At 70.2% G+C, this 114298-nt stretch carries 98 protein-coding genes, 2 tRNA genes and 4 pseudogenes (1 of these 104 cut by a window edge); 61 read left to right on the top strand and 43 right to left on the bottom strand.

The genetic code is table 11. The features are described from left to right. Nucleotides 1-1208 carry the beginning of a SpoIIE family protein phosphatase gene (locus tag ACTWQI_RS22730; RefSeq protein WP_443273197.1) on the bottom strand. Its footprint begins 1591 nt before the window's first position, so the window shows 1208 of its 2799 coding nt (coding positions 1-1208); its start codon is at nucleotides 1206-1208; its stop codon lies beyond the left edge, outside the window. A gap of 1189 nt (nucleotides 1209-2397) precedes the next feature. Here ACTWQI_RS22730 and ACTWQI_RS22725 point away from each other — a divergent pair. The 3 genes from ACTWQI_RS22725 (at nucleotide 2398) to ACTWQI_RS22715 (ending at nucleotide 6363) form a co-directional block, all read left to right on the top strand. Further along, the gene (locus ACTWQI_RS22725; RefSeq protein WP_443273195.1) at nucleotides 2398-3888 is read left to right on the top strand and encodes a serine hydrolase domain-containing protein; all 1491 of its coding nucleotides are present in this window, start codon (nucleotides 2398-2400) and stop codon (nucleotides 3886-3888) included. 233 nt (nucleotides 3889-4121) lie between these two features. Next, nucleotides 4122-5288 (top strand): DUF2235 domain-containing protein, encoded by a 1167-nt coding sequence (locus ACTWQI_RS22720; RefSeq protein WP_443273194.1) that lies wholly within the window; start codon nucleotides 4122-4124, stop codon nucleotides 5286-5288. A gap of 148 nt (nucleotides 5289-5436) precedes the next feature. Continuing rightward, on the top strand, nucleotides 5437-6363 hold the full coding sequence (locus tag ACTWQI_RS22715; RefSeq protein WP_443273192.1) for a LysR family transcriptional regulator: 927 nt from the start codon (nucleotides 5437-5439) through the stop codon (nucleotides 6361-6363). Nucleotides 6364-6461: 98 nt separating this feature from the next. Here the strand turns inward: ACTWQI_RS22715 and ACTWQI_RS22710 are convergent, their stop codons facing one another. The 4 genes from ACTWQI_RS22710 to ACTWQI_RS22695 all read right to left on the bottom strand — a co-directional run bounded on the left by ACTWQI_RS22710 (nucleotide 6462) and on the right by ACTWQI_RS22695 (nucleotide 10781). Next, nucleotides 6462-7361 carry an SDR family NAD(P)-dependent oxidoreductase gene (locus ACTWQI_RS22710; RefSeq protein ID WP_443273191.1) on the bottom strand — a complete coding sequence of 300 codons (900 nt, stop codon included), beginning with the start codon at nucleotides 7359-7361 and terminating at the stop codon, nucleotides 6462-6464. 46 nt (nucleotides 7362-7407) lie between these two features. Next, nucleotides 7408-8418: an alcohol dehydrogenase catalytic domain-containing protein gene (locus tag ACTWQI_RS22705; protein WP_443273189.1), complete on the bottom strand. Its 1011-nt coding sequence runs from the start codon at nucleotides 8416-8418 to the stop codon at nucleotides 7408-7410. A 337-nt stretch (nucleotides 8419-8755) separates the two neighbouring features. Beyond that, the gene (locus ACTWQI_RS22700) at nucleotides 8756-9514 is read right to left on the bottom strand and encodes a GntR family transcriptional regulator (protein ID WP_443273187.1); all 759 of its coding nucleotides are present in this window, start codon (nucleotides 9512-9514) and stop codon (nucleotides 8756-8758) included. Between the two features lie 10 nt (nucleotides 9515-9524). Next, entirely contained in the window at nucleotides 9525-10781 is a 1257-nt protein-coding gene (locus ACTWQI_RS22695; RefSeq protein ID WP_443273185.1) for a family 16 glycosylhydrolase, read from the bottom strand. 722 nt (nucleotides 10782-11503) lie between these two features. Here ACTWQI_RS22695 and ACTWQI_RS22690 point away from each other — a divergent pair. Then, complete coding sequence (locus ACTWQI_RS22690) at nucleotides 11504-12700, top strand: glycoside hydrolase family 64 protein (protein WP_443273184.1); 1197 nt, start codon at nucleotides 11504-11506, stop codon at nucleotides 12698-12700. A gap of 47 nt (nucleotides 12701-12747) precedes the next feature. On the opposite strand, the gene ACTWQI_RS22685 is transcribed toward ACTWQI_RS22690, so the two are convergent. Together ACTWQI_RS22685 and ACTWQI_RS22680 are read right to left on the bottom strand one after the other, a co-directional pair. Continuing rightward, nucleotides 12748-12933, bottom strand: a complete 186-nt coding sequence (locus tag ACTWQI_RS22685; RefSeq protein ID WP_443273183.1) for a hypothetical protein — start codon at nucleotides 12931-12933, stop codon at nucleotides 12748-12750. Nucleotides 12934-13171: 238 nt separating this feature from the next. Further along, complete coding sequence (locus ACTWQI_RS22680; RefSeq protein ID WP_443273181.1) at nucleotides 13172-14383, bottom strand: erythromycin esterase family protein; 1212 nt, start codon at nucleotides 14381-14383, stop codon at nucleotides 13172-13174. 58 nt (nucleotides 14384-14441) lie between these two features. Here ACTWQI_RS22680 and ACTWQI_RS22675 point away from each other — a divergent pair, with 58 nt between their 5' ends. From ACTWQI_RS22675 to ACTWQI_RS22660, 4 genes are all read left to right on the top strand, one after another. Further along, a complete protein-coding gene (locus ACTWQI_RS22675; RefSeq protein ID WP_443273180.1) occupies nucleotides 14442-15173 on the top strand; it encodes a TioE family transcriptional regulator in 732 nt (243 codons plus the stop codon). Nucleotides 15174-15510: 337 nt separating this feature from the next. After that, nucleotides 15511-17010 (top strand): FAD-dependent oxidoreductase, encoded by a 1500-nt coding sequence (locus tag ACTWQI_RS22670; RefSeq protein WP_443273178.1) that lies wholly within the window; start codon nucleotides 15511-15513, stop codon nucleotides 17008-17010. Between the two features lie 113 nt (nucleotides 17011-17123). Further along, complete coding sequence (locus ACTWQI_RS22665; protein ID WP_443273177.1) at nucleotides 17124-18131, top strand: hypothetical protein; 1008 nt, start codon at nucleotides 17124-17126, stop codon at nucleotides 18129-18131. A 28-nt stretch (nucleotides 18132-18159) separates the two neighbouring features. Next, entirely contained in the window at nucleotides 18160-18759 is a 600-nt protein-coding gene (locus ACTWQI_RS22660; protein WP_443273175.1) for a TetR/AcrR family transcriptional regulator, read from the top strand. On the opposite strand, the gene ACTWQI_RS22655 is transcribed toward ACTWQI_RS22660, so the two are convergent. After that, nucleotides 18712-19272, bottom strand: coding sequence for a hypothetical protein (locus ACTWQI_RS22655; RefSeq protein ID WP_443273173.1), 561 nt, complete (start codon nucleotides 19270-19272; stop codon nucleotides 18712-18714). The genes ACTWQI_RS22660 and ACTWQI_RS22655 overlap by 48 nt on opposite strands. Nucleotides 19273-19924: 652 nt before the next feature. Here ACTWQI_RS22655 and ACTWQI_RS22650 point away from each other — a divergent pair. Both ACTWQI_RS22650 and ACTWQI_RS22645 read left to right on the top strand, forming a co-directional pair. Continuing rightward, a complete protein-coding gene (locus ACTWQI_RS22650; RefSeq protein ID WP_443273172.1) occupies nucleotides 19925-20812 on the top strand; it encodes a GNAT family N-acetyltransferase in 888 nt (295 codons plus the stop codon). A 234-nt stretch (nucleotides 20813-21046) separates the two neighbouring features. Then, nucleotides 21047-21358, top strand: coding sequence for a hypothetical protein (locus ACTWQI_RS22645; protein WP_443273170.1), 312 nt, complete (start codon nucleotides 21047-21049; stop codon nucleotides 21356-21358). Nucleotides 21359-21522: 164 nt separating this feature from the next. Here the strand turns inward: ACTWQI_RS22645 and ACTWQI_RS22640 are convergent, their stop codons facing one another. Then, complete coding sequence (locus tag ACTWQI_RS22640) at nucleotides 21523-21732, bottom strand: hypothetical protein (protein WP_443273169.1); 210 nt, start codon at nucleotides 21730-21732, stop codon at nucleotides 21523-21525. Nucleotides 21733-22730: 998 nt separating this feature from the next. Here ACTWQI_RS22640 and ACTWQI_RS22635 point away from each other — a divergent pair. Beyond that, on the top strand, nucleotides 22731-23399 hold the full coding sequence (locus tag ACTWQI_RS22635) for a hypothetical protein (RefSeq protein WP_443273167.1): 669 nt from the start codon (nucleotides 22731-22733) through the stop codon (nucleotides 23397-23399). Nucleotides 23400-23462: 63 nt separating this feature from the next. On the opposite strand, the gene ACTWQI_RS22630 is transcribed toward ACTWQI_RS22635, so the two are convergent. Then, nucleotides 23463-23657 carry a hypothetical protein gene (locus tag ACTWQI_RS22630; protein ID WP_443273165.1) on the bottom strand — a complete coding sequence of 65 codons (195 nt, stop codon included), beginning with the start codon at nucleotides 23655-23657 and terminating at the stop codon, nucleotides 23463-23465. Between the two features lie 1128 nt (nucleotides 23658-24785). On the opposite strand from ACTWQI_RS22630, the pseudogene ACTWQI_RS22625 reads away from it, so the two are divergent. Both ACTWQI_RS22625 and ACTWQI_RS22620 read left to right on the top strand, forming a co-directional pair. Next, a pseudogene (locus ACTWQI_RS22625) lies at nucleotides 24786-25232 on the top strand (HU family DNA-binding protein); the annotation flags it as partial. 26 nt (nucleotides 25233-25258) lie between these two features. Further along, a complete protein-coding gene (locus ACTWQI_RS22620) occupies nucleotides 25259-25693 on the top strand; it encodes a hypothetical protein (protein WP_443273163.1) in 435 nt (144 codons plus the stop codon). A gap of 43 nt (nucleotides 25694-25736) precedes the next feature. On the opposite strand, the gene ACTWQI_RS22615 is transcribed toward ACTWQI_RS22620, so the two are convergent. Continuing rightward, on the bottom strand, nucleotides 25737-26861 hold the full coding sequence (locus ACTWQI_RS22615) for a tyrosine-type recombinase/integrase (RefSeq protein ID WP_443273162.1): 1125 nt from the start codon (nucleotides 26859-26861) through the stop codon (nucleotides 25737-25739). A gap of 158 nt (nucleotides 26862-27019) precedes the next feature. Between ACTWQI_RS22615 and ACTWQI_RS22610 the strand changes: the two genes are divergently transcribed. Genes ACTWQI_RS22610 through ACTWQI_RS22595 form a run of 4 tightly spaced genes read left to right on the top strand, consistent with a single transcriptional unit; the run spans nucleotide 27020 to nucleotide 28654 of the window. Then, a complete protein-coding gene (locus ACTWQI_RS22610) occupies nucleotides 27020-27763 on the top strand; it encodes a hypothetical protein (RefSeq protein WP_443273160.1) in 744 nt (247 codons plus the stop codon). Continuing rightward, the gene (locus tag ACTWQI_RS22605) at nucleotides 27760-28032 is read left to right on the top strand and encodes a hypothetical protein (protein ID WP_443273158.1); all 273 of its coding nucleotides are present in this window, start codon (nucleotides 27760-27762) and stop codon (nucleotides 28030-28032) included. Before ACTWQI_RS22610 ends, ACTWQI_RS22605 begins: the two co-directional genes overlap by 4 nt. Next, nucleotides 28026-28505 carry a hypothetical protein gene (locus ACTWQI_RS22600; protein WP_443273156.1) on the top strand — a complete coding sequence of 160 codons (480 nt, stop codon included), beginning with the start codon at nucleotides 28026-28028 and terminating at the stop codon, nucleotides 28503-28505. Before ACTWQI_RS22605 ends, ACTWQI_RS22600 begins: the two co-directional genes overlap by 7 nt. Further along, a complete protein-coding gene (locus ACTWQI_RS22595; protein WP_443273154.1) occupies nucleotides 28481-28654 on the top strand; it encodes a hydrophobic protein in 174 nt (57 codons plus the stop codon). The genes ACTWQI_RS22600 and ACTWQI_RS22595 overlap by 25 nt, the downstream gene beginning before the upstream one ends. A 97-nt stretch (nucleotides 28655-28751) precedes the next feature. Here ACTWQI_RS22595 and ACTWQI_RS22590 read toward each other — a convergent pair. From ACTWQI_RS22590 to ACTWQI_RS22560, 7 genes and pseudogenes are all read right to left on the bottom strand, one after another. Beyond that, nucleotides 28752-29256: pseudogene (locus ACTWQI_RS22590) on the bottom strand (SDR family oxidoreductase); the annotation flags it as partial. 522 nt (nucleotides 29257-29778) lie between these two features. Further along, a complete protein-coding gene (locus ACTWQI_RS22585) occupies nucleotides 29779-30330 on the bottom strand; it encodes a hypothetical protein (protein ID WP_443273152.1) in 552 nt (183 codons plus the stop codon). A gap of 977 nt (nucleotides 30331-31307) precedes the next feature. After that, the gene (locus ACTWQI_RS22580) at nucleotides 31308-31727 is read right to left on the bottom strand and encodes an SPW repeat protein (protein WP_443273305.1); all 420 of its coding nucleotides are present in this window, start codon (nucleotides 31725-31727) and stop codon (nucleotides 31308-31310) included. 331 nt (nucleotides 31728-32058) lie between these two features. Then, nucleotides 32059-32865, bottom strand: a complete 807-nt coding sequence (locus ACTWQI_RS22575) for a SigB/SigF/SigG family RNA polymerase sigma factor (protein ID WP_443273303.1) — start codon at nucleotides 32863-32865, stop codon at nucleotides 32059-32061. Between the two features lie 574 nt (nucleotides 32866-33439). Then, the gene (locus ACTWQI_RS22570; RefSeq protein ID WP_443273302.1) at nucleotides 33440-33727 is read right to left on the bottom strand and encodes a gas vesicle protein K; all 288 of its coding nucleotides are present in this window, start codon (nucleotides 33725-33727) and stop codon (nucleotides 33440-33442) included. Between the two features lie 7 nt (nucleotides 33728-33734). Next, complete coding sequence (locus ACTWQI_RS22565) at nucleotides 33735-33881, bottom strand: LPFR motif small protein (RefSeq protein WP_443273150.1); 147 nt, start codon at nucleotides 33879-33881, stop codon at nucleotides 33735-33737. A gap of 354 nt (nucleotides 33882-34235) precedes the next feature. Continuing rightward, nucleotides 34236-34308, bottom strand: a tRNA-Arg gene (locus ACTWQI_RS22560). Between the two features lie 297 nt (nucleotides 34309-34605). Between ACTWQI_RS22560 and ACTWQI_RS22555 the strand changes: the two genes are divergently transcribed. Then, nucleotides 34606-35847, top strand: coding sequence for an alpha/beta hydrolase (locus tag ACTWQI_RS22555; protein WP_443273148.1), 1242 nt, complete (start codon nucleotides 34606-34608; stop codon nucleotides 35845-35847). On the opposite strand, the gene ACTWQI_RS22550 is transcribed toward ACTWQI_RS22555, so the two are convergent. Then, nucleotides 35820-37253, bottom strand: coding sequence for a M6 family metalloprotease domain-containing protein (locus ACTWQI_RS22550; RefSeq protein ID WP_443273146.1), 1434 nt, complete (start codon nucleotides 37251-37253; stop codon nucleotides 35820-35822). The genes ACTWQI_RS22555 and ACTWQI_RS22550 overlap by 28 nt on opposite strands. Nucleotides 37254-37622: 369 nt before the next feature. Between ACTWQI_RS22550 and ACTWQI_RS22545 the strand changes: the two genes are divergently transcribed. Both ACTWQI_RS22545 and ACTWQI_RS22540 read left to right on the top strand, forming a co-directional pair. Beyond that, entirely contained in the window at nucleotides 37623-38414 is a 792-nt protein-coding gene (locus tag ACTWQI_RS22545; protein ID WP_443273144.1) for a TetR/AcrR family transcriptional regulator, read from the top strand. Nucleotides 38415-38530: 116 nt separating this feature from the next. After that, entirely contained in the window at nucleotides 38531-40099 is a 1569-nt protein-coding gene (locus ACTWQI_RS22540) for an MFS transporter (protein ID WP_443273142.1), read from the top strand. A 226-nt stretch (nucleotides 40100-40325) separates the two neighbouring features. Here ACTWQI_RS22540 and ACTWQI_RS22535 read toward each other — a convergent pair whose 3' ends face one another. Next, nucleotides 40326-40898 (bottom strand): GNAT family N-acetyltransferase, encoded by a 573-nt coding sequence (locus ACTWQI_RS22535; RefSeq protein ID WP_443273300.1) that lies wholly within the window; start codon nucleotides 40896-40898, stop codon nucleotides 40326-40328. Nucleotides 40899-41078: 180 nt separating this feature from the next. On the opposite strand from ACTWQI_RS22535, the gene ACTWQI_RS22530 reads away from it, so the two are divergent. Further along, entirely contained in the window at nucleotides 41079-42083 is a 1005-nt protein-coding gene (locus tag ACTWQI_RS22530) for a sigma-70 family RNA polymerase sigma factor (RefSeq protein WP_443273140.1), read from the top strand. Between the two features lie 66 nt (nucleotides 42084-42149). Here the strand turns inward: ACTWQI_RS22530 and ACTWQI_RS22525 are convergent, their stop codons facing one another. Continuing rightward, nucleotides 42150-43328: a low temperature requirement protein A gene (locus ACTWQI_RS22525; protein ID WP_443273298.1), complete on the bottom strand. Its 1179-nt coding sequence runs from the start codon at nucleotides 43326-43328 to the stop codon at nucleotides 42150-42152. A gap of 402 nt (nucleotides 43329-43730) precedes the next feature. Between ACTWQI_RS22525 and ACTWQI_RS22520 the strand changes: the two genes are divergently transcribed. Beyond that, nucleotides 43731-43919, top strand: coding sequence for a hypothetical protein (locus ACTWQI_RS22520; protein ID WP_443273139.1), 189 nt, complete (start codon nucleotides 43731-43733; stop codon nucleotides 43917-43919). 157 nt (nucleotides 43920-44076) lie between these two features. Here ACTWQI_RS22520 and mscL read toward each other — a convergent pair whose 3' ends face one another. From mscL to ACTWQI_RS22495, 5 genes are all read right to left on the bottom strand, one after another. After that, nucleotides 44077-44568: a large conductance mechanosensitive channel protein MscL gene (gene mscL / locus ACTWQI_RS22515; protein ID WP_443273137.1), complete on the bottom strand. Its 492-nt coding sequence runs from the start codon at nucleotides 44566-44568 to the stop codon at nucleotides 44077-44079. Between the two features lie 603 nt (nucleotides 44569-45171). Then, complete coding sequence (locus tag ACTWQI_RS22510; RefSeq protein ID WP_443273135.1) at nucleotides 45172-46020, bottom strand: S-methyl-5'-thioadenosine phosphorylase; 849 nt, start codon at nucleotides 46018-46020, stop codon at nucleotides 45172-45174. Between the two features lie 93 nt (nucleotides 46021-46113). Continuing rightward, nucleotides 46114-46467 (bottom strand): FmdB family zinc ribbon protein, encoded by a 354-nt coding sequence (locus tag ACTWQI_RS22505; protein ID WP_443273134.1) that lies wholly within the window; start codon nucleotides 46465-46467, stop codon nucleotides 46114-46116. Between the two features lie 66 nt (nucleotides 46468-46533). Continuing rightward, nucleotides 46534-47862, bottom strand: a complete 1329-nt coding sequence (locus ACTWQI_RS22500) for an MFS transporter (protein ID WP_443273132.1) — start codon at nucleotides 47860-47862, stop codon at nucleotides 46534-46536. Nucleotides 47863-48114: 252 nt separating this feature from the next. Then, a complete protein-coding gene (locus ACTWQI_RS22495) occupies nucleotides 48115-49689 on the bottom strand; it encodes a potassium/proton antiporter (RefSeq protein ID WP_443273130.1) in 1575 nt (524 codons plus the stop codon). Nucleotides 49690-49830: 141 nt separating this feature from the next. Here ACTWQI_RS22495 and ACTWQI_RS22490 point away from each other — a divergent pair, with 141 nt between their 5' ends. Then, nucleotides 49831-52563 carry a penicillin acylase family protein gene (locus ACTWQI_RS22490; RefSeq protein ID WP_443273128.1) on the top strand — a complete coding sequence of 911 codons (2733 nt, stop codon included), beginning with the start codon at nucleotides 49831-49833 and terminating at the stop codon, nucleotides 52561-52563. Nucleotides 52564-52767: 204 nt separating this feature from the next. Here ACTWQI_RS22490 and ACTWQI_RS22485 read toward each other — a convergent pair whose 3' ends face one another. After that, nucleotides 52768-53421, bottom strand: coding sequence for a 5-formyltetrahydrofolate cyclo-ligase (locus ACTWQI_RS22485; protein ID WP_443273126.1), 654 nt, complete (start codon nucleotides 53419-53421; stop codon nucleotides 52768-52770). A 34-nt stretch (nucleotides 53422-53455) separates the two neighbouring features. Here ACTWQI_RS22485 and galU point away from each other — a divergent pair, with 34 nt between their 5' ends. The 9 genes from galU (at nucleotide 53456) to ACTWQI_RS22440 (ending at nucleotide 60397) form a co-directional block, all read left to right on the top strand. Beyond that, nucleotides 53456-54379 (top strand): UTP--glucose-1-phosphate uridylyltransferase GalU, encoded by a 924-nt coding sequence (gene galU, locus ACTWQI_RS22480; protein ID WP_443273124.1) that lies wholly within the window; start codon nucleotides 53456-53458, stop codon nucleotides 54377-54379. Then, the gene (glp, locus tag ACTWQI_RS22475; RefSeq protein WP_443273122.1) at nucleotides 54363-55874 is read left to right on the top strand and encodes a molybdotransferase-like divisome protein Glp; all 1512 of its coding nucleotides are present in this window, start codon (nucleotides 54363-54365) and stop codon (nucleotides 55872-55874) included. The genes galU and glp overlap by 17 nt, the downstream gene beginning before the upstream one ends. Nucleotides 55875-55927: 53 nt before the next feature. Then, nucleotides 55928-56455, top strand: coding sequence for a cyclic pyranopterin monophosphate synthase MoaC (gene moaC, locus ACTWQI_RS22470; RefSeq protein WP_443273120.1), 528 nt, complete (start codon nucleotides 55928-55930; stop codon nucleotides 56453-56455). Continuing rightward, complete coding sequence (locus ACTWQI_RS22465; protein ID WP_443273118.1) at nucleotides 56452-56967, top strand: MogA/MoaB family molybdenum cofactor biosynthesis protein; 516 nt, start codon at nucleotides 56452-56454, stop codon at nucleotides 56965-56967. Before moaC ends, ACTWQI_RS22465 begins: the two co-directional genes overlap by 4 nt. After that, a complete protein-coding gene (locus tag ACTWQI_RS22460) occupies nucleotides 56964-57587 on the top strand; it encodes a GNAT family N-acetyltransferase (RefSeq protein ID WP_443273296.1) in 624 nt (207 codons plus the stop codon). Before ACTWQI_RS22465 ends, ACTWQI_RS22460 begins: the two co-directional genes overlap by 4 nt. Before the next feature lie 151 nt (nucleotides 57588-57738). Continuing rightward, nucleotides 57739-58944, top strand: coding sequence for a divisome protein SepX/GlpR (gene sepX / locus ACTWQI_RS22455; RefSeq protein ID WP_443273116.1), 1206 nt, complete (start codon nucleotides 57739-57741; stop codon nucleotides 58942-58944). A 71-nt stretch (nucleotides 58945-59015) separates the two neighbouring features. Continuing rightward, a tRNA-Ala gene (locus ACTWQI_RS22450) sits at nucleotides 59016-59089 on the top strand. Nucleotides 59090-59324: 235 nt separating this feature from the next. Next, nucleotides 59325-59921 (top strand): DUF998 domain-containing protein, encoded by a 597-nt coding sequence (locus ACTWQI_RS22445; RefSeq protein ID WP_443273114.1) that lies wholly within the window; start codon nucleotides 59325-59327, stop codon nucleotides 59919-59921. 56 nt (nucleotides 59922-59977) lie between these two features. Next, a complete protein-coding gene (locus ACTWQI_RS22440; RefSeq protein ID WP_443273112.1) occupies nucleotides 59978-60397 on the top strand; it encodes a TOBE domain-containing protein in 420 nt (139 codons plus the stop codon). 212 nt (nucleotides 60398-60609) lie between these two features. On the opposite strand, the gene ACTWQI_RS22435 is transcribed toward ACTWQI_RS22440, so the two are convergent. Then, complete coding sequence (locus ACTWQI_RS22435; RefSeq protein WP_443273110.1) at nucleotides 60610-61026, bottom strand: Ohr family peroxiredoxin; 417 nt, start codon at nucleotides 61024-61026, stop codon at nucleotides 60610-60612. Nucleotides 61027-61198: 172 nt separating this feature from the next. Here ACTWQI_RS22435 and ACTWQI_RS22430 point away from each other — a divergent pair, with 172 nt between their 5' ends. Beyond that, complete coding sequence (locus ACTWQI_RS22430; protein ID WP_443273108.1) at nucleotides 61199-61699, top strand: MarR family winged helix-turn-helix transcriptional regulator; 501 nt, start codon at nucleotides 61199-61201, stop codon at nucleotides 61697-61699. 102 nt (nucleotides 61700-61801) lie between these two features. On the opposite strand, the gene trxA is transcribed toward ACTWQI_RS22430, so the two are convergent. Together trxA and ACTWQI_RS22420 are read right to left on the bottom strand one after the other, a co-directional pair. After that, nucleotides 61802-62194, bottom strand: a complete 393-nt coding sequence (gene trxA, locus ACTWQI_RS22425) for a thioredoxin (protein WP_443273105.1) — start codon at nucleotides 62192-62194, stop codon at nucleotides 61802-61804. 113 nt (nucleotides 62195-62307) lie between these two features. After that, complete coding sequence (locus ACTWQI_RS22420; RefSeq protein ID WP_443273103.1) at nucleotides 62308-62781, bottom strand: GNAT family N-acetyltransferase; 474 nt, start codon at nucleotides 62779-62781, stop codon at nucleotides 62308-62310. 72 nt (nucleotides 62782-62853) lie between these two features. Between ACTWQI_RS22420 and ACTWQI_RS22415 the strand changes: the two genes are divergently transcribed. Then, a complete protein-coding gene (locus ACTWQI_RS22415; protein ID WP_443273101.1) occupies nucleotides 62854-63657 on the top strand; it encodes an exodeoxyribonuclease III in 804 nt (267 codons plus the stop codon). Nucleotides 63658-63763: 106 nt separating this feature from the next. Next, nucleotides 63764-64237, top strand: a complete 474-nt coding sequence (locus ACTWQI_RS22410) for a DUF309 domain-containing protein (RefSeq protein ID WP_443273294.1) — start codon at nucleotides 63764-63766, stop codon at nucleotides 64235-64237. A gap of 90 nt (nucleotides 64238-64327) precedes the next feature. Here ACTWQI_RS22410 and ACTWQI_RS22405 read toward each other — a convergent pair whose 3' ends face one another. Continuing rightward, the gene (locus ACTWQI_RS22405; RefSeq protein ID WP_443273099.1) at nucleotides 64328-64567 is read right to left on the bottom strand and encodes a DUF2277 domain-containing protein; all 240 of its coding nucleotides are present in this window, start codon (nucleotides 64565-64567) and stop codon (nucleotides 64328-64330) included. A gap of 100 nt (nucleotides 64568-64667) precedes the next feature. Continuing rightward, nucleotides 64668-65387 carry a MerR family transcriptional regulator gene (locus tag ACTWQI_RS22400; RefSeq protein WP_443273293.1) on the bottom strand — a complete coding sequence of 240 codons (720 nt, stop codon included), beginning with the start codon at nucleotides 65385-65387 and terminating at the stop codon, nucleotides 64668-64670. Nucleotides 65388-65608: 221 nt separating this feature from the next. On the opposite strand from ACTWQI_RS22400, the gene ACTWQI_RS22395 reads away from it, so the two are divergent. The 4 genes from ACTWQI_RS22395 to ACTWQI_RS22380 all read left to right on the top strand — a co-directional run bounded on the left by ACTWQI_RS22395 (nucleotide 65609) and on the right by ACTWQI_RS22380 (nucleotide 69357). Further along, nucleotides 65609-67132 (top strand): flavin-containing monooxygenase, encoded by a 1524-nt coding sequence (locus ACTWQI_RS22395; RefSeq protein WP_443273097.1) that lies wholly within the window; start codon nucleotides 65609-65611, stop codon nucleotides 67130-67132. Beyond that, complete coding sequence (locus ACTWQI_RS22390) at nucleotides 67129-68103, top strand: alpha/beta fold hydrolase (RefSeq protein ID WP_443273095.1); 975 nt, start codon at nucleotides 67129-67131, stop codon at nucleotides 68101-68103. The genes ACTWQI_RS22395 and ACTWQI_RS22390 overlap by 4 nt, the downstream gene beginning before the upstream one ends. Continuing rightward, a complete protein-coding gene (locus tag ACTWQI_RS22385) occupies nucleotides 68100-68996 on the top strand; it encodes an SDR family oxidoreductase (protein WP_443273093.1) in 897 nt (298 codons plus the stop codon). The genes ACTWQI_RS22390 and ACTWQI_RS22385 overlap by 4 nt, the downstream gene beginning before the upstream one ends. Nucleotides 68997-69132: 136 nt before the next feature. Then, complete coding sequence (locus ACTWQI_RS22380; RefSeq protein ID WP_443273091.1) at nucleotides 69133-69357, top strand: hypothetical protein; 225 nt, start codon at nucleotides 69133-69135, stop codon at nucleotides 69355-69357. 102 nt (nucleotides 69358-69459) lie between these two features. Here the strand turns inward: ACTWQI_RS22380 and ACTWQI_RS22375 are convergent, their stop codons facing one another. Both ACTWQI_RS22375 and ACTWQI_RS22370 read right to left on the bottom strand, forming a co-directional pair. Continuing rightward, complete coding sequence (locus tag ACTWQI_RS22375; RefSeq protein ID WP_443273089.1) at nucleotides 69460-72834, bottom strand: S41 family peptidase; 3375 nt, start codon at nucleotides 72832-72834, stop codon at nucleotides 69460-69462. Nucleotides 72835-72956: 122 nt separating this feature from the next. Further along, nucleotides 72957-75005: pseudogene (locus tag ACTWQI_RS22370) on the bottom strand (MDR family MFS transporter); the annotation flags it as partial. 283 nt (nucleotides 75006-75288) lie between these two features. Here ACTWQI_RS22370 and ACTWQI_RS22365 point away from each other — a divergent pair. The 5 genes and pseudogenes from ACTWQI_RS22365 to ACTWQI_RS22345 all read left to right on the top strand — a co-directional run bounded on the left by ACTWQI_RS22365 (nucleotide 75289) and on the right by ACTWQI_RS22345 (nucleotide 80034). Continuing rightward, nucleotides 75289-76499 (top strand): annotated as a pseudogene (locus ACTWQI_RS22365) (energy-coupling factor ABC transporter permease). Between the two features lie 3 nt (nucleotides 76500-76502). Next, complete coding sequence (gene cbiQ / locus ACTWQI_RS22360) at nucleotides 76503-77264, top strand: cobalt ECF transporter T component CbiQ (RefSeq protein WP_443273087.1); 762 nt, start codon at nucleotides 76503-76505, stop codon at nucleotides 77262-77264. Next, the gene (locus ACTWQI_RS22355; RefSeq protein WP_443273291.1) at nucleotides 77261-78145 is read left to right on the top strand and encodes an energy-coupling factor ABC transporter ATP-binding protein; all 885 of its coding nucleotides are present in this window, start codon (nucleotides 77261-77263) and stop codon (nucleotides 78143-78145) included. Before cbiQ ends, ACTWQI_RS22355 begins: the two co-directional genes overlap by 4 nt. Nucleotides 78146-78271: 126 nt before the next feature. Continuing rightward, entirely contained in the window at nucleotides 78272-78718 is a 447-nt protein-coding gene (locus ACTWQI_RS22350) for an organic hydroperoxide resistance protein (RefSeq protein WP_443273085.1), read from the top strand. A 101-nt stretch (nucleotides 78719-78819) separates the two neighbouring features. Further along, on the top strand, nucleotides 78820-80034 hold the full coding sequence (locus ACTWQI_RS22345) for a serine hydrolase domain-containing protein (RefSeq protein WP_443273083.1): 1215 nt from the start codon (nucleotides 78820-78822) through the stop codon (nucleotides 80032-80034). 57 nt (nucleotides 80035-80091) lie between these two features. On the opposite strand, the gene ACTWQI_RS22340 is transcribed toward ACTWQI_RS22345, so the two are convergent. The 4 genes from ACTWQI_RS22340 to ACTWQI_RS22325 form a co-directional block, all read right to left on the bottom strand. Continuing rightward, complete coding sequence (locus ACTWQI_RS22340) at nucleotides 80092-80943, bottom strand: EamA family transporter (protein WP_443273081.1); 852 nt, start codon at nucleotides 80941-80943, stop codon at nucleotides 80092-80094. After that, nucleotides 80940-81113, bottom strand: a complete 174-nt coding sequence (locus tag ACTWQI_RS22335) for a hypothetical protein (RefSeq protein ID WP_443273079.1) — start codon at nucleotides 81111-81113, stop codon at nucleotides 80940-80942. Before ACTWQI_RS22335 ends, ACTWQI_RS22340 begins: the two co-directional genes overlap by 4 nt. 78 nt (nucleotides 81114-81191) lie before the next feature. Continuing rightward, entirely contained in the window at nucleotides 81192-81881 is a 690-nt protein-coding gene (locus ACTWQI_RS22330; protein ID WP_443273077.1) for a response regulator, read from the bottom strand. Then, nucleotides 81878-85684, bottom strand: coding sequence for a HAMP domain-containing protein (locus ACTWQI_RS22325; RefSeq protein WP_443273075.1), 3807 nt, complete (start codon nucleotides 85682-85684; stop codon nucleotides 81878-81880). Before ACTWQI_RS22325 ends, ACTWQI_RS22330 begins: the two co-directional genes overlap by 4 nt. Before the next feature lie 97 nt (nucleotides 85685-85781). On the opposite strand from ACTWQI_RS22325, the gene ACTWQI_RS22320 reads away from it, so the two are divergent. Beyond that, on the top strand, nucleotides 85782-87599 hold the full coding sequence (locus ACTWQI_RS22320) for a SpoIIE family protein phosphatase (protein ID WP_443273073.1): 1818 nt from the start codon (nucleotides 85782-85784) through the stop codon (nucleotides 87597-87599). 98 nt (nucleotides 87600-87697) lie between these two features. Here ACTWQI_RS22320 and ACTWQI_RS22315 read toward each other — a convergent pair whose 3' ends face one another. Continuing rightward, nucleotides 87698-89362: a penicillin-binding transpeptidase domain-containing protein gene (locus ACTWQI_RS22315; protein WP_443273071.1), complete on the bottom strand. Its 1665-nt coding sequence runs from the start codon at nucleotides 89360-89362 to the stop codon at nucleotides 87698-87700. 185 nt (nucleotides 89363-89547) lie between these two features. Further along, nucleotides 89548-91377: a dolichyl-phosphate-mannose--protein mannosyltransferase gene (locus ACTWQI_RS22310; RefSeq protein ID WP_443273069.1), complete on the bottom strand. Its 1830-nt coding sequence runs from the start codon at nucleotides 91375-91377 to the stop codon at nucleotides 89548-89550. 647 nt (nucleotides 91378-92024) lie between these two features. Between ACTWQI_RS22310 and rsmI the strand changes: the two genes are divergently transcribed. The 13 genes from rsmI (at nucleotide 92025) to ACTWQI_RS22245 (ending at nucleotide 107606) form a co-directional block, all read left to right on the top strand. After that, nucleotides 92025-92873 carry a 16S rRNA (cytidine(1402)-2'-O)-methyltransferase gene (gene rsmI, locus ACTWQI_RS22305; protein WP_443273067.1) on the top strand — a complete coding sequence of 283 codons (849 nt, stop codon included), beginning with the start codon at nucleotides 92025-92027 and terminating at the stop codon, nucleotides 92871-92873. A gap of 230 nt (nucleotides 92874-93103) precedes the next feature. Further along, nucleotides 93104-93607, top strand: coding sequence for a hypothetical protein (locus ACTWQI_RS22300; RefSeq protein WP_443273065.1), 504 nt, complete (start codon nucleotides 93104-93106; stop codon nucleotides 93605-93607). A 60-nt stretch (nucleotides 93608-93667) separates the two neighbouring features. Further along, nucleotides 93668-94672 (top strand): TatD family hydrolase, encoded by a 1005-nt coding sequence (locus ACTWQI_RS22295; protein WP_443273063.1) that lies wholly within the window; start codon nucleotides 93668-93670, stop codon nucleotides 94670-94672. Nucleotides 94673-94828: 156 nt separating this feature from the next. Beyond that, the gene (locus ACTWQI_RS22290) at nucleotides 94829-96271 is read left to right on the top strand and encodes a ubiquitin-like domain-containing protein (protein WP_443273061.1); all 1443 of its coding nucleotides are present in this window, start codon (nucleotides 94829-94831) and stop codon (nucleotides 96269-96271) included. Continuing rightward, entirely contained in the window at nucleotides 96268-97194 is a 927-nt protein-coding gene (rsmA, locus tag ACTWQI_RS22285; protein WP_443273059.1) for a 16S rRNA (adenine(1518)-N(6)/adenine(1519)-N(6))-dimethyltransferase RsmA, read from the top strand. The genes ACTWQI_RS22290 and rsmA overlap by 4 nt, the downstream gene beginning before the upstream one ends. Continuing rightward, a complete protein-coding gene (locus ACTWQI_RS22280; RefSeq protein ID WP_443273057.1) occupies nucleotides 97191-98126 on the top strand; it encodes a 4-(cytidine 5'-diphospho)-2-C-methyl-D-erythritol kinase in 936 nt (311 codons plus the stop codon). Before rsmA ends, ACTWQI_RS22280 begins: the two co-directional genes overlap by 4 nt. 251 nt (nucleotides 98127-98377) lie before the next feature. Next, entirely contained in the window at nucleotides 98378-100180 is a 1803-nt protein-coding gene (locus ACTWQI_RS22275) for an ABC-F family ATP-binding cassette domain-containing protein (RefSeq protein WP_443273055.1), read from the top strand. A 213-nt stretch (nucleotides 100181-100393) separates the two neighbouring features. Then, nucleotides 100394-102139 carry a hypothetical protein gene (locus ACTWQI_RS22270; protein WP_443273053.1) on the top strand — a complete coding sequence of 582 codons (1746 nt, stop codon included), beginning with the start codon at nucleotides 100394-100396 and terminating at the stop codon, nucleotides 102137-102139. Between the two features lie 227 nt (nucleotides 102140-102366). Then, nucleotides 102367-103038 (top strand): response regulator transcription factor, encoded by a 672-nt coding sequence (locus ACTWQI_RS22265; protein WP_443273051.1) that lies wholly within the window; start codon nucleotides 102367-102369, stop codon nucleotides 103036-103038. 303 nt (nucleotides 103039-103341) lie between these two features. After that, nucleotides 103342-104403 (top strand): galactose-1-phosphate uridylyltransferase, encoded by a 1062-nt coding sequence (gene galT, locus ACTWQI_RS22260; protein ID WP_443273049.1) that lies wholly within the window; start codon nucleotides 103342-103344, stop codon nucleotides 104401-104403. After that, nucleotides 104400-105377, top strand: coding sequence for a UDP-glucose 4-epimerase GalE (gene galE, locus ACTWQI_RS22255; RefSeq protein ID WP_443273047.1), 978 nt, complete (start codon nucleotides 104400-104402; stop codon nucleotides 105375-105377). The genes galT and galE overlap by 4 nt, the downstream gene beginning before the upstream one ends. Next, nucleotides 105374-106552: a galactokinase gene (gene galK / locus ACTWQI_RS22250; protein WP_443273045.1), complete on the top strand. Its 1179-nt coding sequence runs from the start codon at nucleotides 105374-105376 to the stop codon at nucleotides 106550-106552. The genes galE and galK overlap by 4 nt, the downstream gene beginning before the upstream one ends. A gap of 295 nt (nucleotides 106553-106847) precedes the next feature. Further along, a complete protein-coding gene (locus ACTWQI_RS22245; RefSeq protein ID WP_443273043.1) occupies nucleotides 106848-107606 on the top strand; it encodes a helix-turn-helix transcriptional regulator in 759 nt (252 codons plus the stop codon). Here the strand turns inward: ACTWQI_RS22245 and ACTWQI_RS22240 are convergent. Then, nucleotides 107565-108062 carry a MarR family winged helix-turn-helix transcriptional regulator gene (locus tag ACTWQI_RS22240; protein ID WP_443273041.1) on the bottom strand — a complete coding sequence of 166 codons (498 nt, stop codon included), beginning with the start codon at nucleotides 108060-108062 and terminating at the stop codon, nucleotides 107565-107567. The two genes, ACTWQI_RS22245 and ACTWQI_RS22240, sit on opposite strands and share 42 nt — an antisense overlap. Nucleotides 108063-108197: 135 nt before the next feature. On the opposite strand from ACTWQI_RS22240, the gene ACTWQI_RS22235 reads away from it, so the two are divergent. Together ACTWQI_RS22235 and ACTWQI_RS22230 are read left to right on the top strand one after the other, a co-directional pair. Further along, entirely contained in the window at nucleotides 108198-109013 is an 816-nt protein-coding gene (locus ACTWQI_RS22235) for a trans-aconitate 2-methyltransferase (protein ID WP_443273039.1), read from the top strand. Continuing rightward, nucleotides 109013-109405, top strand: coding sequence for a VOC family protein (locus tag ACTWQI_RS22230; protein ID WP_443273037.1), 393 nt, complete (start codon nucleotides 109013-109015; stop codon nucleotides 109403-109405). The genes ACTWQI_RS22235 and ACTWQI_RS22230 overlap by 1 nt, the downstream gene beginning before the upstream one ends. 17 nt (nucleotides 109406-109422) lie before the next feature. On the opposite strand, the gene ACTWQI_RS22225 is transcribed toward ACTWQI_RS22230, so the two are convergent. Together ACTWQI_RS22225 and ACTWQI_RS22220 are read right to left on the bottom strand one after the other, a co-directional pair. Then, entirely contained in the window at nucleotides 109423-110109 is a 687-nt protein-coding gene (locus ACTWQI_RS22225; RefSeq protein ID WP_443273035.1) for a TetR family transcriptional regulator, read from the bottom strand. Next, on the bottom strand, nucleotides 110106-111095 hold the full coding sequence (locus ACTWQI_RS22220) for an acyl-CoA desaturase (RefSeq protein ID WP_443273033.1): 990 nt from the start codon (nucleotides 111093-111095) through the stop codon (nucleotides 110106-110108). Before ACTWQI_RS22220 ends, ACTWQI_RS22225 begins: the two co-directional genes overlap by 4 nt. Before the next feature lie 188 nt (nucleotides 111096-111283). Between ACTWQI_RS22220 and ppc the strand changes: the two genes are divergently transcribed. Further along, the gene (gene ppc / locus ACTWQI_RS22215; protein WP_443273031.1) at nucleotides 111284-114022 is read left to right on the top strand and encodes a phosphoenolpyruvate carboxylase; all 2739 of its coding nucleotides are present in this window, start codon (nucleotides 111284-111286) and stop codon (nucleotides 114020-114022) included. Nucleotides 114023-114298: the final 276 nt, after the last annotated feature.

Genomic DNA, 114298 nt, shown 5'->3' with positions numbered 1-114298 from the left:
GCGGTACGTGTCACGTCCAGGGTGGTGCCGATGCGTGCGCCGACCTCGGTCAGCAGCTCCAAGCGGCGTCGTGCCGCGACGGCGAACTTGCCCACGCCCGGCTCGCCGATCATCAGTGGCCAGCCCCGCAGGCGTGGTTCGGCGATCTCCGCGTGCGCCCCGGTGTGCGCCTCCGGTGCGGGCTGGCTCGGCACGTTCTGCGGGTAGTGGTTCACGTTCTGCCGGAGCAGGTCCACGCCCTGCAGGAAGCGGTCCGCTTTCCTGGCTGCGGCTGCGGCTGCGGTGGGGGGCGGCTGCGGCGCGGTCTCGGGATGGTCCGTCGATGGTGTGACGACGGTGAGGCGGCTCTGCAGTGAGCCTTCGGAAAGGAGTACCTCGACGACGACGCCCTCCATGGCCTCGGCCACCGATCTGGCCAGGAGCGTGGCCACCCGTCCGCGGGAAAGCGGCACCTCGACGGTGGCCGCACCGCCCGAGGCGATCAGTGCGGCGGCCGACTCCTGCAGGATGAGCTGGTCCTCGCGCCCCAACATGCCGCCGGGCAGGACGTCGAGGTCGGCAGCGTCCGTCGGCAGGGGGACGTCGGGCAGCCGCGCACGGTGTCCGGCCTGCAGATATGCCCTCAACAGGGCACGCTCGTGCTCTGAGCTCTGCTCCAGCAGCCGCTCCTCGACAGCAAGGGCTGCCTTGTACATGAGGGCATCCGGCCCCTGGCTGACATCCGCGGCCGGGTAGGCGGCGTTGAGGACGCCGACGATGCGTCCGTTGAGCGGGGCGCGCACGGGGACGGCCAGACAGTCCGCCGTCTGCAGGCGCTGATCGAAGTGTTCCGGGCCGTAGACGCGGCAGGGGCGCCGTTCCCTGAGCGCCAGGTTGATGGCGTTCGTACCGGCGAATGATTCGGTGAGGCAGAAACCGGGGAAGCCGTGGGTCGAGTCGCATACCCTGGCCATCTCGGGTTCCCCGACGCGGCGTTCGAGGATCCAGCCCCGCGTGTCGGTGAGGATCACGCCCACGGGGGTGCCGGTGATCAGAGTTTGCAGCCGGTCGAGCACGGGCCCGGCCGCGCGGACGAGGTCACTGTCCTGGTCGAAAGCATCTCGGTAAGGAACATCGATGTGTTCTGGCTGGAGGCCCAACGATTGGCAGCGCTGCCACGAGGACAAGATCAGATCTCGCACGCTCCCCGCGACCGGGTCACCTGCCATAAACCGATCACGGCCGCGTGCAATGAGTTCTTTCCTATGCTGAGCGTCCGCCATACGCATCGTTCCCCTCACCCGGATCGCGCCTGCGGCCAACAGCTCTTTCCAAGGCTACGCAAAACAGGGTAATACTCAGCCAGCATGACAGAAGCCGTCTCCGGCGGCCTTCACGTGCCGCGACCGGACGGGCGGTCGATTCCAGCCTGCCGTAAGCGGCCTGTTTTCGCGCGTCGCCGCAGTTCACGCAGCGGGCGTCCATTCCCCCGTACCGGGCAGCGCCCGATCAGCCCCATCCCGCGTAGCCGCCGAGAAGTCGCCCTATTACACAGAGTCATTTCCCTGGTGGGCGGGACAGCGCCGCATTCCCGCGCAAAATCTTGCCATTTCGCGAGCGCAGCGTATCCTCTGCGGCTCGTCCGGCTCTTCATCGGCGCGTGGGCCGCTTCCCGTCTTTGCGTGAAACCACATGGCCTGATGGTTGAGGCCAACACAGGCCGTAGAGGAGCATGAACGAATGGGTCACGGATTACGTCGCTTTGCCGGTGCGGTAGTTGTGCTCGCGGGGATCGCCTTCGCGTCGTGGTTGGTCTTCGGCTCTCCACATGAGTTGGAGGGTGACCTGAGGCTTGTGCGCGTTGCTCTCGGCCTCGTTTCTCTGGGAACGATCGGCGGTGGGGCTCGGCTCATGTTTCCCTGGCAAAGCCTCGACGAATACCAGCAGTAGCCCGCCTGCAGCAGCCAGGAGACGATCGCCGAGGTGCCCTGCGGGGTGTGCTGCTGGAAGTGGCGCTCCGGCGCAGCCGGGAACACAACTGAGGAGACCGGCATGTACCTCGTCACCGTCGACCCCCCACCGACCGGCGACGGATACGGCCACCTCGTCATGCCGGTGCGCCTGTCTCAGTAACCCGCCTGGTGGGGGGCGAGAGGCGCCCTCTCGCCCCCCACGTACCAGCCGCGCCCAGCCCTCAGAGGACAGGTGCAGCACCACCCGGACGGACTCCAGCGACTACGGTCGGCCCGCCTCATGGCCGGAGAGTGAGAGGCGGCAACCGGAACCGGCGCTACCGCTAACCACTGGTCCGTTGTTCCAACCGCTGCTCTCCTGTGCCTGGTGTCCGACGAAGCGTCACCGGCTCCGGGTGCGCACTATGGGATGAGGTGCGCGATCCCATCCAGCGAGAGGCGAGTGATGACGAGTCCAGATTCACCCGGCACACCTACCCCTGCCGGTGCGCGGCACCGCAGCGGGCCTGATCTCGACCCCGCCTACTGGCAGCGGAGGCTGGAGGAGCTGATCACCCTTCACCAGGTGCCGGGCGCGGCCCTGGGCGTGCTCCGCGCCGGCCGGATCACCCCCGTGGGCGTCGGGGTGCTCAACGAGGCTGCCGGCGTCGAGGTGACTCCTGACTCGCTCTTCCAGATCGGCTCCATCACCAAGGCGTGGACGGCCACCCTGATCATGCAGCTCGCCGACGAGGGGCTGCTCCGCCTGGACACGCCCGTCGCCGAGCTGCTTCCGGACTTCCAGGTTGCCGACCCTCAGGTGACCCGGGTTCTGACCATCCGGCAGTTGCTCAACCACACCAGCGGCATGGACGGCGATGTCTTCATCGACACCGGCCGCGGCGACGAGTGCCTGGCGGCCTATGTGGCCCGGATGGCGGAGGTCAACCAGAACCACCCGATCGGCGCCACCTGGTCGTACTGCAACGCCGGATACATCCTGCTCGGCCGGATCGTCGAGTACCTCACCGGGTCGACCTGGGACGCCGCACTCACCGAGCGGCTGATCGAGCCCCTGGGGCTGCGTGCCACCGTGACCCTGCCGGAACAGGCCCTTCTGCACCGCGCGGCCGTGGGCCACTTCTGCGCCCCCGGAGCCGACCCCGAGCCGGCCTCCCAGTGGATGCTGCCGCGCTGCCTGGGCCCGGCCGGTCTGATCACCTCCTCGGTGCACGACCTCCTCGCCTTCGTCCGGATGCATCTGAGCCACGGCACCGCGCCGGACGGCAGCCGGGTGCTGTCCGCGGACGCCACCGCCGCGATGGCCGCCGAGGAGGTCCTCCTGCCGCACCCGTACGGGATCGGCGACTCTTGGGGTCTGGGCTGGATCCGGCACGGCTGGGACGGACACCGCCTCATCGGTCACGACGGGACGACCCTCGGCCAGACCGCCTATCTGCGCGTACTGTCCGAGGCGGACCTCGCTGTCGCGCTGCTCACCAACGGCAACCGGACCCAGGACCTGTTCCAGGACGTGTTCCGGGAGATCTTCGCCGACCTGGCGGGGGTCACCATGCCGGCTGGGATCGCCCCGCCCGCCGAACCGGTGCCCGTCGACCCCGGTGCGTATCTGGGGGTGTACGAGCGCACCAGCGTGCGCACCGAGGTGTTCGAGCGCGATGGGAAACTGATCCTCCGGTCGGTCACGAGCGGCGCGGCGGCCGCCTTCGCCCCCACCATGGAGCATGTGCTGGTGCCGGTCCGCCAGGACCTGTTTGCCCTGCGCGTCCCGGAGACCCAGACCTGGTCCCCGGTGTACTTCCACACCTTGGACGACGGCAGCCGCTATGTCAGCTACGGCGCCCGTGCCAACCCGCGGGTAGAGCCTGCGCTCCCGGCGAGCACACACGGTCACCAACAGGCTGGATTCCACGAAGAACTGGCCACAGTTGAGTAGGCGAGCACCAGTACCGAGGCCGTGGGAGCCACGGCAGCCGGCGGCCGCCGCTGGGGCCCGGGTGCCGGCGCCGCTCGGCTGCGGCGAATGGCGAGGCCGGCGGAGCGGTGCGACCATCGAATCAGTTCTGCCGGCCGGTAGGCCTCGGCGCGCGGAGTGAGACGCCGCGAGACCGGCCGGGGCGATGACATCGATGATGTGCGGGCTGGAATTTCTCCCCGGAAGGGGATGCCATGGCCAAACGTCTGATCGTCTGCTGTGACGGCACGTGGAACCTCGCCGACCAGCCAAGCAAGACGAACGTCACCAAGGTAGCCCTGTCCGTCCGGCCGCGAGCCGCCGGCGTGGAGCAGCGCGTGTACTACCGCAGCGGTGTCGGTACACGCCGATGGGAGCGCCTGCGCGGCGGCGCGTTCGGCATGGGGCTGTCCGGCAACATCATGGACGCCTACCGCTTCCTCGTCGACGCCTACGAGCCCGGTGACGTGCTGTACCTGTTCGGCTTCAGCCGGGGGGCGTTCACCGCCCGCAGCCTGGCCGGCCTGGTGCGCAACTGCGGCATCCTGCGCCGGGAGAACGCCGACCGGATCATGGAGGCGTGGGCCCTGTACCGCGACCGGATCGAGAAGCCGACCGGCACGGCCTCCACCCTGTTCCGCCGGGCGTACGCACACGAGACGGGGATCCACTTCATCGGAGTGTGGGACACGGTCGGTACCCTCGGCATCCCGGATCCGGGTCCCCGGTGGCTCAAGCCGGTCGTGAGCCTGGCCAACCGTCGGTGGGCGTTCCATAACACCGAGCTGAGCAGCTGGGTGAAGGGAGCCTTCCACGCGCTGGCCATCGACGAGCAGCGCACACCGTTCACCCCGACGCTGTGGCACCAGCAGCCCGGTGCCACCGACAACGGCCAGGAACTGAAGCAGGTGTGGTTCGCCGGAGTACACAGCGACATCGGCGGCGGCTACCCGAAGACGGCGCTGTCCGACATCACCCTGCTGTGGATGGTCCACCAGGCCCGCAGATACGGGCTGGAGTTCGACACCGAGGCCCTCAGCGAGGCCGGGCCGCGCGACATGACCCCGGACAGGAGCATCGACTTCCGGGTGCGGCCCGACAGCATGGGTACGGTGCACGACTCACGCACCGGCCTGTACCGACTGGCCCGACCGTGGCACCGGCCCATCGGACAGGCCGCGGACGACCGGGGTCGTCTCGACGGATGCGAATACCTCTCGGAATCCGCCGAGAAACGCCACGACAAGGACGCGTCCTACCGACCGCCCGAGCTCAACCGCCATCTTGCTCAGGGACGGGTACGCCTCGAACCGGTGCCCCTGTCCGCCCCTGGCGCGCACCTGCCGCTCACCAGCACGGAACAGACACCTCCTGACCCTTAGGAGGCGCAGACCAGCCCAGTCGGCGACCTCCTCGCGTTGTGACCTCAACTGACCGGACCATGGTCCGCGTCACCCCCGCGGCGTGCGACGGGTTGCCATGGCGTGCTGCCGTGACACTCCGGGCTCCCCGCGGGCGATCGATATCCTCGTGGCATCGATCGACGTCATGGTGGCGGGAGACATCGGCGAGATGGATCTGGACCTGCGCAGGCTGCGTTCCTTCGTCGCGGTGGCCGAGCGACTGCACTTCGGTCAGGCGGCCGTCGCCCTGCACATCACCCAGCCCGCGCTCTCGCGGCAGATCCGCCAGCTCGAACAGGACCTCGGTGTGGAACTCTTCGCACGTACCAGCCGGGAGGTTGCCCTGACGCCCGCAGGCGAGCAGCTCCTCCAGGACGCGGAGCGGCTGCTCGCCGCGAGCCAGGCGGCCCTGGAGCGCGTACGGCGTGCCGACGCCGGTGGCCGTTCGCTGACCGTCGGGTTCATGCTCGGTGTCGACATCGCTCCGGTCGTGCGAGCCTTCTCCGAGCGCCACCCCGGCGTGGAGGTCGGGCTTGAACGTCTGCGCTGGTGGAACCATGGCCAGGCGGTGCTCGAGGGCCGCGTCGACGTCGGCGTCGTCCGGCTGCCCATCGCGTCCGAGGGCCTGACCCTGCTGCCCCTCTACACGGAGCCGGTGCGGGTGACCCTGCCCACTGAGCACCCGCTCGCCGGGCAGGCCGCCGTGTCTGTCGCAGACCTCGCGGACGAGCCGGTCTTTGGTTACGCGGAGGCCAGCCCCGCCTGGAACGCCTTCTGGAGCATCGACCCGCGGCCGGACGGGACCCGGCCCAGGCAGGGGCCGCTCGTCCACGATATGGAAGAGATCGTGGAGTACGTCCGGGGAGGGCGCGGTGTGGCGTTCCTGCCGGCCACGGTCACCGCCGCCTTCCCTCGGGACGATGTCACCTACGTCCCGGTCATTGACGCCCCGCTCGGCCAGATCGTCCTCGCCTGGCAGGCCGGTCGGCAGTCGCCGCTGATCACTGATCTCGCCGACGTCGCCCGGCGGACTCTGCCCGGCGAGAACGCCTGACCGCCGGACGCGGCCCCCGGCGTGTCATCCGGAGCATGGGAACCTCTGCCGTGTCGTCGGAGTGCCGCTGCTGGGCGGGCTCATGTAGGCCCCAGGGCTCAGCCGGTGTAGGTGTGGGGGGTCAGGAGGTCGTCGAGGCCGATGCGGGTGAGGAACTCCGCGCGGATGCGGTCGGCGACGTCGCTGACTTCTTGCGAGCCGTCGTTCGCCGGGTCGATGTGGACGCGGAACGGGCGTGTGCCGTGCGGGGTGTCGACGACCTTGACGATGGCGTCGGCGACCTGCGAGACGTCGGCGTCGGCAGGCGCGAGGGCAGCGAGACGCCGGGAGACCTGCTCCATCATGCCGGCGTAGCGCTCCTCGTAGGCCTTGACGACTTCCCGCTCGGCCGGGTGCCCGCCGGTGACGAAGTGGTTGGTGCCGGTGGTGAACGAGCCCGGAACGACGATCGTGGTCTCGATGTTGTACCGGGCGAGCTCGCCGGCGTAGCTGACGGCGAGGGAGTCCATCGCTGCCTTGGCGGCGAAGTAGGGGGCGAGGTAGGGCGGGGTGCCGCCCTTGGTGCTGGTGGAGCCGATCCAGACGAGCAGACCGTGCTCCTGGGCGCGCAAGTGGGGGAGGGCGGCCCGGTTGACGCGCTGGGTGCCGAGGACGTTGGTGTCGTAGACGGCGCTGAGCTCTTCGGGGGTGAACCCTTCGGTGGGGCCGGTCACCATGTGGCCGGCGTTGTGGATGACGACGTCCAGGGCGGGCTGCTCGGTGAGGATGGTGGCGATGGCCGCGTCGGCGGATTCCTGGGAGAGGACGTCGAGTTCGACGGTGCGCAGGTCCACGCCGTGCTCGGCGGCGTAGGAGGCGGCCTCGGCGACGCGGGAGGCGTTGCGACCGGTGGTGTCGCGCATCGCGGCGTAGACGGTGTGGCCCGCCCTGGCCAGAGCCCGCGCGGACAGGGCGCCGAAGCCGGAACCCGCACCTGTGATGACGATGGTCTTACCCATGACAGAACTCCTCGGCAAGGAATGAAGGGGCGATCGGAGAGCTGTGTCAGCGGAACGTGATGACGCTGCGGCCGCCACCACCGCCCGAGCCCATGGCGTCCAAGGTGGCCGGGGCCTGGTCGAGGGTGATCGGGTTGACCTGGGGAAGGATGTTGTGGGCGGCGGAGAAGGCGAGGGTGTCGCGCAGGTCGTGGGGTGACCCGGACGGGGAGGCCATGACTCGCAGCCGGTTGAGGACCATCGGCTGGGTGGGCAGGACGAGCGGGTCGGAGCCGTAGCCGCACAGGACGAGGGTGCCGTCGGGGGCGAGGCCTCCCAGGGTGGCCGCGGCGGCCGCGGTCGACGGGGCCGCGTTGAGGACGACGTTCGCGCCGCCGTCCCAAGCCTTCAGGGCCGGGGCCGGGTCGGTGTCCTCGGAGGCGATGAACAGTTCTGCGCCCAGTTCCCTGGCCGCGTCCTCGCCCCGCCGGGAGCGGCCGATCACGGCGACGCGCGCGCCCATGGCGGCCGCGTAGCGGATGGCGAGGGCTCCGACACCGCCGGCGCCGATGACCGCGACACGGGAGCCGGCGGTCGCGCCGCCCTGGCGCAGGCCGTTGAACGCGGTGATGCCGGCGCACATCAGCGGCGCGGCGGCGACCGGGTCGAGCCCGGTCGGCAGCGGGGTCACGAAGCCGGCCTTGAACACGGCGTACTCGGCGTAGCCGCCGTCGGCGACGATCCCGGTGATCCGCTTGGCGGTGCACAGGATCTGCTCACCGCGGGCGCAGTAGTCGCAGTGCCCGCAGGAGTCGTACAGGAACTGGGCGCCGACGGGAGTGCCGACGCCGGGCCAGGAGACACCCGGGCCGACGTCGGCGATCACTCCGGTGATCTCGTGGCCGGGGACGACCGGGAAGCGGGCGAAGGGGTAGTGACCGCGCATCAGATTCAGGTCCGAGAAGCAGACCCCGCACGCGGTGATCTTGATCAGGACCTCACCAGGGCCGGGCCGCGGAATCTCCAGCTCGGTCAGGGACAGCGGGGTCTCCACCGCAGTGGCAACGGCAGCACGCATCACATTCTCCAGGGAACGAGGATCGGGTCGGGTCGGGGATTCGCACGGCGTGTGCTCCCCGCTGGTCATACAGGGCCGCCGGACCAGGTGCCACGAGTCTTGCGCTGGTGTCCCGCCCGCGTCCAAGGCCGATTCCAGCGCGATCGATACCGCTCGGACATCGATGCACCACGGGCATGCCATGGGGAGTCGTGGGCGGCCGGGCGGGGAAACGGATCGGAGGCTTCGTCCTTGTGGCCGAGCGGCTCTGGGCTTGCCGAAGGAGAACATCGCAGCTCTCCGCACCATCCGTTGGACGGTCTTCACCACGCGTTTCGGAACCCCGCGGCGCAGTGGTTCAGAGCGTCGGCGTCACCCGGGGGGCCGCCTCGTCGGGCGGGCCGACCAGGGTCAGGTGGGAGACGAGCCGGTAGCGGTCGCCCCGGTAGACGGCCCGGGTGTATTCGAAGAGCCTGCCGTGCTGGTCGCGCGTGACCCGCTCCAGGGACAGCACCGGAGCTCCCTCGCCGATGCCGAGCAGGGACGCCTGGACGGCGTCGGCCGCGGTGGCCTCGTGCGTCTGCTCCGCGGCCGTCGGCACCAGGTCGTAGCGCTCGCGCAGCAGGGAGTAGAAGGAGCCGCTCTCGACGTCACCCGCGCTGGCGCCTGGTACCAGGTCGCTCAGTACATGGATGGTCTCCAGAGCCATGGGTTCGTCGTCGACGAGGCGTTGGCGGGCGATGCGCAGGACGGGGGTCGCGGCCTCGACGCGCAGCCTGCTGCCGATGCTCATTCCGGCCGGGACGATCGAGTGGTCGATCACCCTGCTCGTCCACTTGCCGGGTGCCGGAGGGTAACCGGTCTGGTTCGAGGCCAGGCCGGTCACGATCTCCTGTGCGATCTTCGGAGTCCCCACGAACACGCCGCGGCCGTGTTCGCGTACCAGCCAGCCGTCCCTGACCAATTCGTCGACGACAGCGCGCAGCGTCGGCCTGGAGGTCTCCAACTCCACGCAGAGCTGCCGCTCGGCCGGGATGGCCTGTCCGACGGCGCGTGCTTTGATCAGGGCGATCAGATGCTCGCGGATCCGATCGCGCTTTCTGAGGCTGGCTGTCACCGACCGCTTCCTATCCCTGGGTGTACACGCGAACGTAGTCGACCAGCAGGGTCGCGGGGAATTTCGTCGTCGAGTCCGGCGGACCCGGCCACACCCCGCCCACCGCGAGGTTCACCAGCAGGTAGAAGGGGTGGTCGAACACCCAGCCTGCCCCGCTGGGCAGTTCGCTCTTCTTCGACGTGAAGTAGGTGCGCCCGTCGAGCTGCCAGGTCACCTGCTCCGGCGACCATTCCACCGAGAACACATGGAAGGCGTCGGAGAATTTGGCGCCCCCGGGCAGGGTCGTCTTACCGCCGATTCCCTCTGCGGGGAAGCCCGGGCCGTGCATGGTGCCGTACAGCGTGCCGGGTTCTTTGCCGACGACCTCCATGACGTCGATTTCGCCGTTGTTCGGCCAGCCGACATCGTCGATGTCCTTGCCCATCATCCAGAACGCGGGCCACATGCCCTGCCCGGACGGGACCTTGATGTTGGCCTCGAAACGCCCGTACGCCTGGTCGAACTTGCCCTTGGTGGTGATCCGGCCGGAGGTGATGTCACAGCTGCCGACCTGGCAGTCCTCCATTCCGGGCAGCTGCTCGCGCCGGGCGGTGATGGCGAGATTGCCGGCGCCGTCCTGGGACACGTTCTGCGTACGGTTGGCGTAGTACTGCCACTCCTCGTTGCCCCACTGCGGCTCGCCGCCCAGGTCGTAGACCCACTTGGCCGGATCGGGCCGGGTGCCCTGGGCGTCGTTGAACTCGTCCTGCCAGGAGACCTGCCAGCCGCCGGCGGCCGGCGGCGAACCGTAGACCTGGAACTCCCACAGGGAGTAGCCCCAGGCGGTGGCGCGCTGGGTGCCCTGGACGCGTATGTACCGGGCGCTGTCGGAGACGGTGAGATCGTCGGTCCCACCGTCGCCTGTCGTGGTGGTGTAGGCGGTCCGCCAGGTGCTCGCGTTGTCGGACACTTGGATCCGGTAGCCGCGGGCGTACGCGGCCTCCCAGTTCAGGACGATGCGGGAGATCTTGGCGGACGCGCCGAGGTCGACCGTGATCCATTCGGAGTCGCGGCCCTCGGCGCTGGCCCAGCGGGTGGTGGTGTCGCCGTCCACGGCCTTGGCTGCGCTGTAGGCGGCGGCCTCGACCGACGAGACGGTGACGGGCTTGCCCTTCGACAACAGGACGTCGGCGGCCTGTGCGGAGGTTGCTGAGTCGGCAAGCATGCCGCCGGCGCCGGCCATGAGTGCCGCAAGTACGGCGGCGGTGCGGCGAGTTAGTCGCTTCACTCTTCCTCCCAGGAATCTGGTGGTGCCCGGCACTGTGGCATAGTGGTAAAGAAGTGGTCAATGCTTGAGTGGACTACGGACCTCTCTTTCGCGGGCCCCCTCAACCCAGCGCCCCTCCCGTCCCGCCTCATGTGAAGGCCGCGCGCAGCCGTTCCGCAGTCCATTCGGTACGGCCCCGGGGGCGGCGAGCGCGACCAGTCCCGCGCCGAGCGGCGGGTGCGGCGTCACCGCCAGCGGCCGGGGCGGAGCCAGTCGTTGACGGCGTATCCGGTCTTCCGGCCGATGTTGCGGGTGATGATGTGCTCGATCCCTCTGAAGACAAGGGGCGAGATCACGGTCGCCGGCAACCGGCCGCGGGCACGCCCTGGACCCAGGGCCGGCGGCAGTGTCAGGGCCAGTACCCGGGCCGGGTTCGGGCCGTTGTCCGCCTGCCCGACGGGGCGTTGTCGGTGGCTCGGGCGTTCTGAGCCGGCCACCTGGTGTCGTCAGGCAAATCGCGTCAGGTTCATTGACACTCCTCGTTCGTGGCCTCGATTCTGAGAGCGCTCTCGAACAAGGGCCTGTAGGGCCTTCCTTCCTTGCCAAGCGTGGTCGCCGACCGTCGGTGCGTGCCTGCCCGGCGTGCAACCAGAGTCCGACGACCGGGTCTAAACCCCTTCCCCTACAGGCGTGGCAGGTGCTTCATCCACTCCAACGGGATCCAGCTGACGAGGAGAAACAGCATGCATGCCAAATGGAAGGTGCTGGCGTTACTGGTCGCCTCGGTGATCTTCGCAACGGGACATGCGGCCGCCGGCCCCTCGTCCCCCGCCGAGGCCGCGGTACCCGCGACCATCCCGCTCAAGATCTCGAACAACTCCGGGCGCGGCGACCAGATCTACATCTACAACCTCGGGACTCTGCTCTCGACGGGTCAGCAGGGCTGGGCCGACGCGAATGGTACGTTCCACCCCTGGCCCGCCGGGGGCAACCCGCCGACCCCGGCGCCTGACGCCTCGATCGTCGGCCCTGCCAACGGCCAGTCCAAGACGATCCAGATGCCGAAGTTCTCCGGTCGGGTGTACTTCTCCTACGGCCAGAAGCTCGTCTTCAAGCTGACCACCGGCGGTCTCGTGCAGCCCGCGGTGCAGAACCCGAGCGACCCGAACAGAAACATCCTGTTCAACTGGTCCGAGTACACGCTCAACGACGCCGGGCTGTGGATCAACAGCACGCAGGTCGACATGTTCTCGGCGCCGTACGCCGTCGGCGTCAAGCTCGCCAACGGCACGACCAAGAGCACCGGTCACCTGAAGCCGGGTGGTTACAACGGCTTCTACAACGCCCTCAAGGGGCAGCCGGGCGGCTGGGCCAATCTGATCCAGACCCGCTCCGACGGCACCATCCTGCGCGCCCTCGCTCCCGGCCACGGCATCGAGGCCGGCGCCTTCCCGGGCACAGTCATGGACGACTACGTCAACCGGGTGTGGAGCAAGTACTCCTCCTCGACGCTGACCGTGACGCCGTTCGCGGACCAGCCGAACACCAAGTACTACGGCAGGGTCTCCGGTGGCGTCATGAACTTCACGAACAGCTCCGGAGCGGTCGTCACTTCGTTCCAGAAGCCCGATTCCGACAGCGTCTTCGGCTGCTACAAGCGGCTGGACGCGCCGAACGACCTGGTGCGCGGCCCGATCTCCCGCACACTGTGCGCGGGGTTCAATCGTTCCACGCTCCTGATCAACCCCAACCAGCCCGACACGAGCTCGGCGAACTTCTACAAGGACGCGGTGACCAACCACTACGCCCGGAAGATCCACGCGCAGATGGTGGACGGCAAGGCCTACGCCTTCGCCTTCGACGACGTCGGCAACTACGAGTCGCTGGTGCACGACGGCAACCCGCAGATGGCGTACATCACGCTCGACCCGTTCAACTAGGTGATCGATTCCAAGAGGTCCGGGGTGGGGGCCAGAGGTCAGAGGTCTTAGGCGGTCAGTGATCGCAGGATCGGCTGTCTGGTGTGGTCGCGCAGAATCCGCAGCAGGTGCAGCACCGTGGGCTGCGCTGAGCCGTGCCCCTGGTCGGCCAGGGCCGCCGCCCGCGGCGTCGCCTGACGTTGATCCGCCTCGGACGGCCCGTAGACGGCCCCGACCCTCACGCGATCATTCATCACCCGATGAGGATCGCGAGCCGCGCTGGTTGCGCTTCGCGCTGTAGGCGAGCGCCTCGAGTGCGAAGACGAGCACCGCTCCGATGCCTCGCAGAACACGCCTCGCTATCGATCCCGCTCCATGATTCACGGCGCCAGTAGATCACTCCAGAAACCGTACGCATAGGTCGGCGGAGTCTCCCTCCGCCATGCCGCACCGCTGGGCCTTGCGTCGGCCATGCGGTCCGGCGTTCGCCCCTCAGAAGCCGAAGATCTGTGGGACGTCCTTGACGAACACGATCCCGTCGTTTCCGGCCAGGTGTGCCGGGTCGAGCGGGGAGTAGCCGTAATACGGGGACACGCGGGGGGCGGGCCGCGTGTCCCCGAGGGTGGTGGCCAGCCGGGGGGCGTCGATGACGCAGCGGTCCTCCGGGAGCGCGTACAGGAGTCCTTCGACGGTGTCCGGTGGCGGGATGTCCACTCCCTGGTGCCGGATCGTGCCGAGGGCCGTGGCCAGGAAGGCATACCGCTCGCCCAGGTGGGCGCTCACGATCGCGCCGGCGCTCCACCACTCCAGCGGCAGGTCGCCCATCCGCATCGTGCTCTTGTCCCGCTGGAGATGGCCGTTGTGGGCGTGGATGAGTGCCGGGCCCCGTTCCGCGAGGGCGAGGATGTTGTGGGCCATCATCTGGTCCCGCAGGCCCACCAGCCGCGTCATGCGGCTCGGTGAGGTGTCGGCCATCCAGTAGTGGTAGCGCAGCAGGCCGGTGGCGGTGCGCCCGTACAGGCGCGCCCGGTCCCAGTCGTCCCGCGAGGTCGCCGTGATCAGGTGCGGCGTCTGCGCGTCGAGCAGCGCCACCAGATCGTCGGCGAGCAGCCGCAGCTGACTGGCCTCGGCCGACTGCCCCACGGACTGGGCCGGGTCCATCATCGCGGCGGGATTGGTCCACCGGTCGTCGGTGCCGAGCAGGCGGTCGAGTGTCTCCGCGGTGCAGGGGAGCAGGTCCGCGTCCACCCGGGCCGCGAGGTAGCCGTGGAGTGCGGTGAGGGCGTGCCGGGGGCTCGCGGCGCCGGTGATCTCCAGCGGGCCGTCGAAGCCGGCGAAGCGGAGCCGCTCGGACGCGGGCCGGCCGTCGTTGTAGGCGCGCATCCAGCGCACGAGCTCGCGGTTGGCCGCGGAGGTGCCCCAGCCGTGGCTGAATCCGTGCTCCATGACTTCGTCGAGGGTGCCCGTGCCCGAGGTGACGTAGTCGTCCACGACCAGGCCCATCATGCAGTCGCTCTCGATCGCGATCGTCCGGTAGCCCTCCTGCTCGACGAGCTGTCGGAAGAGGTTGTTGCGCAGGTCGAGCAGAGTGTCCTCGCCGTGGGTGGGCTCGCCCAGGGCGAGCAGCCGAGGCCGGGCCGGGAGCAGCCTCATGATGGCGGCGGCCTCGACGGCATGGGCGGTGTTCTTGATGTCAGTAGCCATGCCTTCAACGGTATCGTTGAACCTTCGATTGAAACTTTCCCGCGATATCGGCAGGTTCATGGGATCAAACCTTCAAAACGGCGAGCGACTCAGGCCGGTTGATCTGGCACGCGGGCACGGTCTGTCCACGCAGGCGATCAGGAACTACGAGGAGGCGGGCATCCTTCCGGCCGCCGGTCGCACACCCCACGGCTACCGCACCTACACCCCGCTGCACGCGCGGGCCCTGCGCGCGTTCCTCGCCCTGGTGCCCGGCCACGGCCACCAGACGGCGACGTCGATCATGCGGGCGGTGAACCAGGGCGCGGTCGATGAGGCGTTGGGCCTCATCGACGAGAGCCACGCCCAGCTCCTCGACGACCGGCGGACCCTCCAGGCCGTGGAGCGCGCCCTCCGCGGCCTGGAGCCCACTGCGGCGTCCGAGCCCAACGCAGTGTCTGGGCCTGCCAGCAGGTTCATCGGGCCGCTGGCAGGGGAGCTCGGCATCCGGCCCGCGACGCTACGCAAGTGGGAGCGCGCCGGGCTGGTGCGCCCGCGCCGCGACCCGCGGACCGGGTACCGCGTCTACGACGAGGCCGACGTACGGGACGCCCGGCTGGCCCATCAGCTCAGGCGGGGCGGCTACCTGCTGGAGCAGATCGCCCCGCTGATCGCCCAGGTGCGGGCGGCAGGCGGGCCGGAGCCGCTGGAGGCCACCCTGCGCGACTGGCACGGCCGGCTGTCCGCCCGCGGGCGCGCGATGCTGGCCGGGGCCGCCGAGCTGGAGGCGTACCTCCGCGAGCGCGGATGAGATTTCGGCCGTCAGCCGAAGAGAGACTCCCAGGACAGATACACCCGGGCGCGCGACGGGCGCCCCCACCCGGTGACCCTCAGAGATCCCAACTACCGCTCCCGGGTTCCAACTACGTCTCACATCCACAGGGGCCGGGCAACGTCACCCTGACGAGCCAAAGTCGGTAAAGGGGGGATCCACACGGCCCGTCGCCGGTCGACCGGGGCCGGGCCGGCCAGTGGGTCGCTGCTGCAATCCGCCGCACCAGCACTCGAGATGGGTGTCTTGACACGCACCTGACATCATTCATACATTCGTCGTCACTTTGTATGAATGGCGTGGGGAGTTGATCCGCATGCGGCTCGGCAATACCGCTGTCGTCCTCGGTGGCAGCGCCGCCGGTCTGTGCACCGCGGGCGCGCTCGCCCCGCATTTCGACCTGGTGCTGGTGCTGGAACGCGATGAGCTTCCGGCGGAGGCCGAGCACCGGCGTGGCGTGCCGCAGAGCAAGCACCCGCACTTCCTGCTGAACTCGGGCCGTCGCGCGATCGGGGCGCTGTTCCCCGGTTTCGAGGACGAACTCATCGCCGCTGGTGGGCTGCATCTGATGCCGTCCATGGACGCCGCCTACCTCGATGGGGAGGGCTGGGCGGCACGCAAGCGCGGCACGATGACGATGATCTACAGTTCGCGGATCCTCATCGAGCGCGTGCTGCGGGACAAGGTGCGGGATCTGGCCAACGTGGTCGTCCGCGAAGGTGTCACGGTGAACGGCCTGACCATGCGGGGTGGCGGCACCCGCGACGGAGAGGTCACCGGGGTCGACATCTCCACGTCCACCGGCGACGAGCACGTCGACGCCGACTTCGTGGTGGACGCGATGGGCCGCGGCTCCTCGGTCGGCAGCTGGCTGGTGGCGGCGGGTTGGCCCGAACCCGAGGTGCGGACCCTCGACGCCAAGGTCACTTACACCTCGCGCTGGTACGACCTGCCCTCACCTGCGGAGCGACCCCCGTCCTGGTGGTGGCGGCACCTGGTGATCATGCCGACCCAGGACGAGGGCGAGCACCCTGCCGAGCACGAGTTCCTGGTGAACTTCTTCCCGATCGAGGGGAACCGCGTCATCGCGTGCATGGGCTCATGGGGGATCGAGATGCCTCGCACCACCGACGCGTTCGTCGAGTCGGCCCGCCGGGTGCGGACGCCGTTGTTCGCGGACGCGATGGACCAGTGCTCCCCCACCTCGGAGGTCCACCTGACCCGGTCGACCGGCAACAGGTGGCGACGCTACGACCGCCTGCGCACACCGCCGAAGGGTCTGGTGTTCATCGGCGACTCGATCTGCGCGTTCAACCCGTTCTACGCACAGGGCATCAGTTCCGCGTCAGGTTCGGCGCTGCTGCTGCGCGAGCACCTCTCCCGCGCCGAGCATCTCGACGCGAGGTTCTTCTCACGGTTCCTCGCAGAGCAACGCAAGCTGCTCGGCGTGCCGTGGCGCCTGGCGATGGCCAGGGACCAGGGCTACGAGTGTGCGGTGGGTACCGAGAAGTTGCGCGAGTGGAGACGTCGCATCGTCGCGGCCGTGTCCGGCCCGGCGTTCAGTCTCATCGTCGGTGCCGCCCGTGAGGACGCGGTGGTCGATGAGCACTTCGCCAAGGTGTTCAATCTGGACGAGTCGCTCGGTGACATGCTGCGGAACCCGCGTGTGATCGCGGGGCTCGTGCGCTACCGGGTCCGTGCCGCGTTGGGCCGGCACCGGGTTCCCTTCGGGTTCGATCCTCAGGCCGAGCCACCGGCCACGGACTACTCACCGGACGGCACCGAAAGTGCCGCGGCACCGGCGGCCGCACGATGAGCGCCGGGTGCGGACCGGAGGCGGAGGCCGTCACCCGCGACCTCGGTTTCGACTGCCACGACGTCTCCCCGGTGGTCTCGCTCCGCTTCCCCTGGGATCTCGCTCAACCGACGATGCCGCTGCTCGAGGTGCTCATCATCGGCGGCGCCGTTTTCGCCCTGGTGCACGCCGTCCGCCGCCACCGCCAGGGCGATCCGATCAACCTGGCATTGTGGTGCGCCTCGCTGGTCTATCTCCTCGTGACCGAACCGCCGCTGTACTTCCCGGAGTGGTTCGGTCTCGAGAAGCAGTACGGCTTCATCTTCGCCCACAACCAGTTCACCGTGCAGTTCATGTGGGACCGGTTGCCGCTCTACATCGTGGCGTTCTACCCGGTGATCAGTCAGGTCGCCTACGAGCTCGTGCGGTCGCTCGGGATCTTCCGGCGCCGTGGCGCGCTGACCGGGTCGGTGGCCGTTACCTTCGCCTGCCAGGTGTTCTACGAGGTCTTCGATCACCTTGGCCCGCAGCTGAAGTGGTGGGCCTGGAATATGGACAACCACATCGTCAACCACCCTGCGATGGCGTCGGTGCCCATGAACAGCATGCTGCTGTTCGCCTCCGTCTCGATGGGAGGCATGACCTACCTCGTCGTGCGCCTGGCCGGTAGCCCGGCCGCGGACGGCGGCCCGCGACGCGGGCGGTCACTTGTGTTGCGCGTCCTGGTAGCCGGCATCCTCACCCCGCCGACCATGGCGATCGCCGGCATCCCGTCGAGCTTCTTCGGCGGGAACGATCCCAACACCGCCGCGCAGGCCTGGATTCTCGGCATCGAGCTGGCCCTGGTGTGGCTGGCCGGCGCCTGGATCGTCGTCTCGCATCTGAGGTCTCCGGATCGCGGACCGGACGAACCCTTGTCCGCCTTCGCCCGGTTCTATCCCGCCATCTACCTGGGTGGGATGGCCGCGTTCTGGATCAGTGCCCTACCGGCATACCTCGCCGCGGATGACGGCATCACCAGCGACGGCACCCCGATCGGAAGCGGACCCTACGCGCTCGCCTGCTTCATGGGGGCCGGTCTGTTGCTGGCCGCGATGTATCGGCAGGGCCTCGCGCGCCGCAAGGCACCTGCCAGCATCTGAGGTATCCCCCTCGGGGAAGATAGAGCGCATGGGGCACCACGGATGGCAGGGCAACCCACCCGGTACCGAGGACGAGGCACGCCGCCGGATCGTCGAGGCGGCGACGGCATGCATCGACCGTGTCGGGCTCGCCAAGACCAGCCTCTCCGATGTCGCCGCCGAAGCCGGAGTGACCCGGCAGACCGTCTACCGCTACTTCCCGAGCCTGGCAGACATCCTCCGCGCCGTTGCCCTGGCCGGCGTCGAGGAGTTCGCCGGGCGGATGGAACGCCACCTGGCCTCGTCCGGCAGCGCCGCCGAGGCTGCCGTGGAATCCGTGGTGTTCGCCGTCCGAACGGTCCCCAACGAGCCCTACCTGGGCCTGCTCTTGCAGGCGGGCGAAGCCGACGTCTTCACCATCGAGGTCACCTCTCCCCTGGCCTTCTCCCTTGGCGCGCGGATCCTCCGCAACGTGCCGGTCGACTGGCCCGCCGTCGGCGTCACCACCGACGACGACTTCCAGGGGCTCGCCGAGATCCTGATGCGACTCTTCCTGTCGTTTCTGCAGTACCCCTCGACGCCGGCTCTCACCGACGAGGGACTACGGACTCTCGTCCGCCGCTGGATCGGACCGGCCCTCCGCGGATAACCGCAACGGAGAGATCGTGTCCCAGTTATCGAGGGCCGCGACGTTCGTGGAGACATAGCCCCAGCGAAGGCCTCGATCGAGGGCGGGCCGCAGGGCGAAGTGAATCTTGCGGATGGAGTTCGCTTCGAGCTTCTTGCAGACGTGCTTCTTCTGCGTCTTCGGGTCGGTCTTCCCGTTGCGTCGGCCGTCGCACTGTTCCCGACACCGCCGCAGTCGTGCGTAGAACAACTCCAGCATCTCGGCGGTCAGCTTGCCGGCCTTCATGTCGCCGAAGATGGGCTTGAGGTAGTTGCGGATGATGCCCTCGGCGCGCTCGTACGACGTCTCATCCAGTCCGGCCACCCCGAGCCACCGGTCGAGCAAGAAGGCCATGGTGACCTGAGTCTTGGGGTGGTGCTGCGCGTCGACATGGTGGAGGAGCTTGGTGCGGGCCTTCTCGGCTTCGGCGAGTGTCGCGGCCTGCTCGTAGACGTAGATCTTCTTCTTCGTGAGCGGATCGCGCCCTACATACACGCTGGCCTGGTAGCCAGAACCGTTGCGGCGGATTCGGCCTCGCTGAGTACTCCTGGACTGGGTGTTCGCCATGGCATGGAACCTAACGACGGCTAATGCCACGGCTACGACGAACAGCGCGCCCGCCCCGGAAGGGCGAACGCGCTGGTCAGACACTGTGCCCCCGGCAGGATTCGAACCTGCGACACCCGCTCTAGGAGCGAGGTGGGGCGATCCGGCGCGTGTCCTGCTGAATCCTTACCTTGGACGCAGTCCGGCCGCTGTGCCGTTGTGCACCCCGATTCCCCGTGACTTCCCGTCCGTTCTGGCACGAGAGTGGCACGGCCATTCGTGGTCTCGTGGGCCGCCATGCTCCGGGTCAAGACTCGGCCGCATGGATGGGGAGACCAAGGTCAAGACGAGGGGTGGTTGTGAGCGCTGTGGAGCTGGCTGCCGGACTGAGGAGCCTGTGTATGGCTGGGTCTGTGCTCGCTGTGCTCGTGAACTCGACAACTACTACTTGATGCTTGTCGGCATGAGGGGCGGAGATCCAATACAGCTCTACTTGGCTGATCGGAAGGGGACGCGTGCCGCCTCGTACGTGAGTAGGTGTTTTGATCCTTGGCCGTGCAAGTGCTCCCCCCGAGTCGAGTTACAGCAGGGATCATGAAGCATGCGCCCGGATGACTGGCACCTCACCGAAGACATCGACGACTTCCTCGCCCGAGCCGGAGACTTCCTGCGCTCGCGCCCAGCCCTGCACAACACGCCGCTGACGGACATCGAAAAACTGCGAACACGCGGGGCGGACGCACACGGCCCCGAAGCCACCGTCTTCGGCCGACTGGAGTCAGGAGGCGAGGTTCGCGCCATCTTTTACCGCACTCCGCGCGGCCGCCTGACCCTCACCCCCCTCTCTACCGAGCAGGCCGACACCTTCGCCGCTCACCTGGCTGGCCTCGGCCACTCCCCCACCGACGTCATCGCGGACCACGACACCGCCACCGCTTTCGCCGAGACATGGCAGCGGCACACGGGCGCAGCGCCGGTGCCCTTCTGGCGGACTCGTCTCTACCGTCTCGGCACGCTCACCCCACCGCGGCCGCGCCCAGAGGGCCGGGGCCGCGTCGCGGGCGAGCAGGACCATGAGCAAGTCGTGCGCTGGTGCCGTGAGTTCTGTGCCGACGTCGGAGAGAAGGTCTCCATAGACGCCATTGATGCCGGCTCCTGGGCCGACACACGATTCGCGGACAAGCACTTCACCTTCTGGGAGACCGCGGACGGAATTCCCGTCTCCATGGCGGGCTCGACGTCGATGGTCGACGGCATGGTCCGGGTGGACCCCGTCTCCACCCCGGCCCCCCTCCGGGGCCGCGGCTACGCGGGCGCCGTGACGGTCGAGGTGAGCAGAGCCGCGCTGACATCAGGCGCGACGGACGTCGTCCTGTTCGCGGACCCGGCCAACCCCACCAGCAACGCCCTCTACCAGCGCATCGGATACGTCCCGGTCACCGACTTCACCGGGTACAAGCTCTCCCACGACGCATCAAAAGCTGTTTAGGAACACGGCCGACACAAAACGCGCCTGCCACCAGAAAGCTGATCCGCCAACACCGCGCTGCCGGGCACAGCAGGAAGGAAGAAAAACACCTACTGAGGTCGGCGGAACGGCTTTGGCCGGTGCCCTGCCCGGTTTGGGGTCCAGCATGATCAGGGGGCCGTACGCTTGCTGGCTACTCGGGCAGGTTTCACCCCTGCCCGCCCGGTGGCCTTTCCGACCGAACTTCTACAGGACGTGGAACGGCACCTCGACGACTTCGCCGGTCCCGGCCGTGATGGTCACGTGTTCCTTGGCCCTCAGGACGGGCAGCTCTGTCGGAGTAACTTTCGTGACGACTGGATCAAGGCACGGACCAAAGTTCTTCGGCACACGGGGAACACCCTCGCTGCCTCCGGCGCGAGCCTGCGTGAGCTGATGACCAGGATGGGCCACAGCACGCCCCGCGCCGCGCTGATCTATCAGCACATGGTCAACGGCCGTGACCGGGAGATCGCCGATCGGCTCGGCTCGATGATCCGCAAGACGCAGGGAGATGTGGACTCTTAGACTGAGCCCGCGTCGCCAGCCCTCATCACAGGTCACCCCGTAAGGAGGACTGGCCGACTCGGGACCCACTCAGCGCTTCGCTGCCCGCGGCTCCCCGCGACCGCCTGCTCGGCTATCGCGGAATGGCGCCCTGTCAGTTTGCGGGGAGGATATCGGAGAGGCGGTCAGACGGATGGGAGATGCCAGGCGCACTCCAGGACGGCGTTGTAACTAGGCACACCGCTGTCCTGGAGTACCTCCATGCACCTGTTGTATCCCTCCGAGTCGGTCGGTGCCGACGCTGAGGTGGTGTGCGCCGAGGCGGGTAGTGCTGCCCCACTGAGTGCGGCGGCAGTGGCAAGGGCGATGGCGGCGAACGCCGTCCGAACGCGCATGTCTCTCTCCCATCGGTGAAGAATCAGAAATCTCATGGTTCGGGTGACCGCTAAAGCCTTGCCCCGACCATCGGCCAGACCAGCCAAGAAGTAGCGGAATACCCCCGTAGGGGCGGCGACTGATTCGGTGGTCCGGCCGAGGGCGGGGAGGCCGATGTCGGCGGCCGTTGTTCACAGGTTTGGGAGGCGCTAGGTCTAGTGGGTGGGGTCGCTAGGTCTAGCAGTGCCGCTAGCGGCTGACTGCGGGGCGACCAACAGCCGTCTGCCGTGAACGGTCAGCCGGGCATTACGGCGGTCTATCGGAACGCGTTAGCGGACTTTGTGGCACGTGTGTGGCACGGTCGCGATCATGCGAAAGGACCAGTTCGAAGGAATCACCCCTCTGAACTGGCCCTTCGTCGTGTGCCCCCGGCAGGATTCGAACCTGCGACACCCGCTTTAGGAGGGCAACTTGATCTGTAGCCCGTGGCTCCTACCTGCTTCTTTCATCTTCAGGATGGCATCCGTGGCGTCTGGGTGTGCAGGTTTCGTCTGTGGTTCACGGCTAGAAGCACGGCTAGACGAACCTTGCGACTGGGTGATGGGAGCACGGGTATGGCTTCAGGAGCTCGGTACGTCCGTCGAGAAGGCCCGGACCTTCGGGTGCCGGATGCGCTGGGCGGGGTCGTGCTCCTCGATGAGCCAAGAAGTCGCCTGCAAGCAGATACTTCGGTAAGTGATTCAGCCGTGCCGGAAGAACCAGACCCGACGCACCCTGCGCAGTCCCCGAAGATCCCGGAGGGACAAGCAGGAAGCTAAATGTCAGTGCCCCGCCGTACCGTCACCCGAATGCCCGGAATTTCGTCGGTGGCCCTTGGCAGCTCGGGGGCCCGCCTCATCCCTGTCTGGAGCCTGGATAAGCTCCCCATGTCCGGAGCCCAGGATGACAGGAGGAACTGTCATATGCCGTGTTGACAGGAACACTTGTCACGGCGTCAGGTGACAGGGAAACTTGTCACATGATCCTGCCGACGACGGACCACCCCGACTTCTACACCCAGCTGCTGACCCTGCGCGAGCCGGCCTGGCGCGAGCCGACCGAGGACGAGCTGATCGCCCTGGAGGACGACATCTTCGAGGCGGTGCACGAGATGGCCTCCGCGATCTCCCTGCGTGACCAGAGCTACCGCGACGCCGGACAGCCCGTGCCCCCCGGGAACGTCAGCGCCCCGGACTACCAGCTCGCTGCCCTGCACGCGCTCCGCCAGGCCCAAAGCGCCGTCGACCGACTGGCGGCCGCCGCCGCCCGCACCGCCGGGCACACCGGCGCCAGCTACGCCAAGTTGGGTGCCGCCTGGGGCATCACCCGCCAGTCCGCCCGGCTCCGCTGGCCCGACGCCGTCCCGCCCAGGGGCGAGGCCCGGCCCGTCGAGCTGGAACTGGCCGGAGGCCACGCCACCATCACCCAATTCCCCGACGACGACGGGTACGTATGGGAGGCCACCGCCGAGGACGGCACCACCGCGCAGGGCGAGGAACCGTACGGCAGCACCGCCGAGGCCGCCGCCCACGCCGGCGCCTTCCTGCAGCGGCACGCCCACGACCCCGACGCCGCCCACGCAGACTGCATCGAGCCCCACCGCGACGCCGACGGCGAATACGCCGACTGCGGCGGCACGCCGCTGTAGCCCACACGCCACGAGCCCCCGGAATTGGAGCTGCCTCCGGGGGCTCCGCCGTACCGTACGCCGTTAGCGGTCGGCCTCCCGGTCCTCCCCGGTGGGTGGGTACAGCTTGTCCCACGCCATTTCGACGGCCTTGCCTGCGTCGCGTGCCGCATCGAGCGCCCCGTAGCCGAGCAGTCTTGCAGCCAGCACGAAGCCGGGGATGGTGATGAATGCCTGCAGGTAGAGAGCCAGGGCAATGGCCTTCCCGAGGTAGATCACACGCCTGTACGACGGCCTTGGATGAGGTGATCTTGCGCCGCCCGGGCCAGCTCTTCTGTTCGCCCTGGCCCCGGCTCGATCTTGCGCCCGCCATGTATCCCACTCATGGATGTGACGATGGATCAGTAGCGAGTACCTCCTGGGCCCCTCTTGCGAAGGCCTCATAGGCATGGTCAAAGGCGTCGTTCCGTGCCTTGCCGCTTCCAGTCATTCTGAACAGGCTGATTCCGCAATTGCCCAAGTGCACCGCTCGGCGGCCCATCTCCTCCGGACCGACGATCCTCACTCGCGTCACAGCTCGACGGGCCGCTTCAGTGGCTGTATCGATCGGCTCCGGTTTCCCTGGGCGGAAGACTCTCCATTTGATGACAGAAACCACTCTGTTCAGTCGGCTTCCGTATGTGTATTCGACCAATTCGGAAGCTGCTGCCTTGAGCTGATCAGCAGCACTCAGCATCTCGGCGTATGCCGACTGTCGCTGCTCCCTGATCCAATGTCCATGCTCGATACTGGCCCGCTCCCTGGTCTGCTTACGCGACGTGCGAGATCCCGCGAAGGCGCCTCCGATTGTCCCAAGCAAGGTGTCGGCTACTCCAATAGCGCTCGCCCACACTGCTGCGTCACCCTGGTCCACGTTTTCATCGTGTCTTTGGTCTGCGGCTACCGCGTGCCACGCTGCCTTGTGCCGTGACGGTTGTCCTTCGATTCACCCATCTGTCCGACATGTAGCGCGGTCAAGTCTGCAGAGAAGCAAGCGACTCGTCGACACGGTCTCAGGCGGCCCGAGTGGTCAGTTCGCGGCCGAGATTGGTTTCATAGCGCTGGCCATGGTGGCGGCGAGGTCGTAGCCGGGGCTGTCGTCGAGGAGGTTCTTGCGTCGGTTGTACCGCCCCGTGGTGCGGGAGTCCTTGTGGTCGGCCCACTCCTGGACCTTGTCGATCCGCGCGTTCGGCCTCGCCAGGGCAGGGGTGATGGCGGTGTGCCGGATCCCGGATAAGCTCCCCGTCTCCGGATTCCATGGCGTGGGCCGTCGGTGGGAACTACAGCGTTCGCGCTTGTGGCCCCCGTAGGAACGGTGGGACGTGGTTACCGTCGATCCTTCCCCAGCTTCCAAGCCCTCGGATCGACATGAACAAGGCGCAGCTCGTAGAAGCTCTTGCTGACAAGCTCGGCGGGCGGCAGCAGGCCGCCGATGCTGTCGACGCGGTACTGGACGCCATCGTGCGAGCGACCGTCACCGGCGACAGGGTATCGGTCACCGGCTTCGGATCGTTCGAGAAGGTGGACCGCCCAGCCCGGTACGCCCGTAACCCGCAGACCGGAGAGCGCGCGAGGGTCAAGAAGTCCTCCGTGCCCCGCTTCCGCGCTGCACAGGGCTTCAAGGACCTCGTGGCCGGCACCAAGAAGCTGCCGAAGGCCGGCGAGGTGTCCGTGAAGAAGGCGCCCAAGGGCAGCCGCCAGGCGGCGGCGAAGAAGGCTGCGACGGCTAAGAAGACCACTACCAAAAAGCCCACAGCAAAGGCCGCAGCGAGATCAGGCGGAGGGACAGGCCCAAGGCGGCAGTCGACAGGAAAGAATGAATAAGGAGCAGGACCGACGCCGTGCAACTCAACGAGGGACGCGAGGCTTACTACACCTCGAGCAAGACAGTCAGTGAGATCACTCGTCAGTTGGCGCTTGCTGGGGTCGCCGTTGTCTGGCTCCTCTCCGGTGGACTACAGGCTTCGGAGATCAACCTCACCAGCGTGCAACTTGCGGCCGGTGCGTTTCTCGCTAGTGCAGTCCTCTTCGACCTCATCCAATACGTCTGGACTACCGGAAACTTCGCGGTTTGGGTGTGGTGGAAGGAAAAGAAACTAAGGGAAAAGGGGGATAACCATAACCCGTCAGTGGACGTTGACCAGGAGAAGATTGGGGACGTCCCAGCCCACGTGCTTCCCGTGATGTGGGTGTTCTTTTACGCGAAGGTAGTTGCGATTTGCGTGGCCTATGGATTCATCTTCGGTGACCTCTTCGGACGCATCAAGCTCCCGTAAGGCTCGCTCCGGCCGCCATCGTGGTTGTCGGGGGCGGCGCGTATTACGCCCTGGTCGTGGCCTGTTCGAGGGCCCCGGCCATGGACGCGGCCAGGTCGTAGCCGGGGGAGTCGTCGAGCAGGCCACGGCGCCGGTTGTACCGCCCGGTGGTCCGGCTGTCTTTGTGGTCGGCCCACTCCTGGACGCGGTCGATCCGGGCATTCGGCTTGGCCAGCGCGTGGGTGATGGCGTTGTGCTTCATCACGTGGGGGTGGATGGAGTCGGCCTGGGGCAGTCCGGCTCGCCTGGCGAGGGAGCGGATGAGCCGCCACACCGAGGGTTCGTCCAGCGGCCCGCCGCTCGCCGTCTGGAACAGGAACTCCTCCGTGCGGCCGTCCAGGTGGGTCATCAGCGCGTCCCAGGCGTGTGGCGGGATGGCCTTCTTCTTCCGGGCGCCGCCCTTGATGCGGGCGTTGATGACGTGGTGGCCCTTGTCGTAGCCGAGGTCCTCCACCCGGGCCGCGAGCGCGGAGTCGATGCGCAGGCAGACGGTGTAGAGCATCAGCAGCAGCGCGTAGGCCCGCGGCCGGTAGGCGGCCGGCTGGTGGTGGTCGCGGGCGGTGAGCAGCAGCAGGGCGGTCTGCTCCTCGGTGAGCCCCTCGGTGGGGGAGTAGTCGGGGTCGATGGCCGGCCGGAGCACCCCGGCGAACGGGTTGCTGCGCACCGCGGTGTCGTCGACCTTGTCGAGGTAGTCGAAGAACGAGCTGGCCGCGGACAGCGCGTTGGCCCGGGAGGCGTCTGAGTACGGCGGCCCGGTCCGGGCCATCTCGCCCTTGGCTCCTCCCTTGGCCCGTACCCAGGTGGGGGCGGTCTCCAGGTACGTGGAGAAGGTGTCGGCGAGCATGAACGTGGTCTGCAGCGGGTTCACGCCGTGCTCCCGGACGTACTCCTCGAAGACGCGGAAGCCCCGGGCGTAGGTCTTCTGCGTGTTGGTGCTGCGCTGGTGGGCGATCCAGCCCGCCGCCAGGGTGGGCAGCGGGTCCTCCTCGCCGTAGAGGGCGACGAGGTGGTGGTACAGCCTCCGCGCATGTTCGGGCCACTGCTCGCGCGGATCGCGGTGCAGTCGCGCCAGGGCGGCCCGGGGTGAGCGCGCAAGGACCGTTCCCGGCATGTCTGGCGATTCACCCATATCGCTTGCATTCTGAGTGCGCGTCAGCATGGGCACAGGATAACGGTCATTATCCTGTGCTCTCCTTCCGGCCGCCCGTACGGCGGAATCCGGCCGCTCCTCGGCCAATCGTCAGGAGAACCCTGACGATTGAGAGCCGTCAGGACTAGCCTGACGGCATGACTAAGGACCATGACGTAACCGGAGGGTGCCGCCCGCGGGCACTCACCCCGCTGGACGAGGCGTACGTCGCCCACGCCGACGCGCTCAGCGAACTCGCCCACGCGATCCTGCAGAACTTCCCGCTCCAGCCCCGGACCCGCCAGCCCAAGGGCGAGGTCCTGGAGGACGCGCTGGAGCTGCGCCGGCTCGCCGACCAGATCGTGGAGAAGGCCGTGGTCGTGGAGAACGAGCGCGGCGCCAGCTGGACCAAGATCGGCGCGGCCGCCAGCATCACCAAGCAGTCCGCCCACGAGAAGTGGGGCACCGTCGTCCTCGACTGGACACTCATCAAGCAGCGCCGCGCCTCGCCCAACCGCTCCGCCGCCGAGATCGCCCGCACCCTCGACACCTGGTACGCGGAGCTGTATCCGAGCGAGCCGTACGCCATCACGGCCGGTCTCGCGGCGACCGACCCGCGCAATGTCGTCGAGCAGCAGGCCGCCAACGCCAACCGGGCCGCCGCCAAACGCCTGTACGCGCGGCTGGGCGAACTGCGCGCCGAGGACACCGCCGCGTACAACGCCGCCGTGGAGGCCGTGGGCAGCAAGGCCCACGCCGCCGCCCGGACCGCCATGGCCGAGGTCTACGACCAGCTTGCCGTCGCCGAGCCGACCATCGCCGACGACCACCGCCAGGACGCCGCCAAGCAACGCGCACTGGCCGCCGACATCGCCAACCCGCCGAAGGACAACGACGCATGACCAGCCGCAGCACGCAAGCGCGCCGACTCGGGCTGGAGCTGACCGAGACCACCGGGGTTCGCGTTGAACTTCGCTACGACTCCGGCACCCGGTGGTTCGCCGAGTGGACCGACGGGCCAACCAAGGAGCAGATGCGCGAGCTGCTGGCCGCCGCCCTGGCCGGCCCCTGCTACCCGGACCTGCGCGACCGGACGCTCACCACCACCCGCCACCACTCCGCCGCGCCTGGGCCGCCCGCGCCATCCACGCCCGCCGGGACGGCGTGCTAGCCCGCGAGATCGCCGAGGGGGCCGCCTGGCGGCGAGCGAACCTGCCGCAGCGGCGCCCGTACAACACCACCAGCGACCTCACCCCCGAACACCACGCGCTGCTGGCCCACGTCGAGCAGCTCATCCGCACCACTCCGTACCCCGACCGGGCCACCGCCCCCGAGGACGAGCCCGACATCGAGCAACTGCTGAACGTCGGTGCGAACAGCGCCGACGTCACCAGCGAGTACACGATGGCCCGCATCCTGCTCAACGCCGACCGGGCCCCCGCCGGAGACCAGCCCGCGAAGCTCCGGTCCGAGTGGTGGTGCCCACCCGTGCCGCCGCGGCTCAATGGCTGGGGTTTCAGGGGCTGTTCGGTAGCCAGCCGCGTTGCCTTCTACGAACTCCCCCTCCCGGGCATGGATCCGGGCAGCCGGGGCACTCGGGCTGCGGAGGTCGATACACCATGGTTCCGCTCTTGCTCGTTCTGATTCTGGCCGTACTCCTCTTCGGCGCGGGCTTCGCGCTCGAGGCGCTGTGGTGGATCGCGGCCATCGTTCTGGTGCTGTGGCTGCTGGGCTTTGTGATCCACCCGACCGCCGCACCCGGCGCCCGCAGGAGTCGCTGGTACCGCTGGTAGGCCGTGCCGCCCGCAGGCCCCTCATTCAAACGGCTCACCGGTCGACGGAATCGGCCGTCGACCCGTGAGCCGTCTCCATCGGGTGCGAATTCGCTTCTTACGGAAGGGGTGATCCGCCGGTGGCGTTGAGGATCTCGGCCGTGATGTAGCTCGCCTCCTCGGAGGCGAGGAATACGTACGCCGGTGCCATCTCGGCCGGCTGTGCCGGCGTTGGAGCGGGGACTTCTTCTTTCCGAACTCCGCGGGGTCCGGCATGGTGGGGGGATGAGCGGGGTCCAGACCGGTCCGGGCGCGACGGCGTTGACGCGAATGCCGCGCGGAGCGAGTTCCATGGCGAGACCTTGGGTGAAGGTCACGATCCCGCCCTAGGGCTTGGGCTGGTAGGCCTGTATCGACGTGCTGTTGATGATGCTGCCGCCCTATGGGATGTGCGGCAGGGACATCTTGCAGAGCCAGAACATGCCGTAGAGATTGGTCCGCATCACCCGGTCGAACTGCTCGGTGGTGATGGCTTCGATGCCTTCGGTCCGGGCCATCTGATAGGCCGCGTTGTTGACCAGGACGTCGATCCGGCCGAATTCCTCCACGGCGCGGTCGACGAGGCAGCCACTGGTCCTCCAGCCCTTGCTTGTGGCTGGCGAACAGTGTGGCCAGTGACTGCATGGCCTCGGCGACCAGGGCGTCCGCTGCATGAACGGCTTGCCTCGGATCATCGACGAAGCCGCTCTGGATCTCTTGCCATCTGGAGCGGAACTTTTCCTCCTCCGAGCCGAGGAGCGGCGTGGTCGCTGCGACTGCCTCCTCCGTTTCTGGCGTCACGGCAGCCTCTGCGGTACCGGCTTCTGCCCGGCCCTCGGTGATTTCTCGTGGCCCGGCCGCCGACGGCTCAGTGGCCGTGGCCTCGCCCGGCATCACGGGTGCCTGCTCGGCCGGCGCCGTTGATTGGAACTCGGTCGTCTCCTGGGGGCGGGCGATGTCCTCGGTGGACAGGCCTTCGTCGCGCCCCGGTTCGTTGTCGCGCTGCATGTCTTTCATCTCCGTCCCGGCTGCGCGACCGGTGGGCGGCGGGACGCATCACGTCTGCGCCCCCGGCGCGCAGCGGAGACCGGCGGTCCGGTGGATTCTCACGCGGCCGTTCGGCCGCCTCTGTCTTCCAGCAGCTCGTCGAAGAGCGCGCGGTAGTGCACCATCGCACCCCGCAGCTCCTCGGTGGTCGCCTCCTGGCGGCCGCTTCTCAGACTGACCTCGTGTGCCGCCCGGTAGTGCTCGAGTGTTCGGCCGTGCTCGACCGAGAGGTCCTTCACCTGTTGTTCGAACCCTTCGGTCGGATAGCCGCGGTCGCTCATGAGCGCGGTCACCAGTCGGTCCGCTTCCTCCACGGCGTCGCTCGGCCTGTCGACGAACATCTCCTGCACTCTGCTCCAGTCCTGGGTGTACCGGTCTTGGACGCTGCTGGGCAGCGGTTTGATGTCGAGGGCGTCGTGGCGTTCCTCGCGTTCCTGCAGCTCGCGCTCGGCCGCCAGGCGGCTGTCCTCGGCTTCGACCGTCCGCTCGTACTCCGGCCCGAAGCGCTCCTCCAGGTGACGGCGGCGGAGGTAGATCCGCAGGGCCACGGCGAGGATGGCGAGCACGACCACAGTGGGGATGATGATGGCGATGAGGGTCCCTGCTGACATTGGGTCCTCCCTACCCGGTGTGCCCGCCGACTTCCCGTGAAGGAAGTTTCGAAACACCACCGTTCCGGGCCCAGCTTGAGTCACACGCCGCGCAGGCTCGTCAGCCGGCACCCACGGCATCGGGTGAGATGCGCTCGAGGGGTCCGGCCCGGTGGAGGTCGACCACCGGAGCCATCAGATCGGCTGTCGCAGGAAGGGCTCCGGGTGCCGATCGTCCTCACTGGGCGCCGTGAGGCGGCGGAACTCGATGGGGGCGCCGGCCCGTGCTCGCTGCCGGTCAGCGCCATCGCTCTCGCCTCCTCCCGCGGGCCAGGTCGCCCCGAGGCGCAGAGAAGGGAGAGTCGCGAGCCGACCCGCCCGGAAGAAGTGGGGACGGGTACGGGCCGGGCTCGGCCCGGTCCTCGGGGTGGCGGCCGGGCTTGGCGTGCTGGGCATGGTTCAGGCACCAGTGCTGCTGATCGTGGGCGGCCAGGACACCGAGGTGCTGGCGATGACCCGGGAAGTGGCCAAGCAGCTACGTACGCCCCCCACCGGGTTCAGGTGGTTCCGGGAGCCACGCACCTGTTCGAGGAGCCGGGTGCTTTGGACGAGGTCGCCGAGGCGGCCCGTGAGTGGTTCCTACGTCCGTGGGACCACGCGCAGGAGTGGCAGTGAGATGTCGGTACGAGCTGGAGTGCACACGCTGCTGGTCCACCTGCGGTGCCAAGTGGAGCAGCCTGCCCGGCTGGACGCTGCACGCCAGCTTGGCGGAGTGCACGGCGCGGCAGAACACGGAGGTGCCGGCGGGCGCTGAGCGGTACTACCGGGAGATGGTGCGCGGTGGGCCGCAGTCGTGGAACGCTCGTTTCGATCGTGCCTTCCATAGAGGTGCCGGGACACGCGGCGGGCGTCGGTATCCCGCTGCGTGTCCGATCGATTCCTCGGGAGGCCTGCCCCGGGCTCTTCTTCGCGGGATCTTCGCTCGGGGTGTTGCCCCGTCAGATACGTCGGCGCGGTGCCCCCATTCCTGCCGTGGCGAGAGCCAGCAGGACGGCGACAATGCCGGTGAGGACATTGCTGACGATCGTGGAGGTGGTGGAGACGTCTCCTGCCACCATCCCAGGGGCGATGATCGTCCATACGCCGATCCCTGCTGCTGCCCAGCTCATGCCGTGAGTCCGCTCGTAGGCGTTTCCCAGACCCATCGCCAGATACGCGAAGGCCAGACCGGCGATGAGGTTGTTCACCGCCAGCGTGGTCAGGCCGTTGAAGCCCACGATCCACGGTGATGCGGCCAGATACAGGCCGGTCAGCAGACTGAGGCACTCCACGGCCTGGCCTGTCGGGGTCGCTGCCGCACGCTCCGACTGGGCGCGCAGGGCCACGAGGTCCGGGTGCTGATCGATAACGGGTGACATCGGTGCGGTCACCGAAAGCCACCTCCTTCGTCGGTGGAGATATGCCGTGATGGCCGCGTAGCCGACATGAAGGGATTGAAACTCGAACCACAGCAAGAGACTTGACCGAAAGCCGCGCCCCCATGGCCATGGATCGCACAAGCGGGCACGAAGCGCAGGAGCCCTGCGCGTGAAGCATCATGCTCGGGGAGTTGCGGTAGGCATCCCTTCGTGCCGCATCGCCCGGTTCGGCGCTGTTCTCCTTGCGTGACCCACTCACGGCGCGCCTTTCAGCGACGGCCATCGCTCACGCTGCGGCGGCTGCCCACGCAAGGAGTTGCGGCCGGCTACGTCAGGCCACCTCGTCACCCTGTTCGCCGAGCGACGCGCAGGTCCGGCTGATCAGCCGGGACACGTGCATTTGGGAGATGCCAAGCTGCTCGGCGATGCGGCTCTGCGTCATGCTGCGGAAGAAGCGCAGATACAGGATCTGCCGCTCCCGCTCCGGGAGCCGCCTGAGCTTCGGCTTGATCGTCTCTCGATCGACCACCCGGTCATAGCCGGACTCCTCATCGCCCACGGCGTCGGCCAAGGAGAAGCCGCTTTCCATCCCCGGCAGTTGCGCGTCGAGCGAGAGTGGAGTGTAGGTGTCCAGGGCCTCAAAGCCGATGAGGACTTCCCGCTCGGTCAGGCCGGTGTGGTCGGCGACCTCCTGGACGCTGGCACCGTGGCCGTCGAGCGAGTGGGACAGTTCGTGGTGAGCGGCGCGTACACGGTTGCGCAATTCCTGGACCCGGCGGGGGACATGGACGCCCCACAGGTTGTCGCGGAAGTGGCGCTTGACCTCCCCGACGATCGTCGGCACCGCGAAGCTCTCGAAGGCTGTGCCCCGTTCGGGGTCGTAGCGGCTGACGGCCTTCACCAGGCCCAGAGCGGCGACCTGCTCCAGGTCCTCCAGGGGCTCTCCGCGGTTGCGGAACTGGCGCGCCAGCCGATGGGCCATGGGCATCCATGCTTCGACGACCTGTCGGCGCAGGGCCTGTTTCGCTGGCCCGTCGGGCAGATATGTCATCTCGCGCAGTTCAGCGGTGGTGTTGGGGGCGTCGTCGTGCGGGTGCTTGACGGAAGATCGTTTGACCCGATGGGGTTTGGTTTGCATGGATACGGTCGTCACGAGAGACACCTCCTCGTACAGCGGACGGTCCACGCGGGATGGTGGACGGTTCACCGCAGGGGTGCTCACCTCGGCCAGGCACGCCCGGGCAGGAAGGAGCTCTCCTGCGGGGCGTGCCTCCGGTCCGAAGCACGTCAGTCCGCCTGCCCGACCGACTGCGCGGCAAACACGCCGCCGACGGGCGCGCGACCGTTGCGGGGCGACCCACCGCGCACGGCTCTCGGACAACCTCATTCCGACGCCGTAGCCGCGCAGGGGATCTTGCGTCTTGGTCGGTGCGGCATCGACTCAGCCTCCGCCGCCATCGGGCGGCTCGCCGGTGACGCCGGAAACCCTCGCGCCACCTACCCACCTGTCACCGCAGGGAGGGCAGGAACAGCCGGGAATCGAAGGGCACTGGTAGGACCTGTCCCGGCGACGGGGCGGCGGGGACCCGTTGGGGTGGGCGCGGGCCGCTCCGGTACCCGTGGGGGAGACGGGATGGCGCCGGGCGGCCCGGCGATAGCGCTGCTGCCCGGCATGTGGGTCTGCATTCCTTACGTCACCCGTTCGGGGAAGGTCAGTCCCGGGGCAGAAGAGGGCCTAGCGGACCCAGGTCGAAGTTCAGGTCCTCTGGAGACACCCCGAAGTGCTCGCGGAGCTCCTTCATGCGTTCTTCCAGGGCCATCAATGTCAGCCCCAGCTGTTCGATCTGCTCGTCGCTGAGGCAGCCCTTCTCCACCCGGCGGAGCGCCTGGCGCTCCATGAGCTGGCGGAGCAGCTCGATGACGGTCAGCACCAGGCTGGCCAGCCCGCGCTCCACCGACTCGACGCCGAGTGTGGGGAAGTCCTTGCCGCGCCGACACAGGTAGGGCTCACACGTGGCGGCGCGGCCTCCGGGCGGAGCGGGCGGTGTCGGATACGCCGCCGAGCAGGCGGGCAATGGCCCGGAACGGCAGTGTCACCACGGAGGCGAGGGTGGCGCCGACGGAGCGGATGACATCCGCGATGGCGCGGAGCATGGGATCCTCCTGTTGCGATCATGTGCGATGTGGTGCAGCCAACGGGTTGCCGCGCACGCCGCCCGCAAACAGCGTCCGTGCCGCGCCACCAGCCCGTGCCACAGCATCCATGCCGCGACGCCGAGTGCGGGAAGGTGGACGAAATCCGGCCGTTCCTCGGCAATCGTCTGGAAAACCCTGACGACCCGGAGGGCACGGCTACCGTGACCGTCACGGTCACCGACGGATTTCGGCCTCGCTGAGTACTCCTGGACTGGGTGTTCGCCATGGCATGGAACCTAACGACGGCTAATGCCACGGCTACGACGAACAGCGCGCCCGTCCCGCAGGGACGGACGCGCTGGTCAGACTGTGTGCCCCCGGCAGGATTCGAACCTGCGACACCCGCTTTAGGAGAGCGGTGCTCTATCCCCTGAGCTACGGAGGCGGGCTCCGGGGACAGCCTAGCGGACTCGCAAGTGGCCCGGTCGCACCCCTTGCCGCCCGTCAGGCCCAGGGCAGTCTCCCCGAACGGCCGTGATCGCTGCGTCGGCCGGCAGAAGGAATGAGGCCGCGGTGACGGCGCCCGAACGCCTCGTATCGGTCGCTCCTCTGGTCGGAGTCGATCTCATCCTTCGGGCGGATTCCGCCCGGCACCTCAGGCCGACGATTCCGGCCCGCGCCCCGGTGACCATGGAGAGGCCGCAGGCGGGGGAACTGCACGGGAACGGGAGGGGGCCGGCCAGTGGACATCACCAGTGGTGCGTTCATCGCCGCGCTCGTCGTCCTCGCCGTGCTGCCGCTGCTGGGGGCCGTACGGACGCGCCGCCGTGGTCGGCGCGTCGGCCTCGCGGTCGTGGCCCTCGGCGGGGCGGTGCTGCTCATCGCAGCGCTCGTCAATCAGCACTTCGGGTACGTCGTCCACGCCGAGGACCTCTTCGGTCTGCACGCACGCGGCATCGTGGCCGTACGGGCGGAGGACGGACCCGCAGAGGTGGCCGCGCGGATGCGGGCCGTGGGGCGTCCCGGGCGGGGCGTGCTCCTCGAGGTCCCCGTACCGGGCGAGCGCAGCGGAATCCGGGGCCGGTCCGCCTACGTCTACCTGCCGCCGCAGTACTTCGAGCGCGCACATGTGCGCACCCGCTTTCCGGTGCTCGAGCTGCTGCACGGCCAGCCCGGCGAGCCCGAGGACTTTCTGCGGAGCCTGGATGCGGACCGGCTCTACGAACGGGCGCTGCGGAAGCGGGCGACCGGGCCGATGGTGCTGGTGATGCCGGATGGCAACGGTTCGCGCTGGCGCTCCACGGAGGGGGTGGACGCCGTGCGCGGCGAGCGTGCCGAGACGTACCTCACCGATGATGTGGCGACAACCGTCCAGCGGCTGTTCCGGGTGCAGCGTCGCGGGCCGCACTGGGGGCTGGCGGGCTTCTCCGTCGGTGGCTACGCGGCGGTGAACCTGGCCCTGCGCAATCAGGAGCACTACGGTGCAGCCGCCAGCATGAGCGGCTATTTCACCGCAGTGGAGGACGAGTACACCGGCGCGCTCTACCGCGGCAGCGAGCGTGCCAAGCGGGAGAACTCGCCTCTCTGGTGCGTGGCTCATCGCCGCGTCGGCAGCACCGCGTTCTATCTGATGGCCGGAACCGACGACGACCACACCTGGAAGGCCACCCCGCCCTTCCACCGCTCGTTGTGCGCACTCGGCGAGGACGTGGAGCTGGCGGTCGAGCCCGGCGGCGGCCACACCTACCGGGCGTGGCGCAACGCCCTGCCCGACGTCTACAACTGGGCCTGGACGCGCGTACGGCCCGAGGGCCTCCACCACGCGTACCCGGTCGAGCGGCAGTCGGCCTTCCCCTCCTCGGGGCGCAGCGAGGGCCCCGACGAGCCGTCAGGCCGACTGCCCGGTCTGCCGTATATCCCGCGCGCCGACGAGGGTGCGGGGAGGACCCGGCTTCATCAGGGCCTCGTCACCTTCACCCGGTAGTTCCCGGCCGCGTCCTTGTCGAGGACCTCGATGGTGATGCCTGTCCTGCTGTCGGACATCCGCTCGCCGGCCGTGTACGCGGCGTCCGTCAACTCGGCGTTGACATTGGGCAGATGTGCGCAGCCATTGCTGTCGGGTCGGCTGTCCCGGACCGTGATCGGACCCTCGCCGCTGCTGATCCCCGTGTCGACCCAGTAGACGAGGACGCCGGGTCGGCAGACGGCCGCGTCATTGCCTTCCTCGGTGCGGAACTCGACCGCGTACCCGGTGCGTTCAGAGACCGGCACGTAGACGAGCTTGACGCCGCCGCCCCTGTCGCCGCTCCGCCGGGCGAGCGGAATGAGGGAGTGCTCGCTGCTCCCGCTGCCCTTGGCGCACGCGACCTGGTCGGGGGCGAGCCAGCCCAGCTTGCGCTTGTGCCATCCGAGGAGGTCGTTGTTGGCCCCCCAGTCCTCGGACATGATGTCCCAGTGGCCGGCCCGCTCGCCGCCCCGGGAGGTGTAGAGGTCGGGCAGCCCGAGCGTATGCGCGTTCTCGTGCGGCAGCACCCGGTACGCGTTCTCGATGGCCGACGGCGAGCCGTCGTCCTGGCGGCTGTAGACGAAGGACATGTACGCGAGCGGCACCCCGTCCGCCTCCGGCGCGTCGTGCAGGCCCGCGTAGGTCACGGACAGCACGGTGTCGAGCGCCGACGGGCCGGCGTTGGGCGTGACCAGGACGTTGATGATGTCGTACGCGGCGAAGTCCACCCGCTCGTCGGCGGCCGCCACGATGTCCTCGACGAGGAGTCGGTAGCCGGGCTCGTAGCCGACACCCCGGTCGATGCCGTACTCGTTGAACGGCCTGGGCATGCGCAGCCATTCGTCGACGGGAGCGTCGGCCCGGTAGCTCACGGCGCCGTACGAACTCGTGGCGTACCAGTCGGAGGTCTCCGGGAAGAACTCGGCGTACCGCTCCTCGGCAGTGCCCTGACCCCGCGCGTCCGGGAAGTCGATCATGAGATTGAGCGCTCGGAGGGTGCCGGTGCTCGGCGCATGCCCGGCCGGCGTCGGGATGCCCTCGGACATCTGGACGTCCTTGACGGGGGCCGGGGAGCAGGGGGCGTCGGGCCGGGCGGCGCTGGCCTGAGGGGCGCCGGCGGTGCCCGGGGTCGCGGTCGTGGTCGCCGTGGCCGGGGCCGTCAGGCCGAGTGCGGCGACGGCGAGGAGGGCGGTGCCGCGCCGGGGCCTGCGGATGCGGGCGGCGTGGACCTGGGGGACCGGTCCGCGGGGGCTGCCCGTACGGGAGCGGGGGGCGCGGAGCCGGGGAAGGGGGACGTTGTCGGTGTGGGCGCTGAAGATGTGGGCCTCGTCGCCGTGCGCCTTCCGTGCGCGGGCCTTGGGTATTCGGGGGCGGTTGGGCTTCATGCTGCGGCCGCCTTCCGTCAGGGCAGTCGCGCGAACCCGACTGCGCTGGTCCGATCACGGTGCTGTCGCCGCCGTTCGGGCGCCCGCCGGGTGCGGCCGTACGGGCGGAACTCCTGCTCCGTTCGGGTGCCGTTCGGCCGTGGAGCGTTAGCGGGGCGGTCTGTACCGCTCGGAGGAAAGGCGGCGGCCGCGCCCTGATGGTGTGAGACAGGTCACACAAGCTCAGGAAATATCCGGGGAGGTTCTCCCCGTTTACGCCCGTGTCCGAGCGACGGGGGAGGCGCTCCCCGCGTCGTCGTGTCAAACGTCGGGATCTGATCGGATCCCGACGGCAAGCGACCGGGAGACCCGCGGGAAGGGAGCAACATCGTGGCCGCCACCACCGACCGGCGTACGGAGCAGCGCCGCGCTCCCCGGTTGCGCGCCGACGCCGTGCGCAACCGGGAGCGGATCATCGCCGCCGCCCGGGAGATGTTCGTCGAGTACGGGGCGGACGTCCCACTCGACGAGGTCGCGCGCCGCGCAGGCGTCGGCAACGCCACCCTCTACCGGCACTTCGCCGACCGCCGCGAGTTGATTCACCGCGTCGCCCTGCACGTCATGGACCGCATCTGCGAACAGGCCGAGGCGGCCGTGACCGAGGAGCCGGATGCCTTCGAGGCACTGCGACGGTTCGCTCACGCGGCGGCCGACGAGCGGATCGGCGCCTTGTGCCCGCTGCTGCTGTCCGGGGGCATCGACAGAAACCACCCCGAGCAGCTGGAGGCGCGCGATCGCCTCGCACGTGACATCGAGAACCTGATGTCGCGGGCGCGTGCCACCGGACAGCTCCGCACCGACATCGACGCCGGCGATCTGATGGTGGCGCTCACCCAGCTGACCCGGCCGCTGCCCGGCTGGGGATCCTCCGCGGGGGCACCTCCTGGGGGCACCCCCAGCGAAAGCTGGGGGAGGAGTCTGGGGGAGGTAGGCCCCTGGCCTGCGGCATGGGGAACCCCAGGGGCAGTGCCCCCAAGGGGAGAGTCCGCCGGCGGCTGTAGCGGCTTCCACCGGTTCGTCCACCGCCACCTGCAGCTGTTCCTGGACGGTCTGCACACCCCGGCGCGCTCCGAACTCCCCGGCTCCGCAACCACCTTGGAGGACCTCCGGCAACAAGCCTGACGGCGCGCGCTCCCGCCGCCCCTCCACGCGTCCTCCCGACCTCTCTCCCGCGATCCGTAAGCCCGTTTCTCACCGTCCCGACGTCTCGGCTCTTCGCACCCTAGGTAGGCACAGCCATGCCAGATTCAGCCTCTTCTTCCGACACCCGGCCCGATCCCAGGCGCTGGAAGGCGCTGGTCTTCATCGCCCTCGCGCAGTTGATCGTCGTTCTCGACGCGACGATCGTGAACATCGCCCTGCCCTCCGCCCAGGTGGATCTGGGCATCTCCGACGGCAATCGCCAGTGGGTCATCACCGCCTACGCCCTCGCCTTCGGTGGCCTGCTGCTCTTCGGCGGCCGGATCGCCGACCTGTGGGGCCGTAAGCGCACGTTCGTCGTCGGTCTGCTCGGCTTCGCCGCCGCCTCGGCACTCGGTGGTGCCGCGGCGAACACCGGGATGCTGCTGGGCTCCCGTGCTCTGCAGGGCGTGTTCGGCGCGCTGCTCGCACCGGCGGCGCTGTCGCTGCTCGCGGTGATGTTCACCGAAGCCAGGGAGCGGGCCAAGGCGTTCGGCATCTACGGGGCCATCGCGGGCGGCGGCGGTGCCGTCGGTCTGATACTCGGCGGCGTACTCACCGAGTACCTGGACTGGCGCTGGACCTTCTTCGTCAACGTCCCGTTCGCCGTGGTCGCCGCGGCCGGTGCGTATGCCGTGGTCCGTGAGCCGGAGGGCGCCCGCAACCGGTCTCCGCTGGACATCCCCGGTGTCGTGCTGTCCACGCTGGGGCTGGTCTCCCTGGTGTACGGGTTCACGCGAGCCGAGTCCGACGGCTGGTCGGCGGGTACGACCATCGGCCTGTTCGTGGCGGCCGGGGTGCTGCTCGCCGCGTTCGCGCTGGTGGAGTCCAAGGTTGCGGCCCCGCTGCTGCCACTGAGGGTGGTGACCGAGCGAAACCGCGGCGGGGTCTACCTGTCGCTGGGACTGGCCGTCATCGCGATGTTCGGCCTCTTTCTCTTCCTCACCTACTACCTGCAGGTCGTCAAGGGCTACTCGCCGGTGAGCACCGGCTTCGCCTTCCTCCCGATGATCGCGGGCATGATCACCGGTTCGACCCAGATCGGCGCCCGGCTGATGAACCGCGTCGCACCGCGCCTGCTGATGGCGCCGGGCTTTCTGGTCGCCGCCGTCGGCATGCTGCTGTTGACCCGGATGGAGGTCGGGAGCTCGTACGCCGGGCTGATCCTGCCCGCGCAGCTCCTGCTCGGCGTGGGCATGGGTACGGCCTTCATGCCGGCCATGAGCCTGTCGACGCACGGTGTCGAGCCGCGCGACGCCGGTGTGGCCTCCGCGATGGTCAACACGTCTCAGCAGGTGGGCGGCGCCATCGGCACAGCGCTGCTGAACACCATCGCGGCGAGCGCCACCACGGCGTACGCCGCCTCACATGCGGCCGGTGCGCGGTCGGTCGAGGCGCTGCGGCTGGAGTCGATGGTGCACGGTTACTCGACCGCCATCTGGTGGGCGGTCGGCATCCTCGTGCTGTCGGCGGCGATCGCCGCCACGTTCGTCACCACCCGCGGACAGGGCGGCGGCGGTCCGGTGGCAGGGTCCCGCAAGGGCGGCGACACGGGCGAGGACGTGGACCGGGGCACGGGCGATGCGGCGGCCGTGGACGGTGTGGCGGCGCCGGTTCCCACTCATTGAGCCAAACGCAGGCGCTGTCCGTACTCAAGAGCGGAGGGCCCCGCTTCGGGGGGATTGGGGCCCTCCGCCATGCGCGACGGCGCACCCGGCGCAGTGTGGCGCCGGGTGGGTTCCACGACGCGTGAGAGCACCGTCAGGGAGCGGGCCATGCTGCGGAAGTCTTCGACCGCAAAGGCAACATCGGCCTGACCGCCTGGTGGAACGGCACGGTCGTCGGCGGCTGGGCTCAGCGGCGGGAGGGGGAGATCGTCTGGCGGCTCTTCACCGACGTAGGCCGGGGCTCCGTGACGCCGAGCGGCTTCTCGTACCAGTCCACATCCCAGTAGCGGCCGAATTTCCGGCCCACCTCCCGGTACGTGCCGACGAGCCGGAAGCCGAAGCGGGCGTGCAGGCGAGCGGACGCCTCGTTGGGGGCGGTCAGCCCCGCATAGGCGCGGTGCAGATCCTCGCCCTCCAGCGCCTTGAACAGCGCCGTGTAGAGGCGTGTGCCGATGCCGCGCCGGCCGGCGTCCGGCGCGCAATACACGCTGACCTCCACCGAGGTGTCGTACGCCGCCTTCGGCCGGAAGGGGCTGCTCGTCGCATACCCGAGGATTCGGCCTTTCGGGCACTCCTCCTGGGCAACCAGGAGCCGGTGAGGGCCGTCCTTAGGGTGAGAGTCCAGCCATGGGCGACGTTGCTCGGGGGTGAAAGGCACCGTGTCGAAGGTGATGGGCGTCTGGCGGACGTAGTGGTTGTAGAGGTCCGTCAGAGCCTGAAGGTCGTCCTCCTCGCCTGGTCTGACCTGCACATCCGGCATTCTCGGCACCATGTCGCCTCCCCGTGCGGGGTCGGTAAGGGTACTGCATGATCATAAAAAATGTCGGACGACATGGGAATTGTGTCCGGATTCCAGTCGTTGTTCCCATCGGAACGGGCACCCGAGCCAGGGTGGACGTCCGCTACTGACCCGCGACCGATTCATCGCAAGGGAGCATTCATGGCAACCCGTGCCGTCGCCCGCCGTCAGGCCGACAGCACCAGCACCGGGACCGACCGGGGTCACGGTCGCGCCGGGGGCGGGGAGATCGCCGACCGCGACCTGGTCGGCATGTACCTCGACGAGATAGCGCGGACCCCCCTGCTCGACGCTGCCAAGGAGGTCGAGCTGTCCCAGACCATCGAGGCGGGAGTGTACGCCCGGCACATCCTCGAGGGGGAGATCACGGACGCCCCCGCCGCAGGTGCGAGCCGTGAGGAGCTGGCGGCGATCGCCGCTGAGGGGGAGCGCGCAAAGGATGTGTTCATCCGCTCCAACCTCCGACTTGTCGTCGCGGTCGCGCGCCGCTATCCGCGCAGCGGGCTGCCCCTCCTCGACCTGATCCAGGAGGGCAACGCGGGGTTGGTGCGTGCGGTGGAGAAGTTCGACTACACCAAGGGATTCAAGTTCTCCACGTATGCGACCTGGTGGATCCGGCAGGCCATCACTCGTTCCATCGCGGACCAGTCCCGTACGATCCGGCTGCCCGTCCACTTGGTGGAGGAGCTGGGGCGGATCCGGCGTGTGCAGCGCGAGTTCAACCGCGAGCACGGCCGCGACCCCGAGCACGGGGAGATCGCCGAGGAGCTGGGCTCCACGTCCGCGCGGGTCGGCGATGTGCTCGACTGGGCCCGCGACCCGGTGAGCCTCAATATGTCGGTGGACGACGAGGGCGAGACCCAGTTCGGCGACCTGCTGGAGGACACCTCGGCGGCGACTCCCGAGCAGTCGGTGCTGGTGATGCTCCGACGAGAGGGTCTGGACGAGCTGATCGGCCGGCTCGACCACCGCACCGCCTCGATCATCAAGATGCGCTACGGCATCGACGACGGCCGGGAGCGGACGCTGACGGAGGTCGGTAAGCAACACGGCCTGACCCGCGAGCGAATCCGGCAGATCGAGAAGCACGCCCTGTTGGAACTGAAGAGGATGGCCCGCGACACCGGCTTCGATGCAGCGGCGTAACGGCTGCGTAGACTCGCGCCCACGCCTGAGCAGAGCCCCGGCGCTTCCCCGGCGCCGGGGCATTACCTATCCGCTGGGTCGGGATCCATGGGTACGGGTTCCGCTGGTACGGGCCTGGCGGGCGGCCACCGTGACGCCGCTCGCGACGGCGAGCGCCGATACCACGCCCGCCAGCAGCACCGCGGACTGCCCTACGACGGTGCAGGTCAGAACCAGGACGGCGGTCACCGGCAGGATCGCCTGACCGATGCCGCGCTTGCTGTGCCGGGCGTGCAGCAGCCAGACGGTAACGAGGTACAGCGCGCTGGGGAGGGTCACACCGGCGGCGGCCGCAGTCGTCGAGATATGGGCCTTTCCGGTGGCCTGCTCGACCGCCACCTCGATGCCGGCGCCGATGGCCGCGGCGGAGGCGAAGATGACGTAGTGCCCGTACCCCCAGAGAAAGGCGACCCGGTTCGAGGTCAGGCGCTCGTGGGCGGGGACCGCGAAGTAGATCCACCATGCGGAGAAGATAATCAACAGGCCACCGGCCGCGATCGGCAGGAGATCCCCCAGCTCCCGGTTCTCGTCCACCGCCGAACGCACCCCGACGGTCGCCGCGAGGATGGTCTCGCCCAGCACGATGATGAGGAAGAGGCCGTATCGCTCCGCGATGTGATGCGGATGCCAGGCGGTCTGCCAGGCCTGCTCGGCCCACATCGGCACCATCAGCTCGGCGATCACCATGCCCAGGAACAGCCATGGTCTCGTGTCCTCAGGAATGAACAGCAGCCCCAGCCATCCGCCCTGGCAGGTCGTCACGCCGACCGCATAGCGCAGCGCCATCCCGCGCTCGGAGCCCCGCGTTGAGAGGGCGAGCCGACCCCACTGGCTGACCAGCGCGATCCGCATGACCACATAGCCGAACCACACGACCGAGAAGTCGTTGTCGTCGAAGGCGCGTGTCACGCCCGCGGCGAGGATCAGCACGCCGGTCATCTGGACCAGCGTGGTCACCCGGTACAGGACGTCGTCCGTGTCGTACGCGGACGCGAACCAGGAGAAGTTCATCCACGCCCACCAGATGGCGAAGAACACCATCGTGTAACCGGCGACGCCATGTGCCGGGTGGCCCTCGGCGAGGGCGTGCACAAGGGCTGCCCCTGCCTGGGCGATGGCGACCACGAAGACGAGGTCGAAGAAGAGTTCCAGAGGTGTGGCGGCGCGATGCGCCTCGTCACGGCTGCGGGCGACCATCCGGCGCATCGGGGCGGCGGCCCGCCCGTGGCCGGGGCCGGTGGGGCCGGGGAGGTGAGCGGGACCGGACGGCCCGGAGGGGGAGTGGTCGCTCACGAGTGCGCCTCCGTTGTCGCCATCCCCCTCTCCCCGGTCCGCACTCAATCTCCCCCTCACTCCCGCGACGCGCATATCGGGTCCAGGGCCGCATGAGCCGTTACGGTGACGACGCGTCCGACCCTCAGCGACGTCGCCGGAAACCACCGCTCCCTCCCCCGGCCATATACGCGCACCCGGCCATGTGCGCGAGGTCCCACCACCCTGTCGCAAACAGCGGCCATATGCCCTGGTCGGCGGGGGCCGTGGCTGGGCTACGCGACTGGGCGGGATCCGCGTAACCACTGGGCATCGACACCCCCGTACCCTTGAGCCATGAGCACCGCCCCGACTCCCGAACCGCAGGAGGCGGCCGACCCGGCCGCCAAGCTGGACTTCGGGGACCCGTCCGACCGGCAGTCCGCGGACGACACCGAGCAGGGCTGGGGCGAGCGCCCGGCCAGTGGCGACAGCAGCGCCGACCTGGCCCGCTTCCTCGACGAGAAGCCCCCTCACCACCTCTGATCACCGGTCGGCCCCTGCGGTGTCCAGCCTCCCCCTGGGTTCCCCATGCCGCAGGCCAGGGGCCTACCTCCCCCTGGGGGTACTCCCCCAGCTACCGCTGGGAGGTGCCCCCAGCGGCCGCGGTTGCGGCGGGCCTCTGCTTCCGCTGCTGTTCCCGTTACTGCTTCTGGGAGGGCACACGCCCCGTGTCCGGACCCGGGTCCGAGCCGTCGTGCCGGCCCACGAGCGCGTCCCGGATCTGCGCGAGCAGTTCGATCTCCGTCACCTCGGCCGGGGTGGCCGCCACCGGAGCCTTGGCCGCCTGCCGCTCCTTGTAGCGGTTCATCGGCAGGATCATGAGGAAATAGACGACCGCCGCCGTGATCAGGAAGGTCAGGGTGGCGCTGAGCACCGAGCCCCAGAGGATGTGGATGCCCTCGGTCACCTCGCCCGCCTGGTTCTTCCTGCAGGTGCCGATGCAGGTCGTGTAATGGTCGAGATTCTGGGTGCCGATGGCGCCCACCACAGGGTTGATCACCCCCTTCACCACTGCGTTCACGATGTTCGTGAACGCAGCGCCGATGACCACGGCGACCGCGAGATCGATCACGTTTCCGCGCATCAGGAACTGCTTGAAGCCGTTCAGGACGCCCTTGTTCTCCACGCTCACCGGGAGGCCTCTCTCTGCGCGCACGCTGGATGGAACAGACGGTTCCGCAATGTACGGCAGAGTGGGTCAGGGCTGTCCAATCTCGTCCCTCGGACGAGGCCGCGGCTGCCGCCAGCGCTGCGGCAGCCAGCGCGAGCCCTGCCCCGACCGACCGGCGCCGTCGGCGCAGAACGCGCACCAACCCGTACCGGCCGCCCCGCGGTCGTAAGGGCTCGAAGTGCGGGACCTCGCGCAGCGGCGGAGTGGGCTGCGGCGGTGAGCCGCCGGGCAGGCCGCCGTAACAGGCCCGCCGGGGATGACCGCGCCCACTGTCGCGGCCCGCAGCGCCGAAGCGGGCGACGTGGCTGACGCGGGCGATGTGAGCGACGCGACCGGTGACGCCGATGCCACTGGCGCCCACGTCACCGGCGTGGCTGGCATGACTGACATGGCTGGCGTACGGGGACGGGGACATGACGTACTGGGACATGAGGCCATCACCTCTCGCGAGGAGCTCGGAGACATCCGCTTGCGCTCCCCACGATGCATGTCTTCGCCCGACCCCGCCGACGCCTGAGGACTACTCCCCGGTTGTGGAAAAAGCCGTCACCCTCAGGCAGTTCGTCATGGCAGTTCGATCCCGATGTCCAGCCCTTCCAGCGCCCGCCCGCACTGGCAATCCCGGCCTGCCACGTCCGGCAGCTCAGCCACCGCGTCGAAGAGCACCGTCCGCAGGCGCTCCACGTTCTCCGCGAACACCCGCATGACCTCCTCCTGGGAGACGCCGTCACCCGTCTCGGCCCCTGCATCCAGGTCGGTGACCAGCGTCAGCGACGTGTAGCAGAGCTCGAGTTCGCGTGCGAGGACCGCTTCCGGGTGCCCGGTCATGCCGACGACCGACCAACCCTGGGCCGCATGCCAGTTGGACTCGGCCCGGGTCGAGAAGCGCGGCCCTTCGACCACCACCAGCGTCCCGCCGTCCACGGGGTCCAGGTCGCGCCGACGCGCGACCGCCAACGCCGCCTGCCTGCCGGCCGGGCAGTACGGGTCGGCGAAGCCCACATGCACGACATTGGGCACCTCGCCGGTCGGCAGCGCTTCCCCGTCGAAGAAGGTCTGGGTCCGCGTCTTCGTGCGGTCCACCAGTTGGTCGGGCACGAGCAGAGTGCCCGGTCCGTACTCCTTCCGCAGTCCGCCGACGGCACACGGAGCGAGCACCTGCCGGACACCGACCGAGCGCAAAGCCCAGAGGTTCGCCCGGTAGTTGATGCGGTGCGGAGGAAGGTGGTGCTTGCGGCCGTGCCGGGGAAGGAAGGCGACCCGCCGCCCCGCGACCTCGCCGAGGAAGAGCGAGTCGCTCGGCGCCCCGTAGGGGGTCTCCACGGTGATCTCGGTCACGTCATCGACGAAGGAGTAGAACCCCGATCCGCCGATTACCCCTATGTCCGCCTGAGCGGTGTCCGTCTCGACCATGCGCCCCACCTTATGCGGGACCGTACGCGCACCGGACCCCGCCGCCTCACATCGAGGCGGCGGGGTCCGTCCGTTGGTCTTGCGGCGCGGTTGTCAGGCCGCGGAGCTGCCCGACGTCGACTGCGACGAGGAGGCCGAGGACGACGCGGCAGAGGACGAGCTCGACGCGGAGGAGCCGCCGTCGCCCTTGGCCGGCGTGGACGCCGTGGACGACGAAGAGGCCGAGGAGGACGACGACTTCGCCGCACTGCCGGACGAGCCCGACGACGAGGCGCGGCTGTCGGTCCGATAGAAGCCGGACCCCTTGAAGACGACACCGACCGCCGAGAACACCTTGCGCAGGCGCCCCTCACAGCCGGGGCACTCCGTGAGCGCCTCGTCCGTGAACTTCTGCACCGCCTCGAGGCCCTCGCCGCAATCGGTGCACTGGTACTGGTAGGTCGGCACGTACTCCTCCTGGCACTCTCACTCGATGAGTGCTAACGACGGTCAATAGTGCAGCATTCCACGGGATCAGTCCACAGCAACCGGCACACGGTGACCGATCCCACGCGCCACCGGCAGCCGTGACGGTGGCCGGGCCACGAGCCGTCCGCGCAGCGCCACCACCGTCACCAGCGCCAGCGCCGTACCGGCCAGCGGCACAATGAAGCCGGCGCCGGCGCCCGACATGTCCGTCAGTTGACCAGCCACCGTCACGGCTGCCGCCTGGCCGAGCGCGACCGAGCCGGTCAGCCAGGTGAAGGCCTCGGTACGGGCCGTCGGCGGGACCACCGCCTCCACCAGCGTGTAGCCGGTGATGAGTGCCGGTGCGACGCACAGGCCGACCAGCAGCCCCAGCGCTCCGAGCAGCAGCGGGGACTGCACGGCCCACAGGGCCGAGCACGCCAGTGCCAGCGCCGCGTATCCCGTGATCAGCCGCTGTCGCGCCGAGGTCCGCCAGGCGATCGCTCCGCAGGCCACTCCGGCCAGCATGTTGCCCGCCGCGAAGATCCCGTACAGCAGACCGTTCATGCCGGGCTGTCCGATTTCCTGGGTGAAGGCGGTCAGCGAGACCTGCATGCCGCCGAAGACCGAGCCGATCCCGAGGAAGGCGACCGCCAGGACGCGGACGCCGGGCACGGACAGGGCGGATGCGCGGGGCGCGTCCACCCGCGCCGCGCGCCGGTGTGCGGGCGGCGCGCTACCGCGCTGGGCGGCGAACAGCAGTCCGCCCGCCAGGGTCAGTCCCGACTCAGCGACCAGACCCGCCGCCGGATGCGCACCCGTGCACAGCGCGGTCGCCAGGACCGGCCCGATGACGAAGGTCAGCTCGTCCGTGACGGACTCGAATGCGGCCGCCGTGGACATCAGCGGGCTGCCTGCCCCGAGTTCCCCGACGGGGGACCCCAATGCCGCCGCCCAGCGCGCCCGCACCATGGGCCCGATCTGCGGTACGGAGGCGCCGGTCGGTACGGCAGCGGCGAAGAGCGCCCACAGGGGCGCGTCCGCCAGTGCGAGCGCCGTCAGAAGTCCGCCGGACGCCGCATGGATCGCGATGCCGGGCAGCAGTACCGCACGCTGTCCGAAGTGGTCCGCGAGTCTGCCGCTCTGCGGAGCGCAGAGTGCCATGGACAGGCCGGTGACCGCCGCGACCGCGCCGGCGATGCCGTACGAGCCCGTGGTGTGCTCGACGAGCAGCACGATGCTGATCGTGAGCATGGCGAAGGGCTGTCGTGCGGCGAAGCCGGGCAGCACGAAGGCCCATGCGCCGGGTGTGCGCAGCAGCTGCCCGTATCCGGGACGCTTCTCGGGACGTCGGGTGGTGGTCCCTGGGCGTGTGGTGGTGACCGCGGATGCCACGGCCGTCGCCTTTCTGCCGCCTGGTAGCGCACCCTCGTGGGTCGTCACGGAGTGCGCCGAGAGCTGTCCTCTCGCGCAGGACCGGGGTAGATACCGGGGTCCGCACCGATCAGGGGCAGGGGACCGCGGCCGCCGAGCGGTCGCGCCAGCTCTGCGTCAGGCAGAGTGGGTCGTCAGTTGCCGCTTCATTGTACAGGGGAAGCAGGCGCATCCCCTGTGATCTATGCGACCGAGGGCCTTGTCCGCCTGCGATTACGGGGAGCCCTGGCCCTCGTTGTGCAGCCAGCCGGCCAGCTTGCCCCCCTGTGCCACGGCCCGGAGCCGCTTCTCCGCTGCGTCACGTACCGGATCCGTTGCCACCACCAGCAGCTCGTCCCCGCGCCTGAGGAACGTCGTCGGCGACGGCACGAAGCTCTTGCCGTCCCGTACGACGAGGGTGACCGCGGCGCCCGCCGGCAGCCTCAGTTCGCCTACCTCCACCCCGTGCATCCTGGATTTCTCCGGCACCGAGACCGACAGCAGATGGCCGCGCAGCCGCTCCAGCGGCGCGGATTCGATTCCCAGATCGGACGCCGCCTCGCTGTCGCCGAGCCGCAGCCGTGTGGCGACCCAGGGAAGTGACGGTGCCTGGATCAGTGTGTAGACGATCACCAGGACGAAGACCATGTTGAAGATCGTCCGGCTGTCGTCGACGTCGTGTACCACAGGGATCGTGGCCAGGACGATCGGCACGGCGCCGCGCAGCCCCGCCCAGGACAGCAGCGCCCGCTCGGCCCGGCTCGTACGGAACGGCATCGTGCTCAGGAGTACGGAGACCGGCCGCGCCACCACGGTCAGCACCAGGCCCACGATGACCGCCGGCAGGATGTCGTCGCCCAGCTCGTGCGGGGTGACGAGCAGGCCGAGCAGCACGAACATGCCGATCTGCGCGATCCAGCCGACCCCCTCGGCGAATCCGCGGGTGGCGGGCCAGTGCGGAAGCCGGGCGTTGCCCAGGATCACGGAGGCCACGTAGACGGCCAGGAAGCCGCTGCCGTGCGCGAGGGCGCCGCCCGCGTAGGCGACGACCGCGATCGCCATCACCGCGATCGGATACAGGCCGGAGGCGGGCAGTGCCACGTGCCGCAGCGCGTAGGCCCCGAGCAGACCCACCGCGGTGCCGATCACCCCACCGATCAGGAGCTCCAGCGAGATCTTGCCGAGGAGTACGTACCACTGATCCACCGGACCGGCCATCGAAAATGCCACCACGAGGATCACCACAGGGGCGTCGTTGAAGCCCGACTCCGCCTCCAAGGTGCCCACCAGTCGCCGGGGCAGCGGCACCCTGCGCAGCACGGAGAAGACCGCGGCCGCGTCCGTGGAGGACACCACCGCGCCGATGATGAGCGCCTGCCGCCACTCCATGCCCACCAGGTAGTGCGCCGCCGCCGCGGTGATGCCGACGCTCACGGCGACGCCGACCGTCGACAGCACCGCCGCGATGGGCAGCCCCGGTTTCATCTCCCGCCACTTCGTGCCGAGACCACCCTCCGCCAGGATCACCACGAGCGCCGAGTAGCCGAGCAGCTGGGTCAACTGGGCGTCGTCGAAGGCGATGCCCACTCCGTCCTCGCCCGCCGCGACTCCGATGCCCAGGTAGATGAGCAGGGTCGGCAGCCCGCTGCGCGTGGAGATCCTGACCGCCGCCACCGCGATGAGCAGAACGATCGAGCAGACCAGCAGGAGTTCGTTGAGTTGGTGGACAGTCAGGGGGCGAACCCTTTCGTGCGTTATGCGCCGAAACGTTCCTTCGGAACGGCGACACTTCGTTCCGTTGCCTAACATTTTACGGGTTCTTGACGCGTGCCTCCGGGAGGCGTTCACCGGGACGGGATTCCGCGCAGACTCCGCGTACGGGCCGCTCAGGCCCTGCGCCTATGGTTGCTCCAGCACTCCCAGGACCACCCTGCCCCTCGAAGGACAGCGATGCCCGCCAACAAGACCGGCCCCTCCGACAAGAAGGGGCGACGCGCCCGCCTCCTCGTGATCGCAGTCGTGTTGCTGCTCGTGGCGGGCGTCGGCTATGGCACGTACTGGAGCGTGGGCGCCGTGCGCGCCTCCTTCCCTGAGACCACCGGCTCGCTCAAGCTCCCGGGCCTCACCGCTCCGGTCCAGGTCAAGCGGGACGGATACGGCATTCCGCAGATCTACGCGGACACCGACGAGGACCTGTTCCGCGCGCAGGGGTTCGTACAGGCGCAGGACCGCTTCTGGGAGATGGACGTCCGCCGTCACATGACCGCCGGCCGGCTGTCCGAGATGTTCGGCGAGGGGCAGATCGAGACCGACGCCTTCCTGCGCACGCTCGGCTGGCGCAGGGTCGCTCAGCGGGAGTACGACACCCAGCTGTCGCCGCGGACCAAGAAATACCTGCAGGCGTACTCCGAGGGGGTCAACGCCTATCTCAGGGAGCACAAGGGCTCGGCCCTGTCCGTCGAGTACGCGGCGCTGGGCCTGACCACCGACTACACCCCCGAGAAGTGGAACCCGGTGGACTCGGTCGCCTGGCTCAAGGCGATGGCCTGGGATCTGCGGGGCAACATGCAGGACGAGATCGACCGTGCGCTGATGTCGACCCGCCTTAGGCCGGAGCAGATCGAGGACCTGTATCCGGACTACCCGTACGACCGGAATCGCCCCGTCGTCGACCGCGGTTCCGTCGACCAGGCCACCCAAACCTTCGACCCCAAGGCCGCCACCACGACGCAGACCGGCCCGGGCGCGGCCGCGGGCCTCGGCGACGCGGCGCAGGGCATCCGGAGCCAGCTGTCCTCCCTCTCCAGGACCCTGGAGGACGTCCCGGCGCTGCTCGGGCCGAACGGCAACGGCATCGGATCGAACTCCTGGGTGGTCGCGGGCCGGCACACCGCCACCGGAAAGCCCCTGCTCGCGAACGATCCGCACCTGGCCCCGCAGATGCCCTCGCTGTGGTACCAGATGGGCCTGCACTGCCGGAACGTCGGCACCTCCTGCCGATTCGACGTGTCCGGCTACACCTTCTCGGGCATGCCGGGCGTCGTCATCGGCCACAACCAGGACGTCGCCTGGGGCTTCACCAACCTCGGCGCCGACGTCTCCGACCTCTACCTGGAGAAGGTCACCAGCAGTAGCTACGTGTCCGACGGCCGGCAGGTCCCCTTCAAGACCCGCAAGGAGACCATCAAGGTCGCGGACCGCCCGCCGCGCGAGATCACGGTCCGCTCGACCGGCAACGGTCCGATCGTCTCCGACCGCAACGACGAACTGGGCAAGGTCGGGGAGGAGGCCCCGGTCCGCGACGCCGCCCCGGATCGCGGGAACGGCTACGCCGTGTCGCTGCGCTGGGCCGCCCTCTCGCCCGGGAAGACCATGGACGGACTCTTCGGGCTGAACGCCGCCAAGGACTGGAACGGATTCCGCAAGGCGGCCCGAGACTTCGCCGCACCGTCCCAGAACCTTCTCTACGCCGACACCCGGGGGAACATCGGCTACCAGGCACCGGGCCGGATCCCGGTCCGCGGCAAGGGCGACGGCCGCTACCCGGCGCCGGGCTGGGACTCCCGCTATCGCTGGACGAAGTACGTCCCGCAGTCCGCGCTGCCGTGGGAGTTCAACCCCTCCCGGGGCTACATCGTGACCGCCAACCAGGCCGTGATCGATCAGCAGACCTACCCCTACCTGCTGACCAAGGACTGGGGCTACGGAGCACGCAGCCAGCGGATCAACGACCTCATCCAGTTGAAGATCAAGGACGGGGGCAAGATCTCGACGGACGACATGCAGACCATGCAGCTGGACAACAGCAGCGAGATCGCCGAGCTGCTCACGCCCTATCTGCTCAAGATCGACGTGACGGACCCCTACGTCCGGGAGGCGCAGAAACTGCTGGCGGGTTGGGACTACACCCAGGACGCCGACTCGGCTGCGGCCGCCTACTTCAACGCGGTCTGGCGCAACACCCTCAAGCTGGCCTTCGGCAACAAGCTCCCGAAGGAGCTGCGGGTTGAGGGCCAGTGCCTGCGGGTACGTCCCGCCGACGACTCCGGCCCCCTGGAGGACCTGGACGGCAACGCCCGGCTTGTACGGGAGTGCGGCGAGCGCGCCCCGGACCAGGCTCAGCCCGACGGCGGTGACCGCTGGTACGAGGTGGTGCGCGGCATCCTCAAGGACGAAGGCAACGACTGGTGGAAGACCTCCGGCACCGTCCGCAACCCTGGCGCGCGCAGCCGGGACGAGCTGCTGGCCCACGCCATGAGGGACGCCCGGTGGGAGCTCACCGCCGAGCTCGGCAAGGACATCGACAGCTGGAGCTGGGGCCGCCTGCACCAGCTGACGCTGAAGAACCAGGCCATGGGCCGGGGCGACGGCGAGATCCTGCCGCGCGTCCTCAACCGCGGTCCCTGGAACCTCGGCGGCGGCGAAGCGGCGGTCAACGCGACCGGCTGGAATGCGGCCGGTGGCTACGAGGTCGTGTGGGTGCCATCGATGCGGATGATCGTCAATCTCGGCGACCTGGACAAGTCCCGCTGGATCAACCTCACCGGGGCTTCCGGGCACGCGTACCACCCGCACTACAGCGATCAGACGGAGAAGTGGGTCAAGGGCGACCTGCTGCCGTGGACCTTCAGTGACCGGAAGGTCCACGAGGCCACGGAGGACACGCTGGCGCTCACGCCCTAGCGGGCGCTGTGCCACCTGGATCGCACACTCCCCCGGGCCCCTCCAACCGGCATCCCGGTCCGGGCTCTCCCGCGCGGTGCGGCCGCGGGCGTGCCTCAGTGGTACCCCTGTGCCCAAGCGGAGTACGGGCGGGGGGCTCGACGCCCGGTCCCGGGCGCCGGTCCTCTCACCCCGTGCGCCCCCACCGCTTCGAGCGCGGCTCGGTCAGTCACCGGGCCGTGGTCCGAAGCGGTGGACGGCGGAGGGAGTCACCGCCGCGTGCACCGGTTTGTCGTGTGCCTCGCCCGGTACCTCGTCGAGCAGCTCGCCGTCGTACAGCAGGACCACCAGCGCGGGATCCGCGCCGCAGGCGGCCAGCCGCGCCAGGACGCGGTCGTAGCTTCCGCCGCCACGCCCCAGCCGCACGCCCCGCTCGTCGACCGCAAGACCGGGCAGCAGGACGACGTCCGCCTCTGTGATCGCGTCCGGGCCGAGGCGCTGACCGCCCGGCTCCAGCAGCCCGCGGCCGGCCGCCACCAGCCGGTCCGCCCCCTCGTACACGCTCCAGTCCAGGTCGTTGTCCGCCAACAGCACCGGGAGGAGCACCCGTACGCCCCGGGTGTGCAGCATGTCGAGCAGCGCGCGGGTCCCTGGCTCGCGTCCCACGGACACATACGCGCCGACCGTGCGCGCCTGAGCGATCTCGGGCAGCTCCAGCGCGCGCTGTGCGAGCGAGGCCCCGGTCACGGAGACGTCATCCACCGTCAACCTGGCCCTCACCGTCAGGAGATCCCGACGCAACGCAGCCTTCGTAGCGTGGCTTCGATTCTCGGGACGCACAAACCTCTCCTTATGAGAACGTATTAACGGGAGTCGCATCTTCCACTCATAGCCACCCGTTATGGTTCTCCGCATGACTGCATCGCGCTCCAGGATCAGCAAGGCCGTCGTCCCTGCCGCCGGACTCGGTACCCGTTTCCTGCCGGCCACGAAGGCCACGCCCAAGGAAATGCTCCCGGTGGTCGACAAGCCCGCGATCCAGTATGTCGTCGAGGAGGCCGTCGCCGCGGGCCTCTCCGACGTCCTCATGGTCACGGGCCGCAACAAGCGCCCCCTCGAGGACCACTTCGACCGCAACTACGAGCTCGAGGAGGTGCTGCGCCGCAAGGGCGACGGTTCGCGCCTCGCCCGGGTCCAGGAGTCCAGCGACCTCGCGACCATGCACTACGTCCGCCAGGGCGACCCCAGGGGCCTCGGCCACGCCGTCCTGTGCGCCGCCCCGCACGTGGGCGAGCAGCCCTTCGCGGTCCTTCTCGGCGACGACCTCATCGACCCCCGCGACCCCCTCCTCGCCCGGATGATCGAGACCCAGGAGCAGCACGGCGGCAGCGTCGTCGCGCTCATGGAGGTCGACCCCGCCCAGATCCACCTCTACGGCTGCGCCGCGGTGCGGTCCACCACCGCCGACGACGTCGTCCAGGTCACCGACCTGGTGGAGAAGCCCGACCCCGCCGAGGCGCCCAGCAACTTCGCCATCATCGGGCGATACGTGCTCGACCCCGCCGTCTTCGACGTGCTCCGCAAGACCGAGCCCGGCCGCGGTGGCGAGATCCAGCTCACCGACGCCCTGCGCACCCTTGCCGAGACCCCGAGCCTCGGCGGACCGGTGCACGGGGTCGTCTTCAAGGGCCGCCGCTACGACACCGGCGATCGTGGCGACTACCTGCGTGCGATTGTCAGACTCGCGTGCGAACGTGAAGACCTGGGCCCGGACTTCCGGTCCTGGCTTCGCAGTTACGTCACGGAGGAGATGGACCACGTTGAGCAGGAGCGCTGAGCAGGCCGCTGCATCGGACGGGCCCGGGGATCGGCCCCGTACGGGCTCAGGCGCCCCGGCCCCGGCTGAGGCCGACGACGAGCAGCGGGTCTGGACCGTGACGGAGCACCTCGCGGACATCCTCGGCGAGATCCGTCCGCTCGAGCCGATCGAGCTGCAACTTCTCGACGCCCAGGGCTGCGTCCTGGTCGAGGACGTCACCGTCCCGACGGCCCTGCCGCCCTTCGACAACAGCTCCATGGACGGCTATGCCGTCCGCACGGCCGATGTCGCCGGCGCCTCCGAGGAGAAGCCGGTCGTCCTCACCGTCGTCGGTGACATCGCCGCCGGCAGCGGCGAGCTGCCCGCCATCGGATCCGGCGAGGCCGCGCGCATCATGACCGGCGCCCCCGTGCCGCCGGGCGCCGAAGCCGTTGTGCCCGTCGAGTGGACCGACGGCGGCATCGGCGGTGGCCCGGCCTCCGGAATGCGCGCCGCCACGGACGCTCCCGAGGGCGCGACCGGCCAGGTCCGTGTCCACCGCGCCGCAGGGGTCGGCGCACACATCCGCGCCCGGGGCAGCGACGTCCGCGCCGGAGAGCTGGCCCTCGCGGCGGGCACGCTGCTCGGACCGTCCCAGATCGGCCTGCTCGCAGCCATCGGCCGCGGCACGGTGACCGTACGGCCCCGTCCGCGCGTGGTCGTCGTGTCGACCGGCAGCGAACTCGTCCAGCCCGGCGAGCCGTTGACCATCGGCCGGATCTACGACTCCAACAGCTTCGCGCTCACCGCCGCCGCCCGGGACGCCGGAGCCATCGCGTACCGCGTCGGAGCCGTCGTTGACGACCCCGGCACCCTCCGCGCCACCATCGAGGACCAGCTCCTCCGCGCCGATATCGTCGTCACCAGCGGCGGCGTCAGTGTCGGTGCGTACGACGTCGTCAAGGAAGCGCTGTCGCGGTTCGAGGACGCCGGGGACGACGGCGAGGGTGGCAGCGCCGCCACGCGCGGCGGCCGGGTCGAGTTCCGCAAGCTGGCCATGCAGCCCGGCAAGCCCCAGGGCTTCGGCAGCATCGGCCGCGACCGCACCCCACTGCTGGCCCTGCCCGGCAACCCGGTCAGCTCGTACGTCTCCTTCGAGCTCTTCGTACGGCCTGCGATCCGCGCCCTCATGGGTCTCGACCCGATCAGCCGCGAGACGGTTCGTGCTGTGTGTCCCGAGGGGATCGCGTCCTCCCCGAAGGGAAAGCGCCAGTTCCTGCGCGGACAGTATGTGGAGGGCCCTCCCCCTGGAGGAGCTCCCCCTGGGGTTCCCCATGCCGCAGGCCGGGGGCCTACCGCCGGGGGCACCCCCACCCGGGCCGAAGGCTCCGGGGTAGGAGTCGTCACTCCTGTGGGCGGCGCCGGCTCCCATCTGATGAAGGCCCTCGCTCACGCCAACGCCCTGATCGTCGTGGAGGAGGACGCGACGTCCGTCGCGCCCGGCGCCGAGGTGGACGTGGTACTCCTCGATTGAGGGACGGCACCGGCCGGTACGGTGTCTGCCCACAGGACCGGACCGGGAGAACGATGAGCAGCGGCCAGCAGCACCTCACGCACCTCGACGACGCAGGCGCGGCCCGGATGGTCGACGTCTCCGGTAAGGACGTCACGGCCCGTACGGCTCGCGCCACCGGCCGGGTGCTCGTCTCGCCGCGCGTCGTGGAGCTGCTGCGGGGCGAAGGCGTTCCCAAGGGCGACGCCCTCGCCACCGCCCGGATCGCCGGCATCATGGCGGCCAAGCGCACCCCGGAGCTGATCCCCCTCTGCCATCCGCTCGCCGTATCGGGTGTGACGGTCGATCTGTCGGTCGCCGACGACGCCGTCGAGATCGCGGCCACGGTGAAAACCACGGACCGGACCGGGGTCGAAATGGAGGCCCTGACCGCCGTCACGGTGGCGGCCCTCACGGTGATCGACATGGTGAAGGCGGTCGACAAGGCCGCGGTCATCACGGACGTACGGGTGGAGGAGAAGACCGGCGGAAAGTCGGGCCACTGGTCCCGCCCCGGCCAGGGGAGGGGCGAGGCCCCCGGCCGGGGGAGGGGCGAGGCATGAGCCCGTCCTCGGCACAGCCGTACCGCGCCTTGGCCGTCACGGTGTCCAACCGGGCGTCCGCCGGGGTCTACGCCGACAAGGGCGGGCCGCTTCTGGTGGATGGCCTGACCGCCCTGGGCTTCACGGTCGACGGGCCCCGGGTCGTCCCCGACGGCGACCCCGTCGAGGCGGTGCTGCGCGAGGCCGTCGCCGCGGCATACGACGTCGTGCTCACCACGGGGGGCACCGGCATCTCGCCCACGGACCGCACCCCCGAGATGGTCCGCAGGGTCCTCGACTACGAGATCCCCGGCATCCCGGAGGCGATCCGGACCGAGGGACTGGCCAAGGTCCCCACCGCCGCACTCTCCCGCGGTCTGGCCGGCGTCGCCGGGACCACCCTGATCGTCAACCTCCCCGGTTCCACCGGAGGCGTCCGTGACGGCCTCGCCGTCCTGAGCCGCCTCCTCGTGCACGCGGTCGACCAGATCCGCGGCGGTGACCACCCCAGACCCGCCGGAGGCGAAAGCTGAACGCCCCCTGGCCGGTCGAGCTGGTGGACGGCGACATCGCCCTCCGCCCCATAAAGCTGCGCGACCAGCGCGCCTGGCGCGAGGTCAACCGGCGCAATCGCGACTGGCTGCGGCCCTGGGAGGCGACTATCCCGCCACCGGGGCCAGGAGGTCCCGTCGCGCACCGGCCCACGTACCGGCAGATGGTGCGCCATCTGCGGGCAGAGGCGCATGCCGGGCGGATGCTGCCGTTCGTCATCGAGTACCGGGGACAACTCGTCGGTCAGTTGACGGTGGCCGGCATCAGCTGGGGGTCGATGTGCTCGGGGCACATCGGCTACTGGGTCGACGAGGCGGTGGCGGGCCGGGGCGTGGTGCCGACGGCCGTCGCACTCGCAGTCGACCATTGCTTCCGAACGGTGGGGCTGCACCGCATCGAGGTCTGCATCCGGCCGGAGAACGCGCCGAGCCGCCGGGTCGTCGAGAAACTCGGTTTCCGGGAGGAGGGGCTGCGCCCTCGTTATCTGCATATCGACGGCGCTTGGCGCGACCACCTGGTCTACGCCCTGACGGCGGAGGAGGCCCCCGAGGGCTTGCTGAACCGCTGGCACCGGGTCCGCCCCGGCACGGCCCACAAATGAAATGCATGTTCGAAATTGCAGGGCAATTGACCGAATTCGCAGTCTGCCGATCTCAACAATCGCAAAAAAAGTTCGAGTTATCAGCCAGATCGTGCGACACACCGCGCCAATTGGCAGATGGCCTCATGCGGACCCCTCTACCGTGTGAGGCGTGAGCAGCAGCGGCCTCATCTACGCAGTCATTGTCGGGGCCTGGGCCGCCTACTTGGTGCCGATGTGGCTCCGTAGGCAGGACGAGCTCAATGAAGCCCGTCCGACGGAACGCTTCAGCACCGCCATCCGGCTGCTGTCCGGACGGGCGGCGATGGAGCGCCGATACGCCAAGGGCCTGGAGGAGCGCAACTCCGGCGACGGAAACGGCGAGGGCGCCTTCGACGGCGGAGGCACCCACGCCGCACCGAAGCGGGGGGCGACTGACCCGGACGCCGCGACCGGCACGGTCGACGTCCGGGACTTCGCCGTGTCCGCGTCCGGCCTCGTCAAGAAGGGCCGCACTGAGGCTCGTGCGGAGCGTACCGAGAGCCGCGACGAGAGCCGCGACGAGAGCCGCGCGGAGGGGCGCGTGGAGGGGCGTGCCGAGCGCGGTGCCGCTCAGTCGAAGCGCCGGCCCGCGGGGTCCGCCGCCGCGCGCGCCCGGCGCTCGAAGGTTCTCGCGCGCCGTCGGCGCACGACCATGATGCTGTTCTTGGCCTTCACCGTGGGCTCGATCGTCGCCGCGGTCGGCGGCCTGGCCTTCCTCTGGGCGCCGGCCGTTCCGGCCGTGCTCCTCAGCGGGTACATCGTCTACCTGCGCGCCCAGGAGCGCCGACGCTTTGTGTTCACCATGGACCGGCGCCGCGCCGAGGCCGCCGCCCAGCGCCTTCGCGAGCGCCGCACGCGCACCTCCGGCCGCCCCGCCGAAGCCACCGCTGCCGCAGGCCCGGCGGACGGCGGTCGTACGGAGCCCGCCCCGCCTGCGGACCAGACCGCGGACCCCGTAACCGCCTCGTCGCCGCACGCCGCGGGCCGACGCGCACTCGTCGAGCAGACCGACCACGCGGAGTGGGTCGACCAGCAGCGTGAGCGCGGCCGGGACGAGGGGGCGAGCTGGGATCCGGTTCCGGTGCCCCTGCCCACGTACGTCACGGCGCCGGTCGCTCCGCGCGCCACCGGCAGTGTGGACCTCGACGCTCCGGATGCCTGGAGCTCGGCCCGTTCCAGTACGGCCGAGCCCGCCGCGGAGGCGGCCCCCGCCGACCCCGGTCGCTCCACCGGCCGGCCGTCGGGGCCGTCGGGCCGCCGTGCCCGCGAACGGGGTCGCACCCCCCTCTTCGACCAGTACGCAGACGAGGACCGACCGCGCGCAGCCAACGAATGACGCCCGGTCTGCGCCCCCGGAACGGATTTCCGAGCAGCCCGAGCGGGATGCTAAGGTTTCATCCGTTGCAAGGGCCTGTGGCGCAGACCGGTAGCGCACCTCGTTCGCATCGAGGGGGTCAGGGGTTCAAATCCCCTCAGGTCCACCGCAGCTCAAAGCCCCTGACGGAGAGATCCGGCAGGGGCTCTGTCGTGCCGTACAGCAGCGAAGTACCGCAGCTGGTTTCGATCGTGCCGTCCCGGGGTGCTTGCTCAGCTTGCGGAGTGCCTTTCGCGTCGCAGCCGAGCAGGAGCTCGTGACGGGCGGCACCGGACTGCTTCGGCTGTCATTCGCCTGTGTGTGTGCGGGGGAGGAAGGAGTGGGCGTTTTACGGTGGCCTGGTGCGACTTGTGCCGTGGTGGGTCTTCCTCTCGTCGGGGTGTGCGCCCCTCCTATTGGTGGGTGGCTGGACGATCGCGGCGTTGCTCCACGGGCCCGGCTACGACCCTGCCACGCAAACGATCAGCCTCTTGGCGGCCGACGGCGCTTCCGGACGTGCGGTGATGACCGGCGCGGTGGTCGCCCTGGGGGCCTGTCATCTGGTCACCGCCTGGGGACTGCGGGCAGCTGCGCTTGCCGGACGTGTCGCGCTGGGCGCCGGTGGCGTGTCCGCGATCGTGTTGGCGCTGTCTCCGCAACCGAGCAGCGGCGGTTCCGTGGAACACGGTGCTGTCGTCGGGGTCGGATTCACTCTTCTGACGGTGTGGCCGGTCCTGGCCGCCGATCGCACTGGAGCCGCACCATGGGGACTCCGGCCCGCGCCGTCGATCCTGGCGGGTGTGCTGATGTGGATCGGCGCAACATGGTTCTTGATCGAACTGCAGGCTCACGGTGCCGCCGGTGTCGCGGAACGCGTCGTGACGTTCGCTCAGTCCCTTTGGCCTTTTGTGGTCGTCGCCTCCTGCATGGGCCACTACCGACGTTCTGATGAGAGCTAGGCCCCGCCGGAGTCGTCGGCGGGGTTCTCGTATGCCAGGGACGTACGGTGGGGCGCATGAGCCTCAGCATCCGCAATCGGATCCCCGGAACCGTCACCGCCGTCAGTGCGGGCGAGGTGATGGCGGCCGTCACGACTCGGCTGGTCGGCGGGCAGGAGATCACCGCCGCCGTCACCCGCGAGGCGGTCGAGGAGCTGGACCTCGCGGCGGGAAGCCCGGTGCGCGTGCTGGCCAAGTCGACCGAGATCGCCCTGGCCATCGGTCCCGTTTCCGGGCTGAGCATTCGCAACCGTATTCCCGGGACCGTGGTGTCCGTGGCCACTGGCGCCGCGATGGCCACGGTCAAGGTCGCGGTCGACGGCGGCGAGCTGACCGCGGCCGTCACCAAGGATGCCGTGGAGGACCTCGGGCTGGCCGAGGGTGTGGCGGTGACCGCGCTGGTCAAGTCGACCGAGGTGTCGCTCGGTACGGACTGACCGCTCCGAGACCGGCCTCGGGCGCGCCCCCGAGAGGGCGGGTCCTGAGAGGGCGGGCTCTCGCGAGTGTCGGTGCCTGCGAATCTGCAGCAGATACCAGCCTTCTGAGTGGCCGACAGGTAACGGCCCGTGTGAAGCCCGCTGTGGCGGCGGGCTTCACGACGACGGCAGCTACGCGGCAGCTACGCCCTGCCGGCCCGGCTGGGCGTGGCTTACTCGGCGACGACCTCGACCGGGATGTTGCCGCGGGTCGCCTTCGAGTACGGGCAGACGTGGTGAGCCTGCTCGAGCAGTGCCCGGCCGGACTCGCCCTGCAGGTGCTCGGGCAGCTCCACCCGGAGGGTCACCGCCAGCCCGAAGCCGCCGTCGGTGTCGTCCTTGCCTATGCCGACCTCGGCCGTGACCGAGGCGTCCTTGGTGTCCACCTTCGCCTGGCGGCCGACCAGGCCGAGCGCGCTGGCGAAGCATGCGGCGAAGCCGGCGGCGAACAGCTGCTCGGGGTTGGTGCCCTGGCCGTTCCCGCCGAGGGCGGGCGGCATGGCCAGCGGCAGGTCGAGCTGCCCGTCCGAGCTCACCGTCCGCCCGTCGCGTCCACTGGCCGTCGCCACCGCGGTGTACAGCGCATCCATCGAAACCATCCCTCTCACGTGTTCGCTCGGCTCACGGCGGACACCTCCGATGGCGCCCGCCGCTCACTGTCGAGAGCAAGTAGAGCACGCAATTTAGTTGTGCACAACTTAGATGGTGTAGATTGAGTCGTGGGCAGCTGAGATGTGCGCAATCGAAAGGTACGCTGAAGGCATGGCAACCCAGACGGGCACACAGCACCGCCCGACCGCGGGCCCCACCCCGGACCAGGACCTGCTCCGCCTCGACCTGCAGGTCTGCTTCGCACTGCACGCCGCGTCCCGGGCCTTCAACGGGGTGTACCGCAAGCTGCTCCGCGACACCGGGCTGACCTATCCCCAGTACCTGGTCATGCTCGTGCTCTGGGAGCACGGCGAGATGCCGGTCAAACGGCTCGGCGAGCAGCTGCGGCTGGACTCCGGCACCCTCTCGCCGCTGCTCAAGCGGCTGGAGTCGGCGAGCCTCGTGGTGCGGGAGCGCAGCAGGGAAGACGAGCGCTCGGTGCGGGTGCGGCTGACGGAGACGGGAGACGCGCTACGGGAGCGCGCCGCGGAAGTGCCCCGGATGATCACCGAAGCCAGCGGTCTGGACCGCCAGGAGATGGTGGATCTCCGTGCTCGGCTGCGCCTCCTTACGGAGGTGCTGGACGCCGCGGCGGCCGACGAACAGAGCTGAGCAGGTCGTTCCCCGCTCGCCTCCGGGCGCTCGGATCCCGGTGTCGACCACCGCGGCCACGGCGGGACGGTAGAACCCGGAACCCCGCCCCACCTCACGCCCTCAGGACGGCTCCGAGCCAGCCTGCTGCTGGGCCGCCTGCTGTTCCGCCACGGACTTGTGGACCTCCGCCATGTCCAGGTTCCGTGCCTGGCCGATGACGTCCTCCAGGGCTGCCTCCGGTAGCGCACCGGGCTGCGCGAAGACCGCCACGTTCTCCCGCACGATCATCAGCGTCGGGATGGACCGGATGTCGAACGCCGCTGCCAGCTCGGGCTGGGCCTCCGTGTCGATCTTGCCGAAGACCAGGTCGGAGTGGCGCTCGGCGGCCTGCTCGTAGACCGGCGCGAACTGACGGCACGGGCCGCACCAGGAGGCCCAGAAGTCGATCAGTACGAAATCGTGCGCGGAGATGACCTCGTCGAAGTTTTCCTTGGTCAGCTCGACCGTGCTCATGTGTTCCTACCTGCTTCCGCGTGACGTCGGCGGGTGTCCGCCCGGGCATCGACGGGGAGCCTGTCCGTATTCCGCTGATTCATGTGTGGCGGAATTCCGCCTTCTGTGGTCGGTCAGGTGAGGAGCTTCGCGTAGCAGCGGCTGTCCTCGTAGCAGCGGTAGAGCCCGAACTTCGTCGTGGGGGTGTAGCCGCTGGAGGTGTAGAGGGCGATCGCCTCGGGCTGCTTGAGCCCGGTCTCCAGGATCATCCGGCGGCGCCCGGCGCGACGGGCACTGTCCTCCAGTGCGGCGAGGATATGGCGGGCCAGGCCTCGGCCGCGGGCCTCCCGTACGACGTACATCCGCTTGATCTCCGCGTCACCGTCCGCGTAGCCCTCTGCGCTCTCCTCCTGGGCGCGCCAGCCACCGGTGGCCACCGGAGCATCGCCGTCGTAGACGAGCAGGAACAGCCCGCGCGGCGGAACGAATTGGGCCGGGTCCATGGGGGTCAGGTCCCCGTCGCCGTAGCGCTCGGCGTACTCCAGCTGCACCTGGTCATTCAGCTTCACGGCGTCGGGGTGGTCGAAGCGCACGGTACGGATCTGCATGAGCGCAATCGTACGGATGTGCCCGCGTGGGCCGGTCCGGGGCCGGTCGACCGGCTCCCGTATCGTGCCCGGGTGCTTACTGTGACGTCCGTGAACGTGAACGGTCTCCGCGCCGCCGCCAGGAAGGGCTTCGTGGAGTGGCTGGCGGACACCTCCGCCGATGTGGTGTGCCTGCAGGAAGTCCGGGCGGAGCCCGGTCAGTTGCCCGAGGAGGTGCGGCAGCCAGGCGGCTGGTACGCCGTCCACGCACCGGCGGCCGCCAAGGGCCGTGCGGGCGTCTCCCTGTACTCGCGCAGGGAGCCGGACCGGGTGCAGATCGGCTTCGGTTCGTCGGAGTTCGACGACAGCGGGCGGTACGTCGAGATCGACCTGCCGGGCGTGACGGTGGCGAGCCTCTACCTGCCTTCGGGCGAGGCGGGCACCGCGCGGCAGGACGAAAAGGAGCGCTTCATGGGGGAGTTCCTGCCGTACCTGAAGGAGCTGCGGGAGCGTTCCGCGGCCGAGGGGCGCGAGGTGCTGGTGTGCGGCGACTGGAACATCGCGCACCGGGCGGCGGACCTCAAGAACTGGAAGGCAAACGTCAAGAAGGCGGGTTTCCTTCCGGAGGAGCGGGCGTGGCTGAGCCGGGTCTTCGACGAGGTGGAGTACGCCGACGTCGTGCGGCGGCTGCACCCGGACGTCGACGGCCCGTACACCTGGTGGTCGTACCGCGGGAAGGCGTTCGACAACGACAGCGGATGGCGGATCGACTACCACGTGGCGACGCGGGGGCTCGCCGAGCGCGCGGTGAAGGCGGTCGTGGAACGGGCGACCAGCTACGACCTGCGCTGGTCGGACCATGCGCCGGTAACGGTGGCGTACGCGACCGGCCACTGACGGGACGGTCTCGTACGGGCACCATGGAGGCGTGAGCGACAGCACCCCTGACCATGACCATGACCGTGCCCGCGACCACGAGCGCGCTGCCGAGCGAGATCGCGACCTGTCCGGACGTGCCCGCAGCGCGCGGCCGCGCGACGGGCTGGGGCGGCCGCTGCCCCACGGTGCCCCAGGCGTCGAGCGGCAGCCCGAAGGCGTACGGCGCACCCCGGACGAGACGCTCGCCGAGGCCCAGCGGCTGCTCGACGCGGGCATGCCCTTCCACGCACACGAGGTCTTCGAGGACGCCTGGAAGTCCACCGACGGTCCGGAGCGGGCGCTCTGGAAGGGCCTGGCGCAGTTCGCCGTGGGCGTGACCCATGCGGCGCGCGGCAATACGCGCGGCGCGGTGGCGCTGCTCCGGCGGGCGGCGGACGCGATCACGCCCTTCGCCGGGCAGCCGCCCCACGGCATCGATGTCGACGGCCTCGCCCGATGGGCGAGGGAGAGCGCGGACGGCCTCGCGGAGAGGCGACCGGGCGGCTCCGGTCCTCTCGTCCCTCCCCCGGTGCGGGCGGACGACCGGGCGGGGCGGTGACGCCGCCCGGCGACGGCACTCACAGAGGGCGGCGTCCACACCGCGGCGTTCACGCAGGGCCGTCGCGCAGGAGCCCTCACACGAACCCGTTCAGGCGGAGTCGGCGGCCGGCCGTCGTGTTCCCGCGCCCCGGACCACGAGGTCGCCGAGGAGCTGCCGGGTGGCGTCGGTCACGGCGTCCACGGCCTGATCGAAGGCGGCGCGGTTGTGGGCGGCCGGGGTGTGGAACCCCGAGACCTTGCGGACGTACTGCAGTGCAGCCGCCCTGATGTCCTCGTCACCGACCTGTTCCGTCACGGGCGGGCGGAGAGTCTTGATGCTGCGGCACATGCGTCCAGTGTGCCCCGTGCCGGTGCCGCTCGGGCCGCATGCGAGCACCTTCCGCTGTCACGCGCACCGGAGCCCGCGCCTCGTACCACGCCCGGCCGTGTTACTGGAGACCGAACCAGCTCTCGGCCTCGGCGCGCAGTCTGCGGTCCATGGCCATGGACAGTTCCGCGTCGACCACGCTCTTGGAGATGGGGCGGAGTGCCTCGATCGTCTTGGTGAGCTCGGCGATCTCGTCCTCGGTCAGCGGTTCGCCGGACGCCCTGCCGTCCAGGGCGCCGGCGACCACATGGGCGCGGATGATCCCGGTGAACAGCTCGGCGAGAGCCTCGGCGTGACTGCGGACCTGCCGGGCCGCCGCCAGGACGACCGCCAGCGGAACGCCCTGGTCGACCAGAGCGCTGGACGCGTCCAGCAGCCGGCGGCTGACGTGTACGATCTCGTCGCCGTCGGGTGCGATGTAGCCGAGTTCGAGGCAGGCGGTGAGGTTCTCCGGGGTGACCTCGCCCGCGAAGCGGTCGGCCAGTTCCTCCGGGGTGAGCCGGACCGGGGTCTCTTCGGACCAGGGGACGGTGATCGCGCTCTCCATGCCGAGCACCTCGCCGACGTCCCGGCCCTCCTTGAAGGCGGCCAGCAGTTCGGCGATGCCGCCGAGCGTGTGGCCGCGCTCCAGGAGAGCCGCGATGGTGCGCAGCTGGGCCAGGTGGTGCTCGTTGTACCAGGCGATACGGCCCTCGCGGCGCGGCGCCGGCAGCAGCTTGCGCTCCCGGTAGAAGCGCACGGTGCGCACGCTGATGCCGGCCTCCCTGGCCAGCTCCGCCATCCGGTACTCACGGGGCTCGCGTCGGCCCCGTCCCGTGTCCTCTTCCTCGTCGTTACGCACACCAGCAGCCTAAGACGCGTCCCCCGGGACGAGCGTGCGGAGAACCGGCGGTAACTTCCGGACGCCCACCCCCTACCCATGGGTACGTTCCTGCTCTACCCTCCGAACCGCGCCAGTGACTGCTGGCGTGGTTCCTTCAGGTGTGCTGGGAGGCGGGCGACATGGCCGAACGCGGGCGGCAACACGTACGGGTCGCGGTGATCGGATCCGGATTCGGCGGGCTAGGGGCCGCCGTCCGGCTGCGCCGGGCGGGCATCACCGACTTCACGGTCCTGGAGCGGGCCGATGCCGTCGGCGGCACCTGGCGGGACAACACCTACCCCGGCTGCGCGTGCGACGTCCCGTCCCACCTGTATTCGTTCTCCTTCGCGCCCGATCCCGGGTGGCCGCGGGCCTTCTCCGGGCAGCCGGACATCCGGGCCTACCTGGAGCGGGTCACCGACACCTTCGGGATCCGCCCGCACATCCGGTTCAACTCCGAGGTGCTCAGCGTGCACTGGGACACCGAGGCGCTGCACTGGGAGATCGTGACCGCCTCCGGTGCGCTCACCGCGGAGGTCGTGGTCTCCGCGACCGGGCCGCTCTCCGAACCGAAGCTCCCCGCCGTTCCGGGCTTGGATGCCTTCCCCGGCAAGGTGTTCCACTCGGCGCGCTGGGACCACGACTACGACCTGCGCGGGAAGCGGGTGGCGATGATCGGCACGGGTGCCTCGGCGATCCAGATCGTGCCCTCCATCCAGCCGACCGTCGACCGGCTCACGCTCTTCCAGCGCACGGCGCCGTGGGTGCTGCCCCGGATGGACCGGAAGATCACCGCAGCCGAGCGCTGGCTGCACAGCAGGCTGCCCGCCACGCGCGCGCTGCGCCGCGGACTGCTGTGGGGCATTCGCGAGCTGCAGGTCAGCGCATTCACCAAGCGGCCGACCGAGCTCGGATTCGTTCAGGCCCTCGCCAAGTCCCATATGAAGAAGGCCGTCAAGGACCCTGGGATGCAGGCCAAGCTCACGCCGGACTACCGCATCGGCTGCAAGCGCATCCTGCTCTCCAACGACTACTACCCGGCGCTCGTAAAGCCCAATGTCGACCTGGTCGCCTCGGGCCTGAAGGAGGTTCGCGGCACGACACTGGTGGCGGCCGACGGCACCGAGACCGACGCCGACGCCATCGTCTTCGGCACCGGATTCCACGTCACGGACATGCCGATCGCGCACCGCGTCACCGGCGCCAACGGGACGACGCTCGCGGAGGAGTGGAAGGGCGGCATGGAGGCGCTGCGCGGGACGAGCGCGGCCGGCTTCCCGAACTTCCTCACTATCATCGGCCCCAACACCGGGCTCGGGAACAGCTCGATGATCCTGATCATCGAGTCGCAGCTGAACTACATGGTGGACTTCCTGCGCCAGCTCGACGTCCTGGGCGGCAGGGTCGCCCTGGACGCCCGGCCCTCGGCCGTAGCCGCCTGGAACCGGAAGATCCAGGAGCGGATGGAGCGCACGGTGTGGAACACCGGAGGCTGCGACAGCTGGTACCTCGACGCCAACGGCCGCAACACGACGGTCTGGCCGGGCACGACAGGCGAGTTCCGCAGGGTGACGCGGCGGGTGGACCTCGCGGAGTACGCGGTGCTGCGCGCCCCTGCCCGGTCGGCCGTCGATGCGGCGGCAGCGCAGGAGCGCGTCGCATGAGCCGGCTGACCCAGGTCGCCTCCGGTCCGTACGACCCGCCCGTGGCGGCGCGTGAACTGACCGCCGTGTCCGCCGACGGGGCCCGGCTGCACGTCGAGGTGCACGGCCCCGAGGGTGCGCCGACCGTCGTCCTCGTGCACGGCTGGACCTGCTCCACCGCCTTCTGGGCCCGGGTCGTCCGCGGACTCGCGGGCGACCACCGCGTGGTGGTGTACGACCAGCGGGGCCACGGGCGGAGCCCCGCGCGCAACCTCGGCGCCTACAGTACGCGCGCGCTCGCGGACGACCTCGAGGCCGTGCTCGGGGCGGTGCTGACCGCCGGCGAGCGCGCGGTGCTCGCCGGGCACTCCATGGGTGGCATGACCCTCATGGCCGCCGCAGGTCGTCCGGCGCTCCGGGAGCACGCCGCGGCAGCGTTGTTGTGCAGCACCGGTAGCTCGCGCCTGCTGGCCGACGCCACGGTCGTACCACTGCGGTCAGGACGGGTACGGACGCGACTGCACCGCGCGCTGCTCGGCTCGCGCGCTCCGCTCGGCCCGGTCACGCCGCTGGCGAAGTGGCTGCTCAAGTACGCGACGATGGGCCCGGGTTCGGACCCCGAGATGGTGGCGGCGTGCGCCCGCATCGTTCACGCCTGTCCCCGCGCCGTACGCGCCGCCTGGGCCGGAGTGCTCGCCGATCTCGATCTGGACTCGGAGCTCGGGCGGCTGACGGTGCCGACCGCGGTGCTCGCGGGCACGGCGGACCGGCTCACCGCTGTGGCGCACGCCCGCAGGCTGGCCGCGGCGCTGCCGCACTGCGTCGGACTCACGGAACTCCCGGGCCTGGGCCACATGACGCCGATGGAAGCGCCGGAGCGGGTCACCGGGGCGATCCGCGAACTCGTGACCGATCACCTCACTGCCGGCCGCCCGCCCACGGTCGTACGTCAGCAACGCCGGCAGAAGACGGCCGAGGAGGAGACGCGATGAGAGCACGCACAAGCCTGGAAGGCAAGGTCGCAGCCGTGACCGGCGCGGCACGCGGCGTCGGCGAGCTGCTGGCCCGCAAACTCGCTGCCCGCGGGGCGAAGATCGCGCTCATCGGCCTGGAACCGCAGGAGTTGCAGCGGGTCTCCGCCCTGCTGCCTACCGAGTCGGGTCAGTGGCACGCGGATGTCACCGACGTCGTGGCGATGGAGCGGGTCGCACGCGAGGTGACGGAGCGCTTCGGCACGGTCGACATCGTGGTCGCCAACGCCGGTGTGGCGCAGGGCGGTCCGTTCCTCGACTCCGACGCGCACTCCTGGAGCCGGGTGGTGGAGGTCAATCTGATCGGCAGCGCCGTGACCTCGCGGGCCTTTCTGCCGGCCTTGTTGCAGAGCCGCGGCTATCTGCTGCAGATCGCCTCGCTCGCCGCGATCACCCCCGCGCCGATGATGTCCGCGTACTGCGCGTCGAAGTCGGGTGTCGAGGCGTTCGCGCACTGTCTGCGTGCCGAGGTGGGCCACCGGGGCGTCAAGGTCGGGGTGGGCTATCTGAGTTGGACCGACACGGACATGGTCCGCGGCGCCGACGAGGACGACGTGATGCGCGAGTTGCGGCAGCGGCTGCCCTGGCCGGCCAACCGCACGTACCCTCTGGGCCCGGCGGTCGACCGGATCGTCCAGGGCATCGAGCGGCGTTCGTCGCACGTCTACGGGCAGGGGTGGCTGCGCGGTATGCACGCCGTCCGCGGCTATCTGCCGGGGATCATCGCAGCGGTCGGGCAGCGCGAGATGCGGCGGTTCGAGCCGCGCCTGGCCGCGACCCGGGGAGCGCGCGGCGGTCTGGTGGGCGCGGGGGGCGCGGCCGACGAGAAGACGCGTGCGGAACGGGGGGCGTAGCACTCCGTGTTCGCCCCCTGAGCTGCGCTTCGTTACTCTGCGCAGGCGAAAGTGCGGTCTGAAATGCGAAGTGTTTCGAAGCGTGTAACGCTTGTCCGGGACCGAAACCCACATCACCCGATAAGGAGTGACACTGATGGGCATAAAGGACCAGTTCCAGGACAAGACGCAGCAGATGCAGCAGCAGCGTGCCAAGCAGAAGAAACGGGGCGGCGGCCAGAGCGGGGAATCCCAGCAGGGCCGGAACCCACAGGGCATGCGCGGGCGCGGTCCACAGGGTGAAGGCCGGGAGGTAGAGGACGAAGTCCGCGACCCGGGTCAGCAGTCACTGGACGACCTGTCGGACGAGCAGGACCGCTGAGTTCGTAACGCATCGCATCTCCGTGTTTTGCACATGGCGCATCGGAAAGGGGCGCGGCCCGCGGGTCGTGCCCCTTTTCGCGCGCTCAGCCCTCGGCTTCCCTCAGTCCGATGTCCGGCGGTCTCCGCCCGTCGACGGCCGGGGAGTGTCGCCACGCGCAGGCAGCTTGGGGCGACGCAGCTCCGGTACGCCCCCGTAGCCCGGCGGCTTCCTGGCGGGGTGCCGCTCCAGGAGTTCCAGCGCGAGCTCCACGGCGTCGTCGAGCTGCTTGTGCCGTCCCTCCGCCCAGTCGAGCGGGGTACGGTCCACCTTGACGTCCGGTTCGACACCGTGGTTTTCGACCCCCCACCCGTAGCCGTCGAACCAGGCCGCGTTCATCGGCACCGTGATGACCGTCCCGTCGCCGAGCTTGTGCCGCCCCGTCATTCCGACCACTCCGCCCCACGTCCGCAGCCCCACCACCGGCCCCAGGCCGAGCAGTTTGAAGGCCGCCGTGATCATGTCGCCGTCGGAGGAGGTCATTTCGTCCGCGAGCGCGACGATCGGGCCGCGCGGTGCGTTGGAGGTGTACGACACCGGCTGGGCGTCGCGCGTCAGATCCCAGCCCAGAACGGTCCGGGTGAGCTTCTCGATCACCAACTCGCTGATGTTGCCGCCCGCGTTGCCCCGCACGTCCACGATGAGCGCGTCACGGGCCATCTCCATCCGCAGATCGCGGTTGAACTGTGCCCAGCCGGAGCCCCCCATGTCGGGGATGTGCAGATAGCCGCACCGGCCGCCGCTGCTCTCCCGGACCACCGCACGGCGCTTGGCCACCCAGTCCTGGTAACGCAGCGGCCGTTCGTCGATCAGCGGCATCACCGCGATCCGCCGGGCCGGGCCGTCGCCCTCGGCCGGAGAAAAGGTCAGTTCCACCGTCGTGCCGCCGGCGGCGGCCAGCAGCGGGTAGGGGCCGGACACCGGGTCCACCGGCCGCCCGTCGACATGGGTGAGGATCGCACCGGCGTGGATCCCCGAACCGGCGAGGGGGGAGCGGGCCCGCGGGTCGGAGGACTCACCGGGCAGAATGCGCACCGTGGCCCACCGGCCGTCCTTGGTCCGCGCGAAGTTGGCACCGAGCAGCCCGATCGGCCGCTGGTAGTGGCGCGGGCCCTCACTGCGCCGAGCGGGGGTGACGTACGCGTGGGAGGTCCCCAGCTCACCCAGCACCTCGCGCAACAGATCGGCGAACTCGTCGGGCGAGGCGACCCGTTCGACCAGCGGCCGGTACTGGGCCAGCACGCCATCCCAGTCGACACCGCACATCCCCGGCTCCCAGAAGTACGCCCGGACGATCCGGCCGGCCTCCTCGTACGCCTGCCGCCACTCCGCCTCCGGATCCACCTGGTGCATGATGCGCCGCAGGTCGAGGTGGACCGTCGTTTCGCTGTCGCCGGGCTCGGTCGCGGGGATCGCCCGCAGCTCGTCCTCGTCGTTGATGACCAGCCGCGTCCCGTCGCCGCTGGTCGCGAACCAGTCGAGATGGGTGACCAGTTCGGTGCGCTTGGCGCGCACGACGTCGAAGTGCTCCAGCGTCGGCCGGCCCGACACGTCCGCCGGATTGGCGAACGTCTCACCGAGGGCGCCCGAGATCGGCCACCGCAGCCAGACCAGCCCGCCGCCGCTGACCGGATGCAGGGACGAGTACTTGGAGGCCGAGACGGGGAAGGGGGTCACCCGGCTCGGCAGCCCCTCGACCTCGACCGTCACATGGCCGTCGCCCTCGGCGGAGTCGTCCGGGTCGAGGCCTCCGGCGGCGGGCCGGCCCTCGGCGGACAGGGCGAAGGGCGAGGGCGTCGCCGATGACAGGGGTACGAGGTGCGGGCGGCAGCCCAGGGGAAAGGACAGATCGCCGGTGTGCACGTCGTAGACCGGGTCGAAGCCGCGCCAGGAGAGGAAGGCGAGATAGCGGCCGTCCCGGGTGAACACCGGTTGTTCGTCCTCGAACCGGCCGTTGGTGACGTCGACGATCGTCCGGTCCGCGAGCTTGGCCATCCTGATCTGGCGCAGCGAGCGGCCGATCCCCGGGTGGGACCAGGTGATCCACTCCGAGTCGGGGGAGAAGGCGAGGTCGCGGACCGGGCCGTTGAGGGACCGGACCAGCTCGGTGACCGCGCCCGCCGAGTCCTCCCCGACCCCCCTGCCCTCCACCGCGATCTCGCCGCTCGACTGCTCATCGGGCACGGTCAGGATCAGCAGCCGCCCGTCGTGGGTGGCGATGGCCAGCCGTTCGCCGTCCGGCGAGGAGATCAGCTCGTGCACCCGGCCGAGCCTCCCGGCGGCGACCCGGCGCGGCTCGCGCGTACGCCCGACCCGCGGCAGGTCGGCGATCTCGACCGCGTCATCGCCCTCCGCGTCGGTGATATACGCGACCCGTCCCGTCGAACCCAGCATCTCCGGCAGCCGGATCCGTACGCCCGGGACGTCGGTGATGGCGCGGGCCGGGCCCTCGCGGTGGGTGAGCCAGTAGAGGCTCCCGCGCACGCAGACGGCGCTCGCGCGCCCGGTGCTGTCGACGGAGAGCGAGTCGATGTGCTCCGCGGCCGGGATCTGGTACGCACGCCGCCCGGCGCGCGGGCCACCCAGCCGGACCTCCAGCCGGCGCGGCAAGGAGGCGGGCGACAGATCCTCGACCAGCCACACGTCCCCCGCGCACTGGTAGACCACGCGAGTGCCGTCGGTCGACGCATGCCGGGCGTAGAACTCCTCGTGGTCGGTGTGGCGCCGCAGGTCGGAGCCGTCGGGCAGGCAGGAGTAGAGATTGCCGATGCCCTCGTGGTCGGACAGGAACGCGATCCTCCCCCTGGGCTGGCCGGGGCCACCGCCGACGAACATCGGGCAGTCCACGTGCCCGCCGAGACCGGCCAGCAGCCGCTTGCCGTGCACGAACATCCGCCCGGTGGCTCCGCCCCGGTAGCGCTTCCAGGCGGCCGGCTCGTGCGGCGGCTTCCCGGCCAGCAGCAGGCTCTGGTGCTCGCCGTCGACATCGGCCACCGCGATGTCGGAGACCGGGCCCCAGGGCAGCCTGCCGCCGGGACTGCCGTCGGTGGGCACCTTGTAGGCCCAGGAGAAGTGCGAGAACGGCTGACCGTGCGAGCCCACGGCCAGGATGTGGGAGACCCCGTCCTCCGGGGGTGTCCAGCCACAGACGCGGGTGTCCGTGCTCCCCCAGTACGTGAGACGGCGGGCGGGGCCGCCGTCGACCGGCGCCAGATGGATCTCGGGGTCGAGGCTGCGCCAGGTGGTGAAGGCGATCTGGGTGCCGTCGGGGGAGAACCGCGGGTGGCCGACTCTGGTCCGGTCGACGGTCACGCGCCAGGCGCGTTCGGGCGTGGCGCCCGGTGCGGCGACCGGCGCCACCCACAGATCGTCCTCGGCGGCGAAGCAGAGCAGACCCTCGTGGAGGTGCGGAAACCGGAGGTACGCGCCGTCGCTCACTACACCAATGTCCCGGGCGGGTCCGGGGACTGGCAACTCGTGGCGGGGACGCCCCGGATTGCTCGCATCCGTACCGCACCGGAGCAAGCCGCCGTCCCAGCGCCCAGCGGCCCGTGCGGCGGTCACAAGGGCGTGCGCACGTACTGCGCCTCCGCCTCCTCCAGCAGCTCGGCGGCCAGGTGGTCCAGAGCCCGGTCCAGCCGCGCCCGGTCCGCGGGGTCGCGGACGTCCCAGTCCTCGAGCCGTTCGTCGAGCCAGTGTCGCCACGCACCCGTCAGCTGGTCGATCTCCGTCTGACCGGTGGCGGTCAGCCGGAGCTGGCCGTCGATCCGCTCCGCGTACCCGGCCTCGGCGATCCGGGTGAAGACCGGCTCCAGCACGTCCACCGGCATGCGGTGCGCGGCGGCGACCGCGTCCAGGTCCGCCACGCCCTTGATCCGCTCGCGCCAGTGGATCTGCCCGAGTGCCCAGGCCTCGCCGGGCGAGAGCGCGCTGCCGGCGTCCGCGAGGAGTTGTACGGTCAGCGGCCCCTCGACCTTGCGCAGCACGCTCGCCACAGCACGTGCCAGCTGCCGGTCGGCGTCCGCGGTGTCCGGCGCCGCGAACCCCTCACCGATGTCCAGTGCCCCGGCCCGGGCGCTGTCCCGCAGCGGTACCTCCTTCAGGAACCACGACACCAGGAAGCCTGCGAGGGCGACCGGGACGACCCACAGGAAGACGTCGTTCACGGTCTCGGCGTAGGCGTTGATGAACGGGGCCGCCTGCTCGTCGGGAAGCCGGTGCAGGCCTTCCGGGCTCTGCACCAGGGCGTCCGGGACCCCGGGCGCCTCGGCGTGCGCCTGCTCGAGGTTCGGATCCAGCCTGCTGCTGTAGAGACTTCCGAAGACGGCTGTGCCGAAGGCGGCGCCGAGCGTCCGGAAGAAGGTGACGCCGGAGGTCGCGGCGCCCAGGTCGTGATACGGAACGGTGTTCTGCACCACGATGGTCAGCACCTGCATGGTCATTCCGATGCCCAGGCCCAGCACGAACATGTACAGGGCCTCCAGCCACGCCCCGGTGGTCGCGCCCATGGTGGCCATCAGCGCCAGGGCCAGCGCCGTCGTACCGGTGCCGAGAATCGGGAACATCCGGTACCGGCCGGTCCGGCTGACCACCTCGCCGGACAGCAGGGCGGTGCCCAGCAACCCGACCACCAGCGGAAGGGTGAGCACCCCGGACGCGGTCGCGCTGATCCCGTTGACGTACTGCAGATACGTCGGGAGATAGGTGAGGGCGCCGAGCAGCGAGAAGCCGACGATGAAGCTCAGGATCGAGCAGACCGCGAAGACCGGGTCCCGGAAGAGATCCATCGGGATCACCGGTTCACGGGCCCGGTGTTCCGCGAAGACGAACAGGGTGAGCACTGCCACGGATCCGGCGAGCAGGCCGATGATGATCGCCGAGTTCCAGGGGTAGGTCCGGCCGCCCCACTCCACGGCGAGGACGAGGGCCGACGCCCCGAGCGCCACCAGCACGATGCCCACATAGTCGATCACCGGCCGCACCACCGCCCGTACGACCGGGATCGTACGAGCCGCCATGACGACCATCACCGCGGCGATCGGGATGTTGATGTAGAAGCACCAGCGCCAGGTGGCCTGGTCGGTGAGGAACCCGCCGAGGGTCGGGCCGACCACCGTCGTGATGCCGAAGATCGCGCCCAGTGCGCCCTGGTACTTGCCCCGCTGCCGCAGCGGGATGACGTCGGCGATGAGCGCCATGGCCGTGACCAAGAGACCGCCCGCCCCGGCGCCCTGGATCTGGATCGCCCGGCCCATGATCAGCATGAGCATGCTGCCCGCCGCGCCCGCGAGGATCGAGCCGCCGATGAAGACCACCGCACTGAGCTGGAAGACGACCTTCCGTCCGAACAGGTCACCGAACCTGCCGACGAGGACGGTCGCGACGGTCTCGGTGAGCAGATACGCGGTCACGACCCAGGCCATATGACCCGCGCCGCCCAGCTCGGCGACAATCGTAGGCAGCGCGGTCGAGATGATCAGTACGTCGAGCGCGGCGAGCATCAGCCCGAGCACGATCGTCACGAAGATCGCATTGGTGCGCCGGCGGCTCAGCGCCGGTGGCACGGTGGAGGGCTCGCCGGTGGCCGTGATCATGGCGTCACTCCTCCCGCGGGCCGCTGGATCGGCTCTCCTTCAGGATTCGGCGCGCGGGCCCGCACCGCCACCTCGGGGACGACCGGACTTCGGGGGTGCGGGCAGGGCGTGCGGCGCGCCGGGGGCGGCGCTCAGCGCGTTCTGGCTGACGCGGGCCCGGTCGTCCCGTGGGGAGCGGCCACTGCGGCGAGCGGGCTCGTTCTCGCGTGAGGGGCGCTCTTGCAAACGATTCGCAGGTAGGTCGTATCATCGAACGGTTGCAGCCAACTCCCGAGCAGCGCAGGAGCGGAGCCCCGCCATGCACGTCCCTGACGGATTCATCGACGCCCCGGTATCGGCGGCGGCGTCCGCGGTCGCCGCGGCGGCTGTCGCGGTCAGTCTGCGCGGCGCCCGCCGCGAGCTCGGGGGAGAGCGCACCGCGCCGCTCGCCGGCCTCGTCGCGGCGTTCGTCTTCGCCGTGCAGATGCTGAACTTCCCGGTCGCGGCCGGGGTCAGCGGACATCTGCTGGGCGGCGCCCTCGCGGCGATCCTCGTCGGCCCATATACGGGTGTGCTGTGCCTCTCGGTGGTGCTCCTGATCCAGGGTGTGCTGTTCGCCGACGGCGGCATCACGGCCCTCGGCGTCAACATCACCGACATGGCCGTGGTCGCCGTGCCTGTCGCGTACGCCGTCTTCCGCGGACTGGTGAGGCTGCTGCCGCGTGGCCGCGGCTCGGTCGTCGCCGCCTCGTTCACGGCCGCACTGGTCTCCGTGCCGGCCGCTGCGGTCGCCTTCACCGGCCTCTACGCGCTCGGCGGGACCACCGACGTGGCCATCGGCACGGTCTTCACGGCCCTGGTCGGCGTGCATGTCCTCATCGGCATCGGCGAGGCGCTGATCACCGCCCTGACGGTGGGCGCCGTCGTGGCGGTGCGGCCGGACCTGGTGTACGGGGCGCGGGATCGGCGGCAGCGGCTCGTACTCCGTTCCACGCCTGTTGCCGCCCCGGCCGTGCCCGTGGCCGAGATGGCGGCCGCCGTGCCGTCCACCGGCTCCGCGTCCACCAGCCCCGGCGCAGCCGACCAGAAGCCGGGCGTCGCCGGTCGCCCGGACGCCCAGCAGACCGAGGAGCGGAAGTCCTGATGGCCGCCGACACCAACTCCCTCGAGACCCCGGATACCTCTGGCACCTCCCAGCGGCCCGCACGCCCGGGCAGGGGCGGCAGCCGGCGCCTGTGGCTCGTGGGCGTGCTCCTGGCGCTCGCCCTCGCCGGCTTCGTCAGCTACTACGCCTCCGCGAGCCCCGACGGCCTCGAGAGGGTCGCCGCCGACCACGGCATCGACAAGAAGACCGAGGAGCACGCGGCCAAGGACTCGCTGTTCGCCGACTACCGGACCGAAGACGTGGCCGACGCCCGGCTCTCCGGCGGCCTGGCGGGAGTGATCGGGGTCTGCGCGACCCTCGCCGTGGGCACCGGCGTCTTCTGGGTCGTACGCCGCCGTGGGTCCGCAGAGTCCGGGGAGAGCTGAGCCGTGGGAGCCGGTCACGCCCACAAGCTCTACCGTCACGGACGCTCTCGCGTGCACCGGCTGCCCGCCCACTGCAAGATCGCGGCCGTCCTCTGCTTCGTCCTGGTCGTGGTCTCCACTCCGCGCGAGGCGGTGTGGGCCTTCGGCCTGTACGCACTGCTGCTGGTGACCGTCGCCGCCATCGCCCGGGTCCCCGCCGGGCACCTGCTCAAGAGGCTGCTCATCGAGGTGCCCTTCGTGGTCTCCGCTGCGTCGCTGCCGTTCGTGGCGGACGGACCGTACGTCGAGGCGTTCGGCCTGTCCCTCAGCGAACCCGGCCTCTGGGGCGCCTGGAACATTCTCGCCAAGGGCACCCTCGGCGTCGCCGCATCCGTGCTCCTCGCCTCCACCACCGAGCTGCGGGAACTGCTCCTCGGCCTCCAGCGGCTGCGGATGCCGTCGCTGCTCGTCCAGATCGCATCCTTCATGATCCGCTACGGCGATGTGATCGGCGACGAGATGCGCCGGATGAGGATCGCCCGGGCGTCGCGCGGTTTCGAGGCACGCGGCATCCGGCACTGGGGGGTGCTGGCGAAATCGGTCGGAGCGCTCTTCATCCGCAGCTACGAGCGCGGGGAGCGGGTCCATCTCGCCATGGTGAGCCGCGGCTACGCAGGGAGGATGCCGGTGATGCAGCAGCAGACGGCGACCCGAGCCCAGTGGTCGTCAGCGGCCGCCCTGCCCGTAGCGGCGCTCGCCGTATGCCTGGTCGGATGGACCCTATGACCCCGCCCTTCGATCCTCTCGGCCCCTCCGGTCCGTCCGGCGCGTCCCGGCCGTCGGCGCCCTCGCTCGAGATCTCCGGTCTTGCCTACGCCTATCCCGACGGTCACCAGGCGCTCTTCGGCGTGGACCTGACCGTGGCGCGGGGCGAGCGGGTGGCTCTGCTCGGTCCCAACGGTGCGGGCAAGACCACCCTTGTCCTCCACCTCAACGGCATCCTAGGAGTCGAAAGTGGGCGCGAAGCGCCTTCCGTTGCGGGCGGTGGCGGGAGACGGGTGCGCGGAGTCGGAGACGGGCCGGGCGGAGCCGGCACGGTGACCGTCGCCGGACTCCCTGTGGAGCAGCGTCACTTGGCGGAGATCCGCCGCCGGGTGGGCATCGTCTTCCAGGACCCCGACGACCAGCTCTTCATGCCCACCGTCCGCGAGGACGTCGCCTTCGGCCCGGCCGCCGCCGGGCTGCGGGGAGTGGAGCTGGAGGCCCGGGTCACCCGTGCCCTGGAGCGGGTCGGCATGGCGGAGTTCGCCGAGCGACCGCCGCACCACCTGTCCTTCGGGCAGCGGCGGCGGGTCGCCGTCGCCACCGTGCTCGCCATGGAGCCGGAGATTCTGGTCCTCGACGAGCCGTCGTCCAACCTCGACCCCGCCTCGCGCCGCGAACTCGCCGACATTCTGCGGTCCTTGGACGTCACACTGCTGATGGTCACGCACGACCTGCCGTACGCCTTGGAGCTGTGTCCGCGCTCGGTGGTGCTCAGTGACGGGGTGATCACCGCCGACGGCCGAACGCAGAGCCTGCTGTGCGACGAGGAGTTGATGCGGACGCACCGATTGGAGCTGCCCTTCGGCTTCGATCCACGCTCGGTGACCGTGCCCAGCGCCTGAAGTACCGTCAATTCCCTTACCACGTACCGAGGGTAGCTACCACCCGGTAATAACCGGCCTGGGTTGGCCGATACGTTGGTGGCCGCCGAAGCCGTGTGCAACTTCCTTCCCGTGTGAGGGCGCGACATGACCCAGGACGCCTCGATCGCCACCCGTCCGACGAAGATCGTCTATGTCGCGGAGGCCACTGCGCACGGCGGCCGCGACGGCTACGTCACCTCACACGACGGACACCTCGAAGTGCAGGTCGCCATGCCCCGCCAGATGGGCGGAACCGGCGAGGGCACCAACCCCGAGCAGCTCTTCGCGGCGGGCTACAGCGCCTGCTTCCACAACGCCCTCGTGCTCGTCGGCCGCCGGGCCGGATACGACCTCTCCGGCTCCACGGTCAGCGCCAAGGTGGGCATCGGGCCCAACCAGAACGGCGGCTACGGCCTGGCGGTCGCCCTCAATGTCTCGTTACCCCTCCTCGACCAGGAGCTCGCCGACCACTTCGTCGCGTCGGCGCACCACGTCTGCCCGTACTCCAACGCGACCCGCGGCAACATCGACGTCTCGATCATGCTGTCCTGACGGGCGGCCGCCGCTGACGCCCCCGCGTGCGGTGCGACACCGTCCGCCATGCACCATGGGAGGTCGTCGGTGCAGCGCAAACGTGGTGGGAGTACGGACCAGTGGTGGACGTCCAGGGCATGGTGGCGAGCGGTTTTGAGCCGGTCCGGGACGCCTTCGTCCGCAACTTCGAGCAGCGCGGCGAGCGCGGGGCGGCCGTCGCCGTCCATACCCGGCGCGGCCCGGTCGTCGACCTTTGGGCGGGCACCGCGGATCTGCGGTCACCCACGGCGGAAGGCGTGGACGGGGTGGCAGGGGCGACGGCCTGGACGGAGCACACGGCGCAGGTCATCCGGTCCGCCACCAAGGGAGTCGCGGCGGCCGTACCCCTGCTGCTGCACCAGCGTGGGCAGCTGGACCTGGATGCGTCCGTCGGCACGTACTGGCCCGAATTCAAGGCGGCGGGCAAGGAGCGCGTCCTCGTACGCCACCTGCTGTCGCACCGCGCCGGAGTGCCCGTGCTCGACACGCCGCTCAGCCCGGCCGAAGCCACCGACGGCGTCTCCGGTCCGAACGCCGTCGCCGCGCAGGCACCCGTCTGGGCGCCCGGCACCGCCCACGGGTACCACGCCCAGACGTACAGCTGGCTGCTCGGCGAGCTCGTCCGCCGGGTCACCGGCCGCAGCATCGGCCGCTGGGTCGCGGAGGAGATCTCCGGTCCACTCGGCCTCGACCTCTGGATAGGGCTGCCGGAGGCCGAACAGGGCCGGGTCGGCCGCATCGGCGACCTCCAGGCCCCGGTCCCGCCGGCCGTCCGAGGACTGCGGATCCGTCCCAGGCCCTCGGTCTCCGACGCCTATCGCGACCCCGGCTCGCTCACCCGGCGCGCCTTCGCGGCCATCGACCCCCTGCCGGACGAGAACGACCCCGGCTACCGCGCCGCCGAACTGCCCGCGTCGGGCGGCGTCGCCACGGCCCGGTCGCTGGCCCGCTTCTACGCGGCCCTCATCGGACCCGTGCCACACAGCGGCCCGCTCTTCGCTCCTGCGACGCTCACCCTCGCAGGGACGGAGGAGTCCGTGGGCCCGGACCGCGTGCTGATCGTGAACACCCGCTTCGGACTCGGCTACATGCTGCACGGACCGGCCGCACCGATGCTCTCGCCGGCCTCCTTCGGCCATCCGGGACGCGGCGGCTCCCTCGCCTTCGGCGACCCGGCGGGGGGCGTCGGGTTCGGCTACGTCACCGGCAGCATGCAGCAGAACGTCACCGCGGACCCGAGGGCGCAGGCGCTGGTCCGGGCGGTCCGCGACTGCCTGACCTGGCAAGGAGGGTGAGGGCGGCACCCTCCCCTGGGGGCGTGCCCCCAGGGGTGCCCCCAGACCCGCGGTGCGTCAGTGGGCCTGCAGCATCAGGCCGATGCCCAGGACCATCAGGGTCGCCGCCGCGATCCTCGGGCCGCCGAAGCGCTCCTTGAAGAAGAGCGCGCCAATGGCCGCCCCCACGATGATCGAGGATTCGCGGAGGGCGGCGATGGGGGCGAGGGGGGCTCGGGTCTGGGCCCAGAGGACCAGGGCGTAGGCGGAGATCGCCAGCAGAGCGCCGCACAGGCCCCGTACGGCGATCGGCCGCAGCTGCGCGGCCAGTTCGCCGCGGCGGGTCGCCAGGGCGTAGGCGGGGATTGCGAGTCCCTGCAGGATCATCAGCCAGGCCAGGTAGCCGAGCGCGGTGCCGGAGGCGCGGACGCCGACGCCGTCGACGACGGTGTACGCGGCGATTGACAGCCCCGTGGCCACGGCTGCGAGGATCGCGGCCCAGTGGGGGCGGATGCCCGAGCCGCGGATGCCCCAGAGGGCGACGCCCAGCAGTCCGGCCGAGGCCACGGCGACTCCCGCCGTCACCCGGCCGTCCGGCACCTCGCCGACGAACACCGCTGCCAGCATCGTCACCACGAGCGGTGCCGTACCGCGCGCGATCGGGTACGTCTGGCCGAAGTCGCCGAGCCGGAAGGACCGCATCAGCAGCGTCATATAGCCGAGGTGGAGGATGACCGAGGCGATCAGATACGGCCAGGCTGCCGCGGCCGGCAGCGGGGTGAAGAACGAGAGGGCGGCGCCGCACACCGCGCCGCCGCCGCTCACCAGCGTGAAAGCGAGCGTCTGGTCCTTGATGTGGTGGGCCATGGCGTTCCAACTGGCGTGCGTGAACGCGGCGATGAGGACCGCGGCCACGACGAGCGGCGTCACGCGGACCGCTCGAACGCCTCGACCGGCGTGCTGCCGGCGTACGCGCGGGGGGCCGCGGGACAGCGGCGCATCTCGACCTGCCGTCCCAGCTCGCGCAGCACATCGGCGGACCGGGGGTGCGCGGCATCCACCGCATCAGGGGCGGCTCCGGCGGAATCTGGTGTGGGCATGGGCCGACGCTAGCGAAAGCTGTATCGGCCACGCGAGTGGGCACCTCAGGCGGGGGTCGACTGGGGCCGGACAGGGGCCTAGGCGTCCCCGCCGACGTGCAGGCGGGAGATCGTGCGTTCCACCTCGGAGATCCGGTCGGCGAGACCGGCGGTCTCGGCGCCTTCCGTATCGCGCAGCAGCAGTTCGATCTGGGCGAGGCGCTCGGAGACCTCCGTCAGCCGTTGCTCGATCTGCGCCGTCTGCTCGTCACCGCCGCTGCGGGTGCTGCCGGCCTGTGGTCGCTCCCCGGTCACCGCAGGGCTCTCGTGCCGCCCGGACTCGCCGACCAGCAGCCGCCGCAACTGCTCCGCCTGCGCGACGAGCTGGCGGTTCTTCCGGTGGAGCTCCAGAAACACATTGACTTTGGTGCGCAGCAGCCACGGATCGAAGGGCTTGGTGAGAAAGTCCGCGGCGCCGATGGAGTATCCCCGGTACGCGTAGTCGCTTTCGGTGTCGGCACCGGTCAGCAGGATGATGGGCACATGCTTCGTCTGGTCCAGGCGCTTGATGTTCGCTGCCGTCTCGAAGCCGTCCATTCCGGGCATCAGCACATCGAGCAACACCACGGCGAACTCCTGGCGCAGCATCGCCTTGAGGGCCTCTTCCCCGGAGTACGCGCGGACGATGCGCTGGTCGAGCGAGCCGAGCACGGCCTCCAAGGCGACCAGGTTCTCCTCCATGTCGTCGACGATGAGGATGCTGGACCGGTCGGACGTGAAGGCGTTCATACGGCCTGCCTCGGCGGGTTGTCGTCATTCCCCTCGCGGGGGTCAGGGGCACCGGTCGCACCGGGGCGCGCCGCCCTCTCCGTGGCATGCGCTGGCGCAGGCGCCGGTGGCGACGAGGCGTCCCGTGCCTCGAGCAGGTCGCAGATCACCGAGAGCAGCCGGTCCACGTCGACGGGCTTGGGAACGTAGTCGGTCGCGCCGCTGTTGATCGCCTTCTCGCGGTCGCCCGGCATGGCCTTGGCGGTGAGGGCGATGATGGGGAGGTCGGAGAGGCGAGGAGTGTTACGGATGGCGCGGATGGTCTCGTAACCGTCCATCTCGGGCATCATGATGTCCATCAGGACCAGCGACACCTCTGGTGAGCGGTTGAGGACTTCGAGACCCTCACGGCCGTTCTCCGCGTACTTCACGGTGATCCCGACGCGGCCGAGCACCTGCGTGAGCGCGAAGACATTGCGGATGTCGTCGTCGATGATGAGCAGGCGGCACCCGGACAGCAGCCGTCCGCGGTCTCCGGTCATCCACTCCCGGAGCCGTTTCGGCTCCGGCCAGGAGTCCGTATGGCCGTCGGTGTCCCGACTCCCTCGGTCGGCCACGGTGGCGTCCGTGCCGCCGAAGCCGCCGCCCGGCACGCCACCGGCCGCCGTCCCCACCGGCGTGGCCGGGGCGGTTGTCGCGATAGCCGCCGGTCCACCGGCACCTGGGGCGAGCGCGTCCGCAGGACGTGCCGCTCCGGTGTCCGGGACGGCGGAGGTGGCGCCGTGGAAGTACGCCGGGACGTAAAGGGTGAACCGGGATCCCACGTCCGGTTCGCTCTCGGCGACGATCCGGCCGCCGAGGAGCCCGGCGATCTCCCGGCTGATGGACAGGCCGAGCCCGGTGCCCCCGAACCTGCGGCTGGTGGTGCCGTCGGACTGCTGGAACGCGCCGAAGATCGCCGAGAGATTCTCGGGCGGGATGCCGATGCCGGTGTCCTCGACCGTGAAGGCGATCACGTCCTGCGCATTCCGCAGGGTCTCGTTCTCGAAGTCCGCTCCCGGCACCCGCTCCACGCGCAGCTCCACCCCGCCGGACTGAGTGAACTTCAGGGCGTTGGACAGCAGATTGCGCAGGACCTGCTGGAGTCGCTGCTCGTCCGAGAACAGCTCGCGCGGCACGTCCTCGCCCACGGAGACCTTGAAGGACAGGTCCCGGTCGAGGGCGAGCGGGCCGAACGTCGCGTGCACGTAGTCGAGCAGCTTCGCCAGGGGCAGCCGCTTGGGGTGGACGTCCATCCGGCCCGCCTCGATCTTCGACAGATCCAGGATGTCGTTGATCAGCTGGAGCAGATCGGAGCCCGAGCGGTGGATGGTGGTCGCGAACTGCACCTCCTGCTGGGACAGCCCCCCGTCGGTGTTGTCGGCGAGCAGCCGGGCCAGGACCAGCAGCGAGTTGAGCGGGGTGCGCAGCTCGTGCGACATGTTCGCCAGGAACTCCGACTTGTACTGGGAGGACGTGGCCAGCAGCGCGGCCTTGTCCTCGAGTTCGGCGTTGGACCGCTGGAGCTCATCGGTGCGCTGGCGCAGCTCGGAGGTGAGCCGCTGGGACTCCGAGAGCAGTGATTCCGTACGGGAGTTGGCGATGATGGTGTTGATCGAGACGCCGATGGTGTTGACGAACTGGTCGATGAAGGCGAGGTGCACTTCGTTGAACTGGCTGAACGAGGCGAGCTCGATCACTCCGAGCACGGTGTCCTCGAAGAGGATCGGCAGGATGACGATGTTGCCCGGGGGAGCGGCACCGAGGCCGGAGCTGATGGCGAGGTAGTCCGGCGGCACCTCTCGTATGAGGATCCGCTTCTTCTCGAGCGCCGCCTGGGCGATCAGCCCGCGCCCGAGTCGTTCGGGGTCGTGCTGGAGAGCGCGCCCTCCTCCATCGGTCCCCGCACGGGCGGCGGTGCCGTCGGCCGCGTCGGTTCCGTAGCCGGCGATGAACTGGAGCCCCTCGCCCGGCTCGGCACCGGCTTCGGCCAGGTAGAACGCGCCGAGCTGGGCGTTCACCAGCGGTGTCAGCTCGCGCAGGATCAGATCGGCGACCTCGCCCAGGTCACGGTGGCCCTGCATGAGACCGGCGATCCGGGTGAGGTTGGACTCCAGCCAGTCCTTCGCCCGGGTGGTCTCCCGGAGATTGGTGACCATCGTGTTCACGTTGTTCTTCAACTCGGCGACCTCGCCCTGGGCCTCGACCGAGATGGAACCCGACATGTCGCCCTGGGCGACGGCGCTCGCGACCTCGGCGATCGCCCGGACCTGGGTGGTCAGGTTCGAGGCGAGCTCGTTGACGCCGGTGGTCAGCCGCTTCCAGGTGCCGTAGACGCCCTCGACACGGGCCTGGCCGCCCAGCCGGCCCTCACTGCCGACCTCCCGTGCCACCCGGGTCACCTCGGAGGAGAACGAGGAGAGGGTGTCGACCATGGTGTTGATCGTGGTCTTCAGCTCCAGGATCTCGCCGCGTGCGTCCACGTCGATCTTCTTCGACAGGTCGCCTTGGGCGACGGCGGTGGCGACCTGGGCGATGTTGCGGACCTGCGAGGTCAGGTTGTCGCCCATGAAGTTGACGTTGTCGGTGAGGTCCTTCCACACCCCGGAGACGCCGCGTACCTGGGCGCGTCCGCCGAGGCGTCCTTCGGTGCCGACTTCGCGGGCGACGCGGGTGACTTCGTCGGCGAAGGCGCGGAGTTGGTCGACCATCGTGTTGACGGTGTCCTTGAGCTGGAGGATCTCGCCGCGTGCGTCGACGGAGATCTTCTTGGAGAGGTCGCCGTTGGCGACGGCGGTGGTGACCTGGGCGATGTTGCGGACCTGTGAGGTGAGGTTGGACGCCATGAAGTTGACGTTGTCGGTGAGGTCCTTCCACACCCCGGACACCCCGCGTACCTGGGCGCGACCGCCCAACTGGCCTTCGGTGCCGACTTCGCGGGCGACCCGGGTGACCTCGTCGGCGAACGCTCTCAGCTGGTCGACCATCGTGTTCACGGTGAGCTTCAGCTCCAGGAGCTCACCGGTCGCCTCCACCGTGACCTGCTGCGTCAGGTCGCCGCGGGCCACAGCCGTGGTCACCACCGCGATGTCGCGCACCTGTGCCGTCAGCCGTGACGCCATGGTGTTGACGGCCTCCGTCACATAGCGCCAGTCACCGGAGAGGCCGCGGACCTTCGCCCGGCCGCCGAGGCGTCCTTCGGTGCCGACCTCGCGGGCGACCCGGGTCATCTCGCCGGTGAACTGCGAGAGCTGGTCGACCATACGGTTCACCGCGTACCCGAGAAGCCGCAGATCTCCGCGCAGCCGACGGTTGCCGTCGTGCAGTTCGACGTGCTGGGTCAGGTCCCCGTCCGCGACCGCGTTGAGGACCCGTGTCGCTTTCGTGACCGGTACGGCCAGCGCTTCGATCAGTGTGTTCGTGGCGTTCACGCTGGTCGCCCAGGTTCCCTGGCCGGGGCCCGGCGCGATCCGCTCGTCCAGCCTTCCCTGCCGTACCACTTCGTGGTGGACCCGCTGCAGCTCGTCGGCCAGATGCTCGTTGCGGGCCACGATCTGGTTGAACGCACCTGCCAGGTCGGCGAGGACCCCGGTGTCCATGCCGTGAACGCGCACCGTGAAATCTCCGTCACGCAACGCGTTCATCGCGGTGAGCAGGGGTCGTAGATCGGCGATCGGCACCGCACTTCCGTCCCGGGGGGCGTCCGGGTCGTCGGCGTGTTCGCGGTGGTCAGGTTGTTGCTCGGCGAAGGTGCCGGATGCGGGTGAGGCCTGGTCAGGTGCCATGGTCGGCCCATCCTCGGTAATCTGATGAAGGCAGCGTTTTTCAGTATAAGGTGCCTAAATAGGTCACCATTCCCGATAGCTCCTCGAGGGCGGTCGCATGGAGCCGTCGTCCCCTTCCTCGCGTGGCGCCGTCTCGCGGACGACTCTGCAGGCCAGCGCTTTCGCCGTCGCGGAGGCGCGCAGGTTCGTGCACGGGGCGCTGGCCGAAGGGGCGACATCGTCGGAAGAAATTTCCGAGCAGCTCGTCCACGACGCCGAGCTCCTCGTCAGCGAGCTGGTCACCAATGCGGTCCTGCACGCGGGGACGGAGATCGAAGTCGCCTGCCGCATGGAGCCCGGCCCAAGACCTCCGGCCGCCTCCCTGGGCGGGGAGCGCCCCCCCGGCGTCGTGGTGGAAGTGGCGGACCACCACCCTTCGGGCCTGGTGTTCTCGGACACCGACGCCGTGCGCGGCCAGCGCGGGATGGGCCTTCAACTCGTCGGTGCCCTGGCCGAGTCGTGGGGCGTGACCTACCGGCACACCGAGAAGCGAGTGTGGTTCCGGCTGGAAGCCGTCGAAGGCCGGCCCGAGGCGGGAGAGCCGCCGGGTGCGAGGGCTCGGGCGCAGCCGGGTATCCCGGCACCGTTCCGTCCCGTCCCCGCGGCGTCCGGCCGCGGCGGCATCACCCAGTGGGGCATCCCGCCGTCGTTCCTCGCCGAGGCCAGCGAGCTCCTCGCCGGGCAGCTCGACGAGGGGATGGTCGCCGCGGTCGCCGGGCAGCTCCTGGTGCCCAGGGTGGCCGACTGGAGCGGTGTCTGGCTGAGCACTGACGACGGCCGGATGCGGCTGGCGCGTACCTGGCACGCGGATGAGCGTCGCATCGACGCGCTGCGCCTGGTGCTCGAGAAGTACCCCCCGACCGCCAGGGACCGGGCGACGCCGGTGCAGTGGCCGTGGCCCGACGACGCGGACGAGGACCGCGTGGGCGGCTCCGCCATGGCCTTTCCGCTGGTCGCGGGCGGTGCCTGCCAGGGAGTGCTGCTGCTCGGGAGAGCCGGGGAACGGCAGCTGGCCGGCGGCGTCGTCCGGATGCTGGAGAACGTGGCCCGGCTGATGGCGCAAGCGATCGTCACCGCCCGCCAGTACACCCGGCAGACCTCGATCAGCCGGGCGCTCCAGCGCAGGCAGCTGCCACCGTTCCTCGCGTCCATCCCGGGCATCGAGACGGCGATCGTCTACGAGCCCCACGCGGAAGCCCAGACCGTCGGTGGCGATTTCTACGATCTGTTCTCCCGGGGAGACCGCCGCTGGTGCTTCCTGCTCGGCGACGTGCAGGGCAAGGATCCTGAGGCGATGTCCGTCACGGGCCTGGCCCGGCACCTCGTGCGGCTGCTGGCGCGCGAGGGACAGGGTGTCGAGTCGGTGCTCCAGCGGCTGAACACCGCCATGGCGGAGGACAGCGAGGAGGCCGTCGAGTACGGGAGCGAGTACGCACAGCCGCGCTTTCTGAGCCTGCTGTACGGGGAGCTGGAGCCCGATCCGGTGGAGGGCGGCGCACACTGCACCGTCGCCAGCGCCGGGCACCCGCTGCCGCTGAGGCTGTTTCCCGACGGCACGGTGGAGACCGTGGCCTCGCCCCAACTGCTGCTCGGGATCGACGGACGCACCCGGTTCGGTGCGAGCAGCTTCCACCTGTCCCTCGGCCAGACCCTGCTGTGCGTGACCGACGGGGTGACCGAACGCCGTAACGGAAAACGGCAGTTGGACGACGACAACGGGCTCGCCCGGATTCTCCGGGGCTGTGTCGGCATGGGGGCGATGGCGGTGGCGGAGCGGGTGCGTCAGGCGGTGCTCGACTTCAGTGCCGAGCCGGTCGGGGACGACGTCGCCGTGCTGGTGCTCCATGCGATGCCCGTACGGGTGCAGGTTCCCTGATCGGCGGGGCGTCGGCGGCGCCGCCTCGGCGTACGGGCGCGGATGCGCGGGCCCGGGCGCGCCACGGTTCGCGCCGGTGGCCGGTCGGGTGCCGGGGCTCAGCCGCCCGCGCGAAGCAGCTGGCTCACCATCGGGCCCGCCGACGAGCCGCCGTGGCCGCCCGCCAGGACCACGCCTGCCGCGGCAAAGTCGCCCCGGTACGCCGTGAACCAGCCGTTCGGCTTCTTCTGCCCGTCGACCTCTGCCGATCCGGTCTTCGCACCCATGTCCCCGCCGACCGCGGCCATCGCCTGCGCGCCGGTCCCGGCCGTCGCGGTGAGCCGCATCAGGTTGCGCAGTTGCTTCGCCACCTCCGGTTTCAGGGAGCGGGAGGCCTTGGCGAGTTGCCGGTCGTCGAGGGAGGGGGAGACGAGGTACGGCTGGCGGAAGGAACCCGTCCGTACGGTGGACGCGACCGACGCCAGCGTGAGCGGGTTCATCCGGACCGAGCCCTGGCCGATCATCGAGGCGGCCTTCTGCGCGGCCTGCTGCGTCGGAACCGCGCCGTCGAAGGTCGTGACGCCGGTCCGCCAGTTCAGGCCGATGCCGAAGACGTCCCGCGCCTCCTGCCCCAGGGCGTCGTCGCCGACCTTCTTCGCCTGCGTGATGAAGGCGGTGTTGCAGGAACGTGCGAAGCTCTGCGCGAAGTTGCCGTTCTTGATCTCGAACTTGTCGAGGTTCTGGAACTTCCAGCCGCCGTACGTCGCGTACTTGGGACACGGGTGCGGCTTGTCGTAGCCCGCCAGGCCCTTCTCCAGCAGCATCGCCGCGGTGACGATCTTCATCGTGGAACCGGGCGCCAGGGAGCCCTGGAGGGCGACGTCGTAGCCGTCGGCGGGGGAGTTGGCGACGGCCAGGATCTCGCCCGTGCTGGGCTTGAGGGCCACCAGCGCCGCCTTGGGGCGCTTGTTCACCGCCTGCTCGGCGAGTGACTGCAGTTTCGCGTCGAGGGTGGTGCGCAAGGTGCCGGGCGTCCCCTTGGAGAGCACCTTCAGGGTCTCGTCCGGGGCCTTGTCCGATCGCTTGCCGTCCGCACCGCCCGCCCGTGCGGAACCCTCCGCACGGGCGATCCACAGCTCGACCCCCGCCTTGCCCCCGGCCTTGTCGCCGTACCGCTCACGCAGGGTGGACAGTACGCCGCGCAGCGTCGGGTGGCCCTTCGCGGTCAGTTCCTTGCCGGTGCGGTCCACGGCTTTGATCGGGGGAGCCTCGGCCTCGCCCGTCCTGAGCGTGTCGCCCTTGCGGAGCCCCGGGTAGACGACCGATGGCTGCCAGGCGACCACCGGCCGCCCGGTCGCCTTCGCGCGCTTCACCTTGAGCGAGGATTCATACGTCCAGGTGGCCTTCTGCCCGCTGTAGGAAATCACCGCCTTGACGCCGAACGGCACCGTCCGGCCCTTCCTCGGGCCCGGCTCCAGCGTCACATCCGAGATGTACGCATCCTTGCGGTAGCCGGTCAGCGCGGCGTCCGCGGCCGTACGGTCGTCCGTGAAGGACGCGGCACGGCCGGGTTTGCCCGCTGCCCACGCGGCCAGGAAGCCCCGAGCGGTGGCCTCGATCTCGGGCTCGGTAGGTGGGCCGGTCTTCACCGGAGCGGAGTCGTCCGAGGCCCCCGAGGAGGCGCCCGCGGAGTCCGCGATCAGGGCGTACGCGCCATACCCCGCCGCCCCCACCGCCACGGCGATCACACCGGCGATGACAGCGAGCTTCGCGTCCATCCGCATCAGAGAACCCCCACAGTCCCCAGAGACTCTTAATCACGTGATTAAGGGCAATCGCGGCGCACTCTACCCGATCCCCGGAGCCTCCCCTGCTCGCGGAAGGTCACGGTTCTGGAGCATGAGTTCGACAGCTGTGTGACAGTCAGATGCGCGCCTGCTTCGGCCCTGCCTTCCCTGCCTCCGGGCCGTCAGACCCAGGTGTCCAGCCACATGCGGCCGCGCCAGGCGTCTATCGGCAGCGGCTCGCCGGTGTAGAGCGGGAAGAAGTAGATGAAGTTCCACACGATCAGCAGCACGAGGACGCCCGCGCCGACCGCGCCCAGCGTGCGCCGGCGCTCTCCCCCATAGCCTTCGTCATGGGTGGTGCCCCCAGCCCCCCGAGGACCGAGGAGGGCACCGATCATCATCGCCAGCGCCAGACAGACGAAGGGGAGGAACACGACCGCGTAGAAGAGGAAGATCGTCCGCTCCTGGTACATGAACCAGGGCAGCCAGCCCGCCGCGATCCCGCAGAGGATCGCGCCCGCCCGCCAGTCCCGGCGCAGCGCCCATCGGTAGAGCACGTACAGCAGGGCGAAACAGGCCGCCCACCACAGCACCGGAGTGCCGAGGGCGAGGACCTCACGCGCACACTTGTCGACCGTGTCGGCCGGGCAGCCGTCCTGACCCGGCTTGGGCGACTCGTAGAAGTACGAGACGGGGCGGCCGAGGACCATCCAGCTCCACGGGTTGGACTCGTAGGTGTGCGGCGAGGTCAGGCCGACGTGGAACTTGTAGACCTCGAACTGGTAGTGCCACAGGCTGCGCAGGCCTTCCGGCACCCAGGTCATGTCGAACTGCGGCAGCGGAATCTTCAAGCCGGGAAGGGCCAGCGTCTCGGGTGACAGACCCTTGCGGTTCGCGGCCCAGTCGCGGAAGTAGCCCCCCGAGGTGGCGAACCAGCCCGTCCAGGAGGCGACATAGGTCAGCACCGCGACCGGCACCAGCGACAGGAAGGCGGGCAGCGCGTCCCGCCGCACCATCGAGCGGTACGGGCGCGGGGCGCCGGCCATGCGCCGCGAGCCCGCGTCCCAGAGGACGGTGAGGACGCCGAAGGCCGCCAGGATGTACAGCCCATTCCACTTCGTGGCGAAGGCCAGGCCCAGGCACACGCCCGCGGCCAGCCGCCAGGGCCGCAGACCGAGCGACAGCCGGCTCCCGACCTGCGCGTCCGGCCGTACGAACCCGCTCGCGTCGGCCGGCAGTGCCCCCGCCAGCCGGGCCCGGGTCCGGTCCCGGTCGACGAGCAGACAGCCGAAGGCTGCCAGCACCCAGAACATCAGCACGAGGTCGAGCAGCGCGGTCCGGCTCATCACGAAGTGCAGGCCGTCCACGGCGAGCAGCCCCCCGGCCAGGCAGCCCAGCGCGGTGGACCGGAACAGCCGCCGCCCGATCCGGCACAGCATCAGCACCGAGAGCGTGCCGAGGACGGCGACCATGAAGCGCCAGCCGAAGGGGTTCAGACCGAACATCCACTCACCGAGCGCGATCATCCACTTCCCGACCGGCGGGTGGACGACGTAGCTGTGTTCCGGGCTGAGCGGGATGCGCTGGGGGTCGGCGAGGATCAGCTCGTTGGCGTTCTTGGGCCAGCTGCCCTCATAGCCGTACTGAAGCAGCGACCAGGCGTCCTTGGCGTAGTACGTCTCGTCGAATATCACCGCTTGGGGGCTCTTCAGATGCCAGAACCGGAGCAGGCCGGCGACGAGCGCGACGAGAACGGGGCCGCCCCACCCGGACCACCGGGCGAGCCGGGCGGCGGCGTGCGGGCTCAGGCCGAGCAGGGTCCACACCCGGGTGCCCGGGCCCGGAAACGGCGGGACCAGCCGGTCGCGCACGGGCGTCCGCGGGCGGTCCACGTACCCGTAGCGGCGCAGCCGCAGCTGCCATGCGGTCGGCCCGGCCTCGCGGGACGCGGTCGCGCCGCCATGCTGCTCGCCGGCCACCGGCCGGGCTCCTGTCGCCGTGTCACTGGTCACCGCGCCATCGTAGGGAACGCGGCTGCGGGAATGGTGCTCCCGGTCCGGCCGTGGGCCTCGGCCACCAGGCGGCGAAGCCGCCGGGCCGGGCGTTCGCCCAGGCCGCTGCGCGCCTCGGGCCCGCCCTGTGAACTGCGCCGCGTCGGCGGCGGGCGGCTGCCGGAGCCACGCTTGCCGCCCTAGTCGCCGCTGCGCCGGCGCGTGGGCCGGACGTCACCGCGCCCCTGCGGGACGGTCGGCGGAACTCCCGCTGCTGCCGGCCGGTCACTGCCGATGCGGCACCGATCGCGCCCGCTGATCACGCGGGCTCAGGGCTGATCGCACGATCAGGCGTGGGCGGACGGGGCCGGGCGGGCCGACGAGCGACCGGTGCGGTGGCCCCGCGGCGTACGGCTGGCTGCCGAGGCCACGCTTGCCGCCTTTCCTTCGTGCTGCTTGCGTCGGCACCACGCTCGAGCGAGGCGTCAAGCGCGCGCTGCTCGCCGGGCGGCCGGGGAGACTCCCGCTCCTGCCGGCGCCAGCAGCGCCCTGGCACGGGTTCAGGGGCTGATCGCACGATTCAGGCGTGGGGGGAGCGGGCCCGGCGGCCGGGGCTGGTGGCCGGTGACCGGCGCGGTCGCACTCGGCGGCCTGGGAGGATGGCAGGCGTGACTGGAACGCTCGTACTCGCAGGGACGCCCATCGGCGACGTCGCGGACGCCCCGCCCCGGCTCGCGACGGAGCTGGCGCAGGCCGACGTCGTGGCGGCCGAGGACACCCGGCGCCTGCGTCGCCTCGCGCAGGCACTCGGCGTGCGGCCCGCGGGCCGGGTCGTGTCGTACTTCGAGGGCAACGAGTCCGCCCGTACGCCCGAGCTGGTCGAGGCCCTCGCGGCCGGGGCGCGGGTGCTGCTGGTCACCGACGCCGGAATGCCGTCCGTGTCCGACCCCGGCTACCGGCTCGTCGCCGCGGCAGTCGAGCACGGCATCACCGTGACCGCCGTCCCCGGCCCGTCCGCCGTGCTCACCGCGCTCGCGCTGTCCGGCCTGCCCGTCGACCGGTTCTGCTTCGAGGGATTCCTGCCGCGCAAGGCCGGTGAACGGCTCGGCCGGCTGCGGGAGGTCCGGGACGAGCGCCGCACGCTGGTCTACTTCGAGGCTCCGCATCGCCTCGACGACACCCTCGCGGCGATGGCCGAGGTCTTCGGAACCGATCGCCGGGCGGCCGTGTGCCGGGAGCTCACCAAGACCTACGAGGAGGTCCGCCGCGGCTCGCTGAAGGACCTGGCCGATTGGGCGACGGAGGGCGTGCGCGGCGAGATCACCGTCGTGGTCGAGGGCGCGGCGGCGCCCGGCCCGCACGAGCTGGCCCCGGCCGAACTGGCGCGGCGCGTCGCGGTCCGCGAGGAGGCAGGCGAGCACCGCAAAGAGGCCATCGCGGCGGTGGCCGCCGAGGCCGGTCTGCCCAAGCGCGAGGTCTTCGACGCGGTTGTCGCGGCGAAGAGCCAGCGGAGCTGAGGAGGGTGGGGACCGAGGAAGGGAGCACGCGACGCGAAGGGGACCAGCAGAAGGTAAAGGGATAATCTGAAAAGCAAAGCCTCGACCGCGCAGAAGGGTTTCTCCACAACCGACTCCCCAAATCTGGGCCAATAGCCGGCCGGGGCTGCTGCGTTTCCGCCCGTAAGGGCGTCCACTGAACACAGGACATCCGGTCCGGAGAGCTTGTCCAGCGGACAAGAGGAGCTGGCATGAGTGAGACCGCAGACACCTCGCACGGCGTCCCCTCAATGCCCCGCGGCGCGCAGGTTGAGCCCCCCGCGCACGAGGCGTACTCCTTCGCCTGTATGCGCTGCGGCCACGGCTGGGAGCAGGACTACGAGATACGGCACCACGTCGACGCCCAGGGGCGCGCCTTCGTCACCTACCACGCGGGTGGGGAGCGCGTACCGTCGCCGCTGACCCGCCCGACCTGCCTCAACTGCGGCGGCAACGTGGTGCGCATCATGCGGTCCGGTCAGATCCCCGCCTCGGCTGCCGGGCTGGCCCAGCAGGGGATCGCCGGCCCGCTGCTCGCCCTGGGGGCTCCGATGGAGCCGCCCGTCACTGCGCGCGCCGAGGACCAGCCCTCGGCCGGCGGCCGTACGGCAGGGGAGGGCGGCACCGCGAGGAGTAGTGCCGCGGACCGCGGAGAGCAGCCCACGGAACACCGGCGGCGCCTGGGCGGCCTGCTGCACGGCTTCCACCGCAAGTGAAGGTCCCGGGCCTGAGCACCGGCCCCGGACGCCCCCACCCTTCCGCATAGGATCGCCGCCATGGCGGCATCAGCATCCACGAGCGGCGGCTCCCGCAGCGGAGGCGGCAGCGGCTCGGGCGCCGGGCGCCCGAAGAACGGCGGCGCGGACGGCAGGGCAGCGGCGCCGCCACTGCCGGAGCCGCTGCGCGTGCCGGTGGCCGACTCGCACACCCACCTCGACATGCTGGACCGCTCCTCGCCGAAGGAGGGCGAGGAGACCGGTCCCGTCGTCGCCGACGCGATCGCGAAGGCCGCTTCGGTCGGGGTCACGACGCTGATCCAGGTCGGCTGCGACGTGGCCGGCTCCCACTGGGCGGCACGGACCGCGGAAGCCTGGGAGAACGTCTGGGCCACCGTGGCACTGCACCCCAACGAGGCCCCGCGGATCGTCCTCGGAGACCCTGAGGGCTGGTCGCGACAGGGGACAAGGGAGCCCGGCGGTGACGCGGACCTCGACGTCGCCCTCGCCGAGATCGACGCGCTCGCCGCACTGCCGCAGGTGCGTGGCGTCGGTGAGACCGGGCTCGACTACTTCCGCACCGGCCGGGAGGGCATCGCCGCGCAGCAGCGGTCCTTCCGCCGCCACATCGAGATCGCCAAGCGCCACGGCAAGGCGCTGGTCATCCACGACCGTGAGGCGCACGACGACGTGCTGCGCATCCTCGACGAGGAGGGCGCCCCCGAGGCGGTCGTCTTCCACTGCTACTCCGGCGACGCCGAGATGGCCAAAGTCTGCGCGGAACACGGCTACTTGATGTCCTTCGCCGGGAACGTCACGTTCAGGAACGCGCAACCGCTGCGCGACGCGCTGGCCGTCGCCCCGCTCGAGCTGCTGCTGGTGGAGACCGACGCGCCCTTCCTCACGCCGGCGCCGTACCGCGGACGGCCCAACGCGCCGTATCTCGTTCCGGTCACGCTGCGCGCGATGGCCGAGGTGAAGGGTGTCGACGAGGACCGGCTGGCCACAGCCGTGGCGGCCAACGCGGCGCGCGCCTTCGGCTACGGGCAACCTGCCCCCGGGTGAGCCCCCGCCCAGGCACATGGAGCTGTTCCGCGACACAGAGTAGCCCTGTGACTTTGGAGAGTGACGGCGCCTCCGCTACAGTCCCCGCCGACCACCGGAACTGGGGCACCTCCTAGGCGCACACCAGCGGTAGCCCCCAGGGGGGAAGGGAGCGTCGTGAGCAATTCCCAGGGAAGCCACCGCGCCGCGCGCCGCGCCCGCCGCCACCGCGCCGAGCCCCCGCAGACACCCGCGCGTCCGTACGAGCGGCCGTACGGGGCGACCCGCGACTGGACGTACGAAGGCCCGTACGAGCGCCCCTACGACGGGTTCGACGAGGACGCCGCGTTCGACCGGGCCTATGAGTCCCTGTACGGCACCTGGCCACGACCGGGAAGGGTGCCCCGCCAGTACCCGACCCCTGCCGGTCCGACAGGGCCCCTCGGCCCCATCGCGCCGCCCGGAGCCGTCGGCGGCCGCGCCGCCGCCCGCCGTGCCGCCCGCCGCCGGAGGCGGGTCGCCGAACGGCCCGAGGCCCTGCGCCGTCTTCTCCCGCAGGCCCTCGTCGTCGCCTTCCTGGCCGGCGGCACCTCCGCCTTCATCTCCGACGACAAGTCCGTTCGGCTCACCGTCGACGGTGCGCCGCGGACCCTCCACACCTTCGCCGACGACGTCACGGAACTCCTGGCGGACGAACACGTCGAGGTCGGCCCGCACGACACGGTCGCCCCGCTCTCCACCGCACCCCTGACCAGCGGGGAGGAGGTCGTCGTCCGGTACGGCCGCCCGCTCGCTCTCACCCTTGACGGGGTGTCCAGCCGCGCGTGGACCACCGCCCGGACCGTCGAGGGCGCACTCCGGCAGCTCGGGGTGCGTGCCGAGGGCGCGTACGTCTCCAGCCCGCGCCGCACCAGGATCTCTCACCACGGCCTCACCCTGGACGTCCGCACCGAGCGCACCGTGACGCTCATGGCCGACGGGCGCGAGCGCACGATCCGTACGAATGCCGCCACCGTCCGGGAGGCCGTCGACCAGGCGGGCATCGTGCTGCGCGGACAGGACACCACCTCCGTGCCGCAGGACAGCTTCCCGCGCGACGGCCAGACGATCTCGATCCTGCGGATCACCGGCAGGAACGAGGCGCGGGAGGAACCGATCCCCTTCCGCACGGTCCGGCACACCGACGCCACCCTCTTCCAAGGCACCGAGGTGATCGTCCAGCGTGGCCAGCCGGGGGTGAAGCGGGTCACATACGAGCTGCGCACCGTCAACGGCGTCAAGCAGAAGCCGAAGAGGCTGCGGTCCAAGCTGGTCCGGCGGGCACGCGACCAGGTGGTGCGGATCGGCACCAGGCCGCTGCCGAGGTCCGTCGCCGGTGCGGACGGGCTGAACTGGCGGGCGATGGCGCGGTGCGAGTCGGGCGGGAGGCCGGACGCGGTGGACGCCTCGGGGACGTACGGCGGGCTGTACCAGTTCGATACGCACACCTGGCATCGCCTGGGCGGTCACGGCCGTCCGCAGGACGCTTCCGCCGCCGAGCAGACCTACCGGGCCAAGAAGCTCTACGTGCAACGGGGGGCGAGTCCGTGGCCGCACTGCGGCCGTAAGCTTCACCGGTGAGCACCAGCCCCACCTCTGACGAACACGGTCCCCTGCTGGGCCCGGCCGACATCCGCGAACTGGCCGCCGCCCTGGGCGTGCGCCCCACCAAGCAGCGCGGCCAGAACTTCGTCATCGACGCCAACACGGTCCGCCGGATCGTACGGACCGCCGACGTGCGCCCGGACGACGTGGTCGTCGAGATCGGGCCCGGGCTCGGATCGCTGACCCTCGCCCTGCTTCAGGCGGCGGACCGGGTCACGGCGGTCGAGATCGACGATGTGCTGGCCGGCGCGCTGCCGGAGACCGTCGCGGTGCGGCTGCCGGAGCGCGTGGATCGCTTCGCGCTGGTGCACTCCGATGCCTTGCAGGTGACCGAGCTGCCGGGCCCCGCTCCGACCGCGCTGGTCGCCAACCTGCCGTACAACGTGGCCGTGCCGGTTCTGCTGCACATGCTGGCGACGTTCCCGACGATCGAGCGGACGCTCGTCATGGTGCAGTCGGAGGTCGCCGACCGGCTCGCGGCCGCACCCGGCTCGAAGATCTACGGCGTGCCGTCGGTGAAGGCGGCGTGGTACGCGCAGGTGAAGCGGGCCGGGGCCATCGGGCGCACGGTCTTCTGGCCGGCGCCGAACGTCGACTCGGGTCTGGTCTCGCTGGTGCGGCGCGCCGAGCCGCCGAAGACGTCCGCCTCCCGGGAGGAGGTGTTCGCCGTGGTCGACGCGGCCTTCGCGCAGCGGCGCAAGACGCTGCGTGCGGCGCTCGCCGGATGGGCGGGGTCGGCGGCCGCCGCGGAGGCGGTGCTCGTCGCGGCGGGCGTCTCGCCGCAGGCCCGGGGTGAGTCGCTGACCGTTGAGGATTTCGCCCGTATCGCAGAACACCGACCCGCTCCCGCAGGGGCCGTCGAGCCCAGCCGTCCGACGACCAGGAGACCGCAATCGTGACCCGATCCGTGACCGTCCGCGTCCCCGCCAAGGTCAACGTCCAGCTCGCGGTGGGAGGGCTGCGCCCGGACGGCTTCCATGACGTGGCGAACGTCTTCCTCGCGGTCGGCCTCTACGACGAGGTCACCGTCACCCCGGCCGACGCGCTGCGGATCACGGTCGACGGGCCGGACGCGGACCGGGTGCCGACGGACCATACGAATCTGGCGGCGCGCGCCGCCGAACTGCTCGCCGCCCGGCACGGCATCGCGCCGGACGTCCACATCCACATCGCCAAGGACATCCCGGTCGCCGGGGGGATGGCGGGCGGCAGCGCGGACGGCGCGGGAGCGCTGGTGGCCTGTGACGCGCTGTGGGGCACCGGTGCCTCGCGTGCGGATCTGCTCGCCCTCTGCGCCGAGCTCGGCAGCGACGTGCCGTTCAGCCTGGTCGGTGGCGCCGCGCTGGGGCGGGGCCGGGGCGAGCTCCTGACGCCGCTCGACGTCGGCGGTGTCTTCCACTGGGTCTTCGCGGTGGCCGACGGCGGGCTGTCGACTCCGGCGGTGTACGCGGAGTGCGACCGGCTGCGTGCGGTGTCGGGTCCGGGCGCGACCGTCGACCACGTCCCGGACCCGGAACCGTCCCCCGCGCTCTTGGACGCGCTCGCCGAGGGGGACCTCGTCGCCCTGGCGTCCGCCCTGATGGTGGGAGGGGCCGGCAACGACCTCCAGGCGGCGGCGGTCTCACTGCGGCCGTCCCTCGCCGAGACGCTGGCGGCGGGCACGAAGGCGGGTGCCCTCGCCTCGATCGTCTCGGGCTCGGGGCCCACGTGTGCCTTCCTGGTCCAGGACGCGCAGGCGGCACCGGAGTTGGCGGACGCGATGACAGCCTCCGGCACCTGCCGTGCGGCCCGAGTGGCGTCCAGCCCGGCCCGGGGGGCCACTCGCCTCTGACCCAGAGGGTGTGGGCATACGTTCCTCCCCCAGCTATCGCTGGGAGGTATCCCCAGGGGGAGGGTGGGCACCCTGGACCCGCACCCGGCAGCGGTGCTCATCCCCCGCGGCGGTGCGCCGCCTACCGGTGCGCCGCCAAGGTGGCGGCGGCCTGGCGGCGGCCGTGATCCGGGGCATCGGCGTCGTGGGATCCTGGAGGGGCCCCGAGGTGTGGCGAATGGGGCCCGCGCGGGCCCCCAGCGAGGAGTGGAATGGCGTCCAATCTGGTCAATCTGGAAGCCGTCGGCAAGGCGTACGCACTGCGCACGCTGCTCGACGGTGTCTCCCTCGGTATCGGCGAAGGGGACAGGATCGGCGTCGTCGGGCGCAACGGCGACGGCAAGACGACGCTCATCCGCATCCTGGCCAAACTGGAGCCGGTCGACACCGGCCGGGTCACCCACTCCGGAGGCCTGCGGCTCGGCGTGCTCACCCAGCACGATGCGCTCGACCCCGCCGCCACCGTCCGGCACGAGGTCATCGGCGACCTGGCCGACCACGAGTGGGCGGGCGACGCCCGGGTCCGGGACATCCTCACCGGCCTCTTCGGAGGCCTGGACCTGCCGGGCTTTCCCGCCGGACTGGACACGGTCATCGGTCCGCTCTCCGGCGGCGAGCGGCGCCGGATCGCGCTCGCCAAGCTGCTGATCGCCGAGCAGGACCTGATCGTCCTGGACGAGCCCACCAACCACCTCGATGTGGAGGGCATCGCCTGGCTGGCACAGCATCTGCAGGCGCGTCGCTCGGCGCTCGTGGTCGTCACGCACGACCGCTGGTTCCTCGACCAGGTCTGTACGCGCATGTGGGATGTGCAGCGCGGCACCGTGCACGAATACGACGGTGGCTACTCCGACTACGTCTTCGCCCGCGCCGAGCGGGAGCGCATCGCCGCGTCGGAGGAGGCCAAGCGGCAGAACCTGGTCCGCAAGGAGCTCGCCTGGCTGCGGCGCGGCGCCCCGGCCCGTACGAGCAAGCCCCGGTTCCGTATCGAGGCCGCCAACGAGCTGATCGCGGATGTGCCGCCGCCGCGGAACACCGCGGAGCTGACGAGGTTCGCGGGCTCCCGGCTCGGCAAGACGGTCTTCGACTTGGAGAACGTCACCGTCCAGGCCGGGTCCAAGGTGCTGCTGAAGCACCTGACCTGGCAGCTCGGCCCGGGCGACCGGATCGGTGTGGTCGGCGTCAACGGTGCGGGCAAGACCTCGCTGCTGCGCGCGATGGCCGACGCGGCCCGCACGGGCGGCGAGGTGCGGCCCGCGGCGGGCCGGGTGGTCGTCGGCAGGACCGTCAAGCTGGCGTATCTCTCACAGGAAGTGGCCGAAATCGACCCGGATTTGAGGGTCCTGGAGGCCGTCGAGAGTGTGCGGCAGAGGGTCGACCTCGGCAACGGCCGGGAGATGACGGCCTCGCAGCTGTGCGAGAAGTTCGGCTTCACGAAGGAGAAGCAGTGGACGCCGGTCGGCGACATCTCCGGTGGTGAGCGCCGACGGCTGCAGATCCTCCGGCTCCTGATGGACGAGCCCAACGTCCTGTTCCTCGACGAGCCCACGAACGACCTCGACATCGAGACGCTGACCCAGCTGGAGGACCTCCTCGACGGCTGGCCCGGTTCGCTGGTCGTCATCAGCCACGACCGCTACTTCGTCGAGCGGACGACGGACCGGGTGTTCGCCCTGCTGGGCGACGCGACGCTGCGGATGCTGCCGCGCGGCCTCGACGAGTACCTGGAGCGGCGGCGCCGGGTGCTCGAGACCGCGGTCCCCGCCCAGGCGTCGCCCGCCTCCGGGAAGCAGAAGAAGCCGACCGGTGACAGCCGCGCCGCGCAGAAGGAACTCCAGCGCATCGAGCGGCGCTTGGACCGCATAGGGGAGCAGGAGTCGGCGCTGCACGACCGGATCGCGGAGCACGCCACGGACTTCGAGCGGGTCGCCGAGCTGGACGTGGAGCTGCGTGAGTTGGCCGCCGAGCGGGACGAACTGGAGCTGCGCTGGCTGGAGCTGGCGGAGAACGCCTGACGCCGCCCGGCCCCGGGGCACGCGCCGGCGTCGTCCCGGGCATGGCAACGGTGGCGTCACAGACGGGTCTCAGCTCCCCGATGCCCCCGCTCCCGCCCTGCCCGGTGCGGAGGCCAGTGGTACAAAGAAGTCCGCTCAACTGCCGTTGACCGGACCGCTGGTGCCCACAGGGCGGTGCCCCCAGGACATGAACTCGCGTGAAGAGGACAGCTGATGTCGCAGCCGCCCCAGCCGCCCAATCAGCCTCCCCCCGGCCCCCCTGGGGGAGGATTCGGCGCGCCACAGGACCCTCCGTTCGGCTATCCGCAGCAGCCGCCGGGCGGGCCCGGGTACGGCGGGCCGCAGACTCCGCAGGCGCCTGCGCAGCCGCCCCAGCCGCCACCGGCCCCGGCGGCGCCTCCGCACGCAGGGGGAGGGTTCGGCGCGCCGGTCCCACCCCCGTCGTACGGCTACCCCGGGGCGCCGCAGCAGCCTGCGGCTCAGCCGTACGGCCAGCAGCAGTACGGCATGTACCCGCCGCAGGGACAGTTCCCGGGCAGCGGGCTGCCGCCCCGCCCCGGCGGCGGCCCGTCGCAGCAACGGGTGCTGGTCATCGTCAGCGCGGTGGTGGCCGTGCTGCTGGTGGTCGCCGGTGGTGCCTGGTTCGCCGCGAGCGGCGGTGGCGAGGACCGGAAGAACGAGGCCGGGAACTCCTCGGGCGGCTCGGACGGCAGAGGCGGGAGCTCCGGGACCGTCGAGGCGAAACTGATCGCCAAGATCCCCAGGCCGGTGGTCACCAACCAGGTGACGGCCGAGGGCCTGTGGGTGACGGACACGGTCTTCGCCAAGGGCGATGTCGACAAGATCGTCGGCTACGACCCGGCAGGCGCCCGGAAGAAGTGGGAGATCCCGCTGTCCGGCTCCATCTGCTGGGCCTCCCGCCATACGACCGAGGACGGCAGGACGGCGGTGCTCTTCCAGGGCGCCAAGGCCACCGCCGGAAAACTGCACCAGGGCTGCACCGAGGTCGCGGTGATCGACATCAACGCGGGCAAGAAGCTCTGGCAGGAGAGCGTCACCGACGGGGGCGAGAAGGTCCGCTTCGAGGAGGTGACCATCGGCGGCGGCACGGTCGCGGCGGGCGGACTCAGGGGCGGCGCCGCCTGGAAGCTCGACGGCGGCACGCTGCTCTGGAAGCCCAGGTCGACCGATTCCTGCAAGGACGACGGCTACGCCGGCGGCACGAAACTGGTCGTCGTGCGGCGCTGCGGGTCGTACGCCAGACCGGAACTCGAGGTCCGGACGGTGAACCCGGCCTCGGGCGCCCCGACTTCGGTCTTCAGGGTGCCGAGCGGCATCGCGTACGTGCATGTGGCCTCCACCGACCCGCTCGTCATCGCCCTCGACGCGACGGACGACACCGGCAGCGGCGTCTCGGACTTCATGGCGATCGACGACAGCGGCAGGACGGGCAAGCTGCGGAGCAAGATCGCGACGCAGCGCCAGTACACACCGGAGTGCGGTTCCACCAACGTCGAGGACTGCAAGCTGCTGGCCGTCGGAAAGGACCGGCTCTATCTGCCGAACAAGGAGCACCAGGCCCAGGCCGAGTTCGGGCGGACCAACGAGATCGTCGCCTTCGACCTCGACAGCGGCAAGGCCAAGGGCAAGGCCGACGCGGGTGAGCAGCGCACGATGGTGCCGCTGCGCATGGACGGCGACGACGTCATCGCCTACATGAACCCCACGTACGACAAGGCGGGCCAGGTCGTACGCATCGACTCCCAGACGTACGAGAAGACGGTGCTCCTGAAGAACCCCGACGCCTCGGCCAAGACGGAGAGCAACTTCCGTCCCGAATACAACATGGACGTCGTCTACGCAGGCGGCCGGCTGTACATGGGCCAGCACTACGTGACGGACCGCCAACCGCTCGCGGGCGAGGAGGAGTACCTCGCCCTGGTCTTCGGCGCCGAGTAGACCGCGCAGTGTCCGGGGTGCTCCCGGGAGGCCCGGCCCGGCCACCCGATCGGATGGCGGGCCTGAAGGCTCGACTGGCCCCGAATGACGGGGATTTCGGCGTTCCGCCATGCTTCTCCCCGATAACGGGCGCACGAAGTCGATCGAGCGTGTAGCTTCCGGGGACACGATGCCCTGAGCGTCGTCGGGGGCACCGCCCAGCTGTGGGCTGGGGGAGGGGGGAGCTCATGGGCGTGCGGCTGATGGTGGTCGACGACCACCGACTGCTCGCCGAGGCGCTCGCCTCGGCGTTGAAGTTGCGGGGGCATCGGGTGCTCGCCGCGGCCGCGCCGAGTGCGGGGGCAGCGGATCTGGTGGTCAGCCGGGCGCCGGAGGTGTGCCTGCTGGGGACGGCGGCCCCGGCCCAGCCGGGAGCCTTCGACCCGGTAGTACGGATCAAGCAGCAGCGGCCGCAGATCGCCGTCGTCGTGCTCGGGCCGGTGCCCAGCCCGCGCGGTATCGCCGCGGCCTTCGCGGCGGGCGCGTCCGGGTACGTGCGGCACGACGAGCGCATCGAGGGTGTCGAGCGGGCGATGATCAAGGCCAGGGCAGGGGAGGCGGCGATCGCGCCGCAGCTGCTGCAGGAGGCGTTCGTGGAGCTGCTCGACCCGGCGGCCCAGCCGGACGACGAGGCCGCCCGGCTGCTCGAGATGCTCACTCCGCGCGAGGCCGAGGTGCTGGTACGGGTCGCCGAGGGCGAGGACACCCGGCTGATCGCCGCCGGGATGGGCATAGCGCCGAGCACGGCCCGTACGCATGTGCAGCGGGTGCTGATGAAGCTGGGTGTCGGCTCCCGGCTGGAGGCGGCGGCGCTCGCCGCGCGCACCGGGCTGCTGGACCGGGCGCGCGGGCGTAGTTGAGCAACGTACGCCACGGTCGGTGAGCGCATCCGCGAACCCTCCCCCGAGGGCACCTCGGGCGGTTCGCGGCTCGCTCCGACGGGATGTGCCATCGCCGTCGGAGATCGTCGATCGGAATGAAACAGAAACGTACGGGCCGTGGCCGGACCTCCGGCCGGCCTTGATGACGTGCTGTGGTCGATCGTGACGAGGCCGTGGTACTTGCGGCGGTTTGGTGGTGGCCGACTTCGGTATTGACGAGCCTGTTCGGTTGTGATTCATTGTGTTGGTTTGTGTTGCGTCGGACCTGGCGGGGAGAGACGTGTGAAGAAGACGCCGACGCGGCTGGCGGACGGCCGTGAGCTGATCTACTACGACGCCCGGGACGACGCGGTACGCGACACCGTCGACCCGCGGCCGCTCGATTCGATCACCACCGCCTCCGAAATCCGCCACGACCCGCTGCTCGGCGACGATGTCGTCATCGCGTCCCACCGCCAGACCCGCACGTATCACCCACCGGCCGACGAGTGTCCGCTCTGTCCCTCCCGGGAGGGACGGCACACCGAGATCCCGGAACCCGACTACGACGTGGTCGTCTTCGAGAACCGCTTCCCTTCCCTCGCGGGCGACTCCGGCCGCTGCGAGGTCGTCTGCTTCACCCCCGACCACGACGCCTCGTTCGCCGATCTCACCGACGCCCAGGCGGGTCTCGTACTGGAGGTGTGGACCGACCGCACCGCCGAGCTGTCCCAGCTGCCCGCCGTCGAGCAGGTCTTCTGCTTCGAGAACCGCGGTAAGGAGATCGGCGTCACCCTCGGTCACCCGCACGGCCAGATCTACGCGTACCCCTTCACCACACCGCGTACCGAACTGATGCTGCGCTCCCTCGCCGCCCACCGCGAGCGCACCGGCGGCCGGAACCTCTTCGACGACGTCCTCGACAGCGAGCGGAGCGACGGCCGGCGCATCGTGCTCGAGGGCGAGCACTGGACGGCCTTCGTGCCGCACGCCGCCCATTGGCCGTATGAGGTGCACCTCTACCCCAGGCGCCGCGTCCCGGACCTGACCGGGCTCGACGACGCCGCCCGCGCGGAGTTCCCGCAGGTGTACCTGGAACTGCTGCGGCGCTTCGACCGGATCTTCGGGGTGGGTGAGCCGCCGACGCCGTACATTGCGGCCTGGCACCAAGCGCCCTGGGGCGACTGGGCGGGACGGGGCGTGGAGCGCGGTGAGTTCGCGCTCCACCTCGAGCTCTTCACCATTCGCCGCACTTCCGGAAAGCTGAAGTTTCTCGCGGGTTCCGAATCCGGCATGAATGTGTTCATCAACGATGTGCCGCCGGAGACCGCGGCCGACCGACTGCGAGAGGTAGCGAGCAAGTGAGCAACGGGCAGAAGAAGTACTTGGTCACCGGCGGGGCGGGCTACGTGGGCAGCGTGGTCGCGGCCCATCTGCTCGAAGCCGGGCATACGGTGACCGTGCTCGACGACCTGTCCACCGGTCACCGCGAAGGCGTGCCCGCGGGCGCCGAGTTCATCGAGGGGCGCATCCAGGACGCGGCGACGTGGCTCGACGCGTCCTACGACGGCGTGCTGCATTTCGCGGCCTTCTCGCAGGTCGGCGAGTCCGTGGTCAACCCGGAGAAGTACTGGCGCAACAACGTGGGCGGCACCACCGAGCTGCTCACCGCCATGCGCGACGCCGGGGTCCGTACCCTCGTGTTCTCCTCCACCGCCGCCACCTACGGTGAGCCGGCCACCACACCCATCACCGAGGACGCCGCCACCGCCCCCACCAACCCCTACGGCGCCTCCAAGCTCGCCGTCGACCACATGATCAGCGGTGAGTGTGCCGCCCACGGACTGGCCGCCGTCTCGCTGCGCTACTTCAACGTGGCGGGTGCGTACGGCGCGTACGGCGAGCGGCACGACCCCGAGTCGCACCTCATCCCGCTGGTGCTCCAGGTCGCTCAGGGCAAGCGCGAGGCGATCTCCGTCTTCGGCGACGACTACCCCACCCCCGACGGCACCTGCGTCCGTGACTACATCCACGTCGCCGACCTCGCCGAGGCCCATCTCCTCGCCCTCAGTGCGGCGGAGGCCGGCCGGCACCTCATCTGCAACCTCGGGAACGGGAACGGCTTCTCCGTCCGCGAAGTCATCGAGACCGTCCGCCAGGTCACCGGCCATCCGATCCCCGAGGTCGCCGCCCCGCGGCGCGGCGGCGACCCGGCCGTCCTGGTCGCCTCCGCCGAGCGGGCCCGGACCTCCCTGGGCTGGCGGCCGCGCCGCGCCGACTTGGCGGGCATCGTCGCCGACGCCTGGACCTTCGCCCAGAAGTTGGAGAGCGAGGCGTGACCCAGCAGGCGGCGCGGGTGGGAGGCGTCGAGGGCGTCGCGGCAGCGTTCCGGGAGCTGTACGGCGCGGAGCCCGACGGGGTGTGGTCAGCCCCCGGCCGGGTGAATCTGATCGGCGAACACACCGATTACAACGACGGCTTCGTGATGCCGCTCGCCCTTCCGCACACTGCGCTCGCCGCCGTGTCCCGCCGCGAGGACGGCGTGGTGCGGCTGCACTCCGGGGATGTGGACGGCGGCGTCGTCGAGGTGCGTGCTGAGGACCTGGACCCCGACGGGCGAGGCGGGGGCTGGGCCGCGTACCCGGCCGGTGTGGTGTGGGCGCTGCGCGACGCGGGCCACCCGGTCACGGGCGTGGATCTGCACATCCAGTCCACCGTTCCGACCGGCGCGGGGCTGTCGTCTTCGGCGGCCTTGGAGGTCGTCACAGCGCTCGCCTGCAACGACCTCTTCGGCCTGGGCCTGCGGCCCTGGCAGCTGGCCCGGATCGGCCAGCGCGCGGAGAACGTCTTCGTCGGCGTGCCCTGCGGGATCATGGACCAGACCGCCGCGGCCTGCTGCACCGAGGGCCACGCGCTGCACCTCGACACCCGGGACCTCTCCCAGCGCCAGGTCCCCTTCGACCTCGCCGCTCAGGGACTGCGGCTGCTGGTCGTGGACACCCGCGTCCGGCACGAGCTGGGTGAGGGGGCGTACGCGAACCGGCGCGCGGGCTGCGAGGAGGGGGCGCGTGCTCTGGGCGTGCACGCCTTGCGGGACGTTGCGTTGAAGCACATGGACGAAGCACTCGCCCGCCTGGACGACCCGACCGTACGCTGCTACGTCCGCCATGTGGTGACGGAGAACGCGCGCGTGGAGGAGGTCGTCTCCCTGCTCGAGGCCGGCGAGACCCGCGCCATCGGTCCGGTCCTCACCGCGGGACACGCCTCGCTCCGCGATGACTTCGACGTGTCGTGCGCGGAGCTGGACCTGGTGGTCGAGTCGGGATGCGCGGCCGGAGCGCTCGGCGCCCGGATGACGGGTGGAGGTTTCGGCGGCTCGGCGATCGTTCTGGTGGAGGAGGGGGACGCGGAGTCGGTGACCAAGGCCGTCACGGAGGCCTTCGCGGCGGCCGGGCACCGCAGGCCCCAGGTCTTCACGGCGGTGGCGTCCGCAGGCGCCCGCCGCCTGACCTGAGGCGCGAACGCGACAACGTGATGCACTTTGTCGAGTTGTGTTTCAATCCACACCATCTGGGCCCGGCTCGAGGCCTGGTCCGAACACTTTCCCCAATCCCCCTCCGCCGCTGTGACCCGGTCCTACGCTGATGCCCAGCACCGGTGGGGGCCGGTGTCGTTCAGGGGGCGAGACAGTCGGGTACGGCGCCCGGGGTGGGATGGCAGTCAGTGCACGGCGGCGGCCGTGCGACTGCGCAGCAGTCCGCCTCGCGCGCCGTACCCACTCTGCCCGTTGCCCCGAGAAGGGGGTCTCTTTGGCACACATCCGGCTTCTGGTCGTGGACGATCACCGCATCTTCGCCGAGTCGCTGGCCGCCGCCTTGGCAGCCGAGCCGGACGTGGACGTGGCGGCCGCAGGGAGCGGAGCCGCGGCGCTGCGCTGTATGGAGCGGGCGGCGTCCCAGGGGCGCGGCTTCGACGTCCTGCTCGTCGACGCCGACCTGGGTGCGTACGACGCCGGTGCGCCGACCGCCCCCGGTCCGGTGGCGAACGGCTCGATCGATGGGATATCCCTGGTGGCCGGGGTCCACGAGAGCCAGTCGGGGGTACGGACCGTGGTGCTCGCCGATCGCGACGACCCGCGCCGCGCCGCTGCCGCTCTCCAGGCCGGCGCCTCGGGCTGGATCGCCAAGGACTGCTCGCTCTCCCGCCTCCTCGCCATCATCCGCGGGGTGTTGCGCGACGAGACCCACCTCCCTCCCGCGCTGCTCACCGGCGTGCTGCGGGAGCTGACCGTGGCGCGCAAGCACCGCACCGAGAGCGAATGTCTGGTGGAGTCGCTGACCCCGCGCGAGCGCGAGGTGCTGCGCTGCATGGTCGCCGGTCTCGGCCGCAAGGCCGTCGCCGAGCGCCTGTTCCTCTCCCCGCACACGGTCCGTACGCATATGCAGAACGTGCTGGGCAAGCTCGGCGTCCACTCCACGCTCGCCGCGGTGGCTCTGGCGCGCCGGGCGGGCGTGGGGCCGGTCGACCTAGCCGGGGATGTTGTCGAACGGGGCGGTCAGCTGGCGTAGCAGATCGGCGAGCTCACCGCGCTGCCGGTGGGACAGCCCGGAGAGGATCGCCCGCTCCTGGTCCAGGAGCCCCGCCAGGGCCTGGTCGGCCCGGTTCCGGCCCTCCGTCGTGAGCCGCACGAGTACGCCGCGCCGGTCATTGGGGTCGGGCAGCCGCTCGACGAGGCCCTTCTTCGCGAGCCGGTCGATCCGGTTGGTCATGGTGCCCGAGGTGACGAGGGTCTGCGTGAGCAGCTGACCGGGTGACAGCTGATAGGGCGACCCGGCCCGGCGCAGGGAGGTCAGCACGTCGAACTCCCAGGGCTCCAGCCCATGCTCGGCGAAGGCGAGCCGACGGGCCCGATCGAGATGCCGCGCCAGCCGGCTCACGCGACTGAGCACCTCGAGGGGTTCCACGTCGAGGTCCGGGCGCTCCCGGCGCCATGCCGCGACCAGCCGATCGACCTCGTCCTCCATGGCGATCAGTGTAGTAGGTCTGTCGACGTGAAGTCTCTTGACGTCAAGAGATATTCTCGTGAACCTATGGGCATCGTCGGCGGGAGAAGTCATTCCGCTCACCGATGAGCTGCGACGTCAAGGGGGAACGACCAGATGCCAGCACCTGTCTGGGATCCACAGCAGTACCTGCGTCATTCAGGCCACCGAACCCGCCCCTTCCACGATCTGCTCGCGCGGATTCCCACCCTGCCGAACGGTTCCCGCCCGGCCCGCATCGCCGACCTCGGCTGCGGTCCCGGCAATGTCACCGCGCTGCTCGCCGACCGCTGGCCGGACGCCCGTATCACCGGCTACGACAACTCGCCCGAGATGCTCTCCAGGGCAGCCGAGCACGCCGGCCCCACCGGGGGCGGCGGCAGCCTCGACTTCTGCCATACGGACGCCGCCACCTGGGCACCCGACGAGCCGTACGACCTGATCGTCTCCAATGCGGCCCTTCAATGGGTCCCCGGCCACGCCGAGTTCTTCGCGGTCTGGACAGGCGCTCTGGCACCTGGCGGAACGTTTGCCCTCCAGGTCCCTGGCAACTTCGTGTCCCCCAGTCACGCTCTGCTGGGGGAACTGTGCGAGACGCCGCAGTGGCGCGACCGACTGGGCAGCCACGGGCGGAGGTTCGTCCACGTACTCGAACCGTGGGAGTACTTGACCCGGCTCGTCGAGCTCGGCTGTGACGCCGACGCCTGGGAAACCACGTACGTCCAGCTGCTCCAGGGAGAGGACCCGGTCCTCGACTGGGTCAAGGGCACGGCCCTCCGACCGGTCCTCACCGCCCTCGCCGACGACGAAGCCGCCCGTGAGGAATTCCTGAACCAGTACCGGGACCTGCTCCGCAAGGCCTACCCACAGGGCCCGCACGGCACGGTCTTCCCCTTCCGGCGGATCTTCGCCGTGGCCCGGAAGCTCTCGTGATGCTCGCCGCCATCGACCATGTGCAGCTCGCGGTGCCGCCCGGCAGCGAGGACCTGCTGCGCCCCTTCTACGCCGGTGCCCTCGGCATGACGGAGATACCCAAGCCGCCGGTGCTCGCCGACCGCGGCGGCTGCTGGTTCTCCTCCGGCACCGTGCAGCTCCACCTCGGGGTGGAGGGAGACTTCCGTCCGGCTCGCAAGGCCCACCCCGGCCTCCGCGTCACCGGCATCGACGCCGTAGCCGCCCGCCTGGCGGCAGCGGGCGCACCCGTGGTCTGGGACGACAAGCTGCCAGGCCACCGCCGCTTCTTCTCCGAGGACCCGGTCGGGAACCGCCTCGAGTTCCTCGAACCGGTCCAGCCCGGCAGCACGCCGGGCACCTCCGCGGACTAGCTGATCGGTCTGGGGCGCTAGCTCCGGCGGTGACCTATCAGCCGGGGCTTGGGCTCCAGACCGTCAAGACCGTGCCACGCCAGATTCACCAGATGCGCCGCCACCTCGGCCTTCTTCGGCTTGCGCACATCCAGCCACCACTGGCCGGTCAGCGCCACCATCCCCACCAGCGCCTGCGCGTACAGCGGAGCCAGCTTCGGATCAAAACCCCGGGCCTTGAACTCCAGGCCCAGAATGTCCTCCACCTGCGTGGCGATGTCGCTGATCAGCGAGGCGAACGTGCCCGTCGACTGCGCGACCGGGGAGTCCCGGACCAGAATCCGGAAGCCGTCCGTGTACGACTCGATGTAGTCGAGCAGTGCGAAGGCGGCCTGTTCCAGCAGCTCCCGCGGGTGACCGGCGGTCAACGCGCCTGTCACCATGTCCAGCAGCTGGCGCATCTCGCGGTCCACCACCACCGCGTACAGCCCCTCCTTGCCGCCGAAGTGCTCGTAGACCACCGGCTTGGAGACCCCGGCCTTCGCCGCGATCTCCTCCACCGACGTGCCCTCGAAGCCCTTCTCGGCGAAGAGCGTGCGGCCGATGTCCAGCAGCTGCTCCCGGCGCTCCTTGCCCGTCATCCGCACCCGGCGGGCGCGCCGGCCTCCTGAGGCGGAGGACCGGTCCTTCTCACTGCTGCTGTCGATCGGCACGCCGTCAATCATGCCGCCTTCGCGTCCTCGGTCTCACCCGAGATACGGCGGGCATCGATCCGGGCCCGGTCCGGCCAGCGCACGTCGTACGCCCAGCCGAGCCGCTCGAACCAGCGGATGATCCGGGCGCTCGAGTCGATCTGGCCGCGCAGTACGCCGTGCCGCGCACAGGTCGGATCGGCGTGGTGCAGGTTGTGCCAGGACTCGCCGCACGACAGCACGGCCAGCCACCAGACGTTCCCGGACTTGTCACGCGACTTGAACGGCCGCTTGCCCACCGCGTGGCAGATCGAGTTGATCGACCAGGTCACGTGGTGCAACAGCGCCACCCGCACGAGCGAGCCCCAGAAGAAGGCGGTCAGCGCGCCCTGCCAGGACCAGGTCACCAGGCCGCCCACCAGGGGCGGGATGATCAGCGATACGACCGTCCAGAGCACGAACTGCCGGGAGATCGTGCGGATCGCCGAGTCCTTGATCAGGTCGGGCGCGTACTTGTGCTGCGGTGTCTGCTCCTCGTCGAACATCCAGCCGACGTGCGCCCACCACAGGCCCTTGATCAGAGCCGGGATCGTCTCCCCGTACCGCCACGGCGAGTGCGGGTCTCCCTCGGCGTCCGAGAACTTGTGGTGCTTGCGGTGGTCCGCCACCCAGCGCACCAGCGGACCCTCCACCGCCAGCGACCCGGCGACTGCCAGCGCGATCCGCAGCGGACGCCGCGCCTTGAACGAGCCGTGTGTGAAGTACCGGTGGTATCCCACGGTGATGCCATGGCAGCCCAGGAAGTACATGAACACCATCAGCCCAAGGTCCAGCCAGCTCACCCCCCAACCCCAGGCCAACGGAACCGCGGCGACCAGCGCGACGAACGGAACGGTGATGAACAGCAGCAGGGTGATCTGCTCGATCGACCTCTTGCTGTCTCCGCCGAGCGTGGCGGAGGGGAGGGGGGTGTCGGCCGCCTTCGGGGCGTCTTCGATCACATCGGGGCTTGTGGTCATGGGGGCGTCCCTATCGGGCTGGACTTGGCTACGGTTCCGTAACCTACGGCTTCGTAAGTATGTCAGGGCTGGGTGTCCGGGCAAGAGGCGGTGGATAACGGCGTGGTGGCCGCGACCTATCCTGATGGGGTCGGACAGCGCGGTCCGCACCCTGCCCATCTTGCATTCCACTGCGAGGAGCCGCACCCGTGAGCAGTGCCGACATCACCCCCGAGACCTCGGACAACGCCGCCCTCCGGGCCGACATCCGGCGCCTCGGCGACCTGCTGGGCGAGACCCTGGTCCGCCAGGAAGGGCCCGAACTCCTCGACCTCGTGGAACGGGTCCGCGCGCTCACCCGGACGGATGGTGGCGCCGCCGCGGCCCTGCTGCGCGACACCGACCTGGACACCGCCGCCCAGCTCGTCCGCGCCTTCTCCACCTACTTCCACCTCGCCAACATCACCGAGCAGGTCCACCGAGGCCGGGAGTTGCGCGCCCGCCGCGCCGCCGAGGGCGGACTCCTCGCCCGCACCGCCGACCGGCTCAAGGACGCCGACCCCGAGCACCTGCGCCGTACCGTCGAGCACCTCGGCGTCCGGCCCGTCTTCACCGCCCACCCCACCGAGGCCGCCCGCCGCAGTGTCCTGGGCAAGCTCCGCCGGATCGCCGCGCTCCTCGAGGACTCCGCCGCCGACGGCGGCGACCTGCGCCGCGCCGACCTGCGCCTCGCCGAGAACATCGACCTCATCTGGCAGACCGACGAACTCCGCGTCGCCCGCCCCGAACCCGCCGACGAGGCCCGTAACGCCATCTACTACCTCGACGAGCTGCACCAGGGCGCCGTCGGCGACGTGCTCGAGGACCTCGCCGCCGAGCTCGAGCGGGTCGGCGTCCAGCTCCCCGCCAGCACCCGCCCCCTCACCTTCGGCACCTGGATCGGCGGTGACCGCGACGGCAACCCCAATGTGACGCCCGACGTCACCTGGGAGGTGATGATCCTCCAGCACGAACACGGCATCACCGACGCACTCGAGGCCGTCGACGGCCTCCGCGCCCTGCTCTCCCACTCCATCCGCTACACCGGGGCCACCGAACAACTCCTTACCTCCCTGCAGACCGACCTGGAGCGCCTGCCCGAGATCAGCCCCCGGTACAAGCGCCTGAACGCCGAAGAGCCCTACCGGCTCAAGGCCACGTGTATCCGCCAGAAGCTCGTTAACACCCGTGACCGGCTGGCCAAGGGCACCCCGCACGAACCGGGCCGCGACTACCTGGGCACCGCCGAACTGCTGCACGACCTCAGCCTCATCCAGGAGTCGCTGCGCAGCCACCGCGGCGGACTCTTCGCCGACGGCCGCCTCGAGCGCACCATCCGCACCCTCGGCGCCTTCGGCCTCCAGCTCGCCACCATGGACATCCGCGAGCACGCCGACGCCCACCACCACGCCCTCGGGCAGCTCTTCGACCGGCTCGGCGAGGAATCCTGGCGGTACGCCGACATGCCCCGCGACTACCGCTGCAAGCTGCTCGCCAAGGAACTCCGCTCCCGCCGCCCGCTCGCCCCGACCCCGGCCCCCCTCGACGCCGCCGGGCAGAAGACCCTCGGCGTCTTCCGGACCATCGGCGAGGCCCTGCAGCGCTTCGGTCCCGAGGTCATCGAGTCCTACATCATCTCTATGTGCCAGGGCGCCGACGACGTCTTCGCCGCCGCCGTCCTCGCCCGCGAGGCCGGGCTGATCGACCTGCACGCCGGCTGGGCGAAGATCGGCATCGTGCCGCTGCTGGAGACCACCGAGGAGCTCAAGGAAGCGGACCGGATCCTCGACGACATGCTGGCGGACCCCTCCTACCGGCGCCTCGTCGCCCTGCGGGGCGACGTCCAGGAGGTCATGCTCGGCTACTCCGACTCGTCCAAGTTCGGCGGCATCACCACCTCCCAGTGGGAGATCCACCGAGCCCAGCGGCGGCTGCGGGACGTCGCGCACCGCTACGGCGTACGGCTCCGGCTCTTCCACGGCCGCGGCGGCACCGTCGGCCGGGGCGGCGGCCCCACGCACGACGCGATCCTCGCCCAGCCGTGGGGCACCCTCGAGGGCGAGATCAAGGTCACCGAGCAGGGCGAGGTCATCTCCGACAAGTACCTCGTGCCGTCCCTGGCCCGGGAGAACCTGGAACTGACCGTCGCCGCCACCCTCCAGGCCTCCGCGCTGCACACCGCACCGCGCCAGTCCGACGAGGCCCTGGCGCGCTGGGACGCGGCCATGGACACGATCTCGGCAGCAGCGCACACCGCGTACCGGCGGCTCGTCGAGGACCCGGACCTGCCCGCGTACTTCTTCGCCGCCACGCCCGTCGACCAGCTCGCCGAACTGCACCTGGGCTCCCGCCCCTCGCGGCGGCCCGACTCCGGTGCCGGACTCGACGGGCTGCGGGCCATCCCCTGGGTGTTCGGCTGGACCCAGTCCCGCCAGATCGTCCCCGGCTGGTTCGGCGTCGGATCCGGGCTCAAGGCCGCCCGCGAAGCCGGACTCGAGCCGGTCATCGGCGAGATGCACCAGCAGTGGCACTTCTTCCGCAACTTCCTGTCCAACGTCGAGATGACACTGACCAAGACCGACCTGCGGATCGCCCGCCACTACGTCGAGACCCTCGTCCCGGAGGAGCTGCGGCACGTCTTCGCCACCATCGAAGCGGAGCACGAACTCACCGTCCAGGAAGTCCTCCGCATCACCGGCGAGCGCGAACTCCTCGACCACAGCCCGGTTCTCCAGCAGACCTTCCGCGTCCGCGACGCCTACCTCGACCCGATCTCCTACCTCCAGGTCGCGCTCCTGGACCGCCAGCGCAAGGCCGCGGCCCGCGGCGAAGAGCCGGACCCGCTGCTCGCCCGCGCCCTACTGCTCACGGTCAACGGCGTGGCGGCTGGCCTGCGCAACACGGGTTGACCTGCGGTCGGCTTTGAGTTCTCGCAACCGCGGCCCGGCGCTTGCAGCGCCGGGCCGCGGCTTTGGACTTCTCCGGGCGAGCCCCCGGGCCCCAGCGCCGGATTCTGCCGACGGCGGGCCTGCGCAACAGGGGATGACCGTGCGGACCACAGCGGCGCCGGACCCCCGACGAGGGGGGCCGACGCCACCGGGTACAGGCTGGTGCCGTCAGCTCTCGCCGCGGGTCTTGCGGCGCAGCACGAGCACGGCGCCGACGCCCAGCAGCAGCGCGGCCCC

This window comes from Streptomyces sp. KR80 (genome assembly GCF_052245555.1).
Taxonomy (GTDB): domain Bacteria; phylum Actinomycetota; class Actinomycetes; order Streptomycetales; family Streptomycetaceae; genus Streptomyces.
The sequence above is the reverse complement of the archived record's forward strand: the minus strand, read 5'-3'. Positions and strand labels throughout refer to the sequence as shown.

What these genes read in the sequence shown, in the direction of transcription:
- ACTWQI_RS22725 (WP_443273195.1), top strand. Translation starts at nt 2,398, where the DNA reads ATGACGAGTCCAGATTCACCCGGCACACCTACCCCTGCCGGTGCGCGG.
- ACTWQI_RS22720 (WP_443273194.1), top strand. Translation starts at nt 4,122, where the DNA reads ATGGCCAAACGTCTGATCGTCTGCTGTGACGGCACGTGGAACCTCGCC.
- ACTWQI_RS22710 (WP_443273191.1), bottom strand. Translation starts at nt 7,361, where the DNA reads ATGGGTAAGACCATCGTCATCACAGGTGCGGGTTCCGGCTTCGGCGCC.
- ACTWQI_RS22705 (WP_443273189.1), bottom strand. Translation starts at nt 8,418, where the DNA reads ATGCGTGCTGCCGTTGCCACTGCGGTGGAGACCCCGCTGTCCCTGACC.
- ACTWQI_RS22690 (WP_443273184.1), top strand. Translation starts at nt 11,504, where the DNA reads ATGCATGCCAAATGGAAGGTGCTGGCGTTACTGGTCGCCTCGGTGATC.
- ACTWQI_RS22685 (WP_443273183.1), bottom strand. Translation starts at nt 12,933, where the DNA reads ATGAATGATCGCGTGAGGGTCGGGGCCGTCTACGGGCCGTCCGAGGCG.
- ACTWQI_RS22680 (WP_443273181.1), bottom strand. Translation starts at nt 14,383, where the DNA reads ATGGCTACTGACATCAAGAACACCGCCCATGCCGTCGAGGCCGCCGCC.
- ACTWQI_RS22675 (WP_443273180.1), top strand. Translation starts at nt 14,442, where the DNA reads ATGGGATCAAACCTTCAAAACGGCGAGCGACTCAGGCCGGTTGATCTG.
- ACTWQI_RS22670 (WP_443273178.1), top strand. Translation starts at nt 15,511, where the DNA reads ATGCGGCTCGGCAATACCGCTGTCGTCCTCGGTGGCAGCGCCGCCGGT.
- ACTWQI_RS22665 (WP_443273177.1), top strand. Translation starts at nt 17,124, where the DNA reads ATGCCGCTGCTCGAGGTGCTCATCATCGGCGGCGCCGTTTTCGCCCTG.
- ACTWQI_RS22660 (WP_443273175.1), top strand. Translation starts at nt 18,160, where the DNA reads ATGGGGCACCACGGATGGCAGGGCAACCCACCCGGTACCGAGGACGAG.
- ACTWQI_RS22650 (WP_443273172.1), top strand. Translation starts at nt 19,925, where the DNA reads ATGCGCCCGGATGACTGGCACCTCACCGAAGACATCGACGACTTCCTC.
- ACTWQI_RS22640 (WP_443273169.1), bottom strand. Translation starts at nt 21,732, where the DNA reads ATGCGCGTTCGGACGGCGTTCGCCGCCATCGCCCTTGCCACTGCCGCC.
- ACTWQI_RS22635 (WP_443273167.1), top strand. Translation starts at nt 22,731, where the DNA reads ATGATCCTGCCGACGACGGACCACCCCGACTTCTACACCCAGCTGCTG.
- ACTWQI_RS22615 (WP_443273162.1), bottom strand. Translation starts at nt 26,861, where the DNA reads ATGGGTGAATCGCCAGACATGCCGGGAACGGTCCTTGCGCGCTCACCC.
- ACTWQI_RS22610 (WP_443273160.1), top strand. Translation starts at nt 27,020, where the DNA reads ATGACTAAGGACCATGACGTAACCGGAGGGTGCCGCCCGCGGGCACTC.
- ACTWQI_RS22605 (WP_443273158.1), top strand. Translation starts at nt 27,760, where the DNA reads ATGACCAGCCGCAGCACGCAAGCGCGCCGACTCGGGCTGGAGCTGACC.
- ACTWQI_RS22595 (WP_443273154.1), top strand. Translation starts at nt 28,481, where the DNA reads ATGGTTCCGCTCTTGCTCGTTCTGATTCTGGCCGTACTCCTCTTCGGC.
- ACTWQI_RS22585 (WP_443273152.1), bottom strand. Translation starts at nt 30,330, where the DNA reads ATGTCAGCAGGGACCCTCATCGCCATCATCATCCCCACTGTGGTCGTG.
- ACTWQI_RS22580 (WP_443273305.1), bottom strand. Translation starts at nt 31,727, where the DNA reads ATGTCACCCGTTATCGATCAGCACCCGGACCTCGTGGCCCTGCGCGCC.
- ACTWQI_RS22575 (WP_443273303.1), bottom strand. Translation starts at nt 32,865, where the DNA reads ATGCAAACCAAACCCCATCGGGTCAAACGATCTTCCGTCAAGCACCCG.
- ACTWQI_RS22565 (WP_443273150.1), bottom strand. Translation starts at nt 33,881, where the DNA reads ATGCTCCGCGCCATCGCGGATGTCATCCGCTCCGTCGGCGCCACCCTC.
- ACTWQI_RS22550 (WP_443273146.1), bottom strand. Translation starts at nt 37,253, where the DNA reads ATGAAGCCCAACCGCCCCCGAATACCCAAGGCCCGCGCACGGAAGGCG.
- ACTWQI_RS22540 (WP_443273142.1), top strand. Translation starts at nt 38,531, where the DNA reads ATGCCAGATTCAGCCTCTTCTTCCGACACCCGGCCCGATCCCAGGCGC.
- ACTWQI_RS22535 (WP_443273300.1), bottom strand. Translation starts at nt 40,898, where the DNA reads ATGCCGGATGTGCAGGTCAGACCAGGCGAGGAGGACGACCTTCAGGCT.
- ACTWQI_RS22530 (WP_443273140.1), top strand. Translation starts at nt 41,079, where the DNA reads ATGGCAACCCGTGCCGTCGCCCGCCGTCAGGCCGACAGCACCAGCACC.
- ACTWQI_RS22525 (WP_443273298.1), bottom strand. Translation starts at nt 43,328, where the DNA reads ATGCGCCGGATGGTCGCCCGCAGCCGTGACGAGGCGCATCGCGCCGCC.
- ACTWQI_RS22520 (WP_443273139.1), top strand. Translation starts at nt 43,731, where the DNA reads ATGAGCACCGCCCCGACTCCCGAACCGCAGGAGGCGGCCGACCCGGCC.
- ACTWQI_RS22510 (WP_443273135.1), bottom strand. Translation starts at nt 46,020, where the DNA reads ATGGTCGAGACGGACACCGCTCAGGCGGACATAGGGGTAATCGGCGGA.
- ACTWQI_RS22495 (WP_443273130.1), bottom strand. Translation starts at nt 49,689, where the DNA reads ATGTTAGGCAACGGAACGAAGTGTCGCCGTTCCGAAGGAACGTTTCGG.
- ACTWQI_RS22490 (WP_443273128.1), top strand. Translation starts at nt 49,831, where the DNA reads ATGCCCGCCAACAAGACCGGCCCCTCCGACAAGAAGGGGCGACGCGCC.
- ACTWQI_RS22485 (WP_443273126.1), bottom strand. Translation starts at nt 53,421, where the DNA reads ATGCGACTCCCGTTAATACGTTCTCATAAGGAGAGGTTTGTGCGTCCC.
- galU (WP_443273124.1), top strand. Translation starts at nt 53,456, where the DNA reads ATGACTGCATCGCGCTCCAGGATCAGCAAGGCCGTCGTCCCTGCCGCC.
- moaC (WP_443273120.1), top strand. Translation starts at nt 55,928, where the DNA reads ATGAGCAGCGGCCAGCAGCACCTCACGCACCTCGACGACGCAGGCGCG.
- ACTWQI_RS22465 (WP_443273118.1), top strand. Translation starts at nt 56,452, where the DNA reads ATGAGCCCGTCCTCGGCACAGCCGTACCGCGCCTTGGCCGTCACGGTG.
- ACTWQI_RS22440 (WP_443273112.1), top strand. Translation starts at nt 59,978, where the DNA reads ATGAGCCTCAGCATCCGCAATCGGATCCCCGGAACCGTCACCGCCGTC.
- ACTWQI_RS22435 (WP_443273110.1), bottom strand. Translation starts at nt 61,026, where the DNA reads ATGGATGCGCTGTACACCGCGGTGGCGACGGCCAGTGGACGCGACGGG.
- ACTWQI_RS22430 (WP_443273108.1), top strand. Translation starts at nt 61,199, where the DNA reads ATGGCAACCCAGACGGGCACACAGCACCGCCCGACCGCGGGCCCCACC.
- trxA (WP_443273105.1), bottom strand. Translation starts at nt 62,194, where the DNA reads ATGAGCACGGTCGAGCTGACCAAGGAAAACTTCGACGAGGTCATCTCC.
- ACTWQI_RS22420 (WP_443273103.1), bottom strand. Translation starts at nt 62,781, where the DNA reads ATGCAGATCCGTACCGTGCGCTTCGACCACCCCGACGCCGTGAAGCTG.
- ACTWQI_RS22405 (WP_443273099.1), bottom strand. Translation starts at nt 64,567, where the DNA reads ATGTGCCGCAGCATCAAGACTCTCCGCCCGCCCGTGACGGAACAGGTC.
- ACTWQI_RS22400 (WP_443273293.1), bottom strand. Translation starts at nt 65,387, where the DNA reads ATGGCGGAGCTGGCCAGGGAGGCCGGCATCAGCGTGCGCACCGTGCGC.
- ACTWQI_RS22395 (WP_443273097.1), top strand. Translation starts at nt 65,609, where the DNA reads ATGGCCGAACGCGGGCGGCAACACGTACGGGTCGCGGTGATCGGATCC.
- ACTWQI_RS22390 (WP_443273095.1), top strand. Translation starts at nt 67,129, where the DNA reads ATGAGCCGGCTGACCCAGGTCGCCTCCGGTCCGTACGACCCGCCCGTG.
- ACTWQI_RS22385 (WP_443273093.1), top strand. Translation starts at nt 68,100, where the DNA reads ATGAGAGCACGCACAAGCCTGGAAGGCAAGGTCGCAGCCGTGACCGGC.
- ACTWQI_RS22380 (WP_443273091.1), top strand. Translation starts at nt 69,133, where the DNA reads ATGGGCATAAAGGACCAGTTCCAGGACAAGACGCAGCAGATGCAGCAG.
- ACTWQI_RS22355 (WP_443273291.1), top strand. Translation starts at nt 77,261, where the DNA reads ATGACCCCGCCCTTCGATCCTCTCGGCCCCTCCGGTCCGTCCGGCGCG.
- ACTWQI_RS22350 (WP_443273085.1), top strand. Translation starts at nt 78,272, where the DNA reads ATGACCCAGGACGCCTCGATCGCCACCCGTCCGACGAAGATCGTCTAT.
- ACTWQI_RS22335 (WP_443273079.1), bottom strand. Translation starts at nt 81,113, where the DNA reads ATGCCCACACCAGATTCCGCCGGAGCCGCCCCTGATGCGGTGGATGCC.
- ACTWQI_RS22330 (WP_443273077.1), bottom strand. Translation starts at nt 81,881, where the DNA reads ATGAACGCCTTCACGTCCGACCGGTCCAGCATCCTCATCGTCGACGAC.
- ACTWQI_RS22325 (WP_443273075.1), bottom strand. Translation starts at nt 85,684, where the DNA reads ATGGCACCTGACCAGGCCTCACCCGCATCCGGCACCTTCGCCGAGCAA.
- ACTWQI_RS22320 (WP_443273073.1), top strand. Translation starts at nt 85,782, where the DNA reads ATGGAGCCGTCGTCCCCTTCCTCGCGTGGCGCCGTCTCGCGGACGACT.
- ACTWQI_RS22315 (WP_443273071.1), bottom strand. Translation starts at nt 89,362, where the DNA reads ATGCGGATGGACGCGAAGCTCGCTGTCATCGCCGGTGTGATCGCCGTG.
- ACTWQI_RS22300 (WP_443273065.1), top strand. Translation starts at nt 93,104, where the DNA reads ATGAGTGAGACCGCAGACACCTCGCACGGCGTCCCCTCAATGCCCCGC.
- ACTWQI_RS22295 (WP_443273063.1), top strand. Translation starts at nt 93,668, where the DNA reads ATGGCGGCATCAGCATCCACGAGCGGCGGCTCCCGCAGCGGAGGCGGC.
- ACTWQI_RS22275 (WP_443273055.1), top strand. Translation starts at nt 98,378, where the DNA reads ATGGCGTCCAATCTGGTCAATCTGGAAGCCGTCGGCAAGGCGTACGCA.
- ACTWQI_RS22270 (WP_443273053.1), top strand. Translation starts at nt 100,394, where the DNA reads ATGTCGCAGCCGCCCCAGCCGCCCAATCAGCCTCCCCCCGGCCCCCCT.
- ACTWQI_RS22265 (WP_443273051.1), top strand. Translation starts at nt 102,367, where the DNA reads ATGGGCGTGCGGCTGATGGTGGTCGACGACCACCGACTGCTCGCCGAG.
- ACTWQI_RS22240 (WP_443273041.1), bottom strand. Translation starts at nt 108,062, where the DNA reads ATGGAGGACGAGGTCGATCGGCTGGTCGCGGCATGGCGCCGGGAGCGC.
- ACTWQI_RS22235 (WP_443273039.1), top strand. Translation starts at nt 108,198, where the DNA reads ATGCCAGCACCTGTCTGGGATCCACAGCAGTACCTGCGTCATTCAGGC.
- ACTWQI_RS22230 (WP_443273037.1), top strand. Translation starts at nt 109,013, where the DNA reads ATGCTCGCCGCCATCGACCATGTGCAGCTCGCGGTGCCGCCCGGCAGC.
- ACTWQI_RS22225 (WP_443273035.1), bottom strand. Translation starts at nt 110,109, where the DNA reads ATGATTGACGGCGTGCCGATCGACAGCAGCAGTGAGAAGGACCGGTCC.
- ACTWQI_RS22220 (WP_443273033.1), bottom strand. Translation starts at nt 111,095, where the DNA reads ATGACCACAAGCCCCGATGTGATCGAAGACGCCCCGAAGGCGGCCGAC.